This window comes from Burkholderia sp. MSMB1498 (genome assembly GCF_001526245.1).
In the GTDB taxonomy this organism is placed as follows: Bacteria; Pseudomonadota; Gammaproteobacteria; order Burkholderiales; family Burkholderiaceae; genus Burkholderia; species Burkholderia savannae.
The window spans coordinates 1-99234 of sequence record NZ_LOYJ01000026.1 but is presented as its reverse complement, the minus strand read 5'-3'; the positions used below and the strand labels follow the sequence as shown (position 1 = coordinate 99234).

Below are 99234 nucleotides of genomic sequence, written 5' to 3'. Positions count from 1 at the left end.
CGAGAACCGAGAACCGAGAACCGAGAACCGAGAACCGAGAACCGAGAACCGAGAACCGAGAACCGAGAACCGACAACGCCCCGCGTTCGGCGAGCGTCGCCCCCGCCGTCGCATTCGCGGCGGCGCGGCCCGGAGCGCCCGAGCCCGCCTTCCGCCGTTCGTCCGCGGCCGGCCCTCCGCAAGCGGCTACAATAACGGGTTCGCCGAATCGATGTCGTCGGCCCCGTGATCCGCTCCACCGTGACACTTCCATGACCACGAATCTCGTCATTCAAAGCACCGCGCCGCTTTCCGACGCGCATCACAAGCCGCTCACCGCGCTCGCGCGCGGCACGCGCGCCGTTCCGCTCGACGCGCAGGCGATCCGCATCGAGGGCGCCGATCCCGCGCAGCGCGCCGACATCGACGCGTACTGCGGCGCGCACGCGCTCGACTACGCATTCGTCGACGCGACCCGCAAGCTCGCCGACTTCGGCCTCGTCGCGATGGACATGGATTCGACGCTGATCACGATCGAGTGCATCGACGAGATCGCCGACTTCTGCGGCCTGAAAGCCGAAGTCTCGGCGATCACCGAGGCGGCGATGCGCGGCGAGATCAAGGATTTCAACGAGAGCCTGACGCGCCGCGTCGCGCTGCTGGCGGGCCTCGACGCGAGCGCGCTCGAGCGCGTCTACGACGAGCGGCTGCGGCTGTCGCCGGGCGCCGAGGCAATGCTCGCGGGCGTGAAGGCGGCGGGCCTGAAGACGCTGCTCGTGTCGGGCGGCTTCACGTTCTTCACCGAACGCCTGAAGGCGCGGCTCGGCCTCGACTACGCGCGATCGAACACGCTCGAGATCGTCGACGGCAAGCTCACGGGCAAGGTTGTCGGCGAGATCGTCAACGCGGACGTGAAGGCGCGCGCGGTGCGCGAGACGTGCGCCGCGCTCGACATCGCGCCCGCGCGCGCGATCGTTCTCGGCGACGGGTCGAACGACCTGAAGATGATGGCGACAGGCGGCTTCTCGATCGCGTTTCGCGCGAAGCCCGTCGTGCGCGGCGCGGCGAGCGCGGCGTTCGATCACGTCGGGCTCGACGGGCTGCTGCGGCTCTTCTGAAGCCCGCGGCCCGTTCGAGCCGCAACGCCGAGCGTACGTCGTCGCCTCGCGCCCCACCAGTCGCACGCTCCGTCAACGAAAAACGGCGCTGAGGGCCTTTGCCCCAGCGCCGTTTTCGTTCGACTCATTGTCGACATCCATGCCGGCTTCGATACCGACCGCAATGCCGACAACCACGCGGCCGCACACGGAACTCCGCGGCTGACGCCGCACGACCCTCGCGCGTGCGCGTCGGCCTCCGCTGCTCCGCCGTCCGATTCCGCCCGCCTCGGCCCGTCTCGGCCCGTCTCCGCCCGTTACGCGAGCGCCGCGGCGAATGCGCGCTCGATGTCCGCGCGCAGATCGGCTTCGTCCTCGAGACCGACGTAGAAGCGCACCAGCGTGCCGCGATGCGGCCACGCCGTCGTGCGCATCGATTGCACGTCGTACGGCATCGCAAGGCTGCACGCCCCGCCCCAGCTCCAGCCGATCGCGAACAGCTCGAGCGCCTCGACGAAGCGATCCACCTGCGCGGCGCCGTAGCGTTCGTCGAACACGACCGAGAACAGTCCGCCCGCGCCCGTGAAGTCGCGCATGAACGCATCGTGCCCCGGGCAATCGGGCAGTTGCGGATGCAGCACCGTCGCGATCTCCGGGCGCGTCTTCAGCCAGCGCGCGAGCGACAGCGCGCTGCGGCTGTGCGCGTCGAAGCGCGCCTGCATGCTCGGCAGGCCACGCAGCACGAGCGAACAGTCGTCGGCCGACACGCCGATCCCGAGCCGCATCCGCGCGAGCTTGAGCTTTGCGTTCAGCTCGTCGTCGGCGGTGATCGTCGCGCCCATCAGCACGTCGCTGCCGCCGGATTGATATTTCGTCAGCGCCTGCACCGAGATATCGACGCCGTGCTCGAACGGCTTGAACGCGAGGCCCGCCGAATACGTGTTGTCGATTGCCGTGACGATGCCGCGCGCGCGCGCGGCCGCCGTGATCGCGCGCACGTCGGGCACTTCCATCGTCACCGAGCCGGGCGCCTCGATCCAGATGAGGCGCGTGTTCGGCAGGATCAGATCGGCGATTCCCGCGCCGATCATCGGATCATAGAAACGCGCGGTGATGCCGAAATCCTTCGCGAACCATTTGCCGAAATCGCCGTTCGGGCCGTACGCGTTGTCCGGAATCAGCACGTCGTCGCCTTCCTTGACGAGGCCGAAGTACACGTTCGTGATCGCCGAAAGCCCCGACGGCTGCAGCAGCGCGTGCGCGCCGCCTTCGATCTGCGCGAGCCGCTGCGCGAGCGCGAGCGACGTCGGCGTCGCATGCAGGCCGTAGCGCCATTGGCCGTCCTTGCGCCAGTCGAGGTTGCGCATCGTCGCGAGATCGGGGAACACGACCGTCGACGCCCGCGCGACCGGCACGACGAACGATTCGAAACCGGCGGGAATGCGGTCGTCCGGCTGGACGACGCGAGTCTGCAGCGCGCGCTTGGGAGTGAATGCGGTCATGACTGGGAAAGCTCGATGCAAAACGAGCCTGAAATGATTGGAATCCGGCTAGCTTAGCCGGATTCCGTGCGTTTGGCCCGGTACAGTCGGCGCGGCCGCGACCGTGCCGGCGAAGGCTCCGCCGGCCGCAGCCGAACGATCCCACGCGAAGCAGCGCGGCCGGGAGGTCGAGTGAAGGCAAAACCGGGGCCGGGAGCCCTCGCCTCAATCGGCGGACGGCCGGATTCGGCTGCCACGCTTTATCCAGCCGCGGTCGTCGTTCGTTACTCCGCGGTCCGCACGTTGCTCACGCCGCCGACCGACTGCCCATGGGCGCCCGCCTGCGGCGCGGCGGCGCCGGCCGACGCGGGCTGCGCGGCCGCCGCATGTTGCGGCGCCGACGCGCCGCCCGACGGATGCAGCACGACGGGCAGCGGGTCCGACTGGTCCGCGTTCATCCGGTCGGCCGACAAGCCGCCCGACGGATCGAAGCGGCCAATCCATACGCCCGTGATGTTCGTGCCGTCGTCCGACTCCTCGATTTCGAGCGTGCCGCCGTCTCGGTCGCCCGCGAGCAGGACGACCGCGCCCGTATCGAGATACTGACACTCGCCATGCACGCCCGGCTCGTCCGTCTTCGGCCCGAGGCGCACGACGATCGGCCGGCCGCCGAGCGTCCCTTCGTAGCGCGGCAGCCGCGCATACGCCGGATTCGGCTTGAGCGGCGCGGCGGGCGGCGGCGCGTCCGCCGACGCCGCGACGGGCGCATCGGACGCGCCCGCGGAAGCCGCCGCAGGCTGAGGTTGAGACTGCGCGAACGCGAGCCCCGCCGCCGTCGCGAACGCGGCGGCGAGCGCCGCGCCGCGGATTCCGGTGATCAGCTTCAACTGCGCGGCCCTCTCGTTACAGACGCTCGAACACCGCGGCGATGCCCTGGCCGCCGCCGATGCACATCGTCACGAGCGCGTAGCGCCCGCCGATGCGTTGCAGCTCGTACAGCGCTTTCACCGTGATGAGCGCGCCCGTCGCGCCGATCGGGTGGCCGAGCGAGATGCCCGAGCCGTTCGGGTTGACCTTCGCCGGATCGAGACCGAGCTCGTTCGACACCGCGCACGCCTGCGCGGCGAACGCCTCGTTCGCCTCGATCACGTCGAGATCGGCGACCGTGATCCCCGCGCGCTCGAGCGCCTTTCGCGTCGCAGGCACGGGGCCGATGCCCATGTACGCCGGATCGACGCCCGCATGCGCATACGAGACGAGGCGCGCGAGCGGCTTCGCGCCGCGCCGCTCGGCCGCGCCGCGCTCCATCAGCACGACGGCCGCGGCCGCATCGTTGATGCCCGATGCATTGCCCGCCGTCACCGTGCCGTTTTCCTTCGCGAACACGGGCTTGAGCTTCGAGAAATCGTCGAGCGACGCATCGTGGCGCACGTGCTCGTCGGCGTCGAACACGACGGTGCCCTTGCGCGACGCAATCTCGATCGGCAGGGTCTGATCCTTGAAGTAGCCGGATTTCGTCGCGTGCGACGCGCGCCGGTGCGACTCGAGCGCGAGCGCGTCCTGCGCGTCGCGCGTGATCCCGTACTTCGCCGCGACGTTCTCGGCCGTCACGCCCATGTGGACCGACTGGAACGGATCGTTGAGCGCGCCGATCATCATGTCGACGAGCTTCGCGTCGCCCATGCGCTGGCCGAAGCGCGCGGCCGGCACCGAGTACGGCGCGCGGCTCATGTTCTCCGCGCCGCCCGCGACCGCGATGTCCGCGTCACCGAGCAGCACGCTCTGCGCGGCCGACACGATCGCCTGCAGGCCCGAGCCGCACAGCCGGTTGACGGTCAGCGCGGGCGCGTGCTGCGCGACGCCGCCGTTGATCGCCGCGACGCGCGCGATATACATGTCCTTCGGTTCCGTGTGCACGACATTGCCGAACACGACGTGCCCGACCTCGTCGCCCGACACTTGCGCGCGCGACAGCACTTCGCGCACGACCCGCGCGCCGAGCTCGGTCGGCGAGAAATCCTTCAGGCTGCCGCCGAAATCGCCGATCGCGGTGCGTACGCCGCTCACCACCACTACTTCGCGTTGCATCGTTGCCTCCCTTTCTTCTCTTGATGAAAACCGATGGAGCGCGCGGCCCGCGCCGCACGCGTCACGTATTCGAATCGTGCATTCGCATCACGCATCTTCGCGTCACGCACCGGATACACGCATCCTTCGCGCGCCCTTCATGCACCCTTCACGCACCCAATAGCCGCTCGACCGCATCGCGCGACGGAATCGGCGCGACCGCGCCGAAGCCCAGCGTCGACAGCGCGGCCGCCGCGTTCGCGTAGCGCGCGGCCGAGAACGGATCGTCGCCCGCGACGAGCCGCGCGACGAACGCGCCGCCGAAGCAGTCGCCGGCTCCCGTCGCGTCGGCCGCGTCCACGACGAAGCCCGGCACGACGCGCCGCTCGTCGGGCGTCGCGACATACGCGCCTTCGCGGCCGAGCTTCAGCGCGACGACGCTCGGCCCGAAGCCGAGCAGCGCATCGATGATCGCGTCGCGCTCGTCGAGCCCCGTGAGCGCCGTCACGTCGTCCCAGCTCGGCAGACAGACGTCCGTGTGACGCAGCGCCTCGCGCATCACCGCGCGCGCGCGCGGCAGCGGCCAGAGCTTCAGGCGCAGGTTCGTGTCGAAGCTCACGCGCGCGCCGTTCGCACGCGCATGCTCGATCGCGGCGAACGCCGCGTCGCACGCGCTCGCGCTGATCGCGAGACTCACGCCCGACAGATGGACGACGCGCGCGGCCGCGAGCGCGTCGAGCGGCAGATCGCGAACCGCGTAGCGGCTTGCGGCCGAGCCCGCTCGCAGATAGTCGAACGCGTGGCCGTGCTCGCCGTGCGACACGAAATAGACGCCCGTCGGCGCGCCGCCGTCGATCCGCACATGCGACGTGTCGACGTGCTCGCGGCGCCACAGATCGAGCAGCAGCCGGCCGAAATGATCGTCGCCGACCGCGGACACGAAGCCCGCTCGCGCGCCCTGCCGCGCGGCAGCGATGCAGAAGTTCGACGTATCGCCGCCGAAGCCCTGCAGGTAGTTCGGCTCGCCCGGCCGCGCCTGATTGAATTCGACCATCGCCTCGCCGAGCGCGAGCACGTCGGGAAACATCGCCGGCATCGTCAGACCTCGCCCCACAGATCGTGGCCGTCCGCGCCCGTGATCTTCACCGACACGAAATCGCCGACCTTGTAGCGCTTGGACGCCTTCGTCGCCGGCTCCACGTAGACGACGCCGTCGATCTCCGGCGCGTCGGCCGCGGTGCGCCCGATGCCGCCTTCGTCGTTGACCTCGTCGATCAGCACCTTGAGCGTCTTGCCGACCTTGCGCTCGATGCGCGCGGCCGACACCGCCTCGGCGACTTCCATGAAGCGCGCGCGGCGCTCCTCGCGCACGTCGTCGGGCAGCGCGCCGTCGAGCTCGTTCGCGCTCGCGCCCTCGACCGGAGAATACGCGAAGCAGCCGACGCGATCGAGCTCCGCCTCGCGAATGAAGTCGAGGAGCGTCTCGAATTGCGCTTCGGTCTCACCGGGAAAGCCCGCGATGAACGTGCTGCGAATCGTCAGATCCGGGCAGATCTCGCGCCACTTCTGCACACGCTCGAGCACCTTCTCCGCGTTCGCGGGGCGCTTCATCCGCTTCAGCACGTCCGGATGCGCGTGCTGGAACGGCACGTCGAGATACGGCAGCACATGGCCCTTGAGCGGGCCTTGCGCCATCATCGGAATGATCTCGTCGACGTGCGGATACGGATAGACGTAGTGCAGACGCACCCACGCGCCGTACTGCGCGGCGAGCTCGCCGAGCGCGCCGACGAGCTCGGTCATCCGCGTCTTGATCGGCCGGCCGTTCCAGAAGCCCGTGCGGTACTTGACGTCGACGCCGTACGCGCTCGTGTCCTGCGAGATCACGAGCAGCTCCTTCACGCCGGACTTGAAGAGATTCTCGGCTTCGAGCATCACTTCGGCGACGGGCCGCGACACGAGATCGCCGCGCATCGACGGGATGATGCAGAACGTGCAGCGATGATTGCAGCCTTCGGAGATCTTCAGATATGCGTAGTGGCGCGGCGTGAGCTTGATGCCCGCGGGCGGCACGAGATCGACGAACGGATCGTGCGGCTTCGGCAAATGGCTGTGCACGACCTGCATCACCTCGCCGACCGCATGCGGGCCCGTGACGGCGAGCACCTTCGGATGCACTTCCTCGATGAGACCGGAGCCGCTCGCGCTCTTCTTCGCGCCGAGACAGCCGGTGACGATCACCTTGCCGTTCTCGGCGAGCGCTTCGCCGATCGCGTCGAGGCTTTCCTGGACCGCTTCGTCGATGAAGCCGCAGGTGTTGACGACGACGAGATCCGCGCCGTCGTAGGTGCCGGAGATCTCGTAGCCTTCCGCGCGCAGTTGCGTGATGATCTGCTCGGAGTCGACAAGGGCTTTCGGGCAGCCGAGCGAAACCATACCTACCTTGGGCGCGGCATGCGGCTTACCGCTTGATTTCAATGAATTTTCCAACTATCGCTTCCATGCGTGAGGGGACGGCGTGCGCCGGCGGCGCGCCTTGGCTTTGCCCGCATTTTACCCTCCGCGCGGCGACGTTCCTTCACGGACGCGCACCCGGCGCCCGGCGCGCCGCATCTCGCGCTCCGATCGGCCGTTTCCGCGCTCGCGCCGCCTGCGGCAGGCCGCCCGCCGCGCCGCTTCGGAGCGGCGTCACGACGGCACTTTCTGACTCAAATTCAGAAGCACCACGCCGGCCACGATGAAAGTCATGCCGGACCATTTCGCGAGCGACGCACCCTCGTCGAAAATCGCGATGCCGACCAACGCCGTCCCCGCGCCGGCCCAGACCGCATACGCGATGCCGATCTCGAGCTGCTTGGTGGCGAGCCCCATCAGCCAGATCGCCGCCGCGTAGCATGCGCCCATCGCAATCGTAAACGGCAGACGCGCGAGGCCCGCCGACAGCTTCAGGAAAATGGTGCCGCACACTTCGGACAAGATGGACAGAACCAGCAGGTGCCACGGGCTCGCGAGCGTTCACCGGCAATCAGGACGAGTCCCTGCGAAGAGAAACCAACAGGCTTCGCGCAGCGACGCACACGGCCCGGCACCCGGCGCCAATGCCGCCGCCCGTGACGCCGATGCATACGTCCCCAAAAAGAAACGACGCCTCGCAGGCGCCATTTCTTTTTTACGCGATCGCGATGTCCGTTCGATGACGCGCGCCAAGCCGCAAGCTCGGCGGCCACGCGCGCCCTGGACGCACTCAGCCGACCTTGCGCCGACGCCCCCCCCAAGCCGCTCCGCGGCCGACGACGCGCCGATCGCCGCGACCGAGCCGTGCGCCCCCGCCGCAATCGCGTTCGATCGCTGCGACAAACGCCGCGCTTACTTCTTCTCGGGCTCGCTGCCCGGCGGCGTCGCCGGCTTGAACGGGAACGAGCTGAACATCGTCTTCGCCCGGTTCTGCATCTGCTCCTGCATTTGCACGAACATGTTCTTCGACTGCTCGATGTAGCTCGTCATCATTCCTTGCATCATCGGCGCCTGCATGTTCATGAACTGCGACCAGACCTCGGGATTCATCGCATTGTTCTCGTACAGGCTCTTCGACTGATCGGCGAGCTTGCTCTGGATGTCGATGAACGCCTGGATGTTCTTCTCCAGGTACGTGCCCATCATCCCCTGCATCGCATGTCCGTAGAACCGGATGATCTGCGACAGCATCGACGACGAGAACATCGGCACGCCGCCGCTTTCCTCTTCGAGGATGATCTGCAGCAGGATGCTGCGGGTCAGGTCTTCGTTGCTCTTCGCATCGATGACCTTGAAATCCTCCTGGCCGAGCACGAGCTGCTTCACGTCGGTCAACGTAATGTACGTGCTCGTCTCCGTATCGTACAAACGGCGGTTCGGATACTTCTTGATCAGCCGTTCGCCAGTTTTCTTTGTAGTAGTCATGTAACGCCTTTGAGCGCCTGATGCGCGCAGTGACGGCGCCCGGCGCCGCACGCGGGCGCGGCCGCGCGCGGAACCGGGCGTTCCCGGAACATCCGACCCATGGGCCCGGACGGCACATGCCGCCCGGCTCCATGGCTCAGCCCATATGCAAGCCGCCGTTCAGCGAGAAATCGGCGCCCGTCGCGAAACCGGACTCCTCCGACGCGAGCCACGCGACGATCGAGCCGATCTCGTCGGGCGAGCCGAGACGGCGCACCGGAATCGTCGCGACGATCTTCTCGAGCACGTCCGGGCGGATCGCCTTCACCATGTCCGTGCCGATATAGCCCGGCGACACCGTGTTGACCGTCACGCCCTTCGTCGCGACTTCCTGCGCGAGCGACATCGTGAAGCCGTGAATGCCCGCCTTCGCGGTCGAGTAGTTCGTCTGGCCGAACTGCCCTTTCTGGCCGTTCACCGACGAGATGTTGATGATGCGCCCCCAGCCGCGCTCGACCATCCCGTCGATCACCTGCTTCGTGACGTTGAAGAGGCTCGTCAGGTTCGTGTCGATCACGGCCGTCCAGTCTTCGCGCGTCATCTTGCGGAACACGACGTCGCGCGTGATGCCCGCGTTGTTGACGAGCACGTCGACCTCGCCGATCTCGGCCTTCACCTTGTCGAACGCCAGCTTCGTCGAATCCCAGTCGCCGACGTTGCCTTCGGACGCATAGAAATCGAAGCCGAGCGCCTTCTGGTCCTCGAGCCACTTCACGCGGCGCGGCGAATTCGGGCCGCAGCCCGCGGCCACCTTGAAGCCGTCCTTGTGCAGACGCTGGCAGATGCTCGTGCCGATGCCGCCCATTCCGCCCGTTACGTAAGCAATTCGCTGAGACATAACCTTTACTCCATTATCGTTTTGAGAAGCGCCGAGCGGCAACTTCTCCGTCGCCCGCCTGCCGATCCGCCTGTTCTCCGAGCCGCACCTGTCGGCGCGGCCCGGCCGATTGCCTCTGATTCGCGTTACGGACGCTCGAGCGCGAGCGCGACGCCCATCCCGCCGCCGATGCAAAGCGACGCGAGGCCGCGTTTCGCATCGCGCTTTTGCATTTCGTGCAGCAACGTGACGAGAATCCGGCAGCCCGACGCGCCGATCGGATGGCCGATCGCGATCGCGCCGCCGTTCACGTTGACCTTCGACGTGTCCCAGCCCATCTGCTTATGGACCGCGAGCGCCTGCGCGGCGAACGCCTCGTTGATCTCCAGCAGATCGAGGTCGCCGACCGACCAGCCCGCGCGCTCGAGACAGCGGCGCGACGCCGGCACGGGGCCCATGCCCATCACGCTCGGATCGACGCCCGCGTTCGCGTACGCCTTGATCCGCGCGAGCGGCGCAAGGCCCAGCGACTCCGCCTTCTTCGCCGACATCACGAGCACCGCGGCCGCGCCGTCGTTGATGCCGGACGCGTTCGCGGCCGTCACCGTGCCGTCCTTCGTGAACGCGGGCTTGAGCGTCGCGAGCGACTCGGCCGTCACGCCGTGGCGCACGAATTCGTCGGTCGCGAAGCGAAGCGGCTCGCCCTTTCTCTGCGGAATCTCGATCGGCACGATCTCGTCGTCGAAACGGCCCGCCTTCTGCGCGGCTTCCGCCTTGTTCTGCGACAGCGCGGCGAACTGGTCCTGCTGCTCGCGCGTGATGCCGTGCTCCTTCGCGACGTTCTCCGCCGTGACGCCCATGTGGTACTTGTTGTAGACGTCCCACAGGCCATCGACGATCATGCTGTCGACGAGCTTCGCATCGCCCATCCGGAAGCCGTCGCGCGAGCCCGGCAGCACGTGCGGCGCGGCGCTCATGTTCTCCTGGCCGCCCGCGACGACGATCTCCGCGTCGCCCGCGACGATCGCGTTCGCGGCAAGCATCACGGCCTTCAGGCCCGAGCCGCACACCTTGTTGATCGTCATGCCGGGCACCGCGGTCGGCAGGCCCGCCGCGATCAGCGCCTGGCGCGCCGGATTCTGGCCCGAGCCCGCCGTCAGCACCTGGCCCAGGATCACTTCGCCGACCTGCTCGGGCTTCACGCCCGCGCGCTCGAGCACCGCGCGGATCACGGTCGCGCCGAGCTCCGGCGCGGCGATCTTCGCGAGCGAGCCGCCGAACTTGCCGACCGCGGTGCGCGCGGCCGATACGATCACTACGTCAGTCATTTCACTATCCTCCGAGCGAACGCGGCACGACGCGCCGCGTGTCGCCCTGTTAAAAGTCGGTAGCGACGGAAAGCGTGCTCCGCCTTCCGCCGTTCGTCAATCGCGTTGCATCACATAGCGGCCGGGCGCGGGCTCGATCACAGGGAAGTGCGCGGAGCCGAGCTGCGCGCGCGGCTTCACCTTGCGGCCGCCGTACTGATCGAGCCACTCGATCCACACGGGCCACCAGCTGCCCGGATGTTCGGTCGCCGCGTCGAGCCAGTCGTTCGCCGATTCCGGCAGCGCCTTCGCGCTTGCGTCGTAGCTCCAGTAGCTGCGCTTCTTTTTCGCGGGCGGGTTGATCACGCCCGCGATGTGGCCCGACGCGCCGAGCACGAACTTGAGCGGGCCCGTGAGCAGCGACGTCGATTCGTACGCGGTCTGCCACGGCACGATGTGATCCTCGCGCGAGCCGTAGATGAACGTCGGCACGTCGATCCTCGACAGATCGACGGGCTCGCCGCACACGACGAGCGCGTCCGGCTCGCGCAGCTTGTTCTCGAGATAGGTGTTTCGCAAGTACCACGCGTACATCGGGCCCGGCAAGCTCGTCGAATCGCTGTTCCAGTAGAGCAGATCGAACGGCGCCGGCGTGCGTCCCTTCAGGTAGTTGTCGACGACGTAGTTCCAGACGAGATCGTTCGGCCGCAGGAACGAGAACGTGTTCGCGAACTCGACGCCGCGCATGAGCCCCGGCGGCGTGCCGTTCTTGCCGCCGATCGTTTGCTCGCGCATTTGCACGTGCGCTTCGTCGACGAACACGTCGAGGATGCCCGTGTCGGAGAAGTCGAGCATCGCGGTGAGGAGCGTCATCGACGCGGCCGGATGCTCGCCGCGCGAGGCGAGCACCGCGAGCGCCGTCGCCAGCATCGTGCCGCCGACGCAGAAGCCGAGCGTGTTGATCTGCTCGCGCCCGCTCACCTGCTGGACGGCGTCGATCGCGGCGAGGAGCCCCTCGTCCATGTAGTCGTCCCAGCTCTTGTGCGCGACCGATGCGTCCGCGTTGCGCCACGACACCAGGAAAACCTGATGGCCGCACGACAGCGCATGCGCGACGAGCGAATTCTCAGGCTGCAGATCGAGGATGTAGAACTTGTTGATGCAAGGCGGCACGATGAGAAGCGGCCGCTCGAAGACGGTCGCCGTCGTCGGCTTGTACTGGATCAGCTGGATCAGATCGTTCTCGTAGACGACCGCGCCTTCCGTCACCGCGAGATTCTTGCCGACGACGAACTGAGTTTCGTCCGTCTGCGAGATCTTGCCTCGCTGCATGTCGGCGAGCAGGTTCTTCATCCCGAGCCGCAGGCTCTCGCCTTGCGTCTCGACGAGATTCTTCTGCGCTTCAGGATTGAGCGCGAGGAAGTTGCTCGGCGCCGCGGCGGCCGTCCATTGCTGGACCGCGAAGCGGATTCGCTCGCGCGTCTTCGGATCGGTCTCGAGCGCGTCGGCGAGCTCTTGCAGATAGCGCGCGTTCAGCAGATACCATGCGGCTGCGAACGCATGCGCGGGCGACGCCTTCCACGCGTCCGAGCTGAAACGCCGGTCCTTGAGATCGGGAACGGTCGGCGTCGCGGCCGTCGCCTGCTGGATCAGCGCGAGACTATCGCGCGAATAGTCGGCCTGAAGCGTCTGCAGCCGCGCGGGCGGCACCGACGCGACGGGCGCGAGCCCCGCGAAAGATGCGGACGCGCCCGACCAGTCCGGCATCGGCGGCATCTGCGGCATGGCCGGCATCGCGAACGGGAACGGCTGAGACGGCTGGAACGCCGCGAACGGCGGCTGTGCGGGCGCGCCGCCGGCGGCCGCGCGGGCCGGGTCCGCGAAGCTGCGCCACGCGCCGATCCAGGACTCGAACATCTGTTGCATGGGCTGGGTCGCCGATCCGGCTGTCTCGCGACCCTGGGAAGTATCCGTATGAGAGGACGTCGACGATTTTTTCGATGCTGTCATACCTGCCTTAACGGTGGTTCCTCGGTGGTTCCTCGGTGGTTCCTCGGTGTTTCCTCGGTATTGCCTGCGGGGACCCTGGAAATCCTGCTCGAGCCGCATGAAGTCGACCACCCACTGCGCCCCGTCCGGCCGGGCGTCGCGTTCCGGAGCGTTCCTCCAGATTCTGCCGCAGTGCAGTAGTTTTATCATTATCGTTTTCCCCATGTGATCCGTCACCTCCGACAACACATGCTTCACCGACCGGAATAATTGTTGCGAAACGCGCGATGCGATGCGCGGCGCGGCGCGGATGCCAGTCCGAATCGGCCGGCGAGAGTCTAAGCGATTTCGATGACAGCAATCGCACGAAGCAGCGCAGCAATCGGCGCCCGGCGGCACGGCGAAAATATCGCTCCCGCTCGTTCCCGATCGTCAACAAAGGGCCGCGCGCAACCGGCGGCCGTCAATCGGCGAGCCAGATCATCGCGGCCATTCGTCCCGTCGCGCGATCGCGTCGATACGAATAGAAGCGCTCACGCTCGGTCGCCGTGCACGCGGCGCCGCCGCTCACGCGCGTGACGCCCGCGCGCGCGAGGCGCAGACGCGCGAGCGCGTAGAGATCCGCCAGATATTTGCCGGGCGCGTCCGCGCGCGGCGCGAATGCGCGCTCGGTCGCCGCGTAATCGGCGAGCGGCGCCGCGTCGAGAAAGGCCGAGCGCACGTCGGCGCCGACTTCGAAAGCGCTCGGGCCGATCGCCGGGCCGAGATACGCGTGCAGGCCGTCGAGGCCGCCGCCCGCCAGTGCCGCAACGCGCTCGGCCGTCTTCTCGACGATCCCCCCGACGAGTCCGCGCCAGCCCGCATGCGCGGCGCCGACCGCCCGGCCCGCGTCGTCGCACAGCAGCACCGGCAAGCAATCGGCGACCATCACGACGCAAACGGCGCCCGGCGCCGTCGCAACGCTCGCGTCCGCGCGCACGACGCGCTCGGCTTCGCCCTCGCCCGCGCCGCCCGCGCTCGCGGCGAGCACGTCCTCGGCGCGCACGACGTCCGTGCCGTGGACCTGCTCGAGCCACGCGGCGCGCGACCGGCCGGTCAGCGCGAGCAGCCGCGCGCGGTTCATCTCGACATGCGCGGGATCGTCGCCCGTGTGCCGGCCGAGATTCATCCCGCCCGCGACCTCGCCGCCGCCGCCCCAACCACCATAAGGCGGCTCGCTCACGCCGCCGTTGCGCGTCGAGACGAGCGCTCGCACGCGCGGGGGCGCGTGCCAGTCGGGTTGCACGCAATCGGCGAGCGTCAGGGGTCGCAACATCGTCATCGGGAATCAATCCTCATCGTCGCCGGCATGCGGGATGCCGTCATCGTAACCTTCGTCATAGACCGCGTCGTCGTCGCCGAATTCCGCGTCGTCCGCGCCGAAGCCGAGCGCGTCGACGAGCGCCGCGAGATCGGCCGGCAGCGGCGCGCGCCATTGCATCGTCCGGCCGCTCGCGGGATGCACGAGGCCGAGCCGCCAAGCGTGCAGCGCCTGCCGCGCGAAGCCGCCCGGCAGCGGCGCGACCGAGCGCTTGCCGCGCGCGCGGCCGTACACGGGATCGCCGAGGAGCGGATGCCCGACGTGCGCGCAATGCACGCGGATCTGGTGCGTGCGCCCGGTCTCGAGATCGCAATGGATCGCCGACACCGGCTGGCGCTCCCACATCGTCGTGTCGACCGTACGGAAATGCGTGCGCGCCGGCTTGCCCGCCGCCCCCGTGACGACCGCCATCCGCGTGCGTTCGCGCGGGTCGCGGCCGATCGGCGCGTCGATCGTGCCCTCGTCGGGCATCTGCCCCCACGCGAGCGCGAAATAGCGGCGCTTCACCGTGCGCGCCTGCAATTGGCGGATCAGGTCGGTCTGCGCGGCGAGCGTGCGCGCGACGACCATCAGGCCCGACGTTTCCTTGTCGAGCCGGTGCACGATGCCCGCGCGCGGCAGGCCCGCCGCATCGGCATAGCGGTGCAGCAGGCCGTTGAGCAGCGTGCCGCTCCAGTTGCCGGCGGCCGGATGCACGACGAGCCCGGCCGGCTTGTCTACGACGACGAGCGTGTCGTCCTCGTAGACGATCGAAAGCGGCACCGGCTCCGGCGCGAACGCGAGTTGCTCGGGCAGCAGGTCGGGCAAGAGCTCGATCGTCGCGCCGAGCGGCACGGGCTGCCGGATCTTCGCGTGCGCGCCGTCGACGCGCACGCGCTCCGATTCGATCCACTGCTGCAGGCGGCTGCGCGAAAACTCGGGGAAGAGCTGCGCGAGCGCCTTGTCGAGGCGCTCGCCCGCGAGCGCGGGCGGCACCTCGATCACGCGCGGCGCATCGGCGCCGGAATCGGCGCTCGCGGGCGCGACGAGCGCGTCGCTCGTCAGATCATCGTCGAGCGAATCGCCGGCAGAAGCATCGGCGGGGCTGACGCTTGGGCTATAATCGTCGCGGTTTGACTTGCCCGCACGGGCATTCAACGAACTTGAACGGGTCATTTAGACTGGGTCACTTGAGACTTGAAGCTAGGACAATGCGAGCCCTATTCACCATGATGCATTCGACCAAACGCGTCGCGAAACCTGCGGCCGCCTGGGCCGCGCTGGCCGCTGCGGCGGCGCTCGTCGCGGGCTGCCACGGCTTGCCGCAGAAGACCGACGAGACGGCGACCTGGTCGAACAACAAATTATACTCAGAGGCTCAGGATGCATTGACGGGCGGCGACTGGGGCAAGTGCGCGAAATACTTCGAAGCGCTGCAGGGCCGCGATCCGTTCGGCCATTTCGCGCAGCAGGCGCAGATCAACGTCGCGTACTGCAACTGGAAGGACAACGAAGCAGCCGCGGCCGACCAGGCAATCGACCGCTTCATCCAGCTGCACCCGGATCACCCGGATATCGCGTACGCGTACTATCTGAAGGGGATGATCCACTTCAACGACGACCTCGGTCTCTTCGGCCGCTTCTCCGGCCAGGACATGAGCGAGCGCGATCCGCAGGCGCTGCGCGAATCGTATGACGCATTCAAGCTCGTCGTCGACCGCTATCCGAAGAGCAAGTATGCGCCGGACGCAGCCGCGCGGATGCGCTACATCGTCAACGCGCTCGCGTCGCACGAAGTGCACGCGGCCGATTACTACTACCGGCGCGGCGCTTACGTCGCGGCGATCAACCGCGCGCAACTCGCGATCAGGGAATACAAGAACGCGCCCGCGATCGAGGATGCGCTGCACATCATGATGCTGTCGTACGCGAAGCTGAACCAGACGCAGCTCGCCGACGACACGAAGCGCGTGCTCGCGTCGACGTTCCCGGACAGCCCGTACGTGACCGGTCATGCTCGGCCGGGCGCGAAGAAATCGTGGTGGCAGTTCTGAGCTGAGCGTCGCGCATTACGCAGCTGACCGCAGTTGACGGACGCTGCCAAAAGAAAACCCGGCCTGTCGAGCCGGGTTTTCTTTTTTTGAGGCGTTCTCGCGCGTTTAGCACACGCCGCGAGCAGCGCGGCGCGGCCGCACTGCTCGCCGATCGCCCCGCACATCCCGTGCCGCCGCCGCAAACGGCGCGCGTGCGGCGTGCTCAAGCCTGCTCGGGCTCGCGCCGCTCGGCGAAGAACTCGCGGACGACGTCGATCTCGCGCGTGCGCTTGAAGGGCGGCAGGCTCTGCCAGATGCGCCGGCCGTACGGCTTGTCGACGAGGCGCGTGTCGCAGATCATCAGCACGCCGCGATCCGTCTCCGCACGAATCAAGCGGCCCGCGCCCTGCTTCAGCGTGATGACGGCCTGCGGCAGTTGGTGGGCGGCGAACGGGCTCAATCCCTTTTTCGTCAGCGCGTCGAGCCGCGCGGCGAGCACCGGATCGTCGGGCGGCGCGAACGGCAGCTTGTCGATCACGACGAGCGACAGCGCGTCGCCGCGCACGTCGACGCCTTCCCAGAAGCTCTGGCTGCCGACGAGAATCGCATTGCCGTACGCGCGGAACCGGTCGAGCAGCTCGGTGCGGCTTGCGTCGCCCTGCACGAGGAGCGGCGTGCCCCAGCCGCGCGCGTCGATCGTATCGCGCAGCTTCGTCGCGATCCGGTCGACCGCGCGCAGCGTCGTGCACAGCACGAACACACCGCCGCCCGACGCCTCGATCGCCGGCAGCGCGGCGTCGAACACCGCGTCGGTGAACGCGGGCGACGACGGCTGCGGCAAGTTCCGCGGCACGTACAGGAGCCCTTGCGTTTGATAGTCGAACGGGCTCGGCAGCGTCATCGAGCGGCGCGCGTTGAGGCCCATCTGCGCCGCGTAATGCGTGAAATCGCCACGCACCGACAGCGTCGCCGACGTGAAGATCCACGCGCGCGGCACGCCCGCGCGCTGTTTCGCGAAGATCGGCGCGACGGACAGCGGCGTTTCGTGCAACTGGACCGTGTGCGCGAATACCTCGACCCAGCGCACCTTCTCGTTCGGATCGCCGTGCTCGCCCGCCTGAGCTCCGGCTTGCGCATCGGCTGCGTCCTCCTTCGCGCCGGGCGCGACCCAGCCCGCGAGCAGATCCTGCAGCTCGCGCGCGCGGCGCTCGCATGCGGCGATCGACTCGGCGCGCTCCGCTTGTCCCGCGAGCGCGGTCGACAGCGCGCCGAGCGCCGCGTCGAGCGCGTCGAGCGCGCCAAAGAGCGGATGGCCGTCACCCAGCTGCGCGAGCGACATCCGCACGATGCCGTCGTCGGCGAACACAAGCCGCAAGTCGCGCGCCGCACGCTCGAGCGCGCCGCCGAGCTTCACCCATTCCACCGCGTCACGCGCATGCGCAAGACCTTCGACCACCGAGTCGCGCGCGAGCTCGAGCAGCTGCGTCGTCGACAGCGTCTCGCCGAAAAAGAGCGTCGCGGTCTCGGGCAGTTGATGCGCCTCGTCGAAGATGATCGTGTTCGCGCTCGGCAGCAACTCGGCCATCCCGGTGTCGCGCAGCATGATGTCCGCGAAGAACAGGTGGTGATTGACGACGACGACGTCCGCCTGCTGCGCCTCGCGGCGCGCCTGCATCACGAAGCAATCCTTGTAATGCGGGCATTCCTGGCCGAGGCAGTTGTCGCGCGTCGACGTGACCATCGACCACACGGACGACGTCTCCGGCACGCTCGCGAGCTCGGCCTTGTCGCCGCTCTTCGTGATCTTCGCGAAGCGGATGATGTCCTGCAGGTAAGCGGTGTCCTGCCGCGACGGCAGGCGGCCGTTGTCGGCCGTGCGCTGCAGGTAGTAATGGCACAGATAGTTTGCGCGCCCCTTGAGCATCGCGACCGTCACGGGCACCGCGAGCGCATCGCGCACCGTCGGGATGTCGCGCAGGAACAGCTGATCCTGCAAGTGCTTCGTGCCCGTCGACACGATGACCTTGCCGCCCCAGAGCATCGCCGGGACGAGGTATGCATAGGTCTTGCCGGTGCCCGTGCCCGCCTCGACGATCAGCGTGTTGTCGCCGTTGTCGGCACCTTCGCCGTCGGGCAATGCGGCGGGCGCGTCGTCGCGGCCGGCGGAAGCGCCCTCCTGCAGGCGTCGCGCGGGACGCTTGCGCGTCTCGAAGATCTCGGGCTCCGGCATCAGCTTACCCGACGCCTCCATCGCGGCCGCGACGGCGCGCGCCATGTCGATCTGCGACGCGCGCGGACGATAGCTGTCGAGCGCGCGCGCGAAGAGGCCGCCGTCGCCGAAGATCGCGTCGAGCTCGTCGATACGCTTCACGCTCGGCGTATACGCCGCGCCCGTCGCCGCCACGGCGCCGGACGTGCGGGCGCGCGCGGCGGACGATTCGTCGCGCCGCGCGTCGGGATTGACATCAAGCGGTGAATTCAAGGCAAGCGGTTCCTAGTATCCGGCGCTTGCCGCGGCGCCGGCGCTTGCCAGGCCGCGCGTCAAGCGCGCTTATCCGGTTCGAGCTGCGACTGCAGCATGATGATCTTGTCTTTGGCGAGCAGCTTTTCCTTCTTCAGCCGGTGCAGCGCCAGGTCGTCGATGTCGGACCGGCCCTCCTTCTGCTCGATCTCGCGGGCAAGCTGCCTGTGCAGCTCCTGCAACGACGTCAGTCGGTTGTACAGTTCCTGTTGAGTTTCCGCCGAACGGGTTTGCATACTCGCCTCCTCACTGAATCGGCATGCCGGCCGAGCCGCCCGCATGCCCGAGATTGCCTTGCGAAACCACCACCCAACGCTACCGCGTCACTACCCCTGCTGCTAACCGTTACTGCTGCTGTTGTTGCTTCTGCTTCGCCTTCTCGGCGGCCTGTCGCTGGCGCTCCTCGACGTCCGCCTTGTGCTGCGCCGCGTCACGCTGCTTCTGTTCGTAGCGCTCGGCGTTCCCCGCACGCTGCTGCGCATCCTTCGCCGCCTGCGCGTGCGCCGCGTCGAGCTTGCGCTGAAACTCGGCCTGCTTCGCATCGTAGGCCTTCTGGTTCGCCGCGCGCTGCGGCGCCTGCGCGTCGCGCTCCGCGCGCTTCAGCGCGTTTTGCTGCTGCTTGCCTTCATAAGCCGCCGCATTCGCCGCTTCGTCGGCCGCGCGCTGCGGCGCTTGCGCCTGCCGCTGCGCATCCTTGAGCGCCAGTTGCCGGTCGCGCTCCTGCGCGCGCACCGCACGCTGTTCGTCGTCGAGCGCGAGCTGCTCCTGGCTGATGCTCGCGCGCTCCGCGCGCACCGTCTCGCGCGCCTTGTTCAAGCAGCGATTGACGAAAAACGCGCTGTAGCAATCGTGCTGGGCCACCGCATAACGATAATCGTTTTCCGTCGTGCGTTGATTGAGCACTTTTTGACGCGCGTCGAAATTCGCTTGCGCGGCGAACGTATCCGCATCGGACGCAGCGGCGGCCGGCGCCGCTGCGGACGTCTGCGCGACGCCGGCGACGGGCGCGCAGGACAGCGTCGCCGCAAGCGCCACGGCGAACGCGACAATGGAAAATCGGGAAGTAGGCAACGTCGTAGGAAAGCTGCGGATCATGGGCCAAATTCTAACACCCGCGGCTAGACCCTTTCGCATTTATGGCAAAATGCCCCGCTCCATTCACCCGCCAGGGCCGGCCCGAGGGCGCAGTCGGCCGGACCGGGCGATTTCAGCAGGCAGTAGACGCACATCACGACATGACGGAAACCGTAGCACTCAAGATCGTACAGCGCATCGCCGACGAACTGGCGGTTCAGCCCAGGCAGGTCGCCGCAGCGGTGCAACTCCTCGACGAAGGCTCCACCGTTCCGTTCATCGCCCGCTACCGGAAGGAGGTCACGGGCAACCTGGACGACACGCAACTGCGCCAGCTCGAAGAGCGCCTCCTGTATCTGCGCGAGCTCGAAGAGCGGCGCGCGACGATCGTCGCGAGCATCGACGAGCAAGGCAAGCTGACCGACGAGCTGCGCGCGGCGATCGAGGCGGCCGACAGCAAGCAAACGCTCGAGGATCTGTACCTGCCGTACAAGCCGAAGCGCCGCACGCGCGCGCAGATCGCCCGCGAAGCCGGGCTCGAGCCGCTCGCGCAGGCGCTCCTCGCGAATCCTCTGCTCGATCCGCAAACGGAAGCCGCCGCGTACGTGAACGCGGACAACGGCGTCGCCGACGTGAAGGCGGCGCTCGACGGCGCGCGCGACATCCTGTCCGAGCAATTCGGCGAGACGGCGGAACTGCTCGGCAAGCTGCGCGACTACCTGTTCGAGCGCGGCGTCGTGTCGTCGGCCGTCGTCGAGGGCAAGGAAGGCGAGGAAGGCGAGAAATTCCGCGACTACTACGACTACTCGGAAACCATCAAGACCGTGCCGTCGCACCGTGCGCTCGCGCTGTTCCGCGGCCGCAACGCCGGCGTGCTGACCGTCAAGCTCGGCCTCGGCGACGAGCTCGACGCGCAGGTGCCGCACCCCGGCGAGGCGATGATCGCGCGCCATTTCGGCATCGCGAACCAGAACCGGCCGGCCGACAAGTGGCTGTCCGACGTGTGCCGCTGGTGCTGGCGCGTGAAGGTGCAGCCGCACATCGAGACCGAGCTGCTCACGCAACTGCGCGAGAACGCCGAGCATGAAGCGATCCGCGTGTTCGCACGCAACCTGAAGGATCTGCTGCTCGCCGCGCCCGCGGGCCCGAAGGCCGTGATCGGTCTCGACCCGGGTCTGCGCACGGGCGTGAAGGTCGCGGTCGTCGATCGCACGGGCAAGCTGCTCGCGACCGACACGATCTACCCGCACGAGCCGCGCCGCGACTGGGACGGCTCGATCGCGAAGCTCGCGCGCATCGCCGCGCACACGCAGGCCGAGCTCGTCAGCATCGGCAACGGCACCGCGTCGCGCGAGACCGACAAGCTCGCGAGCGAGCTGATCGCACGGCATCCGGAGCTCAAGCTGCAGAAGATCGTCGTGTCCGAGGCGGGCGCGTCCGTCTACTCGGCATCGGAGCTGGCCGCGAAGGAATTCCCCGAGCTCGACGTGTCGCTGCGCGGCGCCGTGTCGATCGCGCGCCGGCTGCAGGACCCGCTCGCCGAGCTCGTGAAGATCGAGCCGAAGGCGATCGGCGTCGGCCAATACCAGCACGACGTGAACCAGCGCGAGCTCGCGCGTTCGCTCGACGCGGTCGTCGAGGACTGCGTGAACGCGGTCGGCGTCGATGCGAACACCGCGTCGGCCGCGCTGCTTGCGCGCGTGTCGGGCCTCAATGCGACGCTTGCGCGCAACATCGTCGACTACCGCGACGCGAACGGCCCGTTCCCGTCGCGCGAGCACCTGCGCCGCGTGCCGCGCCTCGGCGACAAGACATTCGAGCAGGCCGCCGGCTTCCTGCGGATCAACGGCGGCGAGAATCCGCTCGACCGCTCGTCGGTGCACCCGGAAGCGTACCCCGTCGTCGAGCGGATGCTCGCGAAGATCAGCAAGCGCATCGACGACGTGCTCGGCAGCCGCGAAGCGCTCGCGGGCCTGTCGCCCGCCGAATTCGTCGACGACCGTTTCGGGCTGCCGACCGTGCGCGACATTCTGTCCGAACTCGAGAAGCCGGGCCGCGATCCGCGCCCCGAATTCAAGACCGCGACGTTCCGCGAAGGCGTCGAGAAGGTGTCGGATCTCGCGCCGGGCATGGTGCTCGAAGGCGTCGTGACGAACGTCGCGGCGTTCGGCGCGTTCGTCGACGTCGGCGTGCATCAGGACGGCCTCGTCCACGTGTCCGCGATGTCGACGAAATTCGTCAAGGACCCTCACGAAGTCGTGAAGGCGGGCCAGGTCGTCAAGGTGAAGGTGCTCGATGTCGACGTGAAGCGGCAGCGGATTTCGCTCACGATGCGCCTCGACGACGACGCGGCGCCTAGCGCCGCCGGCAGCCGCGGCGGCGCGGAGCGCGGCGGAATGCGCAGTGGCGGCGGCGCCCGCCCGCAGCGCACGCGCGAGCCGGAACCGGCGGGCGCGATGGCCGCCGCGTTCGCAAAACTCAAGCAGCAGCGTTGAGCGCGACGCGCCGGCAACGAAAAAGCCCGCAGCGATGCGGGCTTTTTTTACGCCCGCGGCGTCGCGCGGCCCCCGCGACCATTCACGGCAGCCGGCTCGCGCGACCGACGTCCGCTCGCGGGTTTCGGCTTCCGAAAAGCGAACGCAATCCGGTTTCCGGCGGCGACTCTCGTTCGCCGCCTCGTTCGCGCCAGGGTCGGTTGTCGATCATTCGAAAGTCGACGGCACGATACGCAGCAAATCTGGAGCAGACCGGCGCACACGCCGCACAGCGATGCACATAGCCTGCGGGCCGCGCCGTTGCCGAAGAACGACGGACGCGGCCCGCGTCGTCGCTCAGATCTCGATCTTCGTGCCGAGCTCGACGACGCGGTTCGCCGGAATCGAGAAGAAATCGGTGGGCTTCGCGGCGTTCTGATGCATCCATGCGAACACGCGTTCGCGCCAGATCGACATGCCCGGCAGATGGGTCGGCACGACCGTTTCGCGCGCGAGGAAGAACGACGTGTCCATCAACTCGAACGTGATGCCGCGCTGACGCGCCACTTCCTCGAGCGTCGCCTTCACGTCCGGCGTTTCGTTGAAGCCGTACTCCGCCTTGACGATGTAGAGCCCTTCGCCCGCGTCGTGGATCGTCACTCGTTCGTCATCCCTCACGTACGGAATGTCGCGCGTGACGAACGTGAGGAAAATGGTTCGCTCGTGCAGCACCTTGTTGTGCTTCAGGTTGTGCAGGAGGCTCACCGGCACGAGCGTGTCGTTGCCCGTCAGATAGATCGCGGTGCCCGACACGCGGTGCGGCGGATGCGCGAGCAGGCCCTGCAGGAACGGCGCGAGCGGAATGCCGTCGGCTGCCGTGCGCTCCTTGACGAGGTGACGCCCCTTGTACCAGGTCGTCAGCAGGAAGAACAGCAGCGCGCCGATGCCGAGCGGCAGCCAGCCGCCCTGCTCGACCTTCAGCAGGTTCGCGCCGAAGAAGCCGAGATCGACGACGAGAAACACGCCGATGATCGCCGCGACGAGCAGCTTGTTCCAGTTCCAGACCTTCACCATCACGACGGCGGCGAGGATCGTCGTGATCACCATCGTCGCCGTCACCGCGATGCCGTACGCGGCCGCAAGGTTGTCGGAGCTCTTGAAGCCGATCACGATGCAGAGGATCACGAACAACAGCAGCCAGTTGACGACGGGCACGTAGATCTGGCCGATCGCGAGCTCCGACGTGTGCAGGATCTTCATCCGCGGCACGTAGCCGAGCTGGATCGCCTGGCTCGTCAGCGAGTACGCGCCCGAGATCACCGCCTGCGACGCGATGACGGTGGCGACCGTCGACAGCACGACGAGCGGCAGCGCCGCCCATTGCGGCGCGAGCAGGAAAAACGGATTCTCGATCGCCTTCGGATCGAGGAGCAGCAGCGCGCCCTGGCCGAAGTAATTGAGCACGAGCGACGGCATCACGAGCACGTATGCGGCGAGCCGGATCGGCTTCGCGCCGAAGTGGCCCATGTCCGCATAAAGCGCCTCCGCCCCCGTCAGCACGAGCACGACGGAGCCGAGCACCACGTACGCGAGCAGCACGTGCTCGGACATGAACGAGAACGCGTAGTACGGGTTGATCGCCGAGACGATCATCGGCGCGCGCGCGATATGGTAGACGCCGAGCACGGCGATCGTGACGAACCAGAGCACCATGATCGGGCCGAACAGCTTGCCGACCGTCGCGGTGCCATGCCGCTGTATCCAGAACAGCGCGATCAGGATCACGATCGTGATCGGCAGCACGAGGTGCGTCAGTTGCGGCGCCGCGACCTCGAGGCCCTCGACCGCCGACATCACCGAGATCGCCGGCGTGATCACCGCGTCGCCGTAGAACATGCATGCGCCGAATATGCCGAGCGCCATCATCAGGCCGGTGACGCGCGACTTCGGATTCAGCGGCCGCAGCGACAGCGCCATCAGCGCGAGCACGCCGCCTTCGCCGTTGTTGTCGGCGCGCATCACGAACAGCACGTACTTGATGCCGACGACGAGGATGATCGCCCAGAACAGGAGCGAGATCACTCCGAGGATCGAACTTTGCGTGAGAGGAATGCCGTGGGCCGGACTGAACGCTTCCTTGAGCGAGTACAGCGGGCTCGTGCCGATGTCGCCGAAAACCACGCCGATTGCTGCGATTGCGAGCGATTGCAGCGAATGCTGGCGCATGGACGAGTGATTCGTGTCGGTCATAAAAGCGATATAAATCCGTGCTGGGATCGGAAAAACGAGCGCTATTCTAACTGGGCACGCAAAAATGCCGCCCACTGGTGTTGTCAGCACACCACTTGCTGCGGCGCGCCAAGTGTAGCATGGGGTCGTGACGCATCCTGCCGCGACGGGGCGTCATGATAGCCGGGCGAAGACGGCGCGCCTACCCTCGCCGCGCGATTCTTCGGATACCGTAAAGAGGATGTAAAAAGACGGAACAAAAAACGGCGCCGTCGAGGCGCCGTTTTCGATGCTGCGCCGGACGCGCTTACGCGTCGGACGCTTCGTCGCGCTGCATGTTGCCGCGCTTGATCCATGCCGCGAGATTGTGCGGACGCACCGTATCCCATTCCTCGAACGGCTGGTGAATCCACGGATTCGTCGGCAGGTACTGAACGTGGTAATCGGGCTTCACCTTCGAGCAGCCCTTGTACCAGAGCACGGCCGAACGCACGGCCGTCACGGCCGGATAGCGCTCCTTCAGATGCTGCTGAACGCGCGCGAGCGTCACGCCCGAGTCGACGAGATCGTCGACGAGCAGCACGTTGCCCGACAGATCGCCGCGCGTCATCGTGATGTACTGCGCGATGTCGAGATCGCCCTGCTGCGTGCCCGCCGCCTCGCGGTACGAACTCGTCGCGAGGATCGCGAGCGGCAGATCGTAGATGCGCGAAAGCTGATCGCCGACGCGCAGGCCGCCGCGCGCGAGGCAGAGGATCTTGTCGAACTTCCAGCCCGATTCGTGGACGGCGAGCGCGAGCATCTCGATCAGCCGGTGGTATTCGTCCCAGCCGACCCAGAGGTTCTTGTCGTCGTTGCGCGGATCGGACATCGTCAGCGCATGCATGAGATTCTGCGTCATCTACGCTTACACCTTGAACGGATGGCGCAGCAGGATCGTCTCGTCGCGATCCGGGCCCGTGGACACCATGTCGATCGGCACGCCGGCCACTTCCTGCACGCGCGTGAGGTACGCACGCGCGCTCGCGGGCAGCGCATCCCACGAGTTGATGCCGACCGTGCTCTCCTTCCAGCCGCCGAACGTCTCGTAGACGGGCTCGCAGCGCGCGACTTCGGCCGCGCCGCGCGGCAGCAGGTCGACGTCTTCGCCATCGATCTTGTAGCCGACGCACAGCTTCACTTCTTCGAGGCCGTCGAGCACGTCGAGCTTCGTCATGCAAAGGCCCGACACGCCGTTGATCTGGATCGAGCGGCGCAGCGCGGCCGCGTCGAGCCAGCCGGTGCGGCGCGGACGGCCCGTGACGGAGCCGAATTCCTTGCCGACGTTCGCGAGCGTGATGCCGATCTGATCCTGGCGGCTCGGATTATCCGCGTCGTACAGTTCGCTCGGGAACGGGCCCGAACCGACGCGCGTGCAATACGCCTTCGTGATGCCGAGGATGTAGTTGAGCTTCTGCGGGCCGACGCCCGCGCCCGCCGCCGCCGCGCCCGCGACGCAGTTGCTCGACGTGACGAACGGATAGGTGCCGTGATCGATGTCGAGCAGCGTGCCCTGCGCGCCTTCGAACAGCAGGTTGCGGCCCGCGTGGTTCTCTTCGTACAGGCGGCGCGACACGTCCGCGACCATCGGCTTCAGACGATCCGCGTAGCCGAGCATCGTGTCGAGCGTCGCCTGGAAATCGACGGCCGCGCCGCCGAGATACTGGGTCAGCACGAAGTTGTGGAAATCGAGATTCTCGCGCAGGCGATCGGCGAACGTTCTCGCATCGAACAGATCCTGCACGCGCAGCGCACGGCGGCCGACCTTGTCTTCGTATGCGGGGCCGATGCCGCGGCCCGTCGTGCCGATCTTGCCCGCGCCGCGCCGCGCCTCACGCGCCTGGTCGATCGCGACGTGGTACGGCAGGATCAGCGTCGTCGCCTCGGAGATGAAGAGCCGCTCGCGAACGGACAGGCCCGCCTCTTCCAGCTCGCCGATCTCCTTGAAGAGCGCCTCGGGCGACAACACGACGCCGTTGCCGATGTAGCAGGCGACGCCTTCACGCATGATGCCCGACGGAATGAGGCGCAAGATGGTCTTCTTGCCGCCGATGATGAGGGTGTGGCCTGCGTTGTGGCCGCCCTGGAAACGCACGACGCCCTGAGCGTGGTCCGTCAGCCAGTCGACGATCTTGCCTTTGCCTTCATCACCCCATTGAGTCCCCACGACGACGACGTTGCGCCCGGGGGTCACGTTCACTGCGCTGGCAGACATGTTGATTCGATAGCTGGTTAAAAACGTATTCTACCTAGGTTCGCCGCCGGTTCCGAATTTTTCCGTTTCGCTTCAACGACATTGCACTCTAGAAACGCGCCGGAAGCCCGGCGGCGCGGCGCGTTCAGCGTGGCTCGACCACCCACGCGCCGCCTCGCTCGACGAGCGCGCGATCGCACGCGAACTCGTCGAGCACGTGATCGTGCCCCGGCAGCGCCTGGATCACGACCTCGCCCGCGTCGCGCAGCGCGCCGACTGCCGCGCGCAGCGCGTCATCGTGCTTCCACGGCGCGAGAATCGCGGCGCCGCGCGCCTCGATCGGCGAAATCCGCGCGATTTCGCGCAAGTCGAGCGAAAAGCCCGTCGCCGGACGCGCGCGGCCGTACGCCTGGCCGACGTGGTCGTAGCGGCCCCCGTGCGCGACCGCGTTCGGCACGCCGTCGACGTATGCGGCGAACATCGCGCCGCTGTGGTACGCGTAGCCGCGCAAATCGGCGAGATCGATCGCGACCTCGGCGTCCTTCACCTGCGCGGCGAGGCGCGCGAGATCGTCGAGCGCGCGCGCGATCTCGGGCAGCGCCGGCAACCGACGGCGCGCCTCGTCGAGCACCGACGCGTCGCCGTACAGGCGCGGCAGCGCGCGCAGTGCGGCGCGCGTATCGGCGCCGAGATCGTCGGTCAGCTCGTTCAGGCGCGGCACGTCCTTGCCGGCGAGCGCGTCGTAAAGCGCCTCGCCGCGCTCGGCCGCGACCGCGTCGCGCGCGAAGAGCGCGGCCAGCACGCCCGCATGGCAGAGGTCGAGCCGGATTTTCTTCAGACCAGTCAGATGCAGCGCATCGAGCATCAACTGCTGGATCTCCTCGTCGGCCTCGAGGCCCGCGTGCCCGTAGATTTCAGCGCCGATCTGCAATTGCTCGCGGCTCGCGTGCAGCCCGCGCGGACGCGTGTGCAGCACGGGGCCCGCATAGCAGAGGCGCGTCACGCCCTGGCGGTTCAGCAAGTGCGCGTCGATGCGCGCAACCTGCGGCGTCATGTCCGCGCGCAGACCGAGCGTGCGGCCCGACACCTGATCGACGAGCTTGAACGTGCGCAGGCGCAGCTCGTTGCCGCCGCTCGTCAGCAGCGACTCCAGATACTCGAGGAGCGGCGGCATGACCATTTCGTAGCCGTACGAACGAAAGCGGTCGAGCAGCCTGCGGCGCAGCTCCTCGATCTTGCGCGCCTCCGACGGCAGCACGTCGGCAATATTCTCGGGAAGTAACCAGGTCGACATCGTTGCGGTCCTACGACAGGAAACACGGCGCGCACTGAACGCGCGCCTCGGATTGAAATCGGGTCGGCGCCCGGCGTCCCGGCGCATGGCCGGGAAACGCCGAAGGGGCGCGCGCGGCCGGCTCAGGTGACGAGCAGAAGCAGCGCAAGCCCGAGCGCCATCACGATGAACCCGCCGATCCGGATATGGTGCGCGGGCCGCTCCGCTATTCTACGAAACGTGTCGCGCCACGCGCTCGGAAACACGAACGGAAAGGCGCCCTCGATGATGAGCATCAGCGCGAGAGCAAGCAGTAACGAACCAGCGAAATCCATGCGGACGACGACGCCCCTTGCACATCAACGGTTGCGGGGAGCGGCAGCGGGTGCCGCGGCGCCGCCCGTCGGGCTGCGCATGAAGCGGAAGAACTCGCTGTCCGGATCGACGACGATCACGTCGTTCGGCTTGAAGCTGTTCCGATAAGCCTGCAGGCTCGCGTAGAACTGGTAGAACTGCGGATCGCGCCCGAACGCATCGGCGGCAATCGACGCGGCCTTCGCGTCGCCCTCGCCCTTGATCGACTGCGCCGACTTGTAACCTTCCGCGAGGATCGTTTGCTGCTGACGCGCCGCGTCCGCCTTGATCTCCTCCGCCTGCGCCGCGCCTTCCGCGCGCTCCCGCTCGGCCTCGCGCTGCAGCTCGGCCGTCATCCGCTGATACGCGCCGTCCGCCTGCGCGGCGGGCAAGTCGACGCGCGTGAGCTGCACGTCGACGATGTCGATGCCGAGCGGCGCCGCGTCGGCCTGCAGCGAGCGCCTCGCCTCGTCGGCGATCGCGCGCTGGCTGCCGAGCGCATCGTCGAGCTCGCGCTTCGCGAACGCGGCGCCGAGCGCGCCCCTGACGGCCGTCGACAGGCGTTCGGCCTCGCTGCGCGGCGCACCGCCCGTCGCCTTGTAGTACTTGAGCGCGTCGGCGATCCGGTATTTGACGACGGGGCTCACGAGCACGTCGCTCTTGTCCTTCGTCGTCAGCGTTTGCGGATCGGCCGAGTCGAGCGTCTGCACGCGGACATCGACGAGCGTCGCCGTCTGCAGCGGCTGCGGCAGCTTGAAATGGAGGCCGGGGCCGGCGAGCGTCGACGCGCCGCCGTCGCGCGACGACAGCACGGCCGCGTGGCGCGGATCGACGACGAGCACCGTCGACGCAGCCACCAGCGCGACGACGACGATCGCTACGACGAGCGCAATGATTCGGTTCATATGATGCGCTCCTCGTTACTGCAGATCGTCGGTGCGCGAACGGCTGCGAAACCCCTCGCGCGAGCGCAGCGAATCGCTGCCGGACGCCGGATTCGCGGCGGCGGGCGCCGATGCGTGCGACGCGCCGGCGACGGCCGCAGCCGACGCCGGCGCGGAAAATGCGGGGGCGAACGCCTGGGCGCCGCTCGCGGGTGCCGCGGCGGCGGCGCTCGCCGCCTCTGCCGCGCGCTGGCGGCCCGCCTCGACGATCTTGTCGAGCGGCAGATAAAGCACGCTGTTGCCCGCCTTGTTGCCGACGTACACCTTTGTCGTGTTCGAATAGATCTCCTGCATCGTCTCGAGGTACATCCGCTCGCGAATCACCGCGGGCGCCTTCGAGTACTGCGCGTAGACCTGCTTGAAGCGCTCCGCGTCGCCCTCCGCCTGCGCGACGACGCGCTCGGCGTACGACTTCGCGTCGTCGACCATCTTCGCCGCGTCGCCCTGCGCGCGCGGCAGCAACTCGCTTGCGTACGCCTGCGCGGCGTTCTTCGCGGCCTCGCCGTCCTGACGCGCCTTCGCGATGTCGTCGACGGCCGCCTGCACCTGCTCGGGCGGCGAGACGCTCTGCACGGTCACGCCCGTCACGACGAGGCCCGTGCGATAGCCGTCGAGATCGCGCTGGATTGCTTTCGCGAGCGCATCGCGCAGTGCGTCGCGATCCAGCGCGAGCACGTCGTCCGCGCTCTTCGCGCCGACGATCTCGCGCACCGCCGCCTGCGCCGCCTGCGACACGCTGCGCTCGGGATCGGCGGCGCGAAACAGGTAGTCGGTCGCGGAGCCGACTCGATATTGAACGGCAAAGCGCACGTCGACGATGCCCCCGTCGCGCGTGAGCATCGATGCGTCCTTCACGTTCGCGAGCCGCACCACGTTGTTGCGGCCGATCTCGATCGAGCGCACCTGCGCGGTGTCGACGATCTCGTGCGATTCGAACGGATACGGCAGGCGCCAGTGCACGCCGTCACCGACCGTGCCCTTGTATTCGCCGAAGCGCAGCACGACGCCCGTCTGGCCGTCCTGGACGATGAAGATGCCGCTGCCGAGATAGATCGCGATCAAGACGCCCGCGACGATGCCGACGCCGACGCGCGCGGCGCGCCCGTTGTCCGGGCGAAGGCCATTGTTGCCGCCGCCCTTGCCGCCGAGCCAGCCGTTCAGGCGGCGGTTGAAATTCCGCCACATCTCGTCGAGATCCGGGGGGCCGTCGTCGCGCCCGTTCGGGCGCTTCGATTCGTTCGCGCGCGGCTTGTCGCCGTTGCCGCCGCGTCCCCAGCGGGGATCGTTGATCGACAGCAAGGCGCGCATACGCCGCCAGGTACTCCGCTCGTTGTAGTCGTTCACCTGTGTTTGTTCACCAGATTGGAGCAACTAGACCGGCCGCAGCCGTCAGCGCCCGTGTTCGGAAACCGGGTGGTCTTCGTGTGGTAGCGCCGGCGCGCCGTCGAGCGGCACGGCGCCGACAAGATGTTCCGCGGTGGCGATCTCGGCAATGGCGGCACGCAGCGAGTCCAGACCCTGGCCCGTGCGCGCGCTCAAAAAGACGCGCGAGATATTACCATATTCGTCCCGCTCGACCGCGCCCCCGCGGGCCGCGAGCTCGGGCACCGCGTCGATCTTGTTGAACACGAGAATCTGACGGATAGAATCCGCCCCGATTTCGTGCAGCACCTCGTTGACCTGCTCGATCTGCTCGAGCCGCACCGCGCTCGACGCATCGACGACGTGCAGCAGCAGATCCGCGTGGATCGTTTCCTCGAGCGTCGCGCGAAACGCCGCGACGAGCTGGTGCGGCAGCTCGCGAATGAAGCCGACGGTGTCGGACACGACGATCTGCCCGACCTCGTCGCCGAGATACACGCGCCGCGACGTCGTGTCGAGCGTCGCGAACAGCTGATCCGCCGCGTATGCCTGCGCTTTCGTGAGCGCATTGAAGAGCGTCGACTTGCCCGCGTTCGTGTAGCCGACGAGCGACACCGACATCGTGCCGCTACGCACCCGCTGCCGGCGCTGCGTGTGATGCTGACGGCGCAGCTTGTCGAGCCGCGACTTCAGCATCTTGATGCGCTCGCCGATCAGGCGGCGGTCGGTTTCGAGCTGCGTTTCGCCGGGACCGCGCAGGCCGATCCCCCCCTTTTGCCGCTCGAGGTGGGTCCAGGCCCGAATCAGTCGGGTCGCAAGATATTGCAGCTGCGCGAGCTCCACCTGCAGCTTGCCTTCGTGGCTGCGCGCGCGCTGGGCGAAAATATCGAGAATGAGGCTCGTGCGATCGACAACGCGCCGATTAAGCATCCGTTCCAGGTTGCGTTGCTGCGCGGGAGCGAGCGCGTGATTGAAGATGACGATTTCGACGTCGTTCGCTTCGCAGGCAAGCCGCAGTTCCTCGGCTTTGCCGCTGCCGACGAACATGGCGGCGTCGGGGCTCGCACGGCGGCCCGTCAGCGTGACGGCGGGATGGGCGCCCGCGCTGGAGGCGAGCAGGCTGAGTTCTTCGAGACTGGCTTCGAAATCGGTCTTGCCGAAATCGATGCCTACTAACGCTGCGTTGATCAAATTATCGGAAGTCAAGATTGGGCGGCTGGCATCGGATGCCGACGGCGACGCGAGCCAGCCGCGGCAATGGGTTAGGACGCTGCTTCCGCATCCGGGTGGAAGTTCACCGGACGCGCCGGCACGACCGTCGAAATGGCGTGCTTGTAAACCATTTGAGTAACCGTGTTCCTGAGCAACACGACGTACTGGTCGAACGATTCGATGTTCCCTTGGAGCTTGATGCCGTTGACGAGATAAATCGAAACCGGTACATGCTCTTTACGCAGTGCGTTCAAAAACGGGTCTTGTAACAATTGCCCTTTGTTGCTCATGGCGTACTCCATCTTTTTTGCAGGTTGATCTAAATTGGGGCGAAGAAAAAGAGATCCGCCGCCAATCGCTACACTATAGCCGATTTTGTCCGCCCCGCCCGGCTCTGCCGTCCGGCCGACGCGGCTGCCTCGCTCAGCCCTTGTCGGCGTAAGGATTGGTCGACGAGCGGAACTCTATGCGCAATGGAGTGCCCGTCAGCGAGAAAGTTTCTCGGAAACGATTCTCGAGATAGCGCTTGTACGTCTCGGTCACGGCGTCGAGCGCATTGCCGTGGATCACGATGATGGGCGGGTTCTGTCCGCCCTGGTGTGCATAGCGCAGCTTCGGCCGCACCGGGCCGCGGCGGCGCGGCTGCTGGAACTCGACCGCCTCGATCAGCGCGCGCGTGAGCTTCGGTGTCGGCAGCTTCTTCATCGCGGCCGCGTATGCGTCGTCGACCGAGCGCATCAGCGCTCCGATGCCCGTCTTCTCCGCAGCCGAAATGAAATGGAACTTCGCGAATTCGAGGAATTTCAGCTTGCGCGCGAGATCGGCCTTCGTGCGCTCGCGCACGTGCGAATCGAGCCCGTCCCACTTGTTCACGCCGACGACGAGCGCGCGCCCCTGCTCGACGACGAAGCCCGCGATGTGCGCGTCCTGATCGGAAATGTCCTGCTGCGCATCGAGCAGAAGAATCACGACGTTCGCGTCGGAGATCGACTGCAGCGTCTTCACGACCGAGAACTTCTCGATCGCCTCGAACACCTTGCCGCGGCGGCGCAGGCCCGCCGTGTCGATCAGCGTGTACTGCTTGCCGTTGCGCTCGAAATCGACATAGATCGAATCGCGCGTCGTGCCCGGCATGTCGAACGCGATCACGCGATCTTCGCCGATCAGCGTGTTGACGAGCGTCGACTTGCCGACGTTCGGCCGGCCGACGATCGCGATCTTGACGCCGCGCGCGGCCGCGTCCTCTTCGCTCTCTTCCGGCTGGCCCGCGTACGCGACCTCGAGCGCCTCGTTGATCATGTCGGTCACGCCGTCGCCGTGCGCGGCCGAAATCGCGCGCGGGTCGCCCAGGCCGAGCTCGTAGAAATCCGACGCGACCGCCGTGTATTTCATCCCCTCGGCCTTGTTGACGACGAGGAAGATCGGCCGTCCGGTCTTGCGCAGGTAGTCGGCGATCGACTTGTCCTGCGGCGCGAGGCCGTTGCGGCCGTCGACGATGAACACGACGACGTCCGCCTCCTCGACCGCCTGGCGCGTCTGCCGCGCCATCTCGTGCAGGATGCCGTCCTTCGCGACGGGCTCGAAGCCGCCCGTGTCGACGACGAGATACGGCCGCGCGCCGACCCGCCCCTCGCCGTAGTGGCGATCGCGCGTCAAGCCGGGCAGATCGGCGACCAGCGCATCGCGCGAACGCGTGAGCCGGTTGAACAGCGTGGATTTCCCCACATTGGGGCGCCCAACGAGGGCAATGACCGGTTTCATCTGATTGATGTCGTCTACGTGAAACGCAGCGGCGATGAGCCCGCATTCGGCAGGCGGCTGCGCTTGATGGAAATTAGCACGAATTCGCGCCGACTCGGCGCGCAGGCGGCGGCATACGTGTCGCGCCGCTCATTTTTTTCGATTCGCTCCCGGCCCCGCGGACCGCGCGATGCCGCGCCGCCGGGCCGCGTGCGCCCGGCTACGGCCGCACGCACGCGTCAAAAAATACGAAGCGCGGCCGGCGAAACGCGCGGCCGCGCGAAAAACGCCGCGCGCTTAGCGCGGACGGAAACCGTACACGCCGCCGTCCTGCGTCTGGATGACGAGCGTGTTGCCGGCGAGCACGGGCGCCGCGGCGATCGCGCTGCCGTCCGTCTTCATCCGGGCGACGAACGTGCCGTCGTCGCGCGACAGGAAGTGCACGAAGCCCTTGTAGTCGCCGAACACGACCGCGCGGCCGAGCAGGTACGGCACGCCGACGTCGCGGCTCTTCAGCTTGTCGTTGCGCCAAAGCTCCTTGCCCGTCGCGACGTCGTAAGCCGACACGACCGACCAGTCGTCGCCGCCCGCGACCACCGTATCGTCCTGCGCGACGCCGCTGCGGCTCGAAAACGATTTTTCCCACAGCGGACGGCCCGAGTTCGCGTCGAAGCAGCCGAGCTGGCCCTGGAACGTCACCGCGCAGGTCTCGGCGCCGACGAGAGTCGGCGCGCCCGTCACGTCGTTGATCCGCTCGACCTCCGTCACGCCCTTCGGGAACGACACGGGCGTCTGCCAGAACGGCTCGCCCGTCTGCAGGTTCAGCGCGACGAGGCCGCCGCCCGGAAAGCCCGCGAGCACCGCAGCGTCGCCCGCGAACGTCATGCCGGCCGACACGCGCAGATTGAGCGGCACCGCGCGATTGCGGTACGTCCACTTCTGCTCGCCCGTCTGCCCGTTGAACGCGATCACCTGGCCGTCGATCGTGCGCACGATCACGAGGCCGTTGCCGACGAGCGGCGGCGAGAAGACCTCGCCCTGCACGCTCGTCTTCCACAGCAGCTTGCCGTCCGGGCCGAGCACGAACACGCCGCCCTTCAGCGCGCCGACCGCGGTCAGGGTGCCGTCGCTGCCGACGCCCGCCGACAGGTCGGAGCCGACCTTCGCGCGCCAGACTTCCTGGCCCGTCTTCGCGTCGATCTTCTCGACCGAACCGTTCGCGCCGGCGACGTACACCGCATCGCCCACCGCGACGGGCGAGAACGAGTAGCGGCCGCCCTTGCTGACGCTCGCCTTCCACACTTGCTGCACGTCGAGCACGGGTTTGAACTCGGTAAGCGGCGTCGGCACGCGGCGCGCGTCCTTCGTTGACGAACAGGCCGCGAGAACCAGGACGGCCGCCGCGCAGGCAACGGGTGCAGCGTAACGTTTCAGCAGATTCATCGATAGCGAAGCAAAGTTAAGTTGTAAAACGAAAGCGCACGCGCTCAACCGCCGAGCGCGTCCAGCTTGAACTGCACGAGTTGGCGGGCGGAGGCGTCATCCTTCGGCAGCGAATCGAGCGCGAGCTTGTACGCGGCGCGCGCGTCGTCGCTCTTGCCCTGCGCGGCGAGCAGATCGCCGCGACCATTCGCGACGGCGCCCTTGAACGCCTCGGGCGGCGTGCCCGACAGCAGCGCGAGGCCTGCGTCGTACGCCTTCTCGTCGAGCAGCAGCGACGCAAGACGCAGTGTCGCGATCTGCTTGTACTCGCCGTCCTTCGCATGATCGGCGGCCCACTGCAACTGCGCCTTCGCACCCGCCGTATCACCCGCGCCGTACAGCGCCTTCGCCGCCTCGAGCGCCGTCATCTGCGCATAGGCGGTGCCGCCGAACTTGTCCTCCATGTCCGACGCGACGCGCGACACTTTCGCCTTGTCGTTCGACTGGACGGCCTGCTGCACCTGCTCGTAGAGCACGGCCGCTTGCGCGGCCTGGCGGCGCTGCCAGTAGTTCCAGCCGTTCCAGGCGGCCGCGGCGGCGAGGACGGCGATCGCGATCCAGGTCGTCAGATTGCCCCACCGGGCCCACCACGCCTTCAGGCTTTCAATCGATTCTTGTTCGTCGTGATAACTCATCGCCTAGCGATTCCTTCCTGTACACGCTTCTTTGTCGAGCGGATGCGCCGCGATCAGTCGTCGCCGTCTTCGGCGGTTGCAACCATCGCATTGATTAGAAAATCGGTCAAGCTTTCGACCGGCACGGACTGCTGAACGTTCTTTTCGCCGTCGTCGCCCGCGCCGCGCAGCGGCTTCACGCTCGCCGTGCCGTTTGCCATCTCGTCGTCGCCGAAGATCACCGCGAACGCCGCGCCGCTCGCGTCGGCACGCTTCATCTGCGACTTGAAGCTCGCGCCCGCGCCGTCCGCGCTGCAGTGGAAAATCACGTCGAGGCCCGTGTCGCGCAGACGCTCCGCGACGACGAACGCTTGCTCGCGCGCCGCGTCGCCCTGATGGACGACGTACACGTCGACGCCTTCCTGCTCCGGCACGAGGTTCTCTTCCTTCAGCAGCTCGAGAATGCGCTCGACGCCCATCGCCCAGCCGCACGCGGCGGTCGGCTTGCCGCCCAGTTGCTCGATCAGCGGATCGTAGCGGCCGCCCGCGGCGACCGTGCCTTGCGCGCCGAGCTTGTCGGTCACCCACTCGAATACGGTCAGATTGTAGTAATCGAGCCCGCGCACGAGCCGCGGGTTGATCGTAAACGGCAGGTTGTTCGCCTTCAGCAGGCGCTGCAGGCCTTCGAAGTGCGCACGCGACGCGTCGCCGAGGAAGTCGATCAGCTTCGGCGCATTCTGCACGATCTCCTGCAGCGCGGGATTCTTCGTGTCGAGCACGCGCAGCGGATTCGTGTACAGGCGACGCTGGGCGTCGTCATCGAGCTTCTCGACGTGCTGCTCGAGATACTTGACGAGTTCGACGCGGTGCGCCGCGCGCTCCTGCGCAAGGCCGAGCGAGTTGATCTCGAGCTTGATGCCGGTGAGGCCGAGATCGTCCCACAGGCGCTGGCACATCATGATGATTTCCGCGTCGGCGTCCGGCCCCGCGAAGCCGAGCGCCTCGACGCCGACCTGGTGGAACTGGCGATAGCGGCCGCGCTGCGGACGCTCGTGGCGGAACATCGGGCCGACGTACCACAGGCGCTTCGGCCCGTCGTACAGCATGTTGTGCTCGATGGCCGCGCGCACGACGGCCGCGGTGTTCTCGGGGCGCAGCGTCAGGTTCTCGCCGTTGAGCGCGTCGACGAAGCTGTACATCTCCTTCTCGACGATATCGGTCACTTCGCCGATGCCGCGCGTGAAGAGCTGCGTATGCTCGACGATCGGCGTACGGATGTTCTGATAGCCGTACGCGCGCAACAGCGACTTCACGGTCGCCTCGAAGAATTCCCACAAGCCGGCATCCTGCGGGAGGATGTCGTTCATGCCCTTCACGCCCGCGAGCTTCTCGAGCTTTCGCTTTTGTTCTGTCATCTGAAATACGGTGGACGAATTAATTCTGGACCGCAACGCGGCCGTAGGTGCGCGCGACGTAATCGCTCACGATCTGCTGGAATTCCTCCGCGATGCGCTCACCGCGCAGCGTCTTCACTTTCTGGCCGTCGACGAACACGGGCGCGGCCGGGTTCTCGCCCGAGCCCGGCAGGCTGATGCCGATGTTCGCGTGCTTCGACTCGCCCGGGCCGTTGACGATGCAGCCCATCACCGCGACGTTCATCTTCTCGACGCCCGGATATTCCTTGCGCCACGCGGGCATCTGCTCGCGCAGATAGGTCTGGATCTGCAGCGCGAGCTCCTGGAACAGCGTGCTCGTCGTGCGGCCGCAGCCCGGGCACGCGACGACCATCGGCGCGAACGAGCGCAGCCCCATCGTCTGCAGGATTTCCTGGCCGACGATCACTTCGCCCGTGCGCGACGCGCCGGGTTCCGGCGTGAGCGAGATGCGGATCGTGTCGCCGATCCCTTCCTGCAGCAGCAAGCCGATCGCGGCCGTCGACGCGACGATGCCCTTCGAGCCCATGCCCGCCTCGGTGAGACCGAGATGCAACGCGAAGCCGCAGCGGCGCGCGAGCTCACGATACACGGCGATCAGATCCTGCACGCCGCTCACCTTGCACGACAGCACGATCTTCTCGCGGCCGAGGCCGAGCTCCACCGCGCGCTCGGCCGAGCCGACCGCCGACTGGATCAGCGCCTCGTACATCACGCTCTGCGCTTCCCACGGCTCGGCGCGCGCGCCGTTCTCGTCCATCATCCGCGCGAGCAGGTCCTGGTCGAGGCTGCCCCAGTTCACGCCGATGCGCACCGGCTTGTCGTACTTGATCGCGGCCTCGATCATCTGCGCGAACTGCGAATCGCGCTTCGCGCCCTGGCCGACGTTGCCAGGGTTGATCCGGTACTTCGACAGCGCTTCCGCGCACTCGGGATAGTCGCGCAGCAGCAGATGCCCGTTGTAATGGAAATCGCCCACGAGCGGCACGGATACGCCCATCCGGTCGAGCTGCTCGCGGATCGCCGGCACGGCGGCGGCGGCCTCGGGCGTGTTCACCGTGATGCGCACGAGCTCCGAGCCCGCGTTCGCGAGCTCCTTCACCTGGATCGCGGTGCCGATCGCATCGGCCGTGTCGGTGTTCGTCATCGACTGCACGCGCACGGGCGCCGCGCCGCCGATCGTCACGAGCGTCCCGCCCCAGCGGACGTCGACCGCATGCGACACGCGCCGCGGCGCATGCCCGCCGAACACCGGCTCGGTTGAACAAATCTGACTGCTGCGTGGGGATTGAGCTTCGGATTGCATCGATAGATCCAATTTACGCCAAACGCGCCGCCCGCTTGGCGACGCGCGAAAGAGAACAGCGCCGTGCCCGGCCGGCCACGGCGCTTGCCGTCAGGGCAATGCGAAACGCGCGACGTTGCCCCGAGCCGTCGAGTATTTTGCCGGATCGACGGGCTTGCCGTCGAAAGCGATCGATTCGAGCCCGGCCTTGTTGCCGATCGTGACCTTGAGCGGCGCATCGCCTGCAACCTGCTTCGTCTCGCCGGCGCGCACGAGCGACGAGAACAACTCCTTGCCGTTCTTGTCGCGCACGCTGAACCAGCAGTCCTGCGCGACCTTCAGCGCGACCACCGACTGACCGGGCGCGGCCGTTACGACGGCGCTCGCGCCATCGGCCCCCAGTGCCGCCGATTGTTGCATCGATTGCGCCGGTTGCGCGGCGGCGACCGGCGTCGAAGCGGGCGGCACGGCCACCGCGCTCGCGACGGCAGGCGCGGAACCCGCGGCCGGCACGCTCGCCACCACCGCATCGCCCGCCGACGCGCCGCCGACCGACTGCGTCGCGCTCGCCGCGACGGCGCTCGCCTGCGTCACCGTGCCGGACACCGCCGCGCTCGCCGGCAGATCGGACGCGGCGCCCTCCGGCTGCGCACGCGCGCCCGACGCGGCTTCGCCGGCCCCGCTCGACTTCAAGCGCGCGAGCCAGTTCGACGATTCGCCGCCCGTACGCCACATCGCCGCGGCGATCAACGCGACGACGACCGCCGCGACCGCCCACAGCCACGGCCGGCCGCGCGACGAGCCGCCGAGCGGAATCGACACCCGGCCGCGCGGCAGATCGGTGCCGGCCGACGCGGGCATCGACAGATCGACCTCGGGCACACCCTTCTCGCGACGCAGCGCCTGCGCGAACGGTTCCGGATCGACGCCGAGCATCTTCGCGTAACTGCGCACGAGGCCAAGCGCGAAAGTCGTCCCCGGAAGCTGACTCGTATCGCCCGCCTCGAGCGCCTGCAACTTCGACGCCGCGACCTTGAGCCGCGCGGACACGTCGTCGACCGACCATCCCTTCGCCTCGCGCAACTCCGCGAGCCGCGCGCCCACTGCCGCGACCGACGCAATGCCGCCGCCGGCCGCCGCCGGTTTCTCGCCTGCGTTCGTCTCTGGGCTCTTTGACGGCTGCGGTTCGCTCATCCTCATCCTCGCGTCGATTCTTCTTGCCTGCACGCCCGCACCGGCTCCGGCCAGGCTCGCAACACCACCGTTGTCACACACTGCGCGGCGCCGCGCGCCGCCCCCGATCGCTTTACGCGTATTTCACTGCCGGCCCGGGCATCCCCGTCAAACCGCCCGGATCTCGATAATCTTTGCCGCGCCCGTTCGCTCGGCAAGCCGCGTGCGGTCCTTGACCGCGCCCGCCAGTTGGCCGCAGGCGGCGTCGATGTCGTCGCCGCGCGTCTTGCGGATCGTCGTCACGATGCCGGCGTCGATCAGGATCTGCGCGAAGCGCTTGATCTGTTCCGCCTTCGAGCGCACGAGCCCCGATTCCGGGAACGGATTGAACGGAATCAGATTGAACTTGCACGGCACGTCGCGCGTCAGCGCGAGCAGCTCGCGCGCATGCGCGTCGGTGTCGTTGACGCCGTCGAGCATGCAGTATTCGAACGTGATGAAATCGCGCGGCGCGACTTTCAGATAACGCTGGCACGCGGCCATCAGCTCGCGCAGCGGATGCTTCTTGTTGAGCGGCACGAGCATGTCGCGCAGCGCGTCGTTCGACGCGTGCAGCGACACCGCGAGCGCGACGGGCAGCTCGGCGCCGAGCTTGTCCATCATCGGCACGACGCCCGAGGTCGACAGCGTCACGCGCCGGCGCGACAAGCCGTACGCGTTGTCGTCGAGCATGAGGCGCATCGCGGGCACGACCGCCGAATAATTGAGAAGCGGCTCGCCCATGCCCATCATCACGACGTTCGTGATGACGCGCTCGGCCTTGCCGTTCGGGCCGGGCGCGCGCCCGAGCGACGCGCGCAGCGCGAATTCCGCCATCCGCAGTTGCCCGACGATCTCGCCCGTCGACAGATTGCGGGAAAAACCTTGCTTGCCGGTCGAGCAGAAGCGGCAATTGACCGCGCATCCCGCCTGCGACGACACGCACAGCGTGCCGCGTGTTTCCTCGGGGATGAACACCGTCTCGACCGCGTTGCCGTTGCCGACGTCGATAAGCCACTTGCGCGTGCCGTCGGCCGACACGTGATCGCTCAGAATGTCGAGCGTGCCGATCACGGCGCGCCCTTTCAGCTTTTCGCGCAGCGACTTCGCGAGATCGGTCATCCCGTCGAAATCGGCTGCGTTGTATTGATGGATCCAGCGCTGCAGTTGCTTAGCGCGAAACGCCTTCTCGCCGAGGCTGCCGCAGTACGCGACGAGACCCTCGGCGTCGAGGTCGAGTAGATTGACGATGGTTTCGCTCGCCATGATGCCCTGCCTTGCCGCCAGACGCGCCGGACCCCGACCCGCTCAGCGCGAGTAGACGTTCATTTCCGGGAAGAAGAACGCGACTTCGCCGCGCGCCGTTTCCGGTGCGTCCGAGCCGTGCACGGCGTTCGCGTCGATGCTGTCCGCGAAGTCGGCGCGGATCGTGCCCTTTTCCGCCTTCTTCGGGTCCGTCGCGCCCATCAGGTCGCGGTTCTTCAGGATCGCGTCCTCGCCTTCGAGAACCTGGATCATCACCGGGCCCGAGATCATGAATTCGACGAGATCCTTGAAGAACGGACGCTCGGCGTGCACGGCGTAGAATTTCTCCGCATCGGCGCGCGACAGGTGCGCCATGCGCGCCGCCACGATCTTCAGGCCGGCGTTTTCGAAACGGCTGTAGATCTGGCCGATCACGTTCTTCGCCACCGCATCCGGCTTGATGATCGACAGGGTGCGCTCGAGTGCCATAAAAACTCCAAGAAATTAAGAGGTTACAGTTTCAAATGAATCCGCTATTGTAACACGTTCCCGTGTATCATTGCGATTGAACCCTTACACGACAGAAAGGTTCTAACACTTCGCGTTTCGCGGGCACCGAGACGTTGAAACCTCCGCCCTCGAAACCTATCTTAGGGGTAGCGGCCTGACGGCTTATTGCGGCGCAACAAGCGCGCCGCCGGCCGGCGGCGCCGCCACGTTCCATGTTAGGAGAAACCATGAACGACTATCCGTACAACTTCGGCCGCGGCGGCGCGATCAGCACGGCCGAGACTCGCAACCGCGTGCTGCGCAACACCTACTGGCTTCTTGCGCTGTCGATGGTGCCGACCGTGCTCGGCGCCTGGGTCGGCGTCGCGACGGGTTTCTCGCTGTTCGCCGCGACGAGCCCGATGATGAGCCTTCTCGCGTTCTTCGCGATCGCGTTCGGCTTCATGTTCGCGATCGAGCGCACGAAGAACAGCTCGGCCGGCGTGTTCGTGCTGCTCGGCTTCACGTTCTTCATGGGCCTGATGCTGTCGCGCCTCCTGAGCTTCATCCTCGGCTTTTCGAACGGCCCGTCGCTCATCATGCTCGCATTCGGCGGCACCGGCGTGATCTTCGCCGCGATGGCGACGGTCGCGACCGTCAGCAAGCGCGATTTCTCCGGCCTCGGCAAGTGGCTCTTCGTCGGCGTGATCGTGCTGCTGCTCGCAATGGTCGCGAACGTGTTCCTGCAGTTGCCGGCGCTGATGCTCACGGTGTCGGTGCTCGCGATCGTGATCTTCTCGGCGTACATGCTGTTCGACGTCCAGCGCGTCGTGAACGGCGGCGAGACCAACTACATCAGCGCGACGCTCGCGATCTACCTCGATCTGTACAACGTGTTCACGAACCTGCTCGCGCTGCTCGGCATCTTCGGCGGCAACCGCAACTGAAGCCCGGCGGCGCTTCGTCGCGCATCACGAAAAACCGGCCCCGAGGGCCGGTTTTTTCATGCCCGCGCGCCGCGCACGGCGCACGGCGCCGCGAAAGCAACGCGTCACGCGCGCTCGAAGAGCGCGATCGATTCGACGTGCGACGTATGCGGAAACATGTTGACGACGCCCGCGCCCTTCAGCCGGTAGCCCGCCTCGTGCACGAGGAGCCCCGCGTCCCGCGCGAGCGTCGACGGGTTGCACGACACGTAGACGATCCGCGCGGGCAGCGGCCCGACGCCGCTCTGCGCGATGTCCGCAAGCGCCTTCGACACCGCGAGCGCGCCTTCGCGCGGCGGATCGATCAGGAATTTGTCGAACGCGCCGAGCGCGCGCAGATCGTCGGCCGTCACCTCGAACAGGTTGCGGCACGCGAACGACGTGTGGCCGTCGACGCCGTTTTCCTTCGCGTTCGCGAGCGCGCGCACGCTCAGCGTCTCGCTGCCCTCGATCCCGACCACCTCGCGCGCGAGCCGCGCGAGCGGCAGCGTGAAGTTGCCGATTCCGCAGAACAGATCGAGCACGCGATCGTCGCGCGAGGGCGCGAGCAGCCGCAACGCGCGCCCGACGAGCACGCGGTTGATCTGGTGATTGACCTGCGTGAAGTCGGTCGGCTTGAACGGCATCCGGATGCCGAATTCGGGCAGCGTGTAGTCGAGCTGCACGTCGAGCGGATAGAACGGCGCGACCGTATCCGGCCCCTTCGGCTGCAGCCAGAACTGCACGCGGTGCGTGTCGGCGAATTCGCGCAGCAGCGCCTCGTCGGCCGCGTTGATCGGCTCGAGCACGCGCAGCACGAGCGCCGTCACTTGCGAGCCGACCGCGAGCTCGATCTGCGGCATGCGATCGCGGATCGACAACTGCTCGACGAGCCTGCGCAGCGGCACGAGCATCGCCGACACGTGCGGCGGCAACACCTCGCAGCTCGTCATGTCGGCCACATAGCTGCTCTTCTTCTCGTGGAAGCCGACGAGCACGCCGCCCTTCTTCGCGACGTGGCGCACGGTGAGGCGCGCGCGATACCGGTAGCCCCAAGACGGGCCGTGTATCGGCGCGAACATCGCTTCGGCGCGCAGCTTCGCGAGATGCCACAGGTTGTCCTCGAGCACGCGCTGCTTGATCGCGACCTGCGCGCGCATATCGAGATGCTGCATCGAGCAGCCGCCGCAGGTGCCGAAAAACGCGCATTTCGGCTGCGTGCGCATCACGCTCGGGCGCAAAATATCGACGACTTGCGCCTGCTCGTAGGTCGGCTTCCGGCGGAAGCTCGAATACGTGACGCGCTCGCCGGGCAGCGCGCCCTCGACGAAAATCACCTTGCCGGGCTCGCCGTTTTCGTCGACGACGCGGCCGACGCCGCGCGCTTCCATGTCGAGCGAATCGATATCGAGAACCGGGGCGCGATCGGGCGCGGCGCTCGCATGCGACGCGCGGCGCGTGGAGAGAGGGACGGCTTCTGACACCAGCTTTTCCTGACGAACGATTGTGGGGAAAGGCGAGATTGTAGACGAACGGCCGTCACGCAACGGAGATTCGACGATGCGACTCATCAGTTGGAACATCCAATGGGGACGGGACGCCGACGGCACGGTCGATCTGGCGCGCACGATCGACGCTGCCCGCCGGCTCGGCGATTTCGACGTGCTGTGCGCGCAGGAACTCACGCGCGGCTTTCGCGCGCTGCCGGGCGGCCCTTCCGACGATCAGTATGCCGAACTGGCGACGCTGTTGCCAGAGTATGCGGTGTTCGACGCGATCGGCGTCGATCTGCCGCCGACCGAGCCGGGCGCGCCGCGCCGGCAGTTCGGCAACGCGCTCGCGACGCGGCTGCCGGTCGAGCGCGCGATGCGCCACGCGCTGCCGTGGCCCGCGAGCGCCGCCGCGCCGTCGATGCCGCGCTGCGCGCTCGAAGTCACGCTGCGCGCACCGTTCGGGCCGCTGCGCGTCGTCGTCACGCACTTGGAGTATTACTCGGCGAAGCAGCGGCTCGCGCAAGTCGACGCGTTGCGGCGCCTGCACCGCGAGGCGGCCGCGCACACGCGCGCGAGTGCGCCGCCTGAGACGCCGACAGGTCCGTTCGCGCCGTCCGCGCGCGCGGCCGACGCGATCGTCTGCGGCGATTTCAACAGCGCGTATCGCAGCGGCGCTTACCGGCGCTTTCTCGCGCCGTTTCCCGACGCGCCGTGCTTCGTCGACGCGTGGCTCGCGCGCCATCCGGGCGAGACGCCGCCGATGACCGCAGGCGTCTACGACACCGAGCAGTGGAAGGAGGGGCCGATGACCTGCGATTTCGTGTTCGTCACCGACACGCTCGTTCGCCGCCTGACGCGCTGCGAGATCGACGGCGCGGTGCGCGCGTCCGATCATCAGCCGATCGTGCTCGAACTGAGCGATGCGTGAGCGCCGGCGAGCCGGCGAGAAAAGAGACGCGTTTCGGTTTCGCGGCGTCGAGAGAGAGCAGCGTCCGCCCTACGGGGGACGCCGGACGGTTCACGCGTCGAACGCGGCGAGGTATTCGGCCCAGTGCGGCGCCGGCTCCTGCACGAGCGAATTCTTCACGAGCGCGATCTCTTCGGTGTACTCGGCGGGCGACAGACCACCGCGCATCTGCTGGAACCGACAGTACAGCAAGTAGGTGTTCACGACGTCGGTCTCGCAGTAGTTGCGGATCTCCTCGATCCGCCCTTCCTGAAACGCCTTCCACACCTGGCTGCCGTCCATCCCGAGCTTGCCCGGAAAGCCGCACAGCTTCGCGAGCGCGTCGAGCGGCGCGCTCGCGCGCGGCTGATAGAGCGCGAGCAGATCCATCAGGTCGAGATGCCGCGTGTGGTAGCGCGACAGGTAGTTGTTCCACTTGAAGTCGCGATCGTCCTCGCCCATGTCCCAGTAGCGCGGCGCCGCGACGCCGTGCACGAGCCCGCGGTAATGCAGCACCGGCAGATCGAAGCCGCCGCCGTTCCACGACACGAGTTGCGGCGTGTACTTCTCGATCACGCGGTAGAACGACTGGATCAACGTCGCCTCCGGGTCGCCCGGTGCACCGAGCGAGCGCACGCGAAAGCCGGTGTTGTCGCGGAACACGCACGAAATTGCCGCGACCCGTTGCAGATGAAGCGGCAGGAAATCGCTGCCCGTCTTCTCGCGGCGCGCGGCGAACGCGTGCTCGGCCACTTCGGCATCGGTGAGGTCGGCGGGCAGATCTTCAAGACGGCGAATGCCGTCGACATCGGGAATCGTCTCGATGTCAAAAACCAGAATCGGTGTCATCGATGAATTACAGAACGGCGTCCTTGCGCACGCCGTTGGATGCGAAAAACCGCTTGAGCCGCACGAGCGCTTCCTGCTGGATCTGGCGAACCCGCTCGCGGGTCAGCCCCATCTCGTCTGCAAGCTCCTCGAGCGTCGCGGGTTCAATGTGATTGAGGCCGAAGCGCCGCTCGATCACATGGCGGTGCTTGTCGGACAGGCGCGACAACCATGCGCGCGTTAGCGTTTCCAGTTCGCGGTGCTGAACCTCCGCATCGGGCGACTGGCTCTGGTCGTCGGGCAGCAGATCGAGCAGGCTGCTCGCCGGATCGAGATCGAGCGGCGCATCGAGCGATGCGGTGTGCTCGTTGAGCGCGAGGATGTCGGTGACTTCCTCGGCCGTCTTGCCCGTCAGATACGCGATGTCGTCGATGCTCGCCTCGCGGCGCTCGGCCGCCGCGCCCGTCGACAGCGAGTTCTTTTCCAGATGGCGCTTCGCGCGCAGCACCTGGTTCAGCTCGCGGATCACGTGCACCGGCAGCCGCACCGTGCGCGCCTGATTCATGATCGCGCGCTCGATGCTTTGCCGTATCCACCAGGTCGCGTACGTCGAAAAGCGAAAGCCGCGCGTCGGATCGAACTTCTCGATCGCGTGCATGAGCCCGAGGTTGCCTTCCTCGATCAGATCGAGCAGCGGCACGCCGCGATTCAGATAGCCTTTCGCGATGCTGACGACGAGCCGCAGATTCCGCTCGATCATCACCTGCCGCGCGTCGAATTCGCCCGCCTTCGCGAGCCGCGAATAGCGCTGCTCTTCCTCGACCGTCAAGAGCGGCTTCACGCTGATGCGATTCAGGTAGTGCTGGATCGTGTCGGCAGTGAGCTCCGCCTGCAGAAGCGCCCGGAAATCGTCCAGATCGGGTGACGCGTCGGCTGCATCGCCGCGCCCTTCGCGCGAGTCGTCCGAATCCGCTTCGCGCGGCTCGTAGTCGCGTTCGTTGTCGGCGGCGTCTTCATCCTCGTCCGTCGAAGCGCCAGCTCGCTCCACCGATGCTTGCGTGGCTCGACTGATCTTCTCAGACTCGGCTTGCGGCTCGTGGCGCTTCGATTTCGGCATGGTCGTCTCGTTTATTGAGGCGGCAAATACTTCAGCGGATCGACAGGTTTACCCTGCCGGCGAACCTCGAAATGCAGCATCACACGGTCGGAATCGCTATTGCCCATCTCTGCGATCTTCTGGCCTTTCGTCACCGCGTCCCCCTCTTTTACCATCAAAGCGCGATTGTGTGCATACGCCGTGAGATAAGTTGCGTCGTGCTTGATGATAATGAGATTGCCGTAGCCGCGCAGACCGTTGCCCGCATACACCACGCGGCCATCAGCGGCGGCCTTCACGGCCTCGCCGGCCGGGCCGCCGATGTTGATCCCCTTGTTCTTCGAATCGTCGAACGTGTTCAACAGCGCACCGCGCACCGGCCACGCGAACGACAGGTTACTGCTCGCCGCAGGCGCAGTCGTTTCACTCGGCGCGGGCGCGGCAGACGGCGCGGCGCTCGCGGTGGAACCGGAGCCATAGATCGGCGGCACCGCAGCCGGGCCGCTCGACAGCGGTGGCGTCGCCGCGCCGCCCGCGACCGGTGCGGCCGGCGTCGCGCCGCCGGCTGTCGGCGAGACGCGCAGCAGTTGATCGACTTCGATCTGATTCGGGTTCGTGAGGTTGTTCCACGCTGCGATGTCGCGATAGTTCTGGCCGTTCTCGAGCGCGATCCGATAAAGCGTGTCGCCCGGCTTCACCCGGTAGTAACCCGGGGGCGCAGGCGGCAGCGGCGCGGGCGGCTGCGCGGCAGCCGTCGTGCCGAGCGAGCCGGAACGATCGACGACGGGCGCCTGGTCGAGCCGCGTCGCGCACGCGGCGAGCAGCGTGAAAGCCGCCATGCAAATCGCGCGCTGAGCGAGCGAGAGCGGTAACTTCAAACGATTGTTTTGCATCGCGCGCAGCATACTCATCGGTATCAAATCACTCCGGATTTTAAAGGGACAAAGAAAACGCGATCAAGCCGCGACTCGCGCCACTGCGCGGGTGCGACGCGCTCCACGAGCGTCAACACCTGCTCGCCCGCCTGCTCTCCGACAGGCGCGACGAGCCTGCCGCCGATCGCCAATTGTTCCAGCAGCGCCCGCGGCACGTCGAGCCCCGCCGCCGCGATCACGATCGCGTCGAACGGCGCCGCGGCGGGCAGGCCCACGCGTCCGTCGCCGTAATGCAAGCGGATGTTCGGCACGCGCAGCGGCCGCAAATTCAGTTTTGCGCGCTCGTAGAGCGGCTTCACGCGTTCGATCGAATACACGTCGCGCGCGACGCGGCTCAGCACCGCGGCCTGATAACCGCAGCCCGTGCCGATTTCGAGCACGCGCTCGAGCACGCGGCCGGCCGCCGCGAGTTCGATCATCCGCGCGACGACCGACGGCTTCGAGATCGTCTGCTGATGCCCGATCGGCAGCGCCGCGTCTTCATACGCCTGAGCCGCGAGCCCCGGATCGACGAACATGTGGCGCGGCACGGCCGCCATCGCGGCCAGCACGCGCGGATCGGCCACGCCGTTTGCCCGCAGCCTTTCGACCATGCGCTCGCGCACCCGTTCCGAAGTCAGCGCGAGCGCGCCGCTCAACGCGACATTCGGCGCGGCGCCCTTGTCGCCGCTTTTCGCGGCGGCGGACGGCGCGCCCTTCGCGACGCCGGGCAGGCCCGACGCGGATTTCTTCGCGTGCGCGGACTTCGGTGCGGACACGCGGCCGCCCGTCGTGGCCACGCGGCCGCCCGTCGTGGCGGCTGCGCGCTGCGGCGCGCGCCGGTCGGGCACGAGGGTCGATGTGGCGGCGGGCGCGGCGGCAAGGCGCTGGCGGGCGGCGTCGCCCGCCGCCTGGCGCTCGGCCGCGCGCCCTTCGGGCTTGCGCGGCTCGCGCTTCAGGTCCTCGAGCGCGAGCGGAAACCGCTTCGCGCGCTCGCCGCTCATGAAGCGCCGCTCCCGGCACGCGCCCATTCGCGCGTGGCTGCCAGCATTTGCGTGTGCGTGAGATCGAGCTGCAGCGGCGTGATCGACACGTAGCCCGCCGCGGTCGCGTGGAAATCGGTGCCCTCGCTCGCGTCGCGCGCGTCGCCCGCCGCTCCGATCCAGTAGATCGGCTCGCCGCGCGGATTCGTTTGGCGAATCACCGGCTGCGACGGATGGCGCTTGCCGAGCCGCGTCACGCGCCAGCCCTTCAGCTCGTCGTACGGCAGGTTCGGAATATTGACGTTCAGCAGCGGCCGGCCGGACAGCGGATTGTCGAGATAGCGGCGCACGATCTCGGCCGCGACGCGCGCGGCGTCGCCGAGGTGCGCCCACTCTTTGTGAACGAGCGAGAACGCGATCGCCGGCACGCCGAACATGATGCCTTCCGTCGCGGCCGCGACCGTGCCGGAATACAGCGTGTCCTCACCCATGTTCTGGCCGTTGTTGATTCCCGACACGACGAGGTCCGGCTTCGCGTCGAGCATGCCCGTCAGCGCGACGTGCACCGAATCGGTCGGCGTGCCGTTCACGTAGTAGAAACCCGTGCTCGCCGAACGCGACACCGAAAGCGGACGCGACAGCGTAAGCGAGTTCGACGCGCCGCTGCAATTCTGCTCGGGCGCCATCACCATGACCTCGGCCAGCGGGCACAGCGCTTCGTACAGCGCGGCGATGCCGGGCGCAAGGTATCCGTCGTCGTTGCTGAGTAATATTCGCATCCGCCGATTGTAACCGAGGAAAGATTGCGCGAGAGCGACAGCCCCGGCCGCCTCGCGTGCAGCGTGCGACGGCGCAAGAAGCGCGTACCGCGCGGCCCTCGGCGCTCAGATCACGCGCTTCTCGCGCAGCACGGCGATCGCCTGCGCGTCGTAGCCGAGCGCGCCCAGCACCTCGTCCGTATGCTCGCCGAGCTCGGGGCCGAGCCAGCGCGTTTCGCCGGGCGTGCCGGACAGCTTCGGCGTCACGTTCGGCAGCGGGATCTCCGCGCCGCCCGCGAGTTTGAAACGCTGGATCATCTGGCGCGCGGCGAACTGCGGATCGGTGAACATGTCGGCTACGCTGTAGATTCGCGACGCGGGCACGTCCGCGGCGTTCAGCACCGCGAGCGCGTCGTCGATCGTGCGCTCGGCGAGCCACGCGCCGATCGCCGCATCGATTTCCTGCGTGCGCGGCACGCGGCCGTCGTTGTGCGCAAGCGCGGGATCGCCCGCGAGATCGTCGCGGCCGATCGCGTTCATCAGGCGCTTGAAGATCGGATCGCTGTTGCCGCCGATCACGATGCTGCCGTCGCGGCACGGATACGTGTTCGACGGCACGATGCCCGGCAGCGACGCGCCCGTGCGCTCGCGCACGAGCCCGTAGACGCCGTACTCGGGCACGACGCTCTCCATCATGTTGAAGACGGCCTCATAGAGCGCGACGTCGACGACCTGCCCCGCGCCGCCGTTCGCGTTGCGGTGATGCAGCGCCATCAGCGCGCCGATCACGCCGTGCAGCGCCGCGATCGAATCGCCGATCGAGATGCCGATGCGCGGCGGCGGCAGCTCCGGATAGCCCGTGATGTGGCGCAGCCCGCCCATCGATTCGGCGATCGCGCCGAAGCCGGGACGGTCGCGATACGGGCCCGTCTGCCCGTAGCCGGACAGGCGCACCATCACGAGGCCCGGATTGTCGGCGGACAGCACGTCGTAGCCGAGACCGAGCTTCTCGAGCAGCCCCGGGCGGAAGTTCTCGACGACGATGTCGGCTTCACGCGCGAGGCGGCGCACGATCTCCTTGCCCTCGTCGGACTTCAGGTTGATCGTCACCGATTTCTTGTTGCGCGCCTGCACCGACCACCACAGCGACGTGCCGCCCGCCTCCGGATACAGCTTGCGCCACTTGCGCAGCGGATCGCCGCCGTTCGGATCTTCGATCTTGATGACGTCCGCGCCGAACTCGGCGAGCAGGCGCGCGGCGAACGGGCCCGCGATCAGCGTGCCGAGTTCGAGCACCTTGACGCCCGAAAGCGGGCCGGGAGTTGCGCTCATGTCGCTTCCTTGGATCGTTGAACGGTACGCGCGGCGCGAGGCCGCGCGGCGCCGGCGCGCGCGCCGGCTAGAGGGTGCGCCTGTCGAGCATCGCGCGGGCGATCGTGCCGGCGTCGACGTATTCGAGCTCGCCGCCCACCGGCACGCCCCGCGCGAGCCGCGTGACGGCCAGGCCGCGCGCCTTCAGCGTCTGGCCGAGATAGTGCGCGGTCGCCTCGCCTTCGTTCGTGAAGTTCGTCGCGAGCACGACCTCCTTCACGACGCCGTCCGATGCGCGGCGCACGAGGCGGTCGAAATGGATCTCCTTCGGCCCGATGCCGTCGAGCGGACTCAAGCGCCCCATCAGCACGAAATACAGCCCGCGATAGGTCATCGTCTGCTCGAGCATGATCTGGTCGGCGGGCGTCTCGACGACGCACAGCAGCGTCGGGTCGCGCTCCGGATCGCTGCAGACCTCGCAGATCTGCGCCTCCGTGAACGTGTTGCACTTCTCACAGTGACGCAGATGCTCGGTCGCGAACAACAGCGAGCGCCCGAGCCGCTCCGCACCCTCCCGATCGTGCTGCATCAGGTGATATGCGATGCGCTGCGCGGATTTCGGTCCGACGCCCGGCAGCGCGCGCAGCGCTTCGACGAGCCCGGACAGCGCGGAAGGCGGCTTGATGCTCATGCGCTCACGACGTCGGCCGAACGGTTCATCGTCAGAACGGCAGCTTGAAGCCGGGCGGCAGCGGCAGGCCCGCCGTCATGCCGCTCATCTTCTCCTGCGACGTCGCCTCGGCCTTGCGCACCGCGTCGTTGAACGCCGCGGCGACGAGATCCTCGAGCATGTCCTTGTCGTCGGCGAGCAGGCTCGGATCGATCGACACGCGGCGCACTTCGTTGCGGCAGGTCATCGTCACCTTGACGAGCCCCGCGCCCGACTGGCCTTCCACTTCGATGAGAGCCAGTTGCTCCTGCATCTTCTTCATGTTTTCCTGCATCTGCTGGGCCTGCTTCATCAACCCGGCGAGTTGGCCTTTCATCATGGACTTGCTCCTTCTAATCGATTGCGAACGGGCGCGATCTTAGCGCCCGCTCATGAATATGGGAATCGGATGCGGGATGCGACCGATTCGCGTCAATGCAGCGTCGGCGCCGCGCCGTCCGACTCCGGACCGACGGGCCGAATCGAGCCCTCGACGATGCTCGCGCCGAATTCGCGCAGCAACTGCTGGACGAACGGATCGGCGCTCATCTCGTGCTCGGCGTCGCGCTGCCGCTTCGCGCGCTCGGCGGCGGCGAGCGCGGCCGCGGTGCGGCGCGCCGGGCCGACCTCGACCGCGACGTCGACCGGCTTGCCGAGCGCGTCCGCGAGCGCGGCCTTCAGCTTCGCGACCTGCGCGGCATCCGCGTATTGCGGCACCGGCACCGACAGCTTGAGCGCGCCGCCGTCGACCGACGTCAGTTCGCTGCTGAACGCGAGCTGGTAAGCGACGCCCTTGAGCGGCAGGCTCGCCGCGAGCGTCGGCCATTCGCCGTCGAAGCCGATCGCGTCGAGCGGAATCGGCTCCGGCAGCGGCCGCGTGTCGACGGGTGGCGCGGGCGCCGGCTTCGGCGCGACCCGAACATCGTCGGGGCCGCTGTCGAACACCGGGACGAAACCGTCGTCGGGCGGAATGAAGCCGTCGTCGATCGACAACGGCACGTAATCGTCGGGCGGGATGTCCTCCCACGGCGGCGGCGCGTTGCGCGCCCCGGATCTCGCGTCGGCGCGCGCGGCACCATTCGGCGAAGCGCCGCCCTGCACCGGGCGCGTGCGTGGCGTCGGAACGGGCACCTGCACGCGCGGCGCGGATTTCGCGGCGGGGGCGGCGGGCGCAGCCGCGCGCGCTGCGCCCGCGCCGGCGCCTCGGCCGCGATCGGACGACACGCGCATGCCCGCGTTACGCAGCACGTCGAGTGCGGCGGCCGCGCCGGTGGCGCGCGACGCCGAAGCGGCGGCGGCAGGAGCGGCGGGCGCCTCGGCCGGCGCTTGCGGCACGGGTGCGGTGGAGGCCGGCACATCGGCCGCTTCAGCCTCCGATGCCGCGCAATCCTGCGCGGCCGCGTCGAACTCCGTGGCGGCCGTCGATTCGGGCGATGCGGCCGAACTCGGTGCTGATTCGGATGCGGCGCCCGGCTGAGCGTTCGGCGACGCGTCGGAATCGAGGCCCGAATCGAGGCCTTGATCGGCGTCCGGCGTGGCGGCGCGCGACGGCGCGCCGCGCTCGTCCGAGCGGACGTCCGTCGTAACACGCGCGCTCGCGGCGGCCTCGCCGCTTCGCTCGGCCACTGCCGGCTCGGTCTGCACGGTCTGCACGGTCGGCAAGTCGGCGCGAGCCGCGGCCGCGCGCGCGACAGTCGCCTTCGGCGCCTGCACCCCGGCGGCCGCGGACGCCGCCGGTGCGCCGAGCACCGCAGCCGCTCGCGCGTTCGACTTCGGCGCGGCGCCGGCCGCCTGCGCGGGCAACCCGCCGCCCGGCGCGCCGCCGCCTGTCGGCGCCGGCTCGAACGCAAGCATCCGCAGCAGCGTCATCGTGAAGCCCGCGTATTCGTCGGGGGCAAGGCCGAGCTCGCCGCGCCCGACCGTCGCGATCTGATAATAGAGTTGCACCTGCTCCGGGCTCAGGAACTCGGCAAAGCGGCGCAGGTCGGCCGCTTCGGGCCATTCGTCGAGCACCGACGCCGGCGCGAACTGCGCCCACGCGATCCGATGCAGCAGGCTCGCGAGATCCTGGAGCGCGGCCGAGAACGACAGGCTGCGCAGCGCCATTTCGTCGGCGACGGCGAGAATCTGCGGACCGTCGGCCGCGGCGAGCGCGTCGAGGAGCCGCACCATGTAAGTCTGGTCGAGCGTGCCGAGCATGCCGGACACCGCGGCTTCCGTCACTTCGTTCGCCGAATACGCGATCGCCTGATCCGCCAGCGACAGCGCATCGCGCATGCTGCCTTGCGCGGCGCGCGCGAGCAGACGCAGCGCCTGCGGCTCGAACGCGATCCGCTCTTCGCCGAGAATCCGCTCGAGATGCGACACGATGTGGCCGGCCGGCATCTGCTTCAGATTGAACTGCAGGCAGCGCGATAGCACGGTGACGGGAATTTTCTGCGGATCGGTGGTCGCGAGGATGAACTTGACGTGCGGCGGCGGCTCCTCGAGCGTCTTCAGCATCGCGTTGAACGCGTGGTTCGTCAGCATGTGCACTTCGTCGATCATGTAGACCTTGAAGCGCGCATCGACGGGCGCGTACACCGCGCGCTCAAGGAGCGCGGCCATTTCGTCGACGCCGCGATTGCTCGCCGCGTCCATCTCGACATAGTCGACGAAGCGGCCTTCATCGATTTCGCGGCACGCGCGGCACACGCCGCACGGCTGCGACGTGACGCCCGTCTCGCAATTGAGCGCCTTGGCGAAGATGCGCGACAGCGTCGTCTTGCCGACGCCGCGCGTGCCCGTGAATAGATAGGCGTGATGCAAACGCCCGCCGTCGAGCGCGTGCGTGAGCGCCCTGACGACGTGCTCCTGGCCGACGAGCGAAGCGAAATCCTTCGGACGCCACTTGCGTGCGAGAACTTGATAGGTCATCAGGAAATTGTATCAGCAACGCTGCGCCGCGCCGACAGGTTGAACGCCGCGAAACGCATGCATGCCGACGCCGATCGGGAAGCGAAACGAAAGGAGGAAAAACGGAAGCGCGCGCGGGAAAGACGGAAAGACAAGCACGAGAAGACAAGCGGAAGGTGACGAGCCCGACCCTCGGCACTGGCGGAAAACGGCTGTGGCTGCTTCGTTCCCGACCTGACCAGGTTGACCGCCCCACCATGCGAGGAGGCCCGTCACGGTGCATTCTAACATCGCTTCGCGCACGACGCGACCGTTATTCGCATACGAGACGACAAATCGCGAGAGCCCGACCGCCGCCGATTCGCGCGCCCCCGACGCCGCGTTCTCGCACACCCGACGCCGCGCGCAGCCCGCCTCTTGCAATTCGCCGCGCCGGGCCCATTTGATGCGCACGCGGGCGACACGCCTGAAATGCTACGCATCCCTGTTCGCGTGACGACTACTATCGCCGTCAACAGCGGATAGCAATTTAGGCTAATATGACGCCCGAATGACCCGCGAGCCGCGGCATGCAGCGCTCACGCCCTTCTTTTCGCAAGAGCGGAGCTTCCTGCCCCGGCGACCGGCAAAGCCCGTGGGCAGCCGGCGCAGGCAGTCCCCGAACCGAAAGAGGTATTGACCCAATGAGCGAACAGATCAAACACATCAGCGACGCATCGTTCGAGCAGGACGTCGTCAAGTCCGACAAGCCGGTCCTGCTGGACTTCTGGGCCGAGTGGTGCGGTCCGTGCAAGATGATCGCCCCGATCCTCGACGAAGTCGCGAAGGACTACGGCGACAAGCTGCAGATCGCGAAGATCAACGTCGACGACAACCAGGCGACGCCCGCGAAGTTCGGCGTGCGCGGCATCCCGACGCTGATCCTCTTCAAGAACGGCGCGGTCGCCGCGCAGAAGGTCGGCGCGCTGTCGAAGTCGCAACTCACCGCGTTCCTGGACAGCCATCTCTAAATCGATGCGCCGTCGCGCACGTGTTGTCAGCCGGCAACACGTGCGCCGCTAAATCCGCCGATCGGTCGCTCAAGCCTGAATCGGCCTATGCTAGAATCAAAAACGTCGATAAGACGCATATAAGTCTCTGAGCGCTTCCGCTCGCCCTCCTCCCTATATCTTTCGTCGCATCTCCTCCCTGGCGGGATCTCCGTATGCATTTATCCGAGCTCAAGTCTCTGCACGTCTCCGAATTGATCGAAATGGCCAACGGCCTGGAGATCGAAAACGCGAACCGCCTGCGCAAGCAGGAGCTGATGTTCGCCATTCTCAAAAAGCGCGCCAAGACGGGAGAAACGATCTTCGGCGACGGCACGCTCGAAGTGCTGCCGGACGGCTTCGGCTTCCTGCGCTCGCCGGAAATGTCGTACCTCGCGAGCACCGACGACATCTACATCAGCCCGTCGCAGATCCGCCGCTTCAACCTGCACACCGGCGACACGATCGAAGGCGAAGTTCGCACGCCGAAGGACGGCGAGCGCTACTTCGCGCTGGTGAAGGTCGACAAAGTCAACGGGCAGCCGCCCGAGGCCTCGAAACACAAGATCATGTTCGAGAACCTCACGCCGCTGCACCCGAACAAGCCGCTGTGGCTCGAGCGCGAAATGCGCGGCGAGGAAAACGTCACGGGCCGCATCATCGACATGATCGCGCCGATCGGCAAGGGCCAGCGCGGCCTGCTCGTCGCGTCGCCGAAGTCGGGCAAGACCGTGATGCTCCAGCACATCGCGCATGCGATCAAGCAGAACCACCCGGACGTGATCCTGTTCGTGCTGCTGATCGACGAGCGCCCCGAGGAAGTGACGGAAATGCAGCGCTCGGTCGCGGGCGAAGTGATCGCATCGACGTTCGACGAACCGGCCACGCGCCACGTGCAGGTCGCCGAAATGGTGATCGAGAAGGCCAAGCGCCTCGTCGAGATGAAGCACGACGTCGTGATCCTGCTCGACTCGATCACGCGTCTCGCGCGTGCGTACAACACCGTGATCCCCGCATCGGGCAAGGTGCTGACGGGCGGTGTCGACGCGAACGCGCTGCAGCGTCCGAAGCGCTTCTTCGGCGCGGCGCGCAACATCGAGGAAGGCGGGTCGCTCACGATCATCGGCACCGCGCTGATCGAAACCGGCAGCCGCATGGACGACGTGATCTACGAAGAGTTCAAGGGCACCGGCAACATGGAAGTGCACCTCGAGCGCCGTCTCGCGGAAAAGCGCGTGTATCCGTCGATCAACCTGAACAAGTCGGGCACGCGCCGCGAGGAAATGCTGATCAAGCCCGAGATCCTGCAGAAGATCTGGGTGCTGCGCAAATTCATCCACGACATGGACGAAGTCGAGGCGATGGAATTCCTGCTCGACAAGATCCGCCAGACGAAGAGCAACTCCGAGTTCTTCGACCTGATGCGCCGCGGCGGCTGACGCACGCACGCCGCCACGAAAAACCGCCCGCTCGCCGGGCGGTTTTTTTATCGCCAAACTTGTACGTGAACGTACACGTTGATCTATAATCGCGGACATCGATCCTTCGCCATCCGGAGAGTTCCGCGCCATGAGCGACGCCCCATCCACCCTGCTGCTGACCGTACGCGACGCCGCCGAGCGGCTCGGCGTCACGCCGCGCACGCTCAAGTACTACGAGGAGCGCGGGCTCGTCACGCCGTCGCGCAGCGAAGGCCGCTATCGGCTGTACGACGCGGCGGATCTCGAGCGCTTCGAGCGCATCCTGCGGCTGCGCGCGCTCGGATTCTCGCTGCACGGCATCACCGAGATGCTGAAGCGCCCGCTCGAGCCGACGGGCGACGGACGGCGGCGCTATTCGGACGCGTCGCTGCGCGACATCCACGCGGATCTGTCGCAGCAGATCGCGACGCTCGATGCGCGCATCGCCGCCGCACAGCGCGAATTGAAGGAAGTGCGCGCGCTGAAGAAGGAACTGCAGCACGACATCGACTACGTCGAGCGCCGGCTCGCCGGCGAAAACCCCGACGAGCTGATCGCCCAACGCCGCGCCGCCGCGCGCGGCCGCACGCCGGGCCCGCGCAAAACGGGCGGGCCCGACGCATGAACGCGGCGCGGGGCCGGCCGCCGCTCTGGAGCGTCGCGAACCTGCGCGGCGATTTCTTTCCATGGGTGCTCGCGATCGTCACCGGCCTCGACTACTTCGACAACGCGGCGTTCTCGTTCTTCGCGAGCTACATCGCGGGCGGGATCAACGCTTCGCCGGACGAACTCGTGTGGGCGTCGAGCGCGTACGCGGTGACGGCCGTGCTCGGCATCCTGCAACAGCAATGGTGGGTCGACCGCCTCGGGCACCGCCGCTACGTCGCCGGCTGCATGCTGATGTTCTCGCTCGGCGCGGCGGCCGCGGCGCTTGCGGACACATCGCTGCAACTCGCCTTCGCGCGCGGCTTCCAAGGCTATTTCATCGGCCCGATGATGGGCGCGTGCCGAATCCTGATCCAGGTCAGCTTCTCGCCGAAGGACCGCCCGCCCGCGACGCGCGCGTTCCTCATCATGCTGCTGCTCGGCAGCGCGCTCGCGCCGATCGCGGGCGGCCTCCTCGTCGCGCATTTCACGTGGCGCGCCCTTTTCGCGAGCACGGTGCCGACGGGCATCCTGTTCGCCGCGCTCGCGTTCGTCGCGCTGCCCGATTCGGGCCACACGCCGCCCGAGGAGCGCAGCAGCGCCCACTTCTGGCCGTACGTGATCTTCGCGCTCGCGCAGGGCGCGCTGCAAATCGTGATGCAGCAGGTCCGCTTCGAGCTCTTCGCGGGCTCGCCGCAGCTCGTGCTGCTCACCGTCGGCGGCCTCGCGGCGCTCGCGTGGTTCGGCCATCACCAGTGGCATCATCCGGCGCCGCTCGTGCGGCTGCACGCGTTTCGCGAGCGCACGTTCCAGGTCGGCCTCCTGCTCTACATGTTCTATTACTACGAGACGACGGGCTACAGCTATCTGATCTCGCGCTTTCTCGAAACCGGGCTCGGCTATCCGGTCGAGAACGCGGGGCGGCTCGTCGGCACGATGTCGCTCATCTCGGCGAGCGCGCTCTTCGTCTATCTGCGCTACGCGAAGCTTCTCACGCACAAGAAGTGGATCATCGTGCCCGGCTTCGCGATGGCCGCGTTCGCCGCGCTGTGGATGACGCGGATGGCGCCCGACGTCGGCGAAGCGGCACTCGTCGTGCCGCTCCTGATGCGCGGGCTGCTGCTCCTTTTCATCGTGCTGCCCGTCGCGAACCTGACGTTCCGCGTGTTCGCGATCGAAGAGTACTCGCACGGCTACCGGCTGAAGAACATCGTGCGGCAACTGACGATCTCGTTCGCGACCGCGTCGGTCATCATCGTCGAGCAGCATCGGCTCGCCGTGCACCAGACGCGGCTCGTCGAGCAGGCGAACGTCTACAACCCGCTGTTCCAGCAGACCGTCGACACGCTCGCGCGCGGCTTCGCGGCCGCGGGCCACGCGCTCTCCGAGGCGCACGCGCTCGCGCTCGTCACCGTGAGCCGGACGATCTCGCAACAGGCGTCGTTCCTGGCGTCGCTCGACGGCTTCTATTTCCTCGCGGGCGTCGCGATCTGCGGCGGCATCTTCGCCGCCTGGCAAAAAGAGATCGATTGAGGTACGTTTAGCGCCTGTCGCTTCATGCCCTCTTCTCCCCGATGCTCGCCAAACTCACCCAGTGGCTCGACGCGCGCCGCCGCGACCGCGCACTGCGCTCGCACCCGATTCCCGACGCGCTGTGGCGCGAGACGCTCGAGCGCCTGCCGTTCCTGTCTTACCTGTCCGGCGAAGACCTGGCGCGGCTGCGCGAAACGGCGAGCCTCTTTCTCGCGCAAAAGTCGTTTTCGACCGCGCACGGGCTCGAGCTCACCGACGCGATCGTCGCCGGCGTCGCCGTGCAAGCGTGCGTGCCCGTGCTGAACCTCGGGCTCGACCTGTATCGCGGCTGGGTCGGCATCGTCGTCTATCCGGGCGAATTCGTGATCCGCAAGACGGTCGAGGACGAGGACGGCGTCGTACACGAAGTCGAGCACGACGCGAGCGGCGAAGCGTGGGAAGGCGGGCCGGTGATCCTGTCGTGGGAGGACGTGCAGATGTCGGACGGCTCGGACGCGTACAACGTCGTGATCCACGAATTCGCGCACAAGATCGACATGATGAGCGGCCCGGCCGACGGCCACCCCCCCCTTTTTCGCCGCTGGCACGCGCCGGACCTCGACGCCGAACGCTGGGCCGACGTGTTCGACCACGCGTACGACCAGTTCTGCGATCGCGTCGACGCGGTGCCGGAGCGCGCGTGGGCGCGTTTCGAGCGCGATTCGCTGATCGATCCCTATGCGGCCGATCACCCGTCGGAATTCTTCGCGGTCTGCAGCGAGGCGCTCTTCGTCAAGCCGCGCGCGTTCGAGTCCGAATTTCCGGAGCTGTACCGGCTGCTCGCCCGCTATTACCGCCAGGACCCCGCGAAAACGGGCTGCCTCGCGCAGCCCGCCGCGCACGCCTGACGAAAAATTCGCCAAGCTTCTGATTTTCTGGCATAATCGCGAGCTTTCGACCTTAGGCAAGTGGCTCGCGCCGGGCTTTCGCACCGCGCAGCGCCGACCGGCGTCGATTCACGGCGCGCCCTGCACGCATGCCCGGCTGTCCGGACACGAAGCGAGGCGCGCCGCGATGCGCAAGCGGCGGGCTGGCTACCGCTCTTACACAGGAAAAACCATGAAACAAGGCATTCACCCGGATTACCGCGAAGTCGTCTTCCAAGACATGTCGAACGGCTTCAAGTTCATCACGCGCTCGACGATCCAGACGCGCGAAACCGTCGAGCTCGACGGCAAGACCTACCCGCTCGCGAAGATCGAAGTGTCGTCGGAATCGCACTCGTTCTACACCGGCCAGCAGAAGATCATGGATACGGCGGGCCGCGTCGAGAAGTTCAAGAACAAGTTCGGCGCACGCGCCAGCGGCAAGGCTGCGAAGTAAGTCTCGCGCCCCGATCGGCACCGGCCTCGCGCCGGTCCGGTTCCGCAAAAAAGGCAGCCCAGGCTGCCTTTTTTTGTCCCCGCTCATCCCGCGCCGACGCCGAGCGCCGCGCGGGCCGTCCGGTTCGCTGACGCGCGCCGTCCAGCGCGTCTACAATGCCGGATGCTCGAAATGGCCCGCCGCTCGCGCGTCGGGCATGCCGCCCATCCTCTGCCGCCCATCTGCATGAAGCCTGTCGTTCGCCTTACCGCTTCCGCCACCCGCGCGCTGCCGCGCTGGCTGCTGCTCACGCTCTGCATCGTCTATGCGGCGTTCGGGCTGTTCGGCCGCGATCCGTGGAAGAACGAAGACGCGGCGGGCTTCGGCGTAATGTGGACGATGGCGCAAGGCGGCCTGCATGACTGGCTGCTGCCGAACCTCGTCGGCAAGTTCATCACGTCGGACGGGCCCCTCGGCTATTGGCTCGGCAGCCTCGCGATCCGCGCGCTGCCGTGGGTCGACGCGAGCAACGCGTCGCGGGTCTACGCGGGCGTGCTGTTCTGCGTCGCGTCCGCGTTCGTCTGGTACGCCGCATACCTGCTCGGCCGGCGCGCCGAAATCCAGCCGTTCAAGTACGCGTTCGGCGGCGAGCCCGAGCCGCGCGACTACGGGCGCACGCTCGCCGACGGCGCGCTCCTCGTCTTGCTCGCGTGCTTCGGCCTCGCCGAGCGCGGCCACGAAACGACGCCGCAGCTCGCGCAATTCGCGTGGATCGCAATGCTCGTCTACGGGCTCGTGCGCGCGATCGACAAGCCGGTGCAAGGCGCGCTCTGGTGGGGCCTCGCGCTCGGTCTCGTCGCGCTGTCGGGCAATCCGGTGCTCGTCGCCGCGCTCGCGGTCGGCACGCTCGCGCTCTATCTCGTCACGCCCGAAATCCGCTGCGCGCAGTTGCCCGCGATCGGGCTGCCGCTCGCCGTCGCCGTGTTCGCGATCTGGCCGCTCGCCGCGCACGTCGCGCTCCCCGACGACGCGGCCTGGTTCTTCAACCAATGGCTGCACGGCAGCCTGATGCGCTTCTCCGGCCCGCCGACGACGGTGCTCGCGTACGCGGCCAAGAACCTGCCGCTCTTCACGTGGCCCGCGTGGCCGCTCGCGATCTGGGCGTGGGTCAGCTGGGCGGGCCTGCGCCGCCGGCCGCACATCGCGATTCCGCTGTCGGTCGTCGCGCCGCTCGTCGCGCTCGTGATCCTGCAGAGCCAGCAGACGAACCGGATGTACATGCTGCTGCTGCCGCCGCTCGCCGTCGTCGCGACGTTCGCGCTGCCGACGCTCAAGCGCGGCGCGATCAACGCGATCGACTGGTTCGCGGTGCTGAGCTTCACGATCCTCGGCACGTTCGTGTGGCTCGTGTGGCTCGCGTCGCTGACGGGCTTCCCGCATCCGCTCGCGCGCAACCTCGGCCGCCTCGTGCCGGGCTACGAGCCGCACTTCAAGGTGCTGTCGTTCGTCTGCGCGGTCGCCGCGACCGCATGCTGGCTGATGCTCGTGCGCTGGCGCATCTCGCGTCAGCCGAAGGTGCTGTGGCGCAGCGTCGTGCTGTCGAGCGCCGGCACGACGCTGATGTGGGTGCTGCTGATGACGCTGTGGCTGCCGATCGTCAACTACAGCCGGACCTATCGCGACGTCGCGCAGCAGATCGCCGCGCACCTGCCGCCCGACTACGAATGCATCTCGCCCGTGCGCCTTGGCGACGCGCAGATCGCGACGTTCGCCTACTTCGGCGACATGCACTTCTCGTTCACCGACGACTGCGACGTGATCCTGCGGCAGGACCGCGCGGACTTCGGCGAGCCGAGCTCGATGTCGCAGTACGTGTGGCGCCTCGTGTGGGAAGGCCGCCGCGCCGCCGACCGCGACGAGCGCTTCCGACTGTACGAACGGATCGAGCGCCCGAAGACGCCCGTCAAGCGCCGCCCGCCGCCCAAGGCCCGCTGACCGATGTTCGGCGACGTTCGCAAAATCGCCGGCCTCGCGTGGCCGGTGCTCGTCGGCCAGCTCGCGATCGTCGCGTTCGGCGTGATCGACACCGCGATGGTCGGCCGATTCTCCGCGCTCGATCTCGCCGCGCTTGGGCTCGGCATGTCGATCTATCTGTCCGTGTTCATCGCGCTGACGGGCATCCTGTCCGCGCTGCAGCCGATCGCCGGGCAGTTGTACGGCGCGCGGCGCTACGCGGAGATCGGCGAAGAAGTGCGTCAGGCGATATGGCTCGCGGTGCTGCTCGCGATCCCCGGCTTCCTGCTGCTGCATTTCCCGCATCCGCTGCTGCGGATCGCGCACGCGCCCGCCGAACTCACCGAGCGCACGGTCGCGTATCTGCGCATCCTGTCGTTCGGGCTGCCCGCGAGCCTGCTCTTTCGGATCTACAGCGCGCTGACGAACGCGGCGGGCAAGCCGCGGCTCGCGATGATCCTGCAGCTCGGCGCGCTCGCAATCAAAGTGCCGCTCAACATCTGGTTCATTTTCGGCGGCCTCGGCGTGCCCGCGCTCGGCGGCCCCGGCTGCGGGCTCGCGAGCACGCTGATCAACTGGGCGCTCGCGATCGTCGGCTTCACGCTGCTCGCGAGGCTCGACGTGTTCGAGCCGCTCGCGATCTTCGCGCGCTTCACGCGGCCCGTCTGGCGGCGGCAGAAAGCGCTCCTCACACTCGGCGTGCCGATGGGGCTCTCGTATCTGATCGAGGTCACGTCGTACACGTTCATGGCGCTCTTCATCGCGCAGTTCGGCACGACGACGCTCGCCGGCCATCAGATCGCCGGCAACATCGGCGCCGTGCTCTACATGACGCCGCTGTCGATCGGCGTCGCTTCGTCGACGCTCGTCGCGCGCGCGCTCGGCGCGAAGCGGCTCGACGAAGCGCGCTCGCTCGGCCGGCACGGGATCGCGCTCGCCTGCGCGGTTGCATGCGTGTACGGGATCGTCGTGTTCGCGCTGCGGCCGCTCATCGTGTCGGGCTACACGCCGAATCCGGCCGTCGCCGCGGCGGCGATGCCGCTCGTCGCGATCGTCACGTTCTATCACTTCTTCGACGCGCTGCAGATCACGACCGCGTTCGTGCTGCGCGCGCACAAAGTCGCCGTCGCGCCGACCGCGATCTACGCGATCGCGCTGTGGGGCGTCGGGCTCGGCGGCGGCTATCTGCTCGGCTTCGACGTCGGCGGCGTCGTGCCCGCGTCGCTCACCGGCGCGCGCGGCTTCTGGATCGCCAACACCGCGAGTCTGATCCTCGCGGGCGGCGGGCTCGCGCTCTATCTGAGGCGGATCGGGCAACGGGAGGCAAGCGGTGCGTAGCGGGGAGCGGTCGATGTCGACTGCGTCGTGTTTTATGCCTTTTTCGCTCGGGTTGCCGCTTTCCGCGCGTTCGGCGTCGCGCGTGCCGACACGCGTGCGCCAATGCTCACGCGTGGCGCCACGGCAGCGCGGGCGTTCCCGTCACTCGGCCAAGCCGGGCGCAAACCCGCCCGCGTGATGAACGTGCCCGCCGCCGCGTAGCGTCGCATTGCAGACGGAATGGCGACGGCGCGGCACCTTGATCGATCACGCGCGCGTCGACGCCGTACGCACGCCGATTGCGCAACCGCCGCATCGCGCGGCTCGCCATCGCCGTCGCCGTCACGCTCGCCGAGCCCGACCATCCGAGCCGACGTCGTCACGAACGGCGACCGCCCGCGCCCGCCGCCGCGAGCAGCTCGCGCCAGGCGCGAGAATCGGTCCGAAATCGGCCCGAAATCGGCCCAATCGCGCGCTTGCGGCATCTCGCGCGCGACGCCCTACCCCGCACATTGCGAAGCGCCGCGTCGGCGCGCCGCATCACATGTCGGCGCGCCGACCGCCGACGCCGCGCTCACGCATGCGCGTGCGCGGCATCGCGCCGCTCGAACACCTCGCGCGCGGCGAACAGCGCGTTGAGCGCGGCGGGAAAGCCCGCGTACACGGCCATCTGCATGAACACTTCGACGATCTCCTCGCGCGTGCACCCGACGTTCAGCGCCGCCTCGACATGCACCTTCAACTGCGGCTGCGCGTGGCCGAGCGTGGCGAGCGACGCGATCGTCGCGATTTCGCGCGACTTCAGATCGAGCTGCGGCCGGCTGTAGATGTCGCCGAAGCCGAACTCGACGAGCAGCCGCCCGAAGTCGGGCGCGATCGGCGCGAGCGACGCGACCACGCGCTCGCCGACTTCGCCGTCGATTTCCTTCAGCTTGTTCCAGCCGCGCGTATAGCGGTCTTCCGCGATTCGAGATTCCATCGTTCGTCCTTATCCGGTTGAGATTGATTCGCCTGTCGATTCGCGTCGCGCTCGGCCCGCTCGTAATACGCGATCTTGTCGACGATCGCGTCAAGGTTCGTCTGCAGCGCGTCGATCTGCGCGCGCACCGCGTCGCGATGCGCGACGAGAAGCGCGCGCCGCTCGCCGATCGTCGCATCGCCTTGCGCGCGCAGCTCGGCGAACGCCTGCATTCCGGCGATCGGCATTCCGGTCGCCTTCAGGCGCATCACGAAGCGCAGCCAGTCGAGGTCGGCGGGCGCGTACAGCCGGTGTCCCGACTGCGTGCGCGAAATCGACCGCAGCAGGCCCGCCTGCTCGTAATAGCGCAGCGTGTGCGTCGACACGCCGACGAGCGCGGCCACCTGGCCGATCGTCAACGCGCGCGGGGACGTTTGCTTCGGTGCGTTCGACATGACGTTCTCGAGGTTAGGACTTAGAGTGCACTCTAAGTCAAGCGCCGCGCGATGGCCAGCGGCCGCTCGGCCGATGCCAACTCGGTGGCTTGGTGGATCGGTGGATCGGTGGATCGGTGGATCGGTGGATCGGTGGCTTGGTGGCTTGGCGGCTCGGCGATTCGGCGATTCGGCGATTCGGCGATTCGGCGGTTCGGCGGTTCGGCGGTTCGGCAGCTCGGCAGCTCGGCAGCTCGGCGGTTCGGCGGTTCGGCGGTTCGGCGGTTCGGCGGTTCGGCGGTTCGGCGGTTCGGCAGCTCGGCGGTTCGGCAGCTCGAAAACGTGGTCACTCATCGCCCCTTCGTCCCGCCCCTCGCCTTGCGCCCCGATTTCAGTCAAAGATGGTCAAAACCCGCCCGCATGCGCGGCCGCAGCCTTTACAGTGTCGCCGGCGATGCGCAACATTGCGCCGCTGTCTTAAAAAGGGCACGCATTTGTCCTATGCTTGAACGCGACGCCCGGTCCGTGCCGCACGCCGACGTTCGTTCCGACAGCCATTCATCCGTTCCATCAAAAGGGAGCCCCCGTCATGCTGAAGAAGCTGCTGATGCTGGTCGTCGCACTGTCGCTTTCGCTGACCGCCGCGTTCGCCGCCGCGGTCGAAGTCAACACCGCCGATCAGGCGGCGCTCGAATCGGTGAAGGGCCTCGGCCCGGTGAAGTCGAAGGCGATCATCGACGAGCGCGCGAAGAACGGCCCGTTCAAGAGCGCCGACGATCTCGCGAACCGCGTGAAGGGCCTCGGCGCGAAGTCGGTCGCCAACCTCGAGGCGGCGGGCCTGACGATCGGCGGCTCGTCGACGCCACCGACGGGCGCGAAGGCGAAGACGAGCACGACGAAGCCGGCCGCAGCCGCGACGAGCGCCGCGCCGGCTCCGTCCACGACGACGAGCGCCGCGCCCGCGCCGGCCGCGACGACGCCCGCCCCCGCCGCGACCACGCCGTCGACGGCGGCGAGCACGCCGGCCGCGAAGAAGACGCGCGCGTCGAAGAAGAAGGACAAGGCCGCTGCCGCGGCGAGCGATGCGACGGCGGGCGCGAGCGCGCCGGCCGCCGCGTCGACGACGAAGGCGAAGGGCTCGAAGAAGAGCAAGAAGAACAAGGCGGCGACGCCGGCGTCCGCGGCATCGGGCGCATAAGTCGGCGCCGCGCGTCGCGCGGCGTCTTCGCTCCACCGGCGCCGTTCGCGGCGCCGCCTCAACCTAGCAGGTGAATCATGGGTCTACTCGACATCGTTGGCGGTCTGATCGGCGGCCAAGGCGGCAATCAGAACGCACTCGTCAGCGCCGCGCTGGAGTTCATCAACAACCAGCCGGGCGGCCTGAACGGCCTCATCGAAAAGTTCAACGCGGGCGGCGCGGGCAACATCATCGGCTCGTGGATCGGCAACGGCGAAAACCAGCCGATCTCGCCCGAGACGCTGCAGAACGTGCTCGGCTCGGATGCGGTCGGCGCGATCGCGCAGAAGGTCGGCATCGATCCGCAGCAAGCGTCCGGCATCCTCGCGCAGGTGCTGCCGCACGTCGTCAACGGCGCGACGCCGAACGGCGAAGTGCCGGCGAACGGCCAGCTCGACACGTCGAACGTGCTCGGCACGCTGTCGCAGCTCGCGGGCCTGTTCGGCAACAAGCAGGCGTAAGCGCCGAAGCACCGCATCGCGCGCGCGGCGGACCGCCCGCGCGATGCATTCGGCCGAGGCGGCCGCCGGAAACCGGCACGAACGCGCCGCCGATAAAAAAACACCCCGCTTGCTCGGGGTGTTTTTTTGGGCGAGCCGAACAGCGGCGAGCCGATCCAAGCGCCGGCACGCCGGGCCGCCGGGCCAAGACGCGGCGATCAATGCACGACGCGCTCGAACACGAACTTGCCGTCGTGCACGTCGACCGGAATCACGTCCTTCGGACCGAAACGGCCCGCGAGGATGAGCTTCGCGACCGGGTTCTCGATCTCCTGCTGGATCGCGCGCTTGAGCGGCCGCGCGCCGAACAGCGGATCGTAGCCGACCTTGCCGATCTGCTCGAGCGCCGCATCCGACACGTCGAGCGCCATGTCGAGCTTCGCGAGCCGGTCGTGCAGCCGCGCGAGCTGGATCTTCGCGATCGACTGGATATTGCTGCGGTCGAGCGCATGGAACACGACGACGTCGTCGATCCGGTTCAGGAACTCGGGGCGGAAATGCTGCTTGACCTCGCTCCACACCGCGTCCTTGATCTCTTCCTGCGACGAGCCCGACATCGACTGGATCAGCTGCGAGCCGAGGTTCGACGTCATCACGATCACCGTGTTCTTGAAGTCGACGGTGCGCCCCTGCCCGTCCGTCATCCGGCCGTCGTCGAGCACCTGCAGCAGCACGTTGAACACGTCCGGATGCGCCTTCTCGATCTCGTCGAGCAGGATCACGCTGTACGGCTTGCGGCGCACCGCCTCGGTCAGATAGCCGCCTTCCTCGTAACCGACGTAGCCGGGCGGCGCGCCGATCAGCCGAGCGACGCTGTGCTTCTCCATGAACTCGCTCATGTCGATGCGGATCAGATGCTCCTCGGTATCGAACAGGAAGCCGGCGAGCGCCTTGCACAGCTCGGTCTTGCCGACGCCCGTCGGGCCGAGGAACAGGAACGAGCCGTACGGACGGTTCGGATCGGCGAGGCCCGCGCGCGAGCGCCGGATCGCGTCGGCAACCGCGTCGATCGCCTCGTTCTGGCCGACCACGCGCTCGTGCAGCTTCTCCTCGATGTGCAAGAGCTTCTCGCGCTCGCCCTGCATCATCCGAGACACGGGAATGCCCGTCGCGCGCGACACGACTTCGGCGATTTCCTCCGCGCCGACCTGCGTGCGCAACAGGCGCGGGCGTGTCGGATTGTGCTGCTCGGTTTCCTCCGCCTGCGTGACCTGCTTGAGGCGCGCCTCGAGCTGCGGCAGCTTGCCGTACTGGAGCTCGGCGACCTTCTCGAGCTTGCCATCGCGCTGCAGCCGAGTGATGTCGGCGCGCACCTTGTCGATCTCTTCCTTCAACTGCGCGCTGCCCTGCACGGCCGCTTTCTCGGCCGTCCAGATCTCCTCGAGATCCGCGTACTCGCGCCCGAGCCGCTCGATCTCCTCTTCGATCAGCTGCAAACGCTTCTGCGACGCTTCGTCCTGCTCCTTCTTCACCGCTTCGCGCTCGATCTTCAGCTGGATCAGACGACGGTCGAGCTTGTCCATTTCTTCGGGCTTCGAATCGATTTCCATCTTGATCTTCGACGCGGCCTCGTCGATCAGGTCGATCGCCTTGTCGGGCAAGAAGCGGTCGGTGATGTAGCGATGCGACAGCTCCGCCGCCGCGACGATCGCAGGATCGGTGATCTCGACGCCGTGGTGCAGCTCGTACTTCTCCTGCAGGCCGCGCAGGATCGCGATCGTCGCCTCGACGCTCGGCTCGTCGACGAGCACCTTCTGGAAGCGGCGCTCGAGCGCGGCGTCCTTCTCGATGTACTTGCGATATTCGTCGAGCGTCGTCGCGCCGATGCAGTGCAGCTCGCCGCGCGACAGCGCCGGCTTCAGCATGTTGCCCGCGTCCATCGCGCCTTCGGCCTTGCCCGCGCCGACCATCGTGTGGATCTCGTCGATGAACACGATCGTGCGGCCCTCGTCCTTCGCGATGTCGTTGAGCACGGCCTTCAGGCGCTCCTCGAACTCGCCGCGGTACTTCGCGCCGGCGAGCAGCGCCGCCATGTCGAGCGACAGCACGCGCTTGTTCTTCAGCGTCTCGGGCACCTCGCCGTTGACGATGCGCTGCGCGAGCCCCTCGACGATCGCGGTCTTGCCGACGCCCGGCTCGCCGATCAGCACCGGGTTGTTCTTCGTGCGGCGCTGCAGGATCTGGATCGAGCGGCGAATCTCGTCGTCGCGGCCGATCACGGGATCGAGCTTGCCCGAACGCGCGCGCTCGGTCAGGTCGACCGTGTATTTCTTCAGCGCCTCGCGCTGGCTTTCCGCGTCCGCGCTGTGCACTTGCGAGCCGCCGCGCACCCCGGCGATCGCGGATTCGAGCGCGCGGCGCGTGAGCCCATGCTGGCGCGCGAGACGGCCCGCGTCGCCCTTGTCGTCGGCGACGGCGAGTAGGAACATCTCGCTCGCGATGAACGTGTCGTTGAGCTTCTGCGCTTCCTTGTCCGCCTGGTTCAACAGGCCCGCGAGCTCGCGCCCGACCTGGATGTCGCCGCCCGTGCCCGTCACTTGCGGCAGGCGCGAGATCGCTTCGCTGAGCGCGCCTTGCAGCGCCTGGATGTGCACGCCCGCGCGCGACAGCAGCGAGCGTGCGGAGCCGTCCTGCTGCGCGATCAGCGCGGCGAGCACGTGAACGGGTTCGATGTATTGGTTGTCACGCCCGGCGGCAAGACTTTGCGCGTCCGCGAGCGCCTCTTGGAATTTGGTGGTGAGCTTGTCGATTCTCATGAATGAGACCTCCAATATGCGAATGGCAACCAGATGAGGATGGTTATCCGCCTTTCAAGCCGGCTTTTCATTGAGGCACAGCAAAGGCTCGCGTCACGCATGCGCGTGGCGGCACTGGAGGACGGGCGCGGCGAATGGAGCAGCCGCGCACGCGAAAGAAGCGTCGGGAAAGCGCCCCCGCAGGGGGCGTCGTGCGGGGGCGCCGTCAGCCGACGGCGGTCGCGCTCGCGCGAGCCTCGGCCGCGGGCACGATCCGCACCGGCGTCAGGCCGAGCAGCATCGCGAGCTGCGACGCCGGCTGCGACAGCTCGCCGATCGTGTGCTTGTCGAGCTCCGCGAAGAATGCGTCGCGGGCGGCCACGAACACGCCCTTCAGTCGGCACGCCGACTGGATCACGCAGCTGCGGTGCGATTCGGACTCGTCCGCGAAGCAGCCGACGAGCGCGAAATCGTTTTCGGTCTTGCGCACGACCTCGCCGACCGTGAGCGCGGCGGACTGGGCGTTCAGGCGCAAGCCGCCGTTGCGGCCGCGTACCGTTTCGATCCAACCGAGCTCGCCGAGCTGCTGCACCACTTTCATCAAATGGTTCTTGGAGATGCCGTAGGCATCCGAGATCTCTTGGATCGTCGACAAGCCCTCGCCTCGGACTGCGAGGAACAACATGACGCGCAAAGAGTAGTCGGTGTAATCGGTTAGTCTCATTACGAAATGGATGTTGTGTCAGTGCGACCGGCGCTCGCGCAGGCATCGCGCGTCTGCCATTGCCGATCAGACGGCCGCGTCATAAGATGCGTTCCGTCAGCACTTTTATTGAGAGGGTGGCCGTTTATTATTGTGCGACAAAATCGCACCCGCGTGCTGCCGTATTGCCCGGCCCTTTTTTTGATGACCCAAGCTTCCACCGCCTCGCCCGCCGCCGCGACGCCCGTTCGCGACGCCGAACCGACCCCGGAAAACATCCGCGCGCTCGTCGACGCGTTCTACGAGCGCGTGCGCGACGACGCACTCCTCGGCCCCGTGTTCGAGAGCAGGCTCGCCGGCCGCTGGGACGAGCACCTGCCGAAAATGGGCGAATTCTGGTCGAGCCTCGTGATCGGCACGAAAAGCTACCGCGGCAACGTGCAAGCCGCGCACCAGCCGCTCGACGGCCTCGAACCCGCTCATTTCAGCCGCTGGCTCGCGCTTTTCCTGAAGACCGTCGAGGCGCGCTACGAGCCCGCCGCGGCCGTGCGCTTCATGGAGCCCGCGCTGCGGATCGCGCAGAGCCTGCAATTGAGCCGCTTCGGCTGGGATTACCGGATTCCTGCCGAGCAGCAGGCGATTCTCGACCTGATCGCGCCGAAGCGGCCGGGCAACGACGACGCGCATGCGCAGCGGCCGCGCGGCGAGCCGTTTCCGGCGAAGATCATCGGCCGAACGACGCGCGACGACGCGTGAGCGCGTGCCGGCAGCACGGCCCCGGCCGCGCCTGAAAGCGCCGCGCGGCACGCCGAACAACAACCGTGAAAATTCGTCGAGTGCGGACGTTTGGATATCGAAATCGACGCAATCGCGAATAATCTGTTTTAAACGCCCGTGACGTACGGCATCTCGCCGATGAAAATTGGCGATCGACCATTCTCGTTCGCCGAGCCGCCCCGAACCGGGCGCTGGAAAACGCGCGCTCCGGATCGCCGCGCCCGACATCGCGTGCGGCTGCCGCCGAAGTCGCTCCCGACGACGCCGCGCCTACGTCGACCGCTTCGCGTTCCCCGATTCGACGCCCCAGCGCGCGAGCGCCGCATCGTCGGCGCTGCGCGCATCGACCCAGCGCTCGCCCGCGGGCGTCGCCTCCTTCTTCCAGAACGGCGCCTGCGTCTTCAGGTAGTCCATCACGAACTCGCACGACTGGAACGCGTCGCCGCGATGCGCACAGGCGGTCGCGACGAATACGATCTGATCGAGCGGTTGAAGCCTGCCGACCCGGTGGACGATCGCGACGTCGATGCCGGGCCAGCGCGCGATCGCGTCGTCGGCGATCGCCGCGAGCGCCTTCTCGGTCATCCCCGGATAATGTTCGAGCTCGAGCGCGTCGACCGGATCGCCGTCGTTCAGGTCGCGCACCGTGCCGACGAAGCACGCGACCGCGCCCACCTTCGGATTACGCGCGCGCAGCGCCGCGATTTCCGCGCTGACGTCGAAGTCGTCCGTCTGCACCCGTACCGTCGCCATCGCCGCCTCCTCAGCCGCCCGTGACGGGCGGAAAGAACGCGACCTCACAGCCGTCGGTGATCCGCGTGCCGGCATCCGTCATCGTGTGGTTGCACGCCATGCGCAGCGCGCGGCCCTCGGCGAGCGTCTGCGCCCATGCGCCGCCGCGCGTGCGTAGCCAGGCGCGCACGTCGCCCACCGTCGCGACGCCGTCAGGCACCGTCACCGTCTCGCTCGCAACGCCGAGCGCTTCGCGCACGCTCGCAAAAAATTTCAGTTCGATCTTCATCGTCACTACGCCGCCCGGCTTCAGCCGAGCATTTCGGAAAAAGGAATGAAACGCACCGTCTCGCCCGCGCTGATCGCGTGATTCGGCGGATTGTCGATCAGGCCGTCGCCCCACACCGTCGACGTCAGCACGGCCGAGCTCTGGTTCGGGAACAGGTCGAGGCCGCCCGCCGCGTTCACGCGCGCGCGCAGGAATTCGTTGCGGCGGTCGGCCTTGTTCTGCGTGAAATCGGCGCGCAGCGACACCGCGCGCGGCGCGACCTGCGTCGCGCCCGCGACGCGCAGCAGGAACGGCCGCACGAACAGCAGGAACGTGACGAAGCTCGACACCGGGTTGCCAGGCAGGCCGATGAAATACGCTTCGTCGCCGCTCGCGCCGCTTGCATCGATTGCTCCGCTCGCGTCATTCGCGTCGTTCGCGTCGTTCGCGTCGTTCGCGTCGTTCGCGTCGTTCGTGCCGCTCGCCGCCGCGCCGCAGCCGGCGCGATGTCGCCGGATCGCGCCGAACGCGAGCGGCTTGCCCGGCTTCATCGCGATCTGCCACAGCGCGAGCCGCCCCTCCGCCTCGACCGCGGGCTTCACGTGATCCTCGTCGCCCACGGACACGCCGCCGCTCGTCACGATCACGTCGTGCCCGCGCGCCGCTTCGCGCAGCGCCGCGCGCGTCGCGTCGAGCCGGTCCGGCACGATGCCGTAGTCGGTCACGTCGCAGCCGAGCCGCTCGAGGAGCCCGCGCAGCGTGAAGCGGTTCGAGTTGTAGATCGCGCCCGGCTTGAGCGGCTCGCCCGGCATCGTCAGCTCGTCGCCCGTGAAGAACACCGCGACCTTCACGCGGCGCGTGACCGCGAGCGACGCGCAACCGACCGACGCGGCAAGCCCCATCGCCTGCGGCGTCATCCGCGCGCCGGCGGGCAGGATCACCGAGCCGCGGCGGATGTCCGCGCCCCGCGCGGTGACCCATTCGCCCGCCGTCGGCGTGTGCAGGATGTCGACCTGATCGCCCGCGGCCTCCGTCTGCTCCTGCATCACGACCGCGTCGGCGCCCGCCGGCACGGACGCGCCCGTGAAAATGCGCGCCGCCGTGCCCGGCGCGAGCGGCTCGGCCGGATGGCCCGCGGGGATGCGCTGCGACACGGCGAGCCGCCGCTCGCCGCGCGTCAAATCGGCGATGCGCACCGCGTAGCCGTCCATTGCGCTCGTGTTCATCGGCGGCACGTCGAGCGGCGACACGACGTCGGCCGCGAGCACGCGGTTGAGCGCATCGAGCGTCGCGACGGTCTCGGTTCCGGCGAGCGGACGCGCGGCCGCGAGAAGCGTCGCGAGCGCGTCGGCCGTGGACAGCATCGGCGCGCGCGGCGTCTGGGTGTTGGGCTGGGACATCGTCGATTGAAATATTGACCGGATGGCGACATTGTAGCGACGCCTCCGCGTGAATGTGGGCGCGCGATCGCAGCGATTCGATCGCGCGCAGCGAATCGCGCGCGGCTCGCCGGCCAGATCTTCGGAAACGGCGGGCGCGTGGAGTGGATAGCGCGGCGATCCGGTTGTCGCGCGATCACCGGGCAATGGCCGGTGCAATGGCCGGTGCGATCGCCCGTACGATCTTGCCGGCGCGAACGGCGAGGTCCGTCGCTCGTCGCCATCGCCCCTCCGCCTAATCGGCACGCCGTGCGGTGCGCGCCAGCGATGAGCGCCCGAAAAGGAAACAGCCCGACCGGGGTAATCCGGTCGGGCTGTTTCGGTCAGGCTGATCATGTCGCCCAAGCCGCAACGCAATGTCATCCGACATTGATCCGACGAATGTTGATCCGACGAATGCGTGTCGCGGTCTTGACTGCATGCGCCCAATGCCGATCGACCGGCTTCCGGCAAATGCCGCGCAGCGCAGCGTCGCGCGTCACGGCGTCGCGCCCGCAACCGTTGCGACGCGCATCCGGCTCGCCGCGCGCGCGCCGCCCGCATCGCGGCATCGCGGCCGGGCCGACGTGCGGCACCGCACCTCGCCCGGCGAGCGACGCCGGCATCGCACGAGCCGCGCGCCGCCGCGCCCGCAACCGCTAACGTTGCCCGAACGTCACGCGCCCGTGTGCGCGGCGATGAAGTCCTTCACCTGCTGCGCGTTCGCATCGACGACCTCGAAGCGCTGCGGCAGCGCCTCGAGCCCGTCGAACGCGGCCGGGCGCGACGGCTCCTGCCCGAGTGCCTCGCGAATCGTCTCGCCGAACTTGATCGGCTGCGCGGTCTCGAGCACGACCATCGGCACGCCCGGCTGCAGGTGCTCGCGCGCGACCTTCAGGCCGTCGGCCGTGTGCGTGTCGATCGTCGTGCCGTAGCGCTCGAACACGTCGCGGATCGTCGCGATCCGGTCCGCGTGCGTGCTGCGGCCCGACACGAAGCCGAACTCCGCGACGCGCGCGAAATCGCCGCTCGCGACAAGATCGAAGCCGCCCTTTTGCTCGACGTCGCGAAACAGCTGAACGACGCGCGCCGGATCGCGGCCGAGCAGGTCGAACACGAAGCGCTCGAAGTTCGACGCCTTCGAGATGTCCATGCTCGGGCTGCTCGTGTGATACGTGTCCTGAGCGCTGCGCACGCGGTACGCGCCGGTGCGGAAGAACTCGTCGAGCACGTCGTTCTCGTTGGTCGCGACGACGAGCTTCTCGATCGGCAGCCCCATCATCCGCGCGATATGGCCCGCGCAGACGTTGCCGAAGTTGCCGGACGGCACCGTGAACGACACGCGCTCGTCGTTGGACTTCGTCGCCGCGAAGTAGCCCTTGAAGTAGTAGACGACCTGCGCGACGACGCGCGCCCAGTTGATCGAATTGACCGTGCCGATCTTGTGCCGCGCCTTGAACGCGTGATCGTTCGACACGGCCTTCACGATGTCCTGGCAGTCGTCGAACACGCCCTTCACCGCGAGGTTGAGGATGTTCGGGTCCTGCAGGCTGTACATCTGCGCGGTCTGGAACGCGCTCATCTTCCGGTGCGGCGACAGCATGAACACGCGCACGCCCGCTTTGCCGCGCATCGCGTATTCGGCCGCGCTGCCCGTGTCGCCCGACGTCGCGCCGAGGATATTGAGCGTCTCGCCGTGCCTGGCGAGCGTGTACTCGAACAGGTTGCCGAGCAACTGCATCGCCATGTCCTTGAACGCGAGCGTCGGGCCGTTCGACAGCTCGAGCAGCGCGAGCGGCGCGCCGTTCTCGGTGCCGAGCGTCGTGAGCGGCGTGATGTCGGCTGCGTTCTCGCCGTGGCGCATGTGGCGGTAGACGTCGGCCGTGTACGTGCGGCGCGCGAGCGCGCGCAGATCGTCGGCGGGGATGTCGTCGCAGAATTTCGACAGGATCTCGAACGCGAGATCCGCATACGGCAGCGCGCGCCAGCGCGCGAGCTCGTCCGCGCTCACCCGCGGGTATTCGCTCGGCAGATAGAGCCCGCCGTCCTTCGCGAGGCCGCCGAGCAGGATGTCGGAGAACGTGTGGCGCTCGCCGATCCCGGCGCCGCGCGTGGAGATGTAATTCATGTCGTCCTCAGTTGAGCGCTTCCATGCGCAGCTTCGTCACCTTCGAGACGACCGTCGCGAGCGATTCGATGCGGGCGATCGCCGCGTTGACGTTCTTCTCGATCGTCTCGTGCGTGATCAGGATGATGTCGGTTTCGCCGTTCGCGTCGTCGACCTGCTCCGACTCCTTCTGCAAGAGCGCATCGATCGAGATACCCGAATCGGCGAGGATGCGCGTGATGTCCGCGAGCACGCCCATCTGGTCGGCGACGCGCAGGCGCAGGTAGTAGCCGCTCGTCACTTCCTCGATCGGCAGAATCGGCGTGTTCGACAGGCTGTCCGGCTGGAACGCGAGATGCGGCACGCGATGCTCGGGGTCGGCCGTGTGCAGGCGCGTGACGTCGACGAGATCGGCGACGACGGCCGACGCCGTCGGCTCCGCGCCCGCGCCCTTGCCGTAGTAGAGCGTCGTGCCGACCGCGTCGCCGTGCACGACGACCGCGTTCATCGCGCCCTCGACGTTCGCGAGCAGGCGCTTCTCGGGAATCAGCGTCGGGTGCACGCGCAGCTCGATGCCGCGCTCGGTGCGGCGCGTGATGCCGAGCAGCTTGATCCGGTAGCCGAGCTCCTCGGCGTACTTGATATCGGTCGCGGCGAGCTTGCTGATCCCTTCGACGTACGCGCGGTCGAACTGCACCGGCACGCCGAACGCGATCGCGCTCATGATCGTCGCCTTGTGCGCGGCGTCGACGCCTTCGATGTCGAAGGTCGGATCGGCCTCCGCGTAGCCGAGCTCCTGCGCAGCCTTCAGCGCGGTCGCGAAATCGAGGCCGCGGTCGCGCATCTCCGACAGGATGTAGTTCGTCGTGCCGTTGATGATGCCGGCGATGTACTGGATGCGGTTCGCGGTCAGGCCCTCGCGCAGCGCCTTGATGATCGGGATGCCGCCCGCGACGGCCGCCTCGAACGCGACCATCACGCCCTTCTCGCGCGCGGCCTCGAAGATTTCGGTGCCGTGCACCGCGAGAAGCGCCTTGTTGGCCGTCACGACGTGCTTGCCGTTCGCGATCGCGCGCAGCACGAGCTCGCGCGCGAGGCCCGTGCCGCCGATCATCTCGGCGACGATCGCGATCGACGGATCGTCGACGACCGCGTTGAAATCATCGCCGATCGACACGCCGTTCGCGTCGCCGTCGAGCGCGGCGAGCGCCTTCGCGGGATTGCGCACCGCGACGCGCGCGATCTCGATGCCGCGCCCGGCGCGCCGCTTGATTTCCTCCTGGTTGCGGCGCAGCACCTTGAAGGTGCCGCCGCCCACCGTGCCGAAGCCCAACAGGCCTACTTTGATCGGTTCCATGCTGCGTGTGATCTATTGAGTGAAAAGGGGGGGAGCGCCCGGTCAGACCGAGTGGCGCTTCCGATAACCATCGAGGAAGCGCGCGATCCGCTCGATCGAATCGGTCAGATCGTCGATGTTCGGCAGGAACACGACGCGGAAGTGATCCGGCGTCGGCCAGTTGAAGCCCGTGCCCTGCACGAGCAGCACGCGTTCCTTCAGCAGCAGCTCGAGGATGAACTGCTGGTCGTTGTCGATCGGATAGAGCTTCGGATCGAGGCGCGGAAACATGTAGAGCGCCGCCTCCGGCTTCACGCACGACACGCCCGGGATCGACGTCAGCATGTCGTACGCGAGCTCGCGCTGCTTGTAGAGGCGCCCGCTCGGCACGATCAGCTCGTTGATGCTCTGATAGCCGCCGAGCGCGGTCTGGATCGCGTACTGGCCGGGCACGTTCGCGCACAGGCGCATCGACGACAGGATGCCGAGCCCTTCGAGATAGTCGTTCGCGCGGCGGCGGTTCTCGGCCGTGAGGCCCGCGACCGACATCCAGCCCGCGCGATAGCCGCACGACCGGTAGCTCTTCGAGAGGCTGTTGAACGTGACCGTGATCACGTCCTCGGCGAGCGACGCGAGCGCCGTGTGCGACTTACCGTCGTAGACGATCTTGTCGTAGACCTCGTCGGCGAAGATGATGAGCCCGTGCTCGCGCGCGATCGCGATCAGCTCGAGCAGCAACTCGTCCGAATAGAGCGCGCCCGTCGGGTTGTTCGGGTTGATCACGACGAGCGCCTTCGTGTTCGGCGTGATCTTGCGGCGAATGTCGTCGGGATCGGGCATCCAGCGGTTCGACTCGTCGCAGACGTAGTGCACGGGCGTGCCGCCCGACAAGCTCACGGCGGCCGTCCACAGCGGATAATCGGGCGCGGGCAGCAGCACCTCGTCGCCGTCGTTCAGGAGCGCCTGCGTCGCCATCACGATCAGCTCGGACGCGCCGTTGCCGATGTAGATGTCGTCGAGCCCGACGCCCTTCACGCCCTTTTGCTGCGTGTAGTGCATGACCGCCTTGCGCGCGGCGAACACGCCCTTCGAGTCCGAATAGCCGGACGACGTCGGCAGGTTGCGGATCATGTCCTGGATGATCTCGTCCGGCGCGTCGAAGCCGAACGGGGCCAGATTGCCGATGTTCAGCTTGATGATGCGATGCCCCTCGTCCTCGAGGCGCTTCGCGTGCTCGAGGACGGGGCCGCGGATGTCGTAGCAGACGTTGAGCAGCTTGTTCGACTTTTGAATCGGTTTCACGGCGGACACGTTCCTGGGTAATGCCTGCGGGCCTGGGGGGCGGGGATCAAAACTGGAGAGCGGCCGGTAGCGCGCTGTCTAGGAATGGCTTGATGCGGCTGCCGGGCGCGGCTTGTGGCGGCGCGCGACATAATCGCCGCCCGGCGGCGGCTAAAAAGTTATAATTTAGCGGATTTTGGCCGACTTTCGCAATGCACCAACCCGGCCGCGGCCCCCGCGCGACAACGTCCGCCACGGCGGCCGCGCGCATCGCGGCAGACGGCCCGCCCCGTTCGGGGCCGGATCGCAGCGTCCGCGCAGCGTTTGTTCCGGCCCTTTTCGACACCGCGGAAGACCGATTTGAAATTACACCAGGACCCGAGCAACGCGCTCAACACCGTCACCGGCTATGGCCCCGATTACGTCGACATCAATCTGCAGCGCCACGAAACGAGCGTGATCGTGCTGCCGGGCGCGCCCGTCATCGAATGGCCCGTCGCGTCGTTCGACGCGCTCACGCCGGAGCTGTTCGCGGTGCTGCTCGAGCCGCAGCCCGAAGTCGTGATCTTCGGCAGCGGCGCGAAGCTGCGCTTCCCGCACCCGCGCCTGACCGCGCAGCTCACCGCGCAGCGAATCGGGGTCGAAACGATGGATTTCCAGGCCGCCTGCCGCACGTACAACATCCTGATGGCCGAAGGCCGGAAGGTTGCCGCGGCGCTGCTGATCGAACGTTAAGCGAGCGTTAAGCCGCATCGCGCTAAAACTTCCGGCGGCGCTTGGCCCCCCGCTCGCATCCGGTTTCGCGCCGCGCCCCGCCCGCCGCGGACGCTCAGCCGCAGTCCGCCCGATCGAATCTTACACACTCAATACGAAACCATGAACGATATGCCGACGAGGCTACCGCTCAATCGCGCCGCGCCCATGACGCTCAACCGCGCCGCGCTCCTCCTTCTCGTCGCGGCGCTCGCCGTGATCTGGTTCGCGCCGCTCGGCCTGCGCCATCTGATTCCGAGCGACGAAGGCCGCTATGCGGAAATGGCCCGCGAGATGTTCGCCACGGGCGACTGGATCACGCCGCGCTACAACGGCTACAAGTACTTCGAGAAGCCCCCGCTGCAAACGTGGCTCAACGCGCTCACGTTCGTGTGGTTCGGCGTCGGCGAATGGCAGGCGCGCTTCTACACGGCGCTCGCGAGCTTCGCCGGCGTGCTTTTCGTCGGCTTCACCGGCGCGCGCGTGTTCAACCCGCGCGCGGGCTTGTTCGCCGCGCTCGTGCTCGCGAGCTCGCCGTACTGGAACCTGATGGGCCACTTCAACGCGCTCGACATGGGGCTGTCGCTGTGGATGACGGTCACGCTGTGCTCGCTCCTCCTCGCGCAGCGGCCCGGCATCGGCAAGCGCGCCGAGCGCGGCTGGATGTGGCTCTGCTGGGCGTCGATGGCGCTCGCCGTGCTGTCGAAGGGCTTGATCGGCCTGATCCTGCCGGGCGCCGCGCTCGTCCTCTATACGCTCGCCTCGCGCGACTGGGCGCTCTGGAAGCGCCTCTACATCGTGAGCGGCCTCGTCATCTTCTTCGCGGTCGCGACGCCGTGGTTCGTGCTCGTGCAGTCGCGCAACCCGGAATTCCTCAACTTCTTCTTCATCGTCCAGCAGTTCCGCCGCTACCTGACGCCCGAGCAGAACCGCCCCGGCCCGCTCTACTACTTCGTGCCGGTGCTCATCGTCGGCTTCCTGCCGTGGCTGTCCGTCAGCGTGCAGAGCGTGCGCCACGCGCTGCGCATCCCGCGCCAGCCGAACGGCTTCGCGCCGATGCTCGTGCTCTGCGTCTGGAGCGCGTTCATCTTTCTGTTCTTCAGCGCGTCGCATTCGAAGCTGATCTCGTACGTGCTGCCTGTGGCGCCCGCGCTCGCGCTGATGATCGGCACGTATCTGCCGCTCGTGTCGGGCGAGCGGTTCCGCCGCCATCTGTTCGGATATCTGGTGTTCCTCGTCGCCGCCGCGTTCGGCGCGCTCTTCCTCGCGCGTCTCGGCGACGCGCGCACGCCGAACGCGCAATACCTCGAGTTCCAGAAATGGGTGTACGCGGCGCTCGGCGTCGCGTTCACGCTCACGCTCGTCGCCGTGTGGCTGAACCGCCGCAGCCGTGCGGGCATCGCCGCGGCGGCCGTCGCGTTCGGCGCCGGCTGGCTGCTCCTCGGCACGATCGGCGGCACGGGCCACGACGCGTTCGGCCGCTACAGCTCGGGCGCGCTCCTCGCGCCCGCGATCCGCGCGGAGCTCGCGAAGCTGCCGCCCGACACGCCGTTCTATTCGGTCGAGGTGCTCGACCACACGCTGCCGTTCTACGTCGGCCACACGACGATCATGGTCGAGCGCAAGGACGAGCTCGCGTTCGGCATCTCGGTCGAACCGAACAAGTGGGTGCCGACCGTCGCCGAATGGGAGCAGCGTTGGCGCGCCGATCGCTACGCGCTCGCGCTGATGTCGCCCGAGCGCTACAGGCAACTGTCGGAGGCGGGCCTGCCGATGCGCGTCGTCGCGCGCGACAACCGGCGCGTCGTCGTCGAAAAGCCGCAACCCTGATCTCGAGGACGCGAATCGATGAATCCCGTTTCCCTCTTTTGCATCGTCACGGGCGTGATGCTGAACGCCTGCGCGCAGCTGCTGCTGAAGGCCGGCGTGCGCGCCGTTGGACACTTCGAATTCACCCGTGCGAACATTGTGCCGATCGGCTTCAAGATCGCGACCCAATTGCCGATCGTCGGCGGCCTCGGCTGCTACGTGCTCTCCGTGGTGGTGTGGATCGTCGGGCTGTCGCGGGTCGACGTGTCGGTCGCGTATCCGATGCTCTCGCTCGGCTACGTCGTCAACGCGTTCGCCGCGTGGTATCTGTTCGGCGAGGTGCTGTCGGTGCAGCGCCTCGTGGGCATCGGCATCATCCTGATCGGCGTGTTCGTGCTCGCGCGCAGCTGACTCGCCCGCACGCGGCCGATGCGCATGATGCACATCGGGCGCACCGACAAAAAGTGACGCACCCGTTTCGCCAGCCGGTGTTAAATGCGCGTGTCGGGCGGCGCCCGAATCCTTTCACACGACAACGAGCGAAGCTTACATGAGCCAGACTTCCGTTCCTTTCCTGCCGTTCGTCAAACCCGAGATCGACGAGGAAACCATCCAGGGCGTTTCCGACGTGCTGCGCTCCGGCTGGATCACGACCGGCCCGCAGTGCCAGCGCTTCGAGGCCGCGCTGTCCGAATTCTGCGGCGGGCGCCCGGTGCGCGTGTTCAACTCGGGCACGGCGACGCTCGAGATCGGCCTGCGGATCGCGGGCGTAGGCCCCGGCGACGAAGTGATCACGACGCCCGCGTCATGGGTCGCGACGAGCAACGTGATCCTCGAGACGGGCGCGACGCCCGTGTTCGTCGACATCGATCCCGCGACGCGCAACCTCGATCTCGACCTCGTCGAAAAGGCGATCACGCCGCGCACGAAGGCGATCATCCCGGTGTATCTCGCGGGCCTGCCCGTCGACATGGACCGCCTCTACGCGATCGCGCGCGCGCACGCGCTGCGCGTGATCGAGGACGCCGCGCAGGCGCTCGGCTCGACCTGGCGCGGCCAGCGCATCGGCGCGATCGGCGACATCGTGTCGTTCAGCTTCCATCCGAACAAGAACATCACGTCGATCGAAGGCGGCGCGCTCGTGCTCAACGACGAAGCCGAGGCGACGCTCGCGCAGAAGTACCGGCTGCAGGGGATCACGCGCACGGGCCTGGACGGCATGGACTGCGACGTGCTCGGCGGCAAGTACAATCTGACCGACGTCGCCGCGCGCGTCGGCTGGGGCCAGCTCGCGCACCTCGAACGCTTCAACGCGACGCGGCGCACGCTCGCGCGCCGCTACTTCGACGCGTTCGCGGGGGGCGCTGCGCTCGCGCTCGGCGTCGGGCTGCCCGTCGCGGACTTCGAGAACGGCAACTGGCACATGTTCCAGATCACGCTGCCGCTCGAGAAGCTGTCGATCTCGCGCGGCGAGTTCATGGAGCAGTTGAAGCAGCGCGGCATCGGCTCGGGCGTCCACTACCCGGCCATTCATCTTTTCACGCTGTACCGCGCGCGCGGCTTTACGGAGGGCATGTTCCCCCACGCGGAGCGCTTCGGCGCGTCGACCGTCACGCTGCCGCTCTTCACGCAGATGAGCGCAGAGGACGTGCAACGGGTCGTCGACGCCGTCAACCAGATTTGCGAACAATACGGAAAATAAGCGGACATGAGTCACCCTGAAACACGCGCGACGAATCCTGAAGTTTCGATCGTCATCCCCGTGTACAACGAGGAAGCCGGGCTCGCTGCGCTCTTCGCGCGGCTCTACCCGGCGCTCGACGCGCTCGGCACGTCGTACGAAGTGATCCTCGTCAACGACGGCAGCCGCGACCGCTCGGCTGCCCTCCTCGCCGACCAGTTCCGCGTGCGTCCGGACACGACGCGCGTCGTGCTCCTGAACGGCAACTACGGCCAGCACATGGCGATCCTCGCCGGCTTCGAGCAGTCGCGCGGCGACATCGTCATCACGCTCGACGCCGACTTGCAGAACCCGCCCGAGGAAATCGGCAAGCTGATCGCGAAGATGCGCGAGGGCTACGACTACGTCGGCTCGATCCGGCTGCAGCGCCAGGACAGCCTGTTCCGCCGCAAGGCGTCGGCCGCGATGAACCGGCTGCGCGAGCGCATCACGCGCATCAAGATGACCGACCAGGGCTGCATGCTGCGCGCATACGGCCGCCACATCATCGACACGATCAACCGCTGCGGCGAGGTGAACACGTTCATCCCCGCGCTCGCGTACACGTTCGCGCAGAACCCGACCGAGATCGAGGTCGCGCATGAAGAGCGCTTCGCGGGCGAATCGAAATACTCGCTGTACAGCCTCATCCGCCTGAACTTCGATCTCGTAACGGGCTTCTCCGTCGTGCCGCTGCAATGGCTGTCGTTCATCGGCGTGATCCTGTCGCTCGGCTCGGCCGGGCTCTTCGTGCTGCTCGTCGTGCGGCGCTTCATCGTCGGCGCGGAAGTGCAAGGCGTGTTCACGCTCTTCGCGATTACGTTCTTCCTGCTCGGCGTGATCATTTTCGCGCTCGGCCTGCTCGGCGAATACATCGGACGAATCTATCAGCAGGTCCGCGCGCGGCCGCGCTACCTGATCCACACCGTGCTCGAGGCGCGCGACGGCAAGCCCGGCGTCACGCTCGCCGCCGAGCGCCGCGAGGCCGCGCGATGAAACCGCGCGCCGTCGTCTTCGCGTATCACAACGTCGGCGTGCGCTGCCTGCAGGTGCTGCTCGCGCGCGGCGTCGACGTCGCGCTCGTCGTCACGCACGAAGACAATCCGACCGAGAACATCTGGTTCGGCAGCGTCGCGTCGGTCGCGGCCGAGCACGGCATCGCGTGCATCACGCCCGCCGATCCGACGAGCGCCGACGTGCGCGCGGCGGTTGCGAGCGCGAAGCCCGAGTTCATCTTCTCGTTCTATTACCGGCACATGCTGCCCGTCGATCTGCTCGCGCTCGCCGCGCGCGGCGCGTACAACATGCACGGGTCGCTGCTGCCGAAGTACCGCGGCCGCGTGCCGACGAACTGGGCGGTGCTCAACGGCGAGACCGAAACCGGCGCGACGCTGCACGAGATGGCCGCGAAACCCGACGCGGGCGCGATCGTCGGCCAGACCGCCGTGCCGATCCTGCCCGACGACACCGCCGCGCAAGTGTTCGACAAGGTCACGGTCGCGGCCGAGCAGACGCTCTGGCGCGTGCTGCCCGCGCTGATCGCGGGCGAAGCGCCGCACCTGCCGAACGATCTGTCGCAAGGCAGCTACTACGGCGGACGCAAGCCCGAGGACGGCCGCATCGATTGGTCGCAGCCGGCCGCGAACGTGTACAACCTGATCCGCGCGGTCGCGCCGCCGTATCCGGGCGCGTTCACCGATCTCGACGGCACGCGCTTCGTGATCGCGCGCGCGCGGCGCGCGGCGCCCGGCTCGGCCGCCGCGCGCGCGGCCGTCGATTTGCCGCCGGGCCTGCACGTAAGCGATAATGCGCTGTTCGGCGTTTGCGGCGACAGCCGCGCTGTCTCCATTCTCGAACTGCGCCGGCAGCACGACGGCGGCGAGACCGCGGTTTCCCCGGCGGAATTCGCGCAGTTCACTCATTCTTCCCGTCATTCATGAAAGCTAAAAAAGTCCTGATCCTGGGTGTAAACGGCTTCATCGGCCATCACCTGTCGAAGCGCATTCTTGAAACCACCGATTGGGAAGTGTTCGGCATGGACATGCAGACCGATCGGCTCGGCGATCTCGTCAAGCACGAGCGGATGCATTTCTTCGAAGGCGACATCACGATCAACAAGGAGTGGGTCGAGTATCACGTGAAGAAGTGCGACGTGATCCTGCCGCTCGTCGCGATCGCGACGCCCGCCACCTACGTGAAGCAGCCGCTGCGCGTGTTCGAGCTCGACTTCGAGGCGAACCTGCCGATCGTGCGTTCGGCCGTGAAGTACGGCAAGCACCTCGTGTTTCCGTCGACCTCCGAGGTGTACGGCATGTGCGCGGACGAGCAGTTCGACCCGGACGCGTCCGCCCTCACCTACGGCCCGATCAACAAGCCGCGCTGGATCTACGCATGCTCGAAGCAGCTGATGGACCGCGTGATCTGGGGCTACGGGATGGAAGGCCTGAACTTCACGCTGTTCCGCCCGTTCAACTGGATCGGCCCGGGCCTCGACTCGATCTACACGCCGAAGGAAGGCAGCTCGCGCGTCGTCACGCAGTTCCTCGGCCATATCGTGCGCGGCGAGAACATCAGCCTCGTCGACGGCGGCTCGCAGAAGCGCGCGTTCACGTATGTCGACGACGGCATCAGCGCGCTGATGAAGATCATCGAGAATCCGAACGGCGTCGCCACGGGCAAGATCTACAACATCGGGAATCCGAACAATAACTTCTCGGTGCGCGAACTGGCGAACAAGATGCTCGAGCTCGCGGCGGAATTCCCCGAGTACGCGGATTCGGCCAAGCGCGTGAAGCTCGTCGAGACGACGTCGGGCGCGTACTACGGCAACGGTTATCAAGATGTGCAGAATCGCGTGCCGAAGATCGAGAACACGATGCAGGAACTCGGCTGGGCGCCGCAGTTCACGTTCGACGACGCGCTGCGCCATATCTTCGAGGCGTACCGCGGCCACGTCGCCGACGCGCGCGCGCTCGTCGAGCAGCAGGGCTGAAGAGGGGCACCGCCGCTTGGCTCGCATCGTCCTCAAGATCGACGTCGACACGCTGCGCGGCACGCGCGAAGGCGTGCCGAATCTCGCGCGCATCTTCGATCGCTTCGCCGCGCGCGCGACGTTCCTCTTCAGTCTCGGCCCCGACCACACCGGCTGGGCGATGCGCCGCGTGCTGCGGCCGGGCTTTCTGAAGAAGGTGTCGCGCACGTCGGTCGTCGAGCATTACGGCGTCAAGCAGTTGCTGTACGGCGTGCTGCTGCCCGGCCCCGACATCGGCCACCGCGCGACGGCCGACATGCGCGCGATCCACGAAGCCGGCTTCGAATGCGGAATCCACACGTGGGATCACGTGTACTGGCAGGACAACGTTCGCCAGCGTCCGCGCGACTGGACCGTACGCGAGATGAACAAGAGCCGCGAGCGCTTCGTCGAGATCTTCGGCGCGCCGCCCGTCACGCACGGCGCGGCGGGCTGGCAAATGAACGACGCGGCGTTCGAGCAGATCGACGCGTGGGGCATGCGCTACGCGTCGGACGGGCGCGGCCACTCGCCGTATCTGCCCGTCGTCGAAGGCAGGACGCTCGCGCACGTGCAGCTGCCGACGACGCTGCCGACGCTCGACGAGATCCTCGGCGTCGACGGCATCGACACCGGCAACGTCGCCGCGCACCTGCTCAAGCACACCGAGCGTAATCCGCACGACCAGGTATTCACGCTGCACGCGGAGCTCGAAGGGCAGAAGCTCGCGCCCGTGTTCGAGCAACTGCTCGCGGGCTGGCGCGCGCAAGGCCACACGTTCGCGACGATGGGCGATTACTACGCGACGCTGGACCGCGCCGCGCTGCCATCGTACCCTGTCGCGTGGGGCGAAATTCCCGGCCGCTCCGGCGAACTGATCGTCCAGCCCGACTGAACGAGACGCCGCTCGCCGGCTTCTCGTCTCGCCTCATCACGCGCGGCCCGCCGTCCGCGCTCGTTCATAACAACAGGAGAAACACGTGTCCGTCGAAGTCGACCGTCAAGTTCCCGATTTCACAGCGCCTGCCACGGGCGGCGAGTTTTCGCTGTCGGGCGTCAAGGGCAAGAAGCTCGTGCTGTACTTCTATCCGAAGGACAACACCCCCGGCTGCACCACCGAGGGCCTGCAGTTCCGCGACCTGTATCCGAAGTTCAAGAAGGCCGGTGCGGAAATCGTCGGCGTGTCGCGCGACAGCCTACGCTCGCACGAGAACTTCAAGGCGAAGCTCGAACTGCCGTTCCCGCTGATTTCGGACCCCGACGAAACGCTCTGCACGCTGTTCGGCGTCATGAAATTGAAGAAAATGTATGGCAAGGAAGTACGTGGAATCGAGCGCTCGACGTTCGTCATCGACGGCGAAGGCGTGCTGCGTCACGCATGGCGCGGCGTGAAGGTGCCGGGCCACGTCGACGAGGTGCTGAGTGCTGTACAAGCGCTTTGAGGCGCGCTATATTGGGCCGCAATGAATGCCTGTCCGACCCATTTTTCTCGTAGCTGCGCCGGTGGTCGAAACGATGCGTCCACGCATCTGACGCGCAGCACGACGGTTAGAGCCGAGCCGCTTGCCCCTGTTCGGGGGAGCGGCTTTTTTTATGGTTTTCGGGTCGGCCGATCCGCGCCGGCCGTCCAACGCGTCAAGGAGACGATCGAAATCTAGGCGAACCGGCGATTCGAACCCCATGTGCGCCACTGCGCGCAAACTGCACGCGCGAAGCGTCGCAGGATGCGAACGGCGGCGCACGCCTGCGACACGATTCCTCCCGAGGGACACCATGCCTTTGCCTACTCCCCCCAGCAAGCTCGGCAGCCTGCTGCCGCCCGACGAATACAAGGCGAAAGCGCGGCCTGCGAAAGCCGCGAAGCAATCCGCCTCCGGGGGCCCCGCTCACGCGGTCGCGGCCGAATACGGCCCGGCGAACGTAGCCGATCCGATGGTCGTTGCCGCCAACACCGCTGCGCCGCTGCGCGCGGTCGCGCCGGCCGAAGCCGCGAGCGCCGCCGCGCCGCGCGCGCGCAAGACGAAGCAGACGGCCGCGCTGCTGCAGCCGGTGCCCGCGGCCCCCGCCGCGCCGGCGGCACGCTCGCCGAAGGCCGACGCGGCGAGGCCCGCGGCGACCGCGGCCGCCGCGCCGAGCGCGACGGCGAAAGCGCGCGGACGCAAGGCCGCCGAAACCGAGATGCAAAAGCTCTTCGTGCTCGACACGAACGTGCTGATGCACGATCCGAGCAGCCTCTTCCGCTTCGAGGAGCACGACGTCTATCTGCCGATGATGACGCTCGAGGAACTCGACAATCACAAGAAGGGCATGTCGGAAGTCGCGCGCAACGCACGCCAGGTGAGCCGCACGCTCGACGCGCTCGTCGCCGACGCGGGCCCGATCTCGGCCGGCATTGCGCTCGCGCGCCTCGGCAGCCGCGAGGCGCTCGGGCGCCTCTACTTCCAGACGACGCTCACGAGCATCGAGCCCGTCGAGGGCCTGCCGCAAGGCAAGGCCGACAACCAGATCCTCGGCGTCGTGCGAGCGCTGCAGCGCGAGCGGCCGGATCGTCAGGTCGTGCTGGTGTCGAAAGACATCAACATGCGCATCAAGGCGCACGCGCTCGGCCTGCCCGCCGAAGACTACTTCAACGACCAAGTCCTCGAAGACAAGGATCTCCTCTACACCGGCGTGCGCGAACTGGCGCAAGACTTCTGGACGAAGCACGCGAAGGGCATGGAGAGCTGGCAGGATACGAAAACGGGCACCACGTATTACCGCGTGACGGGCCCGCTCGTCGCGTCGATGCTCGTCAACGAGTTCGTCTATCTCGAGCCGCAGAACGGCGAGCCCGCGTTTCACGCGCTCGTGCGCGAACTGAACGGCAAGACGGCGCTCTTGCAGACGCTGCGCGACTACAGCCACCACAAGAACAACGTGTGGGGCATCACCGCGCGCAACCGCGAGCAGAATTTCGCGCTGAACCTGCTGATGAACCCCGAGATCGACTTCGTCACGCTGCTCGGCCAGGCCGGCACCGGCAAGACCCTCGTCGCGCTCGCGGCGGGCTTGGCGCAGGTGCTCGACGACAAGCGCTACAACGAGATCATCGTCACGCGGGCGACCGTGCCCGTCGGCGAGGACATCGGCTTCCTGCCCGGCACCGAGGAAGAGAAGATGCAGCCGTGGATGGGCGCATTCGACGACAACCTCGAGGTGCTGCAGAAGACCGACGACGCGGCCGGCGAATGGGGCCGCGCGGCGACGCAGGAGCTGATCCGTTCGCGCCTGAAGGTGAAGAGCATGAACTTCATGCGCGGCCGCACGTTCGTCGACAAGTACGTGATCATCGACGAGGCGCAGAACCTGACGCCGAAGCAGATGAAGACGCTCGTCACCCGCGCGGGCCCGGGCACGAAGATCATCTGCCTCGGCAACATCGCGCAGATCGACACGCCGTACCTGACGGAAGGCAGCTCGGGCCTCACGTACGTCGTCGACCGCTTCAAGGGCTGGGGGCACAGCGGCCACGTGACGCTCGCGCGCGGCGAGCGCTCGCGGCTTGCCGACTACGCGTCCGACATCCTGTAACCGCACGCCGACCACCGCGCCGAGCGGCGCTCGGCACGAAGCGGCGCCTGATTCGTCAGGCGCCGCTTTTTCATTTCGGGGGTCGAATCATCTGCGAGCGAACGTCCGTCTCGAACAACATTTACACGCGCAACTTCAAGTGATTTCTCAAGAATTCTTGCGAAAGCCCCGCCGGACGCACTACTATCGCGATTAACCGTTGTCATACGATTGGCGAGCGCAGCGCGCTCGCCCGCCTCTCATGTTGCGTCTTTCGCTGTCCGTTCTCGTGATCTCGCTGCTCGCGGCCTGCTCGAGCGCGCCGCAAAAATCGGCGCGCTCGTCGTCCGGCATGGCGATCACCACACCGCGCGCGTACGCGCCGCCGCGCGGCTTCCCGAATTTCGTCGACCACAGCGTCGGCCGCGAGGAAATCTCGATCCAGGCGATGAGCCTCGTCGGCGTCCCGTACCGCTGGGGCGGCAACACGCCCGACAGCGGCTTCGACTGCAGCGGCCTCGTGCGCTACGTCGTCGACCGCGCGGCGAGCGTCAACCTGCCCCGCACGACGGCCGACATGAGCTCGGCCGGCGAATCGATCGAGCCGGACGGCATCGCGCCCGGCGATCTGATCTTCTTCAACACGTCGGGCCGGCCGCATTCGCACGTCGGCATCTACGTCGGCAAGCTGCGCTTCGTGAACGCGCCGTCGACGGGCGGCACCGTGCGGCTCGATTACTTGACGAATCCGTATTGGGCGAAACGCTTCGACGGCATCCGGCGCGTCGCCGCGCCGAAAGCCAAGCCGGCGCCGTTCGATGCGCCGACCTACCAGGCGAGCCGGCAGCCGGACGCCGCGCCGCGTGCGGCAGCGGAGGCTCAGCCGGCCTACGCGGCCGCGCAACCGGCCGCGCGGGCAGCGGCGCCGAGCGCGTCGCCCGCTTACGCGGCGAACGCGGCCGCGCAGCCCTCGGCGCGCAACGCCTCTTCCGGCGCCGCGCCCATCTATGCGGCGACGGCGAATGCATCCTCGCAGAACGCCGCGCCCGCAATCGCGCCCGCGCCCGCGCCCGCCGCATCGGGCTTCTTGCCGGCGCGCGCAGCGCCTGCCGCAACCGCATCCGCCGATCCGTACGAGCCGCCGCCGCCCGCGATATCCGCCGCGCAGCGGCAGGCGCAGGCCGCGGGCGCGACATCGCCCGCGATCGCCTCGGCCGACGCGGGCGCAGCGCCGGTATCCGCCGCGCCGCCGGTTGCGCCGCCCGCGGCCGGCGGCGCGGCGACCGTCGCCGGCACGCCGCCGCCCGATCCGATCGACGCCGCCGCGGACGCGTTCGAGCCGCCGCCGCCAACCGCGCGCGCGGCGGCCCGCCAGGCGCAGCTCGCCGCTCCCGGCAACGTGCAGATCCTGCGCGCGTCGACGGCGCCCGGTGCCGCAAGCGTCGCGCCGGCCGGCACGAGCGACGATCCGATCGCGCGCTTCGCGAACGGCGGCTACTGAGACAAGCCGCTCCTGGCCAACCGGGCGGCCGCGCCCGCCGGCCCATGCGAGCGTCCGAATCGAATTCGAAATCCCCCGCGCGCAGTCGATCACCGCGGGCGCGAGCCGCTGTTCGGCGTCGGCGAGCGTCCAGCGGCGCGACGATGTGCACCGACGCGACCGGCCGCCGCTCGCCGTCGAGCACGGGCGCCGCGATCGCGCCCACGTCGGTGATCGTGTATTGCGTGTGCGCGACCGCGCGCGCTCGCCTCGAGCAGCGCATGCGCGCCGCCCTCGGGCAACGCGCTCAGCGCGCGCTGCCGTTCGCCGCGACGCCCGTCAGGCCGATTCCGCTGCATGCGCTGCAGCGCCTGTACATCAGCGCGGGCGTCGCGCGGTACGCGCTGCTCGATGCGCTGTCGTAACGGCGTCGATCGCGCGGCCCGCTCGCGAAACGCGCGCCAAAGACAATGCGCCGCAGCCTTCCGGCATGCGGCGCATTGTCGTTCTCGGCGAATCTCGGGAAATCTCGACGAAGCTCGGCGAATTTCGTCGACAATCCGCGCGGCCGGCGGGGTCAGGACGTCAGAACACGCGGTGCCCGATCCACCACCCGGCCGCCGCGATCAGCGCCGACGCGGGAATGGTCAGCACCCACGCCCATACGATGTTGCCGGCGACGCCCCAGCGCACGGCCGACAGCTTGCGCGTCGCGCCGACGCCGACGATCGCGCCCGTGATCGTGTGCGTGGTCGATACCGGAATGCCCATCCACGACGCGACGAACAGCGTCACCGCGCCGCCCGTCTCCGCGCAGAAGCCGCCGACCGGCTTGAGCTTCGTGATCTTCTGGCCCATCGTGCGGACGATCCGCCAGCCGCCGAACAGCGTGCCGAGGCCCATCGACAGGTAGCACGCGCCGATCACCCACACGGGCGGCGCATCGGCCGCGACCGATGCGTAGCCGGACGCGATCAGCAGCATCCAGATGATGCCGATCGTCTTCTGCGCGTCGTTGCCGCCGTGGCCGAGGCTATAGAGGCTCGCGGACAACAGCTGCAGCCGCCTGAAGCGCCGGTCGACCTTGCTCGGCGCTGTCCTGAAGTACAGCCACGACACGCCGAGCATGAACAGCGAGCCGAGGAGGAAGCCCAAGAGCGGCGAGATGAAGATGAACGCGACGGTTTTCATCAGCCCGTCGACGTTGAGCGATCCCCAGCCCGACTTCGACACCGCGGCGCCGACGAGCCCGCCGATCAGCGCGTGCGACGAGCTCGACGGAATCCCGTAGTACCACGTAATGACGTTCCAGCCGATCGCGCCGAAGAGCGCGCCGAACACGACGTAGTGATCGACGATGCTCGCGTCGATCGTGCCCTTGCCGACGGTCTGCGCGACCTTCAGATGGAAGATGAAATACGCGATGACGTTGAATGCCGCCGCGAACACCACGGCCTGCTGGGGCTTGAGCACCCCGGTCGACACGACGGTCGCGATCGAGTTCGCGGCGTCGTGGAAGCCGTTCATGAAATCGAACACGAGTGCGACGAGCACGAGCGCCGCGACGGCCCACAAGGCGAGTTGTATCGAATGCATCGTGGTCCGCTCAGGCGTTTTCCAGCACGATGCCTTCGATGATGTTCGCGACATCCTCGCACTTGTCGGTGATCTCCTCGAGCAGCTCGTAGATCGCCTTCAGCTTGATGAGCGTCTTGACATCGTCCTCCTCGCGGAAGAGCTTCGACATCGCCGCGCGCAGCACGCGGTCCGCCTCCGACTCCCAGCGGTCGATCTCCTCGCACGCCTTCAGGATCTGGTTCGATTGCTTCATGTCCGACAGCAGCGCGACGGCCGCCTGCACGTGCTGCGCCGACTGCGTGACGATGTGCGCGAGCTGGCTCGCCTCCGACGTGACCGAGCGCACGTCGTACAGCGACACGGCGGTCGCGACGTCCTCCATCAGGTCGAGGATGTCGTCCATCGTCGTGATCAGCTTGTGGATTTCGTCGCGGTCGAGCGGCGTGATGAACGTCTTGTGCAGCAGATCGATCGCTTCGTGCGTCAGCTTGTCGGCCGCCTTCTCGGCCGATTGCACGTTCTGCTTGTGAATCTCGGCGTCCGCGAGATTGTCGATCAGAAGTTCGAGCTCGCGTCCGCCAGAGACGATGTAATTCGCGTGCGCGTTGAAGATTTCGAAGAACTTGCCCTCGGTGGGCATGAATCGACCGAACATGGGATTCCTGAAAAATGGTCAAACGGCGGTCACAAAAACCGGCGACATTGTACTGTTTAACAGTTGCCAGCCAAGCGCCCGAATGCGACGGCGGCGACGAGATACAACGTTTTGCGAAATAGGGGTTTACATCCGGCGCTACTCGCCGTAGAAGTTTTGCGCCCCTGCAAAATTGTCGAATTTCGTGTATTGACCCAGGAACGTGAGCCGAACAGGGCCGATCGGGCCGTTACGCTGCTTACCGATGATGATCTCGGCGGTGCCCTTGTCGGGGCTGTCCGGGTTGTACACTTCGTCGCGGTAGATGAACAGGATCACGTCCGCGTCCTGCTCGATTGCGCCCGATTCCCGCAAGTCCGACATCACCGGCCGCTTGTTCGGCCGCTGCTCGAGGCCGCGATTGAGCTGCGACAGCGCGATCACCGGCACGTCGAGCTCTTTCGCGAGGCTCTTCAGCGAACGGGAGATTTCCGAGATTTCGGTCGCGCGGTTCTCGCCCTGCGACGAGCCCGTCATCAGCTGCAGGTAGTCGACGATGATGAGCCCGAGCTTGCCGCACTGGCGCGCGAGACGCCGCGCGCGCGAGCGCAGCTCCATCGGATTCAGGCCGCCCGACTCGTCGATGAAGAGCTGCGCCTCGCTCATCTTCTGCACCGCGTGCGTGAGCTTCGGCCAATCCTCGTCGGTCAGGCGCCCGGTCCGCATCCGGTGCTGGTCGAGCCGGCCGACCGAGCCGAGCATCCGCATCACGAGCTGCGTGCCCGGCATTTCCATCGAGAACACCGCGACGGGCAAACCGTACTCGACGGCGACGTATTCGCCGATGTTCATCGAAAACGCCGTCTTACCCATCGACGGGCGGCCGGCGACGATGATCAGCTCGCCGCCGTGCATGCCGGACGTCATCCGGTCCAGATCGACGAAGCCCGTCGGCGTGCCCGTCACGTCGCTCGGATTCGCCGTGTGATAAAGGGTGTCGATCCGCTCGACGACCTGCGTGAGAAGCGGCCCGATCTCGAGGAAGCCCTGCGTGCCGCGCGCGCCGTCCTCGGCGATCGAGAACACCTTCGATTCGGCCTCGTCGAGCAGCTGGCGGACTTCCTTGCCCTGCGGATTGAACGCGTCGGCCGAGATTTCGTCGGCGACCGACACGAGCCGGCGCAGCACCGCGCGATCGCGGACGATTTCGGCGTAGCGGCGGATGTTCGCGGCGCTCGGCGTGTTCTGCGCGAGCGCGTTCAGGTACGCGAGCCCGCCCACGTCCTCCGCCTTGCCCGACGTCGTGAGCGCCTCGTAGACGGTGACGACGTCGGCCGGGCGCGTCGCCGCGATGAGCCGGCCGATGTGCTCGAAGATGATGCGGTGGTCGTACCGGTAGAAATCGCCCTGCGACAGGAAGTCGGCGATCCGGTCCCAGGCGCCGTTGTCGAGCAGCAGGCCGCCCAGCACGGACTGCTCGGCCTCGATCGAGTGAGGCGGGACTTTCAGCGATTCGATTTGGGGGTCTTTCGGCGCATTCATGGCTTCGGATTATCGCGAAATGGGCGCGGCTTCGCCAGCCGGCGTCGAAGACGCCGAGAAACAGACGCCGAGAAACGAAAAAAGGCAGGAACCGGTTGCCCGGGCCCCTGCCCTTCATGTCGGGCGACGTGCGCCGCCCGCATAGACTGCATGTCGTGCTTACGCGTGGTCGCCGATCACGTTGATCGTGACGTCGACGACGACGTCGGTGTGCAGCGCGACTTGCACGCCGTGCTCGCCGATCATCTTCAGCGGGCCTTCCGGCATGCGCACTTGCGCCTTCTCGACGTCGTAGCCTGCCTTCTTCAGCAGTTCGGCGACGTCGCCGTTCGTCACCGAGCCGAACAGACGGCCGTCGACGCCCGACTTCTGCGTGATCTGGAACGACTGACCGCCCAGCTTTTCGCCGACCGCTTGCGCGGCGGCCAGCTTCTCGGCGGCGACCTTTTCGAGTTCCGCGCGGCGGACTTCGAATTCAGCGATCGCGTCCTTCGTCGCGCGGCGCGCCTTGCGGTTCGGGATCAGGAAGTTGCGAGCGTAACCGTCCTTGACCTTGACGATATCGCCGAGGTTGCCCAGATTGGCGACTTTTTCCAACAGAATGATTTGCATTCGAATTCTCCTTATTGCGTCGCCTGATTACGCCTTGTGCTGATCGGTGTACGGCAGCAGCGCGAGGAAACGCGCGCGCTTGATCGCCGTGTCGAGCTGGCGCTGATAGTGGGCCTTCGTGCCCGTCAGGCGCGCCGGCGTGATCTTGCCGTTCTCGCCGATGAAGTCCTTCAGCGTTTCCGTGTCCTTGTAGTCGATCTGCTCGACGCCGGCTGCCGTGAAGCGGCAGAACTTCTTACGCTTGAAGAGCGGGTTTTGCTGCTGACGACGCTTGTCGAATTTCTTACCAGTGGGGCGGGCCATGTTCAGTCCTTTCCAATGTCCTGCAATGCTGTGATGTGAAACACCAGGGTTCTCGCGTTGCGGCTCTTCTTCGCCAGGAAGCCGGTGAAGAGCGTCTCGACGCCCATCTCGCAGCCTTCCAGCTTGCCGCTCGCCTCGCCTGCCGCCACGGCCGGGATCGTCAATTCGACCTGCCGGGCGATGCCTGCTTCGACGACTTCGGCGCGATGCTGCAACGTGGCGCTTGCGATCGGAACGCCGGCGGGGGTGTACCGCACCGGTTCACGCTCGACGACGCTCGCCGTCAATTGCAGCCTGTTCACGAAAGCGCCGCGCTCCTTTCCCTGATGGCTTGATGCGTTAAGCCTGCGCTTCGGTCGGCTGAGCGGCAGCCGCCTTCTTGGCTTCTTCGCGCTGAACTTCCTTCATCATCGGCGACGGGCCGGTTTCGGCCTTCTTCATCTTGACGATGAGGTGGCGCAGCACGGCGTCGTTGAACTTGAACGCGTGTTCGAGTTCGTCGAGCGTCGTCTGGTCGCACTCGATGTTCATGCAGACGTAGTGAGCCTTCGCGAGTTTCTCGATCATGTAGGCCAGTTGGCGGCGGCCCCAGTCTTCGACGCGGTGGATCTGACCGCCGTGCGACGTGATCGTGGTCTTGTAACGCTCGATCATCGCGGGCACTTGCTCGCTCTGATCGGGGTGCACGATGAAGACGATTTCGTAATGACGCATACACACTCCTTGTGGATAGAAGCCACCCGGGCGTCTGAACCGGTGTGGCAAGTGAGAAGCCGGAGAGTTTAACCCGGATATGGGTCGCATGCAAGGTTCATGCATGCGCCGCCGCGCGATTCGGCCGTGTTTTCAACGACTTGAGCGGCCAAGCGGCTCGGCGCGCGCACAGCGTCGATGCGCCGACGCAACGGCCGGTGCGGGAGCAGCCGTCGCGGTGATGGGGTCGCATCTCCTCAGGCGCCGTCACTCGGTTCGCGGCGCGGCGACGCGCGCGCTCAGCGCCATCCTGAACGCCGCGAGCGCGGACGGCTCCGCGTCGCTCACCGCCCACCACGTCATGCCGGCCGCGTTCCAGCGGTCGAGCGCGTAACCCTGCGACTCGGTCGCGTACGGCGCCGCCCCGCCCTCGCCCGACGGCCGCACGTAGACGTCGATCACGTGCTGCCGGTAGCGGTAGACGAGCACCGCGACGCGGCGCTGCCCGACATAGTCGAGCCGGCCGCCCGCGAGCGCGAAACCGCTCGCGCTCAGGTCGACGACGGGCGGCGCGTAGTCGAGGCGGCCGTTGAACCACGGCTTGACCGTATGGCGGTCAGTCGAGATCACGTCGATGTCCCGCGACGACAGGCCGGCCCGCACGTGGCTCGCGACGATTTCGTCGACGGTGCGCTCCGTCGCCGCGCGACGCGCGTCGAGCGCGAGGCCGGCCGCCGCGGCAAGCGCGATCGCCAATGCGACGCCCCAGCCGAGGCCGGGCAGCGTCGCGGCGCGCGGCCGCGGCCGGCCGATCGCCGGGCCGGCGGGCATGCCGTGCGGGCCCGGTCGCGCGAACCAGCGATGCGCGCCCGGGCCGCGCGGGCTGCCGCCGGGCGTCGGCAGGTCCGCGACGGGCGCCTCCGCTGCCGGCGCGCGTGCAACGGGCGCCTGCGCCATCGGCAATCCCGCGACGATGCGCTCGCGCAGCGCGTCCGACGCGCGATGATATTGCGCCTGCCGCACGATCCGGCGAAGCGCGACGAGCCGATCGCGCTCGAGACGGCACGCCCCGCAGCCGCCCACGTGCTGCTCGAGCCGCCACGCATCGGATGCGCAAAGCTCGCGATCGACGTCCGCGCCGAGCAGCGCACGCGTTTCGTTACAGTCCATCGATGGCCTCCGATGCCGTTCCGGACGTCGGCGCACCGCCCGCGCCATTACCCTCGCCATTACCCTCGCCATTCGCCGCGCGATCGCCCGGGCGCGCCTGCGCGCCGACCGCGCGCGGCGCGGACGCATCGCCGCGCGCGCCGCCGCCGAGCGTCGCCGCCAGCCGCCGCCGCGCCCGCGCGAGCCGCGACATCACGGTGCCGATCGGCACGTCCGCGATCGCCGCGATCTCGCGATAGCTCAGATCCTCCATTTCGCGCAGCACGAGCACCTCGCGATACTCGGGCGGCAGTTTCGCGAGCGCGGCGTTCACGCGGTGCGCGTCCTCGCTGCGCACGAGGAGCGCGAGCGGATCTTCGGCCGCGGGATGCCAATCGTCCGGCGAACCGGCGGCGTCGAGCCCGTCGAGCGCGGCGACTTCGTGCGCGTTCACCCGCCGCCGCCATTCGGTGTACCAGGCGTGGCGCACGATCATCAGCAGCCACGGCCGCGCGTTGTCGCCGCGGCACGAATCGAGAAAGCGCAACGCGCGCATGCACGCCTCCTGCACGACGTCCTCCGCGTCGCTCGCGTTGCCGCACAGCCAGCGCGCGAGGTTGTACGCGGCGTCCAGATGCGGCAGCGCGAGCGCACGAAACCGCTCGCTGCGCGCCGCCGCGTCGCCCACATCGTCCGCGTCGCCCGCGTCGCGCTTGTCGCTCGCATCGCGCTCGTCGACCATCCGGCCGAATTGACCCACGTCGCCTCCCCGGGATGCGCGGCCCGCCCGCCGGCCGCTCGCGTCCGGCGCACGCCGCCGACGACGACGGCACGCACGCGGCTCTAGCATCGTTACCGCCCACCGATCCAGTTTATTCCCGCGATTCGCGCCCGGAGACGAAAAATAATCCGGGAATATTCGTGGCGCGGCCGCGGTATCGCATGCACCACACCCTCATCTGCGAAGGAGCCGCCATGCCGAATCCCACCCTGTCCCTGAAGCGGCGCGATTTCCTGCGCCTCGCCGCCTGCGGAGGCGGCGTCGCGTTCGCGTCCGCGCTGCCCGGCTGGAGCCTCGCCGCGAACGCCGGCGCCGATTTCTTCTTCGTCCAGCTCTCCGATGCGCACTGGGGCTTCACCGGCCCCGCGATCAACCCGGACGCGCGCGGCACGCTGCCGAAGGCGATCGAAGCCGTCAACGCGCTGCCCGTCGCGCCCGACTTCGTGATGTTCACGGGCGACCTCACTCACACGACCGACGACCCAGCCGAGCGCCGCGAGCGGATGCGGCAGTTCCAAGCGATCGTCGCGCAGCTCAAGGTGAAACCGCTCCACCTGATGCCGGGCGAGCACGACGCGAGCCTCGACGGCGGCGCCGCGTACCGCGAGATCTTCGGCGACACGCATTACGCGTTCGATCACAAGGGCGTGCATTTCGTCGTCGTCGACAACGTGTCGGACCCCGCCGGCCGCGTCGGCGACGCGCAGATCGAATGGCTCGCGCAGGATCTCGCGCGGCAGCCGAAAGACGCGCGCATCGTCGTGTTCACGCACCGGCCGCTCTTCGACCTCGCGCCGCAATGGGACTGGGCGACGCGCGACGGCGCGAAGGTCGTCGACGTGCTGATGCCCTATCCGAACGTCACCGTGTTCTACGGGCACATCCATCAGGAGCATCACGCGATGACGGGCCACATCGCGCACCACGCGGCGCGCTCGCTGATGTTCCCGCTGCCCGCGGCCGGCTCGCAGGACAAGCGCCTGCCGGTGCCGTGGGATGCCGCCGCGCCGTATCGCGGGCTCGGCTGGCGCGAAGTGCGCGTCGGCGACGCGACGCACACGCCCGTGCTGACCGAAATGCCCGTCGTCGCGCAACAACCGCAACCGACCGTCTGAGGAGACTGCGATGCGCCATTTTTTCTTCGATCCGCGTGCGCTTCGCGGCCGGGCACGGGCAACGGCGCCGGTCGCGGCGCGCCGCCGCTGGCTCGTCGCCGCGGGCGGCGCGGCGCTTGCCGCGCTCGCGGGCGTCGACGCGTCGCGCTTGCGCGCCGCCGAGCCGCGCGTGATCAAGGTTCACGCGCGGCGCTTCGTGTTCACGCCGGACCGGATCGCGCTTGCGCCGCACGAATCGGTCGTGTTCGAGCTGACCGCGCAGGACACCGTGATGGGCTTCTCGATTCCGCAATACGGCGTGCGTGCGGACGTGCCGCCGGGCGCGGTCGTGCATCTTGCCGCGCAGGCGGGCGGCCCGGGCACGGTCCAGTTCCTGTGCGACATCTTCTGCGGCTCCGGGCACGAGACGATGAACGGCGTGCTCGTCGTCGGGTAGCGCGAAGGTTGGCCGATTGATCGGCCGGCGGACTGGCGGACTGGCGGACTGGCGGACTGGCGGACTGGCGGACTGGCGGACTGGCG

Annotated in this window: 92 protein-coding genes, 1 other RNA gene and 3 pseudogenes; 31 read left to right on the top strand and 65 right to left on the bottom strand. The window is 67.6% G+C overall.

The window, feature by feature from the left end:
- The first annotated feature begins 251 nt into the window (after positions 1-251).
- The gene (serB, locus tag WS91_RS05790) at positions 252-1097 is read left to right on the top strand and encodes a phosphoserine phosphatase SerB (protein WP_059580884.1); all 846 of its coding nucleotides are present in this window, start codon (positions 252-254) and stop codon (positions 1095-1097) included.
- 296 nt (positions 1098-1393) lie between these two features.
- Here the strand turns inward: serB and WS91_RS05785 are convergent, their stop codons facing one another.
- The 12 genes from WS91_RS05785 to WS91_RS05730 all read right to left on the bottom strand — a co-directional run bounded on the left by WS91_RS05785 (position 1394) and on the right by WS91_RS05730 (position 15230).
- Positions 1394-2578, bottom strand: coding sequence for a cystathionine beta-lyase (locus tag WS91_RS05785; RefSeq protein WP_059669916.1), 1185 nt, complete (start codon positions 2576-2578; stop codon positions 1394-1396).
- 263 nt (positions 2579-2841) lie between these two features.
- Entirely contained in the window at positions 2842-3444 is a 603-nt protein-coding gene (locus WS91_RS05780) for a hypothetical protein (RefSeq protein ID WP_059669915.1), read from the bottom strand.
- Between the two features lie 16 nt (positions 3445-3460).
- A complete protein-coding gene (gene bktB, locus WS91_RS05775; protein WP_059669914.1) occupies positions 3461-4645 on the bottom strand; it encodes a beta-ketothiolase BktB in 1185 nt (394 codons plus the stop codon).
- 148 nt (positions 4646-4793) lie between these two features.
- A complete protein-coding gene (locus WS91_RS05770) occupies positions 4794-5720 on the bottom strand; it encodes a sugar kinase (RefSeq protein WP_059669913.1) in 927 nt (308 codons plus the stop codon).
- Between the two features lie 2 nt (positions 5721-5722).
- Positions 5723-7114 (bottom strand): 30S ribosomal protein S12 methylthiotransferase RimO, encoded by a 1392-nt coding sequence (rimO, locus tag WS91_RS05765; protein ID WP_082754508.1) that lies wholly within the window; start codon positions 7112-7114, stop codon positions 5723-5725.
- 198 nt (positions 7115-7312) lie between these two features.
- Positions 7313-7615, bottom strand: coding sequence for a DMT family transporter (locus tag WS91_RS05760; RefSeq protein WP_226377236.1), 303 nt, complete (start codon positions 7613-7615; stop codon positions 7313-7315).
- A gap of 375 nt (positions 7616-7990) precedes the next feature.
- Positions 7991-8563, bottom strand: coding sequence for a polyhydroxyalkanoate synthesis repressor PhaR (gene phaR / locus WS91_RS05755; RefSeq protein WP_059669911.1), 573 nt, complete (start codon positions 8561-8563; stop codon positions 7991-7993).
- Positions 8564-8699: 136 nt separating this feature from the next.
- A complete protein-coding gene (locus tag WS91_RS05750) occupies positions 8700-9440 on the bottom strand; it encodes a 3-ketoacyl-ACP reductase (protein WP_038749229.1) in 741 nt (246 codons plus the stop codon).
- Positions 9441-9565: 125 nt separating this feature from the next.
- Positions 9566-10747 (bottom strand): acetyl-CoA C-acetyltransferase, encoded by a 1182-nt coding sequence (locus WS91_RS05745; RefSeq protein ID WP_059580869.1) that lies wholly within the window; start codon positions 10745-10747, stop codon positions 9566-9568.
- A gap of 96 nt (positions 10748-10843) precedes the next feature.
- Positions 10844-12736 carry a class I poly(R)-hydroxyalkanoic acid synthase gene (phaC, locus tag WS91_RS05740; protein WP_082758097.1) on the bottom strand — a complete coding sequence of 631 codons (1893 nt, stop codon included), beginning with the start codon at positions 12734-12736 and terminating at the stop codon, positions 10844-10846.
- A gap of 442 nt (positions 12737-13178) precedes the next feature.
- Complete coding sequence (pgeF, locus tag WS91_RS05735) at positions 13179-14036, bottom strand: peptidoglycan editing factor PgeF (RefSeq protein WP_059669909.1); 858 nt, start codon at positions 14034-14036, stop codon at positions 13179-13181.
- Positions 14037-14042: 6 nt separating this feature from the next.
- The gene (locus WS91_RS05730) at positions 14043-15230 is read right to left on the bottom strand and encodes an RluA family pseudouridine synthase (RefSeq protein ID WP_059580862.1); all 1188 of its coding nucleotides are present in this window, start codon (positions 15228-15230) and stop codon (positions 14043-14045) included.
- 53 nt (positions 15231-15283) lie between these two features.
- Here WS91_RS05730 and WS91_RS05725 point away from each other — a divergent pair, with 53 nt between their 5' ends.
- Positions 15284-16108 carry an outer membrane protein assembly factor BamD gene (locus tag WS91_RS05725; RefSeq protein ID WP_038749213.1) on the top strand — a complete coding sequence of 275 codons (825 nt, stop codon included), beginning with the start codon at positions 15284-15286 and terminating at the stop codon, positions 16106-16108.
- Between the two features lie 202 nt (positions 16109-16310).
- Here WS91_RS05725 and WS91_RS05720 read toward each other — a convergent pair whose 3' ends face one another.
- The 3 genes from WS91_RS05720 to WS91_RS05710 all read right to left on the bottom strand — a co-directional run bounded on the left by WS91_RS05720 (position 16311) and on the right by WS91_RS05710 (position 19703).
- Entirely contained in the window at positions 16311-18569 is a 2259-nt protein-coding gene (locus WS91_RS05720; RefSeq protein ID WP_059669908.1) for an ATP-dependent DNA helicase, read from the bottom strand.
- A 59-nt stretch (positions 18570-18628) separates the two neighbouring features.
- The gene (locus WS91_RS05715) at positions 18629-18844 is read right to left on the bottom strand and encodes a YdcH family protein (RefSeq protein WP_038749262.1); all 216 of its coding nucleotides are present in this window, start codon (positions 18842-18844) and stop codon (positions 18629-18631) included.
- 109 nt (positions 18845-18953) lie between these two features.
- On the bottom strand, positions 18954-19703 hold the full coding sequence (locus WS91_RS05710; RefSeq protein ID WP_059580854.1) for a hypothetical protein: 750 nt from the start codon (positions 19701-19703) through the stop codon (positions 18954-18956).
- A 140-nt stretch (positions 19704-19843) separates the two neighbouring features.
- On the opposite strand from WS91_RS05710, the gene WS91_RS05705 reads away from it, so the two are divergent.
- On the top strand, positions 19844-22177 hold the full coding sequence (locus WS91_RS05705; RefSeq protein WP_038749205.1) for a Tex family protein: 2334 nt from the start codon (positions 19844-19846) through the stop codon (positions 22175-22177).
- Positions 22178-22513: 336 nt separating this feature from the next.
- On the opposite strand, the gene WS91_RS05700 is transcribed toward WS91_RS05705, so the two are convergent.
- On the bottom strand, positions 22514-24406 hold the full coding sequence (locus WS91_RS05700) for a potassium transporter Kup (protein WP_059580846.1): 1893 nt from the start codon (positions 24404-24406) through the stop codon (positions 22514-22516).
- Here WS91_RS05700 and WS91_RS32195 point away from each other — a divergent pair.
- Positions 24371-24565 (top strand): hypothetical protein, encoded by a 195-nt coding sequence (locus tag WS91_RS32195; RefSeq protein ID WP_081989631.1) that lies wholly within the window; start codon positions 24371-24373, stop codon positions 24563-24565. The two genes, WS91_RS05700 and WS91_RS32195, sit on opposite strands and share 36 nt — an antisense overlap.
- A 127-nt stretch (positions 24566-24692) precedes the next feature.
- Here the strand turns inward: WS91_RS32195 and WS91_RS05695 are convergent, their stop codons facing one another.
- The 16 genes from WS91_RS05695 to ndk form a co-directional block, all read right to left on the bottom strand.
- Entirely contained in the window at positions 24693-25286 is a 594-nt protein-coding gene (locus tag WS91_RS05695) for a phosphoribosyltransferase (protein ID WP_038749199.1), read from the bottom strand.
- Positions 25287-25292: 6 nt separating this feature from the next.
- Positions 25293-26639, bottom strand: coding sequence for an adenylosuccinate synthase (locus tag WS91_RS05690; protein ID WP_038749196.1), 1347 nt, complete (start codon positions 26637-26639; stop codon positions 25293-25295).
- Positions 26640-26763: 124 nt separating this feature from the next.
- On the bottom strand, positions 26764-27912 hold the full coding sequence (locus WS91_RS05685; RefSeq protein WP_038749194.1) for an ATP phosphoribosyltransferase regulatory subunit: 1149 nt from the start codon (positions 27910-27912) through the stop codon (positions 26764-26766).
- Between the two features lie 122 nt (positions 27913-28034).
- Positions 28035-28226 carry a DUF2065 domain-containing protein gene (locus tag WS91_RS05680; RefSeq protein WP_059580839.1) on the bottom strand — a complete coding sequence of 64 codons (192 nt, stop codon included), beginning with the start codon at positions 28224-28226 and terminating at the stop codon, positions 28035-28037.
- 24 nt (positions 28227-28250) lie between these two features.
- A complete protein-coding gene (gene hflC / locus WS91_RS05675) occupies positions 28251-29150 on the bottom strand; it encodes a protease modulator HflC (RefSeq protein ID WP_059580836.1) in 900 nt (299 codons plus the stop codon).
- A gap of 15 nt (positions 29151-29165) precedes the next feature.
- Positions 29166-30497, bottom strand: a complete 1332-nt coding sequence (gene hflK / locus WS91_RS05670; protein ID WP_059669907.1) for an FtsH protease activity modulator HflK — start codon at positions 30495-30497, stop codon at positions 29166-29168.
- A gap of 81 nt (positions 30498-30578) precedes the next feature.
- Positions 30579-31742 carry a GTPase HflX gene (gene hflX / locus WS91_RS05665; RefSeq protein WP_186448584.1) on the bottom strand — a complete coding sequence of 388 codons (1164 nt, stop codon included), beginning with the start codon at positions 31740-31742 and terminating at the stop codon, positions 30579-30581.
- Between the two features lie 71 nt (positions 31743-31813).
- Positions 31814-32053, bottom strand: a complete 240-nt coding sequence (gene hfq, locus WS91_RS05660; RefSeq protein WP_004192796.1) for an RNA chaperone Hfq — start codon at positions 32051-32053, stop codon at positions 31814-31816.
- A gap of 133 nt (positions 32054-32186) precedes the next feature.
- Positions 32187-33524, bottom strand: a complete 1338-nt coding sequence (gene der / locus WS91_RS05655) for a ribosome biogenesis GTPase Der (RefSeq protein ID WP_059642931.1) — start codon at positions 33522-33524, stop codon at positions 32187-32189.
- A 276-nt stretch (positions 33525-33800) separates the two neighbouring features.
- Positions 33801-34946, bottom strand: coding sequence for an outer membrane protein assembly factor BamB (gene bamB / locus WS91_RS05645; protein WP_038749175.1), 1146 nt, complete (start codon positions 34944-34946; stop codon positions 33801-33803).
- A gap of 44 nt (positions 34947-34990) precedes the next feature.
- The gene (locus WS91_RS05640; protein WP_038749172.1) at positions 34991-35620 is read right to left on the bottom strand and encodes a tetratricopeptide repeat protein; all 630 of its coding nucleotides are present in this window, start codon (positions 35618-35620) and stop codon (positions 34991-34993) included.
- A gap of 53 nt (positions 35621-35673) precedes the next feature.
- Positions 35674-37014 carry a histidine--tRNA ligase gene (gene hisS, locus WS91_RS05635; protein WP_059580828.1) on the bottom strand — a complete coding sequence of 447 codons (1341 nt, stop codon included), beginning with the start codon at positions 37012-37014 and terminating at the stop codon, positions 35674-35676.
- Between the two features lie 19 nt (positions 37015-37033).
- Entirely contained in the window at positions 37034-38338 is a 1305-nt protein-coding gene (gene ispG / locus WS91_RS05630) for a flavodoxin-dependent (E)-4-hydroxy-3-methylbut-2-enyl-diphosphate synthase (protein WP_038749260.1), read from the bottom strand.
- Positions 38339-38428: 90 nt separating this feature from the next.
- Positions 38429-39511: a RodZ domain-containing protein gene (locus WS91_RS05625; protein ID WP_038749166.1), complete on the bottom strand. Its 1083-nt coding sequence runs from the start codon at positions 39509-39511 to the stop codon at positions 38429-38431.
- Between the two features lie 147 nt (positions 39512-39658).
- Positions 39659-40795: a 23S rRNA (adenine(2503)-C(2))-methyltransferase RlmN gene (rlmN, locus tag WS91_RS05620; protein WP_059580820.1), complete on the bottom strand. Its 1137-nt coding sequence runs from the start codon at positions 40793-40795 to the stop codon at positions 39659-39661.
- Positions 40796-40837: 42 nt separating this feature from the next.
- Complete coding sequence (gene ndk / locus WS91_RS05615) at positions 40838-41263, bottom strand: nucleoside-diphosphate kinase (protein WP_038749160.1); 426 nt, start codon at positions 41261-41263, stop codon at positions 40838-40840.
- Between the two features lie 248 nt (positions 41264-41511).
- On the opposite strand from ndk, the gene WS91_RS05610 reads away from it, so the two are divergent.
- Positions 41512-42210, top strand: a complete 699-nt coding sequence (locus WS91_RS05610; RefSeq protein ID WP_038749157.1) for a Bax inhibitor-1/YccA family protein — start codon at positions 41512-41514, stop codon at positions 42208-42210.
- 104 nt (positions 42211-42314) lie between these two features.
- On the opposite strand, the gene rlmD is transcribed toward WS91_RS05610, so the two are convergent.
- Complete coding sequence (rlmD, locus tag WS91_RS05605) at positions 42315-43712, bottom strand: 23S rRNA (uracil(1939)-C(5))-methyltransferase RlmD (protein WP_038749154.1); 1398 nt, start codon at positions 43710-43712, stop codon at positions 42315-42317.
- 76 nt (positions 43713-43788) lie between these two features.
- Between rlmD and WS91_RS05600 the strand changes: the two genes are divergently transcribed.
- Positions 43789-44649: an endonuclease/exonuclease/phosphatase family protein gene (locus tag WS91_RS05600; RefSeq protein WP_059580817.1), complete on the top strand. Its 861-nt coding sequence runs from the start codon at positions 43789-43791 to the stop codon at positions 44647-44649.
- A 90-nt stretch (positions 44650-44739) separates the two neighbouring features.
- Here WS91_RS05600 and WS91_RS05595 read toward each other — a convergent pair whose 3' ends face one another.
- The 10 genes from WS91_RS05595 to ffs all read right to left on the bottom strand — a co-directional run bounded on the left by WS91_RS05595 (position 44740) and on the right by ffs (position 54435).
- Positions 44740-45516: a 3'-5' exonuclease gene (locus tag WS91_RS05595; protein WP_059669906.1), complete on the bottom strand. Its 777-nt coding sequence runs from the start codon at positions 45514-45516 to the stop codon at positions 44740-44742.
- A gap of 7 nt (positions 45517-45523) precedes the next feature.
- A complete protein-coding gene (rpoS, locus tag WS91_RS05590) occupies positions 45524-46612 on the bottom strand; it encodes an RNA polymerase sigma factor RpoS (protein ID WP_038749147.1) in 1089 nt (362 codons plus the stop codon).
- Positions 46613-46623: 11 nt separating this feature from the next.
- Positions 46624-47496, bottom strand: a complete 873-nt coding sequence (locus tag WS91_RS05585; protein ID WP_038749144.1) for a peptidoglycan DD-metalloendopeptidase family protein — start codon at positions 47494-47496, stop codon at positions 46624-46626.
- Positions 47497-47507: 11 nt separating this feature from the next.
- Positions 47508-48509 carry a protein-L-isoaspartate(D-aspartate) O-methyltransferase gene (locus WS91_RS05580; protein ID WP_059580904.1) on the bottom strand — a complete coding sequence of 334 codons (1002 nt, stop codon included), beginning with the start codon at positions 48507-48509 and terminating at the stop codon, positions 47508-47510.
- The gene (gene surE, locus WS91_RS05575) at positions 48506-49267 is read right to left on the bottom strand and encodes a 5'/3'-nucleotidase SurE (protein ID WP_038749141.1); all 762 of its coding nucleotides are present in this window, start codon (positions 49265-49267) and stop codon (positions 48506-48508) included. The genes WS91_RS05580 and surE overlap by 4 nt, the downstream gene beginning before the upstream one ends.
- Positions 49268-49372: 105 nt before the next feature.
- Positions 49373-50578: a CaiB/BaiF CoA transferase family protein gene (locus tag WS91_RS05570; protein WP_038749138.1), complete on the bottom strand. Its 1206-nt coding sequence runs from the start codon at positions 50576-50578 to the stop codon at positions 49373-49375.
- A 67-nt stretch (positions 50579-50645) separates the two neighbouring features.
- Positions 50646-51248, bottom strand: a complete 603-nt coding sequence (recR, locus tag WS91_RS05565) for a recombination mediator RecR (protein WP_081989624.1) — start codon at positions 51246-51248, stop codon at positions 50646-50648.
- Between the two features lie 31 nt (positions 51249-51279).
- Entirely contained in the window at positions 51280-51606 is a 327-nt protein-coding gene (locus WS91_RS05560) for a YbaB/EbfC family nucleoid-associated protein (protein WP_006026979.1), read from the bottom strand.
- A gap of 92 nt (positions 51607-51698) precedes the next feature.
- Positions 51699-54182: a DNA polymerase III subunit gamma/tau gene (locus WS91_RS05555; protein ID WP_059669905.1), complete on the bottom strand. Its 2484-nt coding sequence runs from the start codon at positions 54180-54182 to the stop codon at positions 51699-51701.
- Positions 54183-54336: 154 nt separating this feature from the next.
- Positions 54337-54435, bottom strand: an RNA gene (gene ffs, locus WS91_RS05550) — signal recognition particle sRNA small type.
- A gap of 409 nt (positions 54436-54844) precedes the next feature.
- Between ffs and trxA the strand changes: the two genes are divergently transcribed.
- The 8 genes from trxA (at position 54845) to WS91_RS05510 (ending at position 63519) form a co-directional block, all read left to right on the top strand.
- Entirely contained in the window at positions 54845-55171 is a 327-nt protein-coding gene (gene trxA, locus WS91_RS05545; protein ID WP_009890789.1) for a thioredoxin TrxA, read from the top strand.
- 194 nt (positions 55172-55365) lie between these two features.
- Positions 55366-56628, top strand: coding sequence for a transcription termination factor Rho (gene rho, locus WS91_RS05540; RefSeq protein ID WP_038749133.1), 1263 nt, complete (start codon positions 55366-55368; stop codon positions 56626-56628).
- 130 nt (positions 56629-56758) lie between these two features.
- Positions 56759-57274 (top strand): MerR family transcriptional regulator, encoded by a 516-nt coding sequence (locus WS91_RS05535; protein ID WP_059669904.1) that lies wholly within the window; start codon positions 56759-56761, stop codon positions 57272-57274.
- Positions 57271-58827 (top strand): MFS transporter, encoded by a 1557-nt coding sequence (locus tag WS91_RS05530; protein WP_059669903.1) that lies wholly within the window; start codon positions 57271-57273, stop codon positions 58825-58827. The genes WS91_RS05535 and WS91_RS05530 overlap by 4 nt, the downstream gene beginning before the upstream one ends.
- Positions 58828-58868: 41 nt before the next feature.
- A complete protein-coding gene (locus tag WS91_RS05525; RefSeq protein WP_038749123.1) occupies positions 58869-59714 on the top strand; it encodes a M90 family metallopeptidase in 846 nt (281 codons plus the stop codon).
- Positions 59715-59925: 211 nt separating this feature from the next.
- A complete protein-coding gene (locus WS91_RS05520; RefSeq protein WP_010103191.1) occupies positions 59926-60189 on the top strand; it encodes a type B 50S ribosomal protein L31 in 264 nt (87 codons plus the stop codon).
- A gap of 225 nt (positions 60190-60414) precedes the next feature.
- Positions 60415-62163, top strand: a complete 1749-nt coding sequence (locus tag WS91_RS05515; RefSeq protein WP_038749253.1) for an ArnT family glycosyltransferase — start codon at positions 60415-60417, stop codon at positions 62161-62163.
- A gap of 3 nt (positions 62164-62166) precedes the next feature.
- Positions 62167-63519 (top strand): MATE family efflux transporter, encoded by a 1353-nt coding sequence (locus tag WS91_RS05510; RefSeq protein WP_059580807.1) that lies wholly within the window; start codon positions 62167-62169, stop codon positions 63517-63519.
- Between the two features lie 553 nt (positions 63520-64072).
- On the opposite strand, the gene WS91_RS05505 is transcribed toward WS91_RS05510, so the two are convergent.
- Entirely contained in the window at positions 64073-64477 is a 405-nt protein-coding gene (locus WS91_RS05505; RefSeq protein WP_038749115.1) for a carboxymuconolactone decarboxylase family protein, read from the bottom strand.
- On the bottom strand, positions 64426-64911 hold the full coding sequence (locus WS91_RS05500; RefSeq protein WP_038749112.1) for a MerR family transcriptional regulator: 486 nt from the start codon (positions 64909-64911) through the stop codon (positions 64426-64428). Before WS91_RS05500 ends, WS91_RS05505 begins: the two co-directional genes overlap by 52 nt.
- A 568-nt stretch (positions 64912-65479) precedes the next feature.
- On the opposite strand from WS91_RS05500, the gene WS91_RS05495 reads away from it, so the two are divergent.
- Positions 65480-66088: a ComEA family DNA-binding protein gene (locus WS91_RS05495; protein ID WP_059669902.1), complete on the top strand. Its 609-nt coding sequence runs from the start codon at positions 65480-65482 to the stop codon at positions 66086-66088.
- 77 nt (positions 66089-66165) lie between these two features.
- A complete protein-coding gene (locus WS91_RS05490; protein WP_038744537.1) occupies positions 66166-66588 on the top strand; it encodes a YidB family protein in 423 nt (140 codons plus the stop codon).
- 197 nt (positions 66589-66785) lie between these two features.
- Here the strand turns inward: WS91_RS05490 and clpB are convergent, their stop codons facing one another.
- On the bottom strand, positions 66786-69383 hold the full coding sequence (clpB, locus tag WS91_RS05485) for an ATP-dependent chaperone ClpB (RefSeq protein ID WP_038744539.1): 2598 nt from the start codon (positions 69381-69383) through the stop codon (positions 66786-66788).
- A gap of 205 nt (positions 69384-69588) precedes the next feature.
- A complete protein-coding gene (locus WS91_RS05480; protein WP_038744541.1) occupies positions 69589-70086 on the bottom strand; it encodes an Rrf2 family transcriptional regulator in 498 nt (165 codons plus the stop codon).
- 183 nt (positions 70087-70269) lie between these two features.
- Between WS91_RS05480 and WS91_RS05475 the strand changes: the two genes are divergently transcribed.
- Entirely contained in the window at positions 70270-70821 is a 552-nt protein-coding gene (locus WS91_RS05475) for a group III truncated hemoglobin (protein ID WP_038744683.1), read from the top strand.
- 291 nt (positions 70822-71112) lie between these two features.
- On the opposite strand, the gene moaE is transcribed toward WS91_RS05475, so the two are convergent.
- From moaE to WS91_RS05440, 6 genes are all read right to left on the bottom strand, one after another.
- Positions 71113-71595: a molybdopterin synthase catalytic subunit MoaE gene (moaE, locus tag WS91_RS05470; protein ID WP_059669901.1), complete on the bottom strand. Its 483-nt coding sequence runs from the start codon at positions 71593-71595 to the stop codon at positions 71113-71115.
- 10 nt (positions 71596-71605) lie between these two features.
- Positions 71606-71863, bottom strand: coding sequence for a molybdopterin converting factor subunit 1 (gene moaD / locus WS91_RS05465; protein ID WP_038744685.1), 258 nt, complete (start codon positions 71861-71863; stop codon positions 71606-71608).
- Positions 71864-71883: 20 nt separating this feature from the next.
- Positions 71884-73206 carry a molybdopterin molybdotransferase MoeA gene (locus tag WS91_RS05460; protein ID WP_059669917.1) on the bottom strand — a complete coding sequence of 441 codons (1323 nt, stop codon included), beginning with the start codon at positions 73204-73206 and terminating at the stop codon, positions 71884-71886.
- Between the two features lie 730 nt (positions 73207-73936).
- Positions 73937-75388 carry a threonine synthase gene (gene thrC / locus WS91_RS05450; RefSeq protein WP_059669899.1) on the bottom strand — a complete coding sequence of 484 codons (1452 nt, stop codon included), beginning with the start codon at positions 75386-75388 and terminating at the stop codon, positions 73937-73939.
- Positions 75389-75395: 7 nt separating this feature from the next.
- Positions 75396-76724 (bottom strand): homoserine dehydrogenase, encoded by a 1329-nt coding sequence (locus WS91_RS05445; protein WP_038744547.1) that lies wholly within the window; start codon positions 76722-76724, stop codon positions 75396-75398.
- Positions 76725-76766: 42 nt separating this feature from the next.
- A complete protein-coding gene (locus tag WS91_RS05440) occupies positions 76767-78005 on the bottom strand; it encodes a pyridoxal phosphate-dependent aminotransferase (RefSeq protein ID WP_038744687.1) in 1239 nt (412 codons plus the stop codon).
- 339 nt (positions 78006-78344) lie between these two features.
- Here WS91_RS05440 and WS91_RS05435 point away from each other — a divergent pair, with 339 nt between their 5' ends.
- From WS91_RS05435 to WS91_RS05395, 9 genes are all read left to right on the top strand, one after another.
- On the top strand, positions 78345-78719 hold the full coding sequence (locus WS91_RS05435) for an Mth938-like domain-containing protein (protein ID WP_038744548.1): 375 nt from the start codon (positions 78345-78347) through the stop codon (positions 78717-78719).
- A 141-nt stretch (positions 78720-78860) separates the two neighbouring features.
- Positions 78861-80567 (top strand): glycosyltransferase family 39 protein, encoded by a 1707-nt coding sequence (locus tag WS91_RS05430; protein WP_059669898.1) that lies wholly within the window; start codon positions 78861-78863, stop codon positions 80565-80567.
- 18 nt (positions 80568-80585) lie between these two features.
- Positions 80586-80957, top strand: a complete 372-nt coding sequence (locus WS91_RS05425; RefSeq protein ID WP_038744551.1) for an SMR family transporter — start codon at positions 80586-80588, stop codon at positions 80955-80957.
- A 139-nt stretch (positions 80958-81096) separates the two neighbouring features.
- Entirely contained in the window at positions 81097-82248 is a 1152-nt protein-coding gene (locus tag WS91_RS05420; RefSeq protein ID WP_038744552.1) for a DegT/DnrJ/EryC1/StrS family aminotransferase, read from the top strand.
- A gap of 6 nt (positions 82249-82254) precedes the next feature.
- Positions 82255-83262: a glycosyltransferase gene (locus tag WS91_RS05415; protein WP_038744553.1), complete on the top strand. Its 1008-nt coding sequence runs from the start codon at positions 82255-82257 to the stop codon at positions 83260-83262.
- Positions 83259-84206, top strand: coding sequence for a formyltransferase (locus WS91_RS05410; RefSeq protein WP_059669897.1), 948 nt, complete (start codon positions 83259-83261; stop codon positions 84204-84206). Before WS91_RS05415 ends, WS91_RS05410 begins: the two co-directional genes overlap by 4 nt.
- Complete coding sequence (locus WS91_RS05405; protein ID WP_052145008.1) at positions 84203-85258, top strand: bifunctional UDP-4-keto-pentose/UDP-xylose synthase; 1056 nt, start codon at positions 84203-84205, stop codon at positions 85256-85258. The genes WS91_RS05410 and WS91_RS05405 overlap by 4 nt, the downstream gene beginning before the upstream one ends.
- 16 nt (positions 85259-85274) lie before the next feature.
- The gene (locus WS91_RS05400; protein ID WP_059669896.1) at positions 85275-86171 is read left to right on the top strand and encodes a polysaccharide deacetylase family protein; all 897 of its coding nucleotides are present in this window, start codon (positions 85275-85277) and stop codon (positions 86169-86171) included.
- Between the two features lie 85 nt (positions 86172-86256).
- A complete protein-coding gene (locus WS91_RS05395) occupies positions 86257-86718 on the top strand; it encodes a peroxiredoxin (RefSeq protein WP_038744558.1) in 462 nt (153 codons plus the stop codon).
- 193 nt (positions 86719-86911) lie between these two features.
- Here the strand turns inward: WS91_RS05395 and WS91_RS32175 are convergent, their stop codons facing one another.
- Complete coding sequence (locus WS91_RS32175; protein ID WP_100185270.1) at positions 86912-87166, bottom strand: hypothetical protein; 255 nt, start codon at positions 87164-87166, stop codon at positions 86912-86914.
- Here WS91_RS32175 and WS91_RS05390 point away from each other — a divergent pair.
- Positions 87050-88846 carry a PhoH family protein gene (locus tag WS91_RS05390; protein WP_038744560.1) on the top strand — a complete coding sequence of 599 codons (1797 nt, stop codon included), beginning with the start codon at positions 87050-87052 and terminating at the stop codon, positions 88844-88846. The two genes, WS91_RS32175 and WS91_RS05390, sit on opposite strands and share 117 nt — an antisense overlap.
- Positions 88847-89087: 241 nt before the next feature.
- A complete protein-coding gene (locus WS91_RS05385) occupies positions 89088-90326 on the top strand; it encodes a C40 family peptidase (RefSeq protein ID WP_059669895.1) in 1239 nt (412 codons plus the stop codon).
- A 48-nt stretch (positions 90327-90374) separates the two neighbouring features.
- On the opposite strand, the pseudogene WS91_RS37175 reads toward WS91_RS05385, so the two are convergent.
- Positions 90375-90616 (bottom strand): annotated as a pseudogene (locus tag WS91_RS37175) (IclR family transcriptional regulator domain-containing protein); the annotation flags it as partial.
- Here WS91_RS37175 and WS91_RS32165 point away from each other — a divergent pair.
- Positions 90611-90730 (top strand): annotated as a pseudogene (locus WS91_RS32165) (FAD-dependent oxidoreductase); the annotation flags it as partial. The pseudogenes WS91_RS37175 and WS91_RS32165 overlap by 6 nt on opposite strands.
- Before the next feature lie 160 nt (positions 90731-90890).
- On the opposite strand, the gene WS91_RS05375 reads toward WS91_RS32165, so the two are convergent.
- From WS91_RS05375 to WS91_RS05335, 10 genes and pseudogenes are all read right to left on the bottom strand, one after another.
- Positions 90891-91901 (bottom strand): inorganic phosphate transporter, encoded by a 1011-nt coding sequence (locus WS91_RS05375; protein WP_038744565.1) that lies wholly within the window; start codon positions 91899-91901, stop codon positions 90891-90893.
- 10 nt (positions 91902-91911) lie between these two features.
- Positions 91912-92538, bottom strand: coding sequence for a DUF47 domain-containing protein (locus tag WS91_RS05370; protein ID WP_038744567.1), 627 nt, complete (start codon positions 92536-92538; stop codon positions 91912-91914).
- A gap of 138 nt (positions 92539-92676) precedes the next feature.
- Positions 92677-94059 carry a replicative DNA helicase gene (locus WS91_RS05365; RefSeq protein WP_038744568.1) on the bottom strand — a complete coding sequence of 461 codons (1383 nt, stop codon included), beginning with the start codon at positions 94057-94059 and terminating at the stop codon, positions 92677-92679.
- A 9-nt stretch (positions 94060-94068) separates the two neighbouring features.
- Positions 94069-94211, bottom strand: a pseudogene (locus tag WS91_RS37875) (DNA helicase).
- Between the two features lie 7 nt (positions 94212-94218).
- Positions 94219-94671, bottom strand: a complete 453-nt coding sequence (rplI, locus tag WS91_RS05360; protein WP_038744570.1) for a 50S ribosomal protein L9 — start codon at positions 94669-94671, stop codon at positions 94219-94221.
- Positions 94672-94698: 27 nt separating this feature from the next.
- Positions 94699-94974, bottom strand: coding sequence for a 30S ribosomal protein S18 (gene rpsR, locus WS91_RS05355; RefSeq protein ID WP_004193360.1), 276 nt, complete (start codon positions 94972-94974; stop codon positions 94699-94701).
- Positions 94975-94976: 2 nt separating this feature from the next.
- Positions 94977-95276: a primosomal replication protein N gene (priB, locus tag WS91_RS05350; protein ID WP_038744571.1), complete on the bottom strand. Its 300-nt coding sequence runs from the start codon at positions 95274-95276 to the stop codon at positions 94977-94979.
- Between the two features lie 37 nt (positions 95277-95313).
- On the bottom strand, positions 95314-95688 hold the full coding sequence (gene rpsF / locus WS91_RS05345; protein ID WP_006402295.1) for a 30S ribosomal protein S6: 375 nt from the start codon (positions 95686-95688) through the stop codon (positions 95314-95316).
- A 246-nt stretch (positions 95689-95934) separates the two neighbouring features.
- Positions 95935-96837 carry an anti-sigma factor family protein gene (locus tag WS91_RS05340; RefSeq protein WP_038744572.1) on the bottom strand — a complete coding sequence of 301 codons (903 nt, stop codon included), beginning with the start codon at positions 96835-96837 and terminating at the stop codon, positions 95935-95937.
- On the bottom strand, positions 96827-97576 hold the full coding sequence (locus tag WS91_RS05335) for an RNA polymerase sigma factor (protein WP_059669894.1): 750 nt from the start codon (positions 97574-97576) through the stop codon (positions 96827-96829). Before WS91_RS05335 ends, WS91_RS05340 begins: the two co-directional genes overlap by 11 nt.
- A gap of 215 nt (positions 97577-97791) precedes the next feature.
- Here WS91_RS05335 and WS91_RS05330 point away from each other — a divergent pair, with 215 nt between their 5' ends.
- The gene (locus WS91_RS05330; protein WP_059580776.1) at positions 97792-98712 is read left to right on the top strand and encodes a metallophosphoesterase family protein; all 921 of its coding nucleotides are present in this window, start codon (positions 97792-97794) and stop codon (positions 98710-98712) included.
- A 10-nt stretch (positions 98713-98722) separates the two neighbouring features.
- Entirely contained in the window at positions 98723-99148 is a 426-nt protein-coding gene (locus WS91_RS05325; RefSeq protein WP_038744576.1) for a cupredoxin domain-containing protein, read from the top strand.
- Positions 99149-99234: the final 86 nt, after the last annotated feature.

What these genes read in the sequence shown, in the direction of transcription:
- clpB (WP_038744539.1), bottom strand. Translation starts at nt 69,383, where the DNA reads ATGAGAATCGACAAGCTCACCACCAAATTCCAAGAGGCGCTCGCGGAC.
- phaR (WP_059669911.1), bottom strand. Translation starts at nt 8,563, where the DNA reads ATGACTACTACAAAGAAAACTGGCGAACGGCTGATCAAGAAGTATCCG.
- WS91_RS05595 (WP_059669906.1), bottom strand. Translation starts at nt 45,516, where the DNA reads ATGACACCGATTCTGGTTTTTGACATCGAGACGATTCCCGATGTCGAC.
- WS91_RS05515 (WP_038749253.1), top strand. Translation starts at nt 60,415, where the DNA reads ATGAAGCCTGTCGTTCGCCTTACCGCTTCCGCCACCCGCGCGCTGCCG.
- WS91_RS05560 (WP_006026979.1), bottom strand. Translation starts at nt 51,606, where the DNA reads ATGATGAAAGGCCAACTCGCCGGGTTGATGAAGCAGGCCCAGCAGATG.
- recR (WP_081989624.1), bottom strand. Translation starts at nt 51,248, where the DNA reads ATGAGCATCAAGCCGCCTTCCGCGCTGTCCGGGCTCGTCGAAGCGCTG.
- WS91_RS05430 (WP_059669898.1), top strand. Translation starts at nt 78,861, where the DNA reads ATGAACGATATGCCGACGAGGCTACCGCTCAATCGCGCCGCGCCCATG.
- WS91_RS05495 (WP_059669902.1), top strand. Translation starts at nt 65,480, where the DNA reads ATGCTGAAGAAGCTGCTGATGCTGGTCGTCGCACTGTCGCTTTCGCTG.
- WS91_RS05530 (WP_059669903.1), top strand. Translation starts at nt 57,271, where the DNA reads ATGAACGCGGCGCGGGGCCGGCCGCCGCTCTGGAGCGTCGCGAACCTG.
- hfq (WP_004192796.1), bottom strand. Translation starts at nt 32,053, where the DNA reads ATGAGCAACAAAGGGCAATTGTTACAAGACCCGTTTTTGAACGCACTG.
- WS91_RS05365 (WP_038744568.1), bottom strand. Translation starts at nt 94,059, where the DNA reads ATGAATGCGCCGAAAGACCCCCAAATCGAATCGCTGAAAGTCCCGCCT.
- WS91_RS05750 (WP_038749229.1), bottom strand. Translation starts at nt 9,440, where the DNA reads ATGTCTCAGCGAATTGCTTACGTAACGGGCGGAATGGGCGGCATCGGC.
- phaC (WP_082758097.1), bottom strand. Translation starts at nt 12,736, where the DNA reads ATGACAGCATCGAAAAAATCGTCGACGTCCTCTCATACGGATACTTCC.
- WS91_RS05730 (WP_059580862.1), bottom strand. Translation starts at nt 15,230, where the DNA reads ATGACCCGTTCAAGTTCGTTGAATGCCCGTGCGGGCAAGTCAAACCGC.
- WS91_RS05710 (WP_059580854.1), bottom strand. Translation starts at nt 19,703, where the DNA reads ATGATCCGCAGCTTTCCTACGACGTTGCCTACTTCCCGATTTTCCATT.
- WS91_RS05510 (WP_059580807.1), top strand. Translation starts at nt 62,167, where the DNA reads ATGTTCGGCGACGTTCGCAAAATCGCCGGCCTCGCGTGGCCGGTGCTC.
- WS91_RS05585 (WP_038749144.1), bottom strand. Translation starts at nt 47,496, where the DNA reads ATGCTGCGCGCGATGCAAAACAATCGTTTGAAGTTACCGCTCTCGCTC.
- surE (WP_038749141.1), bottom strand. Translation starts at nt 49,267, where the DNA reads ATGCGAATATTACTCAGCAACGACGACGGATACCTTGCGCCCGGCATC.
- WS91_RS05580 (WP_059580904.1), bottom strand. Translation starts at nt 48,509, where the DNA reads ATGAGCGGCGAGCGCGCGAAGCGGTTTCCGCTCGCGCTCGAGGACCTG.
- moaE (WP_059669901.1), bottom strand. Translation starts at nt 71,595, where the DNA reads ATGGCGACGGTACGGGTGCAGACGGACGACTTCGACGTCAGCGCGGAA.
- serB (WP_059580884.1), top strand. Translation starts at nt 252, where the DNA reads ATGACCACGAATCTCGTCATTCAAAGCACCGCGCCGCTTTCCGACGCG.
- WS91_RS05420 (WP_038744552.1), top strand. Translation starts at nt 81,097, where the DNA reads ATGAGCCAGACTTCCGTTCCTTTCCTGCCGTTCGTCAAACCCGAGATC.
- ispG (WP_038749260.1), bottom strand. Translation starts at nt 38,338, where the DNA reads ATGCAATCCGAAGCTCAATCCCCACGCAGCAGTCAGATTTGTTCAACC.
- WS91_RS05690 (WP_038749196.1), bottom strand. Translation starts at nt 26,639, where the DNA reads ATGTCTGCCAGCGCAGTGAACGTGACCCCCGGGCGCAACGTCGTCGTC.
- WS91_RS05385 (WP_059669895.1), top strand. Translation starts at nt 89,088, where the DNA reads ATGTTGCGTCTTTCGCTGTCCGTTCTCGTGATCTCGCTGCTCGCGGCC.
- WS91_RS05375 (WP_038744565.1), bottom strand. Translation starts at nt 91,901, where the DNA reads ATGCATTCGATACAACTCGCCTTGTGGGCCGTCGCGGCGCTCGTGCTC.
- WS91_RS05680 (WP_059580839.1), bottom strand. Translation starts at nt 28,226, where the DNA reads ATGGATTTCGCTGGTTCGTTACTGCTTGCTCTCGCGCTGATGCTCATC.
- WS91_RS05340 (WP_038744572.1), bottom strand. Translation starts at nt 96,837, where the DNA reads ATGGACTGTAACGAAACGCGTGCGCTGCTCGGCGCGGACGTCGATCGC.
- WS91_RS05500 (WP_038749112.1), bottom strand. Translation starts at nt 64,911, where the DNA reads ATGTCGAACGCACCGAAGCAAACGTCCCCGCGCGCGTTGACGATCGGC.
- WS91_RS05490 (WP_038744537.1), top strand. Translation starts at nt 66,166, where the DNA reads ATGGGTCTACTCGACATCGTTGGCGGTCTGATCGGCGGCCAAGGCGGC.
- WS91_RS05600 (WP_059580817.1), top strand. Translation starts at nt 43,789, where the DNA reads ATGCGACTCATCAGTTGGAACATCCAATGGGGACGGGACGCCGACGGC.
- hflK (WP_059669907.1), bottom strand. Translation starts at nt 30,497, where the DNA reads ATGCGCGCCTTGCTGTCGATCAACGATCCCCGCTGGGGACGCGGCGGC.
- WS91_RS05480 (WP_038744541.1), bottom strand. Translation starts at nt 70,086, where the DNA reads ATGAGACTAACCGATTACACCGACTACTCTTTGCGCGTCATGTTGTTC.
- moaD (WP_038744685.1), bottom strand. Translation starts at nt 71,863, where the DNA reads ATGAAGATCGAACTGAAATTTTTTGCGAGCGTGCGCGAAGCGCTCGGC.
- trxA (WP_009890789.1), top strand. Translation starts at nt 54,845, where the DNA reads ATGAGCGAACAGATCAAACACATCAGCGACGCATCGTTCGAGCAGGAC.
- WS91_RS05405 (WP_052145008.1), top strand. Translation starts at nt 84,203, where the DNA reads ATGAAAGCTAAAAAAGTCCTGATCCTGGGTGTAAACGGCTTCATCGGC.
- hisS (WP_059580828.1), bottom strand. Translation starts at nt 37,014, where the DNA reads ATGACAGAACAAAAGCGAAAGCTCGAGAAGCTCGCGGGCGTGAAGGGC.
- WS91_RS05475 (WP_038744683.1), top strand. Translation starts at nt 70,270, where the DNA reads ATGACCCAAGCTTCCACCGCCTCGCCCGCCGCCGCGACGCCCGTTCGC.
- WS91_RS05625 (WP_038749166.1), bottom strand. Translation starts at nt 39,511, where the DNA reads ATGAGCGAACCGCAGCCGTCAAAGAGCCCAGAGACGAACGCAGGCGAG.
- WS91_RS05695 (WP_038749199.1), bottom strand. Translation starts at nt 25,286, where the DNA reads ATGACGCAGAATCTCATGCATGCGCTGACGATGTCCGATCCGCGCAAC.
- WS91_RS05685 (WP_038749194.1), bottom strand. Translation starts at nt 27,912, where the DNA reads ATGTCGACCTGGTTACTTCCCGAGAATATTGCCGACGTGCTGCCGTCG.
- rho (WP_038749133.1), top strand. Translation starts at nt 55,366, where the DNA reads ATGCATTTATCCGAGCTCAAGTCTCTGCACGTCTCCGAATTGATCGAA.
- WS91_RS05745 (WP_059580869.1), bottom strand. Translation starts at nt 10,747, where the DNA reads ATGACTGACGTAGTGATCGTATCGGCCGCGCGCACCGCGGTCGGCAAG.
- WS91_RS05415 (WP_038744553.1), top strand. Translation starts at nt 82,255, where the DNA reads ATGAGTCACCCTGAAACACGCGCGACGAATCCTGAAGTTTCGATCGTC.
- WS91_RS05610 (WP_038749157.1), top strand. Translation starts at nt 41,512, where the DNA reads ATGAACGACTATCCGTACAACTTCGGCCGCGGCGGCGCGATCAGCACG.
- hflC (WP_059580836.1), bottom strand. Translation starts at nt 29,150, where the DNA reads ATGAACCGAATCATTGCGCTCGTCGTAGCGATCGTCGTCGTCGCGCTG.
- WS91_RS05445 (WP_038744547.1), bottom strand. Translation starts at nt 76,724, where the DNA reads ATGGAACCGATCAAAGTAGGCCTGTTGGGCTTCGGCACGGTGGGCGGC.
- WS91_RS05525 (WP_038749123.1), top strand. Translation starts at nt 58,869, where the DNA reads ATGCTCGCCAAACTCACCCAGTGGCTCGACGCGCGCCGCCGCGACCGC.
- bamB (WP_038749175.1), bottom strand. Translation starts at nt 34,946, where the DNA reads ATGAATCTGCTGAAACGTTACGCTGCACCCGTTGCCTGCGCGGCGGCC.
- WS91_RS32195 (WP_081989631.1), top strand. Translation starts at nt 24,371, where the DNA reads ATGCTGGCGCATGGACGAGTGATTCGTGTCGGTCATAAAAGCGATATA.
- WS91_RS05370 (WP_038744567.1), bottom strand. Translation starts at nt 92,538, where the DNA reads ATGTTCGGTCGATTCATGCCCACCGAGGGCAAGTTCTTCGAAATCTTC.
- WS91_RS05725 (WP_038749213.1), top strand. Translation starts at nt 15,284, where the DNA reads ATGATGCATTCGACCAAACGCGTCGCGAAACCTGCGGCCGCCTGGGCC.
- thrC (WP_059669899.1), bottom strand. Translation starts at nt 75,388, where the DNA reads ATGAATTACATCTCCACGCGCGGCGCCGGGATCGGCGAGCGCCACACG.
- rlmN (WP_059580820.1), bottom strand. Translation starts at nt 40,795, where the DNA reads ATGGCGAGCGAAACCATCGTCAATCTACTCGACCTCGACGCCGAGGGT.
- rpsF (WP_006402295.1), bottom strand. Translation starts at nt 95,688, where the DNA reads ATGCGTCATTACGAAATCGTCTTCATCGTGCACCCCGATCAGAGCGAG.
- rpoS (WP_038749147.1), bottom strand. Translation starts at nt 46,612, where the DNA reads ATGCCGAAATCGAAGCGCCACGAGCCGCAAGCCGAGTCTGAGAAGATC.
- ndk (WP_038749160.1), bottom strand. Translation starts at nt 41,263, where the DNA reads ATGGCACTCGAGCGCACCCTGTCGATCATCAAGCCGGATGCGGTGGCG.
- WS91_RS05505 (WP_038749115.1), bottom strand. Translation starts at nt 64,477, where the DNA reads ATGGAATCTCGAATCGCGGAAGACCGCTATACGCGCGGCTGGAACAAG.
- WS91_RS05570 (WP_038749138.1), bottom strand. Translation starts at nt 50,578, where the DNA reads ATGAGCGCAACTCCCGGCCCGCTTTCGGGCGTCAAGGTGCTCGAACTC.
- WS91_RS05390 (WP_038744560.1), top strand. Translation starts at nt 87,050, where the DNA reads ATGCCTTTGCCTACTCCCCCCAGCAAGCTCGGCAGCCTGCTGCCGCCC.
- rplI (WP_038744570.1), bottom strand. Translation starts at nt 94,671, where the DNA reads ATGCAAATCATTCTGTTGGAAAAAGTCGCCAATCTGGGCAACCTCGGC.
- rpsR (WP_004193360.1), bottom strand. Translation starts at nt 94,974, where the DNA reads ATGGCCCGCCCCACTGGTAAGAAATTCGACAAGCGTCGTCAGCAGCAA.
- WS91_RS05715 (WP_038749262.1), bottom strand. Translation starts at nt 18,844, where the DNA reads ATGCAAACCCGTTCGGCGGAAACTCAACAGGAACTGTACAACCGACTG.
- WS91_RS05700 (WP_059580846.1), bottom strand. Translation starts at nt 24,406, where the DNA reads ATGACCGACACGAATCACTCGTCCATGCGCCAGCATTCGCTGCAATCG.
- WS91_RS05460 (WP_059669917.1), bottom strand. Translation starts at nt 73,206, where the DNA reads ATGCTGTCCACGGCCGACGCGCTCGCGACGCTTCTCGCGGCCGCGCGT.
- pgeF (WP_059669909.1), bottom strand. Translation starts at nt 14,036, where the DNA reads ATGACGATGTTGCGACCCCTGACGCTCGCCGATTGCGTGCAACCCGAC.
- WS91_RS05640 (WP_038749172.1), bottom strand. Translation starts at nt 35,620, where the DNA reads ATGAGTTATCACGACGAACAAGAATCGATTGAAAGCCTGAAGGCGTGG.
- WS91_RS05330 (WP_059580776.1), top strand. Translation starts at nt 97,792, where the DNA reads ATGCCGAATCCCACCCTGTCCCTGAAGCGGCGCGATTTCCTGCGCCTC.
- WS91_RS05425 (WP_038744551.1), top strand. Translation starts at nt 80,586, where the DNA reads ATGAATCCCGTTTCCCTCTTTTGCATCGTCACGGGCGTGATGCTGAAC.
- WS91_RS05785 (WP_059669916.1), bottom strand. Translation starts at nt 2,578, where the DNA reads ATGACCGCATTCACTCCCAAGCGCGCGCTGCAGACTCGCGTCGTCCAG.
- WS91_RS05410 (WP_059669897.1), top strand. Translation starts at nt 83,259, where the DNA reads ATGAAACCGCGCGCCGTCGTCTTCGCGTATCACAACGTCGGCGTGCGC.
- bktB (WP_059669914.1), bottom strand. Translation starts at nt 4,645, where the DNA reads ATGCAACGCGAAGTAGTGGTGGTGAGCGGCGTACGCACCGCGATCGGC.
- WS91_RS05535 (WP_059669904.1), top strand. Translation starts at nt 56,759, where the DNA reads ATGAGCGACGCCCCATCCACCCTGCTGCTGACCGTACGCGACGCCGCC.
- WS91_RS05705 (WP_038749205.1), top strand. Translation starts at nt 19,844, where the DNA reads ATGACGGAAACCGTAGCACTCAAGATCGTACAGCGCATCGCCGACGAA.
- WS91_RS05770 (WP_059669913.1), bottom strand. Translation starts at nt 5,720, where the DNA reads ATGCCGGCGATGTTTCCCGACGTGCTCGCGCTCGGCGAGGCGATGGTC.
- WS91_RS05555 (WP_059669905.1), bottom strand. Translation starts at nt 54,182, where the DNA reads ATGACCTATCAAGTTCTCGCACGCAAGTGGCGTCCGAAGGATTTCGCT.
- WS91_RS05325 (WP_038744576.1), top strand. Translation starts at nt 98,723, where the DNA reads ATGCGCCATTTTTTCTTCGATCCGCGTGCGCTTCGCGGCCGGGCACGG.
- WS91_RS05520 (WP_010103191.1), top strand. Translation starts at nt 59,926, where the DNA reads ATGAAACAAGGCATTCACCCGGATTACCGCGAAGTCGTCTTCCAAGAC.
- der (WP_059642931.1), bottom strand. Translation starts at nt 33,524, where the DNA reads ATGAAACCGGTCATTGCCCTCGTTGGGCGCCCCAATGTGGGGAAATCC.